We start from the raw sequence: 114623 nt of genomic DNA, 5'->3' as shown, positions 1-114623 counted from the left end.
AAGTGGCATCGGCAAGCGCGTTTCTTGCACCATCAACTCGGCCAAACGATCCGCAGCTGCGGTCGGGCCTATCCAGCGTCGCCCCGTGAGCGACAAATCAACGTTGAGAAAATTGTTCATGCGCGCACGTTAGCCAAAATCAAAAGGCCCCGCCATAGGGCAGGGCCTTCCGTTTCGCCGCACGAGGTGCTGCGAGCTTATTTGATCGGGTTGCGGTAGATCATCCGACGTACCGATCCCGTTTTCGAACGCATAAGGATCGTTTCGGTTTCGATATAGGTTGCGGTGCGCTTGACGCCCGAAACGATCGAGCCATCGGTTACGCCGGTCGCCGCGAAGATCACATCGCTGGTGACGAGATCGTCGCGCGCGTAGATCTTGTCGAGGTCGGTGATCCCGGCCTTTGCGGCGCGTCCACGTTCGTCATCGTTACGGAACAACAAACGGCCCCACATCTGGCCGCCCATGCATTTCAACGCGGATGCGGCGAGCACGCCCTCTGGCGCGCCGCCCGAACCCATATACATGTCGATTCCGGTAATGTCGGCCTCGGCGCAATGCATTACGCCTGCTACATCACCATCCGTGATCAAGCGGATCGATGCACCCGTTGCACGCACTTCCGCGATCAGATCCTCATGTCGTGGGCGTTCCAAAATACAAACGGTGATATCCGCAGGCTCCACACCGCCCGCCTTGGCCAATGCCTCGACACGTTCGGTCGGCGTCATATCCAAGGAAACGACATTCTCGGGATATCCCGGCCCGATCGCGAGCTTGTCCATGTAGACATCCGGCGCATGCAGCAACGTGCCGCGCGGCGCCATCGCGATGACGGTCAGGGCGTTGGGCATATCCTTGGCGGTCAAGGTTGTGCCTTCGAGCGGGTCAAGCGCGATATCGCAGGCGGGACCATCACCGGTGCCGACTTCTTCGCCGATATACAGCATCGGCGCTTCGTCGCGCTCGCCCTCGCCAATCACGACGACACCTTTGATATCGAGCATGTTGAGCTGATCGCGCATCGCGTTCACGGCGGCTTGATCCGCAGCCTTCTCGTCGCCGCGCCCGATCAGGCGCGCCGATGCGTGGGCGGCGGCTTCGGAAACACGGGCGAGGCCCAGCGAAAGCATGCGGTCGTTGAAATCAATCGGACGGGTCATATTCGATGGGATCCTTAGGCAAATAGGGGCAGCGGCCGCCATTTTCGGCGGGGCTGCAAGCATTTAGCCCGCATGGAGGGAGTGCCACAAGACTGCGAGCGCTAACAAGAATCTCTATCGGAGTGATGAATGCGGCAAGGAGATTTCAAGCCGGTCACGGCGCTGGTTTCCTGCTAGGGGGTCCATCTATCGCTCAGGTGCGGTCGCACGTCGGGGGCGCAGGCGCGGATCGGCGCACCTGCCCTCACCGTTTAAAGTTCTTCGATCCGGATTGCGACGGGATCGCCGTTGACAACCGCTGTCGCGGGCAACTTCTCGATCGCGAAATCAATCGCATCGCGCGTTGTCTTATGCGTGACAATCAAGACAGGCGCGGATGTGTCGTCATGGCCATACTGGCGCATCCGCGAAATCGAAATGCCCGCATCCCCCAAGACCGCGGTAATCTTCGCCAGCGCGCCTGGTTTGTCGAGCAGCTCAAGGCGCATGTAATAAGGAGCGGCCACCGTGACTTGGGCCGGTGTCGCATCTTTCAATGTCGCGGCAGGCTGACCAAAGGTTGTAAGGCGTGTTCCGCGCGCGATGTCGAGCACGTCGGACATCACTGCAGAGGCCGTTGGCCCTTCACCGGCGCCTGCCCCGCGCAAAACGATTTGCCCGACGCTATCGCCTTCCAAGACGACCATATTGGTGCCGCCTTGAAGCTGACCCAGCGGAGATCCGGCCGGAACGAGGCACGGCGTCATACGCTGTTCAAGCCCGCGACCGGTCATCTGCGCAACGCCCAAAAGTTTGATTTTATACCCCATATCACCAGCACGGCGAATGTCGTCGATGGAAATCCGGCCGATTCCTTCAAGCACCACATCGCTAAATGCCACTTTCGTGCCAAACGCGATGGAGGCCAACAGCGCCAGCTTATGGCCGGCATCGATGCCACCAACATCCAGGTTGGGATCAGCCTCAAGATAGCCGAGCTGCCGCGCTTCTTCGAAGACTTGATCGTAGGGAAGACCGGCGGATTCCATGCGCGTCAGGATGTAATTGCAGGTCCCGTTCATGACGCCCATGACGCGGCGCATGGCATTGCCAGCAAGGCCCTCAGTCAAGGTCTTAATCACCGGAATGCCGCCCGCGACCGCCGCTTCAAACCTGATCACGCGACCAGCGGCCTCGGCAGCGACCGCCAAAGCATGGCCGTGATGCGCCAGCAGCGCCTTGTTCGCGGTTACGACATCCTTGCCGGTTGCGAGAGCGGCCTCGATTGCGTCTTTTGCCGCGCCCTCATGCCCGCCCATCAATTCGACAAAAATGTCGATATCATCGCGTTTTGCGAGGGCAACTGCGTCGGTTTCCCAAGCGTAGCCTGACAGATCCGCATCGCGATTTTTCGTCTTGTCGCGCGCGCAGACGGCGGTGATCTCGACACCGCGGCCGGTGCGCGCAGCGATCAGATCGGCGTGGCGCTGGACGATCTTGACCGTGCCGATTCCGACGGTGCCAAGCCCAGCAATGCCAAGGCGCAGGGGCGGAAGGGCTTGGGGGCTGGACATGCGGAACTCCTGATTTGTTTGGCCACTCGATACCGATTTAGAACCGCGCTTGCAACGCGCGTTAGGTCGTCAATAGCCCGGAAGGCTGCCTTGGGTGATGACATTGCCGCGAAGCGCTGCGGCGCGGGCCTCTAGCGCTGCGGCGCGGCTCTCCAAAGCGGGCGACGGATCGGTCGTCGGGGCGGGCGCCTCGGCGAGTACGTCTTCAATGGGGAGCAGATTGGGCCAATCGGTTTCGTCCTGCGCGCAGGCGGCGAGGAATAGGGCGGTGAACAAGAGGGTAATGCGCATGAACGTGCCTTCGACTGACCGCGCGACAGTATGGCGCGGCCAGAGGAGAGGCAAGCAGCAACGGCCCGATGGCGGTGCGCTAATGTGCGGGCTTGATGAAGGTCCCGTTGCGCAATTCGGCAATCGCCGTGCGCAGCTCTGCTTGTGTGTTCATCACGATTGGCCCGTGCCATGCGACAGGTTCATCGATCGGCGCCCCCGAAATCAGCAAAAAGCGAACGCCGTTTTCCCCAGCTTGGACGACAACTTCGTCGCCCGTTCCAAAATGAATCAGCGTCCGGTTGCCCGACAAGTCACGAATATTGACCTCTCGGCCCATCACATCCTTTTCCAGCAATATCCCTTTGGGTGGCGCCGCATCCGCGAAGATCGCCTCGCCCTCATAAATATAGGCAAATGCACGACGGTAAGTGTCTATTTTAAAGCGTTTTTTGACGCCTGCAGGCACTGATACGTCAAGATACTGGGGATCGGCGGCGATGCCATCGACTGGCCCGCGTTTGCCCCAAAATTCACCTGTGATGACCTTCACGCGCGTTCCATCGTCGTCCGTGACCTCAGGGATATCTGCGCCCTGAACATCTTGGTAGCGCGGCGCAGTCATCTTCAGATCGGACGGCAGATTTGCCCAAAGCTGGAAGCCGTGCATTTGCCCAAGCGCATTTCCGTGCGGCATTTCTTGATGCAAGATCCCAGATCCGGCCGTCATCCATTGCACATCGCCCGCACCCAATGTGCCTGTATTGCCGAGGCTGTCACCGTGATCGACGGTCCCGGCCAAAACATAGGTGATCGTCTCGATGCCGCGATGGGGATGCCACGGGAACCCTGCCTCGAATTGATCGGGATGGTCGCCCCGAAAATCATCGAAGAGCAAAAATGGATCGGCTTCGGTCGGGTTATGAAATCCGAACGCGCGGTGCAGATGAACGCCGGCGCCTTCAATGACGGGCTGGGCGTTTCGTTCTTCGATGACGGGGCGCGGAGTGGAACCTGTGACAGACATCGCAAATCTCCTGTTATGAGCTTGCGATTAAACTGGGCATTGCAGGGGCGCTGGGCAATCCGCTGATAAAGCACAGCGCCTGTGCGCGATCACCTTTAGGCGTTGCGAGCTTAGTAGGAGTCGCTCCAGACAATTCGCGGCCCGCGGGGGCGTGTCACAACGAAGTTTGACATCCAGATGTTGGAGCCAAGACCGATTGTGGTAGTTTCCCCGCCCAACGTCAGGGCTTTATCCCCGAGCCCGAAGAGCGGATCGAAGTTCATCGATGTTTCGACGATAACGGCCATGTCTCCCTCAGGCATCGCAGGGATGCGTGTGGCTTCGGATTGAAGGGCGGCTGTGGTGTAGGCTTGCAATCCGCCCGTGGCGTAAGAAAATTGTACCTCGAACTGGTTTTGCGCGGCGACCCATTCGATTCCGGTCACGCGTATCCAGCTATCGCCACGCGCGTCAGTCACAAAGTCGAAGACCTTTTTCATCTCCTCGACATAGGTCGGCCCGATGGTCGATTTCTCGCGGGAGAGCAAATCGGAAATCGTGTAGGCGGCTTTGGTATTGAGCGTCTTGACGCGGTAGCCGTCGAAGAATTGCAATGCGGTGATCAACCACCCCATCATCAAGAGCACGGCCAGAACGCCCTCCACCGCCATAGAGCCCAACTCGTCGCGTTTAAAGCGAAGGGCGAAGGCAGGCTGTGGGATCCGAATGTTACACAGATATTTCATGCAAATCCCCATTATGAGCCAGTGTAGTAAGGTTCGCGGACCCAAGCAGAGGTTGAGACCAAGGCAACCATTCCCGCCTGATCTTTCACTAAAAGCGGCCCCAATGCGAAATCCGGCATTGTTGGGTTAACTTTCAGGCACGCGCGCACCAGCATAAGATCGTCGGGCGTGGCGCGGTCCAATGTTACGGTCGGCGGCGTCGAGATGTTTCGATCCGTGCAGGTTGCGGATGTGCCCGCTCCGCTGGAGACCCAACTGCGCGAGACACTGATATTGCTTCCGCTGCCCGTCACAGTCACCGAGCGAGTTACTTGGAAAATCTCGATGGTGAGGTCATCCATGCACGAATGGATGAATGCGATATTCGTGCAGACCGATTTCTTGATCGTTTCGATCGCTTCATCATTGTCTGTCGGCAATGTCGCAACACCGATCCGCAAAATTCGCACAGTTTGATCGAGGCCCCGGTCCAAAAGCACCTGACGCAGATTCAACAGGCCAAGTTCAACCGAGGCAAACATGATCATCAACAAAAATGGCAAGAAGATGATCGCCGGAATTGTCGATGCACCATCTTGCGCGGCGAGGAATTGCGCAAAACGGATACGAAGGGATTTCATCGACTTGATCATAGGAAGCTGTCTTTGCTGTTGCGCGTTCATGTATCGCGCGGTGAGGTCATCTCAGGGACCATGCCGCGCGAATACGGCCTTAGTTGGACAAACGTAGGGCGTTGATGTTCGAGACGATCGTCGAGAAGGCGGTCGTCATCTGGTCACTGTCGACACTAAACGCATAGGCGCTTGTCGTTGCGCATTCGGTCAGCACGCTTGAGTAGTCATACCCGTCTTCCAAGGGGTCGACGGCGATTGTGAACACGAAAATACCTTTCTCGCGCGCGAGGTCGCAAATCGCGTGAAGGTTGTCATCCTTTTGCGTTTCATTCGACTGGGCGTTGTTCTCGGAGCGCTCGGACATCAACTTGTATTGGGTTAGAATTGTGCGGTCGTAGGGAATGGCGAAGTAATAGGCCAAGCCAAAGAGGTTCAGGCCCTTCGTTTGATACAGGTGCTCGTAAGACACGTCGTAGAAGGTGGCTTGCTTATAGCTGGTGTAGGTGCAAGTCCGCAGCTTGCCCCTCGAGTTGTAGCAATACTCTGTCCAAGTATAGGCTTCCTGAAAATCCGACGCAGCAACCCATTTGCGGGTGCTGAAATTATAATATGGTTTCCCGCCGGTGACGTCTTTGCTCTCGTCATAATAGGCGTATGTGGACGTGTCGCTGAAGTCGAAATTGTCCGTCCCTTCGAGGGAGACAATAGGCGACTTGCCCGAGCGATATTCGGGTTTTGTAGAGTAAGCGTCGGTGTTCGCGCCGTCCGTCATGACCACAAGGACTTTCATCGCGTCGGCATCTTCGCCGTATTCCGTGGGTCGCCCTGCGAAAACGCTATCGACGTCATTGGATGAAATCATCCGTGTCATTGCCAACTGGTTCACCGGGTCCAACAAGGCGAGGCCCCATTTCACACCAAAGTCGATGGAGGTATTTCCGTCCGCGTCGAGGCCGGCGATTTTGGCGAGGAGCTTTGTCTCACTGTTGGAGTAAGGCATAACTTGGTTTGCGGTCACGCCGCTGCAATTCCCGAGGTAATGCTTGTAGTAGGAGCTGTAGTACTTCGACGAAACGTAGCGCGTGTAGTTCCAGCTATCGCCGTACATCGTGCGCTGAAGTTCGGTATCGGGGTTGATCGACAGTGATGAGAAGTCGTTATCGTCAAAGTCGACGCATTGCTCGTACCGGTATTTCGATGAGTTGATGATCGAATAATCATTCGACACGGTATAGGCATCCAGCATGTAATCGGGCAACGCGACTTGGGTCGAATAGGGCACGATTGACATCATCAACCGCCCTGGCTCCGCGCCTTCGGGTTGTACGACGTCAAACATTTGCGAAACGAAGCTTTGGGCGGCTGGAACGAGACGTTGCAGACGCGTGGTTGTTCCGGTGCTGGCGCTGGGAACGCGGTCCATGGAGCCGGAAATATCCAGAACGAGCGAAATCTCGACGCGGCCGATCGACTCCTCCGCTTGCGTGTTGATTTTGATTGGAAGATCACGAATGTCCGGCGCGACGAAATCTGCGAACGTCCGGTTGACCTTCGTATCAGCGGTGATCGTCACTGTGCGCGACGTCCCGTAGGTATTCTCGTTGACGACCAGATCGTAATCGATCCCTGAAAGACCTTCCTTCTCGAAATAATCCTTTACCACTTCCGCCGGCGAGAGAACCTGATTGAGGTCCGCCGCCGCAAGCGCGGCGCGGTCGGCCGTGTTCTGGATACGTTGGCGCACTTCCTCTTGTCGCATGAAGTCGAGGGTCAGCGCGGATGTGACAACCATCGTCAGGAAAATGAAGATGCTCAGGATCAGCAAGGAGCCTTCTTGATCGCGCCAAAACGATTTTAGCGAGATCGCTCTCGGGAGAGGCGATTTCGTCGGGCGGGCCATGATGCGGGCAAGGGCGTGAAGCCTGTCCATCTGCAATCCTTTCACTAAGCACTCAAATGCCGAAACCCGAGTGAGAGTTTCGCACCGCCCATGCGGCGACACGAAGCGCGACTCGGCCTTCGAGGCATGACTCTTTGAGGTGATATGTGCCTAACATCTAGGGCGGAAATGAGGCGACCTCGCGGCACAAAGCGGGGGATTGTCCTCTTTGGCGGCGCAATGCGCGTGCCTGCGGCGTGTTGTTTCGCAAACTGTATCGCTTGCACGCCGCGCTGGGCTTCTGGCGTTAACACTTAAGGCGGGGCGGGTCGGCGGGGCGCACCGCGTTGCTCAGCGGGTGCGATTGTCTCGGCGCTGATTCGGTGCCGTTGCGCGGTATTGCGTGACGCTGTGTCCGTACATCGGCGAACGCGGCATGGGGCCGTGGAAAACGAAATGAAACCCGCGCGCGGCATTCGCCGGCTCTCGACTCTCGCGCAGGCAGGCACAATATAGACGGTATGAGTTTACCACCCGGATTCATCGACGAGCTTCGAACCCGCATCTCGATCTCACAGGTCGTGGGGCGTAAAGTGCTATGGGATACGCGCAAGTCCAACCAAGCCAAGGGCGATATGTGGGCACCATGCCCGTTCCATCAGGAAAAATCGGCCTCTTTCCACGTCGATGATCGGAAGGGATTTTACTACTGCTTCGGGTGTCACGCCAAAGGCGATGCGCTGAAGTTTATTCAAGAAACCGAAAATGTTGGTTTCATGGAGGCGGTTGAGATCATGGCGCGCGAGGCAGGGATGCAAATGCCCGCCCGCGATCCCCGCGAGGCGCAGCGCGCCAGTCGCTCCAAGCAGCTTGCTGATGTGATGGAGGAGGCGGTGAAATTCTACCGCTTGCAACTCTCGACGCAGGGGGGCGCTGCGGCGCGTGACTATCTTAAAAAGCGACAGCTTTCCGCGGATGCCTTGGCGCGTTTCGAGATCGGGTTCGCGCCCGATTCCCGACAAGGCGTTCTGCGCGCGCTGACCGAGAAGGGGATCGACCGGCAACTGATCGTGGATGCTGGTCTCTGCGCGGTGCCGGAGGGCGGAGGCGACCCGTATGACCGTTTCCGCGGGCGGATTATCTACCCGATCCGCGACGGGCGGGGGCGTTGTGTTGGCTTGGGTGGCCGCGCGATGGATCCGAATGCGCGCGCGAAATATCTCAACTCGCCCGATACGGAGCTTTTCCACAAGGGGCTCAATCTCTACAACCATGCCCCAGCCCGCGAGGCCTGCGGGAAGGGCGCACAGCTGATCGTTTGCGAAGGGTATATGGATGCGATTGCGCTGGTTGAGGCGGGATTTGGCGGTGCCGTCGCGCCGCTGGGCACGGCCGTAACCGAGGATCAGTTGCGCCTGATGTGGCGGATTCACCCGGAGCCGGTGATCGCGCTGGATGGTGATGCTGCGGGAATTCGTGCCGCGCTGCGTGTTATTGATCTCGCTCTGCCGCTGTTGGAGGCAGGGAATGCGCTGCGATTTGCGGTGTTGCCCGAGGGCCAAGATCCGGACGATCTGATCAAGGCGCAGGGACGCGAGGCGATGGCCGAGCTCTTGGCTGGAGCGAAGCCGATGATCGACCTGATGTGGAGCCGTGCGATTGAGGGCCAGGTGTTTGACAGCCCAGAACGCCGCGCCCGCCTCGATAAAGAGCTGCACGCCCTGATCGGGAAACTCAAAGATCCTTCCATTCGCGTCCATTACGCCGAAATCATCAAGCAGCGCCGTGCCGAACTGTTTGGGACGCAGCGCTCTGCGGGGGATAGTTTCGATGCAGGGTTTGACTCGCCTCATGGCGGCGCGGCGGAAGGTGCTTACGGTGCTGCGCCCTACGACGATGGTTATGATCGCGGCTATGATGCCAATTACGCGGACCATGGCGCGCATTTTGATAACAGGTCATACGATCGTGGTGACTTAGGATGGGATGGCTATGATCAGGGCGGGTTTGCTCCTGAGGCGGCTTCCCCCTCTGGTCCACGGCAGGCATTCAACCCGGCAGGAGCGCCGATAGGCGACCCTTACGCCGAACCCTACCAAACGGTGGGGAAGGGGATGTTTCCCAAAAGTAGCTATCCTTCGGGCTCTGCCGCCAAGACTGGGTTTCCCAAAGGCGGCAAGCGCGACTTCGGCAAGGGTGGCTTCAACAAGGGTGGCTTCAACAAAGGAGGACGGTCGTGGTCAGCGCCGCTTCCGCCCTTGGATGCGACAAAAGCATCCGCCTTGGCGATGGCATCCAACCCTGACCTTGAGGAAGATCTGCGCGAGGCAATGATCCTTGCCATTTTGGTCGTTCACCCCACGCTGATCGCAAAGGTTGAAGGGCGTCTCGAGCGGCTCAAAATGCGCCACGTCGGCCACGCCCGAATCCGCCAGCAACTGTTGGGCCATCCCGACGAGACGTCGGAAATGATTCGCGATAGATTGGATCGCGAAGTCGGCTTTGATCTTGAAACATTGCTCAGCCGCCCCCACATCCGCTCTGCACCGCCCGTGCTTAAGGTGAATGATTCTGATATGGCTTACCGCGTTCTGGCGGAAGAGCTCGCGAAATTGGAGTCGCGTCGTGCCATGCGGGCGGAGGTTGCAGACGCGGCGAAAGACTTGGGCGGGCTTGCTGACGAGGGGGTGACGTGGCGTTTAACCCAAGCGGCGCAAGCAAGGCATCGCGCCGATCGCACCGATTTTGATGCCGATGGCGGGGGCGAAGACCAAGAAGCCCGCGACCGCGCGAAGCTTAAAGCGATGATAGAAGGTGAAATCTGGCGTAAAAGATAGGCGCCAGTGTGAAAATACAGCGTGGAGCCCTTGCGGCCCCGCCCGATTGCGAGAGACTTACCCGAACCGCAGAGGCTTTGATTCGGCCCCTGTGATTCGCTGTTATGATTCGATACAAACGGGGTGATTCGATTCTCCCCGCCCTATCGGGGCAATCATTTGCCCCGCACGGAAGCTCAAGGAGTGCCCATGGCCGCCAAAGACATCGACGATAGCAAGCCGGACGACCGCGACTCCGAGGAAACCTCCCTCGATATGAGCCAAGCCGCTGTCAAACGGATGATCGCGGAGGCCCGCGAGCGTGGCTATATCACATATGACCAGCTCAATAAGGTTCTGCCGCCAGAGCAGGTGTCCTCCGAGCAAATCGAAGATGTGATGTCGATGCTCTCCGAGATGGGCATCAACGTCATCGAGAATGACGAGGCCGATGAGGCTGAGTCCGGCGGCGCGTTGACGACAACGGATAATGGCCCACGTGACGTTGCTGTTTCGACGACGACAACCGAACAATTGGATCGCACGGACGATCCTGTCCGAATGTACTTGCGTGAGATGGGCTCGGTTGAGCTGCTGTCGCGCGAAGGCGAGATCGCGATTGCGAAACGGATCGAGGCGGGTCGCAACACGATGATCCTCGGGCTGTGCGAAAGCCCGCTCACATTCCAAGCTATCACGATCTGGCGCGACGAACTTCTCAACGAAGATATTTTGTTGCGTGATGTGATCGATCTGGAAACCACCTTCGGGCGGAGTCTCGAAGATGACGAGGACGAAACCGCAGAGCCGGTTGTCACCGACGGTGTGCAAACTGACACTGGCAGCAAGCGTTCTGATGAGCGCGAGTTGGATGCTGACGGCAATCCGATCATCTCGAATGATGATGACGATGATGAAGACGACGAGGGCGCAAATATGTCCCTCGCTGCGATGGAAGCCGCGCTGAAGCCGAAAGTGCTTGAGACGCTGGAAATCATTGCCGGCGACTATGCAAAACTTTCCGAGATGCAAGATCTACGCATGTCGGCGACGTTGAACGAAGATGATAGCTTCTCCCTCAACGAGGAAGCCGCATATCAAAAACTCCGCTCCGAGATTGTTGAGCTGGTGAATTCGCTTCACCTTCATAACAACCGGATTGAAGCGCTGATTGACCAGCTTTACGGGATCAACCGCAAGATCATGTCGATTGACTCCGGCATGGTGAAATTGGCGGATGCCGCCCGGATTAACCGCCGCGAATTCATCGACGAATACCGGGGCTGCGAGCTCGATCCGACTTGGACCGAGCGCATGGCTGCGAAAGCGGGCCGTGGCTGGCAGGCGCTGTTTGAGCGTTCGGCCGATAAGGTTGAAGAGCTGCGCGCCGAGATGGCGATTGTTGGCCAATATGTCGGCGTGGATATTCAAGAATATCGCCGCATAGTGAACCAAGTGCAGAAGGGCGAGAAAGAAGCCCGTCAGGCGAAAAAAGAGATGGTCGAGGCGAATTTGCGTCTCGTGATCTCGATTGCGAAGAAATACACCAACCGCGGTTTGCAGTTCCTCGATTTGATTCAGGAAGGCAATATCGGGTTGATGAAAGCGGTCGATAAGTTCGAATATCGCCGTGGCTATAAATTCTCGACCTATGCGACGTGGTGGATTCGTCAGGCGATCACGCGGTCGATTGCGGACCAAGCGCGGACGATCCGGATTCCGGTGCATATGATCGAGACGATCAACAAGCTCGTGCGGACCGGCCGTCAGATGCTTCACGAAATCGGCCGCGAGCCGACGCCGGAAGAACTTGCAGAAAAGCTGCAAATGCCGCTCGATAAGGTTCGCAAGGTGATGAAGATCGCCAAAGAACCAATCTCGTTGGAAACCCCGATTGGCGACGAAGAAGATAGCCAACTCGGTGATTTCATTGAAGATAAGAACGCGGTTCTGCCGCTGGATTCGGCGATTCAAGAGAACCTGAAGGAAACGACGACGCGCGTTCTGGCTTCGCTCACGCCGCGCGAAGAACGTGTCTTGCGGATGCGCTTCGGGATCGGGATGAACACCGATCACACGCTCGAAGAAGTCGGCCAGCAGTTCTCGGTAACGCGTGAGCGTATCCGTCAGATCGAAGCGAAGGCGCTTCGCAAGCTGAAACACCCGTCGCGCTCGCGCAAGCTGCGCAGCTTCCTTGATCAGTAAACGATCCAGGTTTAGAGATGAAAAGGCGCCCTTCGGGGCGCTTTTTTATTGGTGCGCGAATGCTTCCTGATTATCTCGCCTCGAATTTGCGCGCCGTGATTTGCGGCGTTGCGGCCTCTCGTAAATCGGGCGAACTTGGCCGTTATTACGCCGGACCGGGGAATAGGTTTTGGCCCGTTTTGTACGAGGCGGGTTTGGTGCGTGCGCCTTTGAGGGTGGGCGATGAGGCTGCTCTTCTTTCCCAAGGAATTGGGCTCACCGATATCGCAAAAGGTGTCTCGGGGATGGACCATGAGATCGCGAAGGCCGCCTTTACGCCCCATCGGGTGCACGCGCAGATGCGGGAGCTCGGGCCGCGCGCGATTGGGTTTAATAGCAAGCGCGCTGCGGCAGAATTTCTGGGCTGCCCGACACGGGCGCTGAACTACGGCTTGCATCCAGAACGCATTGCAGGCCTGCCGCCGCTGTGGGTTTTACCCTCGACCTCTGGCGCCGCGCGTGGTTCTTGGGATCCGAGCATTTGGCGGGATTTCGGGGCCTTTCTTGCGCTCATCTGACGAAAGGATCTGGTCCCGCGGCGCGATGCTTTTCCCGAACGTCAAGCAAACCGCTTTCCCCAACGTGCTTGGCCTGCTATCCCTCAAGGATTACTGCAATTTACGAGGCTATCCATGTTCCGTCATCTGCGCCCGCTGTCCTTCGTCTTATGCGTTCTCGCCATCGGGGCCTGTACGGTCGATGAGAACGGCAACATCGTGCCTTCCCCGTCAAGCAGCGCAGGCAGCACTGCTAAGCCGAAAATCTCGCAGGCGGGCACTTGCTTCATGTTCGTTACCGAAGAAACTGGCGGGACTTACAAGCTGACAACGGGCGTCGGTGACGGAACGAACGCGCCTTTGGGCGAGGAGAAAAAGGGTCTTACGGCTGAGAAGCTGGATGCGCTTTACGCTTCGGAGCTGGCAATCATGAATATCTCGCCCGAGTGCCTCGCGATCCTCGCGACAGATCGCACCGAGGCGCGGCCCGCGAAGCGCGCATCCTCTTAAAACAATTCGGCCCGCCCTTTGTGATGATCGCACCGGGCGTGGCACGATAAGGCGCGGCTGTTGTGCTTTGAGTCTTCAGCGCCACAGTCGTAGCATACCGCATGTGGTATGCTCACATTTTTGCTACCCAAAGAATGGGTGCTGGCCTATAGTCTTGTGGAAATAGGGGCGTAAGACCCCACACATGAGGCGGTATCAAACGAAAAGGGGAAGGCCATGCGCTGCCCATTCTGCGGGAATGTCGATACACAAGTTAAAGACAGCCGACCAGCTGAAGATCACGTAGCGATCCGGCGGCGTCGATTTTGTCCGGCCTGCGCAGGGCGTTTCACGACGTATGAACGCGTTCAGCTGCGCGACTTGGTTGTGGTGAAAACCTCTGGGAAGCGCGAAGATTTTGATCGTGACAAGCTTGAGCGCTCCATCCGGATTGCCATGCAGAAACGGCCTGTCGAACCTGAGCGTATTGATCAAATGATCTCCGGTATCGTGCGCCGCCTTGAATTGATGGGTGAGACAGATGTCCCCTCGAAATCAATCGGTGAGATCGTTATGGAGACGCTGGCGCGGATCGATACTGTCGGCTATGTGCGTTTTGCCAGCGTTTACAAGAACTTCCAAGCGGCGGACGATTTTGATAAATTCGTGTCCGAGCTTCGCCCGTTGGCCGTGGACCCAGAATAAATCATGGATGATGTTCGCTACATGCGGCTTGCGTTGTCCCTTGGGCGACGCGGCCTTGGCCAGACATGGCCGAACCCTGCCGTTGGATGCGTGATTGCGAAAGACGATATCATCGTTGGGCGCGGATGGACGCAGCTAGGCGGCCGCCCACATGCCGAGCGCGTTGCGTTAGAGCAGGCGGGAGACGCGGCGCGCGGCGCTACGGCCTATGTCACGCTCGAGCCTTGCGCTCATCACGGTCACACGAGCCCCTGCGCCGAGGCGCTTATCGACGCGGGCATCGCGCGGGTTGTGTGCGCGACGGGCGATCCGGATCCGCGTGTAGCTGGGCGCGGCTTTTCCCTGTTGCGTGCCGCGGGAATTGAGGTTGTCGAGGGGCTCTTGGGAGACGAGGCGCGCGCCGATCTGCGTGGTTTTCTGTCGCGGATCACTCAGGGTCGGCCTATGCTTACGCTCAAGCTCGCGACCTCACTGGACGGACGTATTGCGACGGCGTCTGGCGAGAGCCAATGGATCACCAATCCCGCTTCGCGGGCGCGGGTCCATGGTTTGCGCGCAAGTCATGATGCGGTCATCGTGGGGGGCGGTACTGCGCGCGCGGATGATCCTTTGTTGACCGTGCGCGGCATCAAAGTCGCGCGCCAGCCGGTGCGGATCGTCGCCGCAAGTACGCTCGATCTGCCGCGCGAGCGCTTGGCGGCGTCGCTTCACGAAGGTCCGGTCTGGCTGTTTCACACGTCTCAAGCGCCCTCTGAGGCGCGGGCGTTCTGGTCGGGCATCGGGGCCGAGTTAATTGAGATCGAGGGCCCATCCCCGATGAGCCCGACCGCAATTTTGCGCGCGCTGGGCGATCGCGGGTTGACGCGTGTGTTTTGTGAGGGTGGTGGCGAGTTTGCCGCGAGCCTGTTGCAAGCGGGGCTCGTCGACTGTCTCGTGTCCTTCACGGCGGGACTTGTGATCGGCGCTGACGGGCGGTCCGGCACGGGGGCGATGGGATTGACGCGCTTAAGTCTTGCGCCGCGTTTCCATCTGGCCGATGTCGAGGAGATCGACGGTGACATTATGCACACTTGGATTCGCACCTAAGAGCGTAATGCGCGACTATCGCCACAGATGCGCGTAATCGCTGAGCCATCCTTGCAGCTTCGCGGTTGCTCGGTTCCAAGGCCCCGATTTTGGGATCATGCCTGTCACCAAACGCTCAACCGCCGTTTCCGGCGGGCAGGGGCGCTGTGTTACCGGATCGATATAACGCGGATAGGCGATGAGAGTCGCATGGGCGAGCGCCAGAATATCGGGCCGCGCCGTCCGGCGCGCGCGGGCGGATGAAAACTCAGTTGTAAGATCGCGGGTCAGGCCCCATCCGGCATAAAACGGCAAGCCGGTACAGGTCACAGGCTTGCCGCGCAAAAGCGCCTCGAACCCCATCAGGGACGTCATGGTGAACACTTCGTCGCACGCGTTTAAAAGCGCGATCGGATGCGCCTCTTTCGCAATAATATCAGCATATTGCAGCGCGCCTGAGGCGGCGATGCCTCCGGTGCGTAAGCCGACCTCCACGTCGGGATGAGGCTTATAGACGATAAAACTGTCTGGGTAGGTGGCACGTGCCGCACGCAAGAGCTCAAGATTGGTCTTGATGGACCCCGCCGCCGTACGAATAGAGGCATCGTCCTCCACCTGTCCGGGGACCAACACGAGATGCTCTTGCGGAAGATCCGGGAGGGCGCCAGCCAGATTATATTTCGACACATTCGCAGCGCGAAGGCGCGCAACGAGACGTTCGGCGCGGCGCTTTGCATAGGGCGGGCAGGGCGCGCCGATGAGCGTTTCCAGATCAGAAGGGGAGGTGGGATCGTAGTAAATTCCCGTGTAATCCGTCACCAGTGATAGCGGCGCAATCAACTCCGCCCCGAGGCCTTTGGACCGGATGAAACCATCCTCAACACGGATCAGAATGCGCCCGTCTGCATCCGACTTTTGCAAGATGTCCGCTGTTACCTTGCTTGCCCACCACATCACGGGGGCGCAGGGGCCTGTGGGCTCGGGCAAATCATCGGTGAATTTCAAAGGCGCTTCTTGTCCGAACATCCGGCGCAGATGCGGCCGTTTCCAGCGCGACATGCCCCCCGCCAGATAGCCGTCGCGGTCCGCCCGAAAAGCCCGCGCCTCCGCCTCTAGCTGATCGAGTGTTTCCTCAAACGAGCATAGCCTGTCGCGGCATGGATCGTAATACGTCGGCGCGAGAATATGCGACACCGCGAAGATCTGCGCTCGGGTGAGCTTGCGCTCGCGGCGCATCGGGGCGTTCTCGTCTTGGGTCAGCCCCCAGCCGGCATAGAACGGCTGGCCAAAAATACGCGGCTTGTGACCCGCCAAAATCGCCTCATACCCCATCAGCGATGACACCGAATAGACTGCGACGGCCCCTTCCATCAGATCCCAAGGTGACGCTTGACCTGTGTAAAACTCGGCGCGTCCAGCGACCTCGGGGCCGTAATGCCCCTGCCTCAGTCCTAATGCGACGTCGGGATGTGTCTTGATCAGAATTTTCGCGCCGGGATTTTCGATCTCTGCCACGCCCAGCATCTCACGGAAGGTGCGCGCGGATGCGGCGCCGAAGCGGATCGATGCGTCGCCTTCGGTTTGATCGAGGACCAGCACATAGCCCGGCGCAGGCGGGGAGACCGCGGGATCATGCAGATTATATTTGGAGAGGTGCAGCGCGCGCAGTCTCGCGATGCCGTCTCGCGCGCGGGTCAAAAGATGCGCATCATCCAGCGGATGCTTCGCACAGAGGTATTCAAGCATCGAAGGGGACGCGCCGTCGAAATGTACACCGATCGGATCGATTAAATAGCCCTGCGCCAGATCACCTTGCCGCCATCTTGTCCGCAACCGACCGGGCTTGATCGAACGCAGAAAAGCATCTTCGATCCGGATCAAAGGCGCGCCATATTTCGCCGCTACGGCTTCGCCGCGCGCTGCGTATTTCGATCGTCCCCAGACTGCTACGCCATCGCCTTCGTCAGGCAGGCCAACCGCGAGCGGCGCGCCGCGTAACGCGAGGACACGTCGCAGATGGGGATCACGCAAGAAGCCGAGATTGTAATGGAACAGCCGCCGAGGAAGCACCTCGGCGGCTGTTCCAATTTGGTCTCGATCCATTAACCGCCCGCAGCCGAGTCGATCGAGCTGGCGGCGCTGGCCGAGCCATTGATCGCGGCGAGCGTTTTCTGCCATTGAACGTAAGGCGCTTCTGTCACGTAAACGGTATCGTTGTCGCGAATAGCAAAGTCGCGCGCCATGAACATCCCGTTCGGGCGGGTCAGATCCAGCACGTAAATCAGGCGCTGCTCCCCGATCAAATCGTCACGCGCCAAAACGATGCGCGCGATTTCTTCCGGCTCGTTGCGGAAGACGAAGACACCTTTGGGATCGGCGAGGTTTGTTGACAGGCCGCCGACGGTGGCGATTGCCTCAATCGCGGAAAGAGTCTTCGTCTCAAAGTTTACTTTCGCCTGCGCGCCGGTAGCACCCAATGTCACGAAGGACCGCGTGTCTTGTTCGACGAGGATCGTATCATTGGGGCGAAGCGCGATATCCATTTGCGGGTTCTCATAGAGATCCATCAGCCAAACGCGTTCCGACATGGAGCCGCGTTTCACGACGATCTGCGCGACTTCCGGTTCGATGGCGACGCCGCCCGCTTTGGCGATCATCGAGGACAAGGTGCGGGTCGGGCGCTCGATCGGGTAGACACCCTGGCCGTTAATCGCGCCCATCACGGACACCGTCGCGCCATCACCTGCGAGCCGCGTCACGGTGACTTGGGGGTCGGGTGTTTGGGCGTCGAGTTTCGAGGTGATGATCTTGCGCAGGCCGTCCGGGGAATTGCCCGCAGCTTTAATCTTGCCAGCGTAAGGCACGAAAATATTGCCCGCGCCATCGACTTGAACTTCGGTCAGCGCCGTAGTTTTCGCCCCGCGCGGCGCCAAGAGCCCGTCATCCACGTTCTCCCAGATCGTGAGGCCGAGAACATCGCCAGCGCGAATGTCGTCCGAACCGATCACGCCCGCATTGCGGAATGACGAGGAGAAGCCCAGCGAAGGCATCACCGCTGTCGCGCGGGTTACGTGATCGTTCACAGACACGACGAAGGCATCGCCGCCTTCCAGCACGGATCCTGCGAAAATTTCTTTTCTGTTAGGGCCAGAGCGTGGCAGGCCGCATGCCGCGACCGTGGCCACAAAGACCAGTAGGGTGAGCGCGCGCGCCCCCTTGAAACCTAATACTTGCACTGCTCGCGCTCCTCTTTCGGGATGCTGCTCTCGATTTTATCGAAAACTGTAGCGAAGCGATTTCAAAAAATCCAGCACTGTTCAGTGAACGACGCGCAACTGTTGCCGAGGGGCCGCTTTGCCTGCGGTTAGGGAATCGTAGGGATCTTCCGGTGAGAGCATCAGGTCGACGACTTGGCGTAGCAATTGGCGCCGCCCCAAGGCGGAGTAGAACCCCCCCGGAATTTGGCTCGTTTCGAGGAGGTAGTGGCGATAATCGCGGTAGGCGCGGCTATCGGGGCGCGTTGGGGCGGCAAAAAACTCGGGCAACGGCTGTGACGACACGAACTCGGGCTTATCAAACACGGCTGCGCCGAATGCCTTGAGCGGCAGACCACGCCAGAGAACCTGTTGCGCGGCCGTTGAGTTGACCGTCACGGCCGACCGGGCTTGCGCCAAAAGTGCGGCCAGCTTCCCGCCACGCACGAAATGGACGCGCTTTTCGACACCGTGGCGGCGCGCTGCTTGGGTAATCGCGCATGTAATCGGAGCGCGGCCATCTTCAAGCGGGTGCGCCTTGAACACCAAGTGATGATGCTGCGGGGCGCCGGAGGCGAAACCGTCCATAACCAGATCGATAAATTGCGTCATCGAGGTAAACGGCGAATGCATCCGGAAGCTCGCGTCATGCTCGAGCTGCATCAAAACGAGATGGAACGGAAACCCGCCGCGCCGGATGCGGCGCGTGGCGATCCGCCGCTCGGCCATGTGGAGGGGCAGGGCGACGAGGCGTTTGAGATGCAGCAGAAACTCGCGGAAGACCGAGACCCCGCGATGCGGCCGAAAGTTGCGATAAGGACCGTTTCGAACCATGACGAAAAAATGATAGAGCGCACCGTAGAAAATATGATGGCGCATATCCCCCCAATGAGACGGCGCTTCAGGGAATTCGATCTCGCTGTCGGCCAACGCGGCCCGCATGTCATGCACGCTCATGTCCATCAGGCGTGAATGCCCGTTCGAGCCGCCGCGCTCATACGTCACCCAATAGGGTCGCAGGTAGCCTTCTTCAAAGACATGAACCTCGATGCCCATTTCGCGTGCGGCTTCAATTGCTTGGGCGTGGATCGGGCGCGTATCCCCGTAAAGGACGAGATCGGTGATCTGCTTTTCAGCAAGGAGTTTCGCTATGCGATCGGGCCAGTTTTCCGGTGTGCCGGTGTAGCGAAGATAAGAGGCTGAGTGGAACCAGAAATTTTCGTCGCCTTTGTTAAAACCGACACGCCACACATCAGCCCCTGCGCGGCGCAACATGCGCCCGAGCTGGTAGAAAAACGGGCCATGCGGGCCTTGGAGCAACAAAAAACGGCGGTTCAATGGGGTCATCGATAACTTTCTTCGGGGTCACCCCCGTTTCACTGATACATTTGACGCCAAACTTACGAAGTGTCACGCAAAACACCCCTACGCGTTACGTGCCAAGATAAAGTAAATCTCCGGCATGTGTGAGGCCCAGATGTGTCAAAATCGTGTTTTGCCTGTTTGCTGAGCACCAATCGCGTGCGCGAATTCGGCATGATACTTGCTCATCTGCGACACAGGCGCTAGGCAAGAGAAAATGACCGGAGGGCCCAATGTTTACTGGTATCATCACAGATCAAGGCGAAATCCGCAGCCTTGTCCAATCGGGCGATTTGCGTGCGCGCATCGGATGCCATTATGCGATGGATACCGTCGACATCGGCGCGTCGATTGCATGCAATGGCTGCTGCTTGACGGTGATCGCCAAGGGCGCGGATTGGTTTGATGTGCAGATCTCGGCAGAATCGGTTTCCAAGACAAATATTGCTGATTGGTCGGAGGGCGCGATTTTGAACCTCGAACGCGCTCTCAAGCTAGGGGATGAGCTGGGCGGGCATATCGTGTCGGGTCATGTTGACGGGGTTGCCGAGATTATCGCGATCGTGGACGAGGGTGAGAGCACACGTTTCACCTTCCGTGCGCCCAAAACGCTGGCCAAATATATCGCGCAGAAAGGCTCTGTCGCGCTCGATGGCACGTCACTGACGGTGAATGAGGTCGATGGGTGTGATTTTGGCGTCAACATTATTCCGCATACGAAGACTGTGACGACTTGGGGTGCGGCAAAGGTCGGGCAGAAGATCAATTTGGAAATCGACACGCTGGCGCGCTATGTCGCCCGCCTCCAAGAGTTTGGCGAATGACGCAGAGCCAAGGTTATATTCTGCCGCCCCCCGACCTGCCGAGCGGACTGAAACTGCTTGCGGTCGTTGCGCCCTATCACAAGGCCATCACCGATCTGTTGCTGCAAGGCGCCCAGAGTGTCGCCGATCAGAGCGGCGCGCATCTGGAGAGGATCGAGGTTCCAAGCGCTCAAGACATTCCCGCGGCAATTCGGTTCGCGGCGCGGATGGCGGATTTTGACGGGTTCATCGCGCTGGGCTGTCTTGTGCGCGGCGATACGCTGTCTTTTGATCTCATCGCGCGTGAAAGTGCGTCAGCCCTCGCCATGATGGGGGTCGAAGGCCTTTGTATTGGCAATGGCATTCTCGCGCTTGAGGGCATCGCGCAAGCTGAGGCGCGTGCATGTCCGCCGCAAAATGATGGCGGCGATACGCTATCATTGACCATCGATTGCAATAAAGGCGCGGCAGCGGCCCACTCGGCCTTGCATTTGATCGCACTTTCCCGCAAATGGGCCCGCCAGACCAAAGGCATCGGATTCCGCCCCTCCGGCGAGAGTTTCCGTATTGCAGGCGAGCCCGAAGGTGAGAACCGCGCATGACTGACGAGATCCAAATCCCCGAGGCCCCAAAGCCCCGCAAGCTGACCCTTGAAGAAAAGCGTCAGATGAAATCGACGGCGCGGCTCTATGCGGTGCAGGCGCTGTTCCAGATGGAAGCGGCAGGCCAAGGCGTTGATCGGGTGCGGATGGAATTCCTCAATCACCGGTTTGGCGCTGTCTATGAGGGCGACGAGATGGCGGACGGGGATAGCAATCTTTTCCAACGCTTGCTTGATGATGCGGTGATGTGGCAAGGCAAGATCGACCAGGCCACCGATCGCGCATTGGTGGCTGCATGGCCGATCGACAGGATCGACCCTGTTTTGCGCGCATTGTTCCGCGCGGCCGGCGCAGAACTCTCGACGCCGGCGACTCCGCCCAAAGTTGTGATCAACGAATTCGTGGATGTCGCACGCGCGTTCTTCCCCGAAGGCAAAGAGGCGAAGTTCGTCAATGCCGTGTTGGATCACATGGCACGGGCCTTCCGGCCAGAGGCCTTCTGATCGTTCTTTGTGATGAGAATCACCTAAATCTTGTCAAAAGGCGCGAGCTTCCCGCCTTTTGACGCCCAGCCTATCCGGATGATCCGCAGATTTGCGCCCAATTTTCGCCGCAATTGCACAAAACCCCTTTGCTTCTGTCGCTCAAGCGTTACACTTCTCTTAACTTGGAGGAGTCGAAATGCCTAAACTTGTCAGCTTCTACATCCGCAACGTGTTGATCGGCTTTGCTGCTGCCGTCGTGTTTGTCGGTCTGTTGCTCGGGTTGAATATCGCGAACCTTCGCACGTTGATTTTGGGATCTGATATTGGCGTGCTGGCGGTTGTGATGCTGGTGGTGTTCAACACGATCGTGTTTGGGGCGGTTCAATTCGGCATCGCGATCATGGCGATGGCCGAGGATGACGACGAATCGAACTCCGGCGGTGGTTTTGGGGGAGGCGGTCGTCGCCCCGCGCCGCGCATGACGGGCGAGATGATTCCCGTGCGTGTCGCGCAAGAAAGCCGTAAAACGCGCCGCTAAGCCTCTCGTTTTAATAAAAAGCCCCTCCGGAACATGATGTTCGGAGGGGCTTTTTTTATGCCGGTGGCGAGAACCGCGGCAACCGTGAAGGCGTGAATTTCCCGAGAGCCTGAGTTGATCAGGTGGGCGCCAGATAACGAGACCAGGGCCTCGCCAGAGCCAGCACCCTCGGAAGTGCTTATCGGCCACTGGAAAAGGGCCTTTCACGAGAGGGGCAGAAACCCGCCTTCTCTCCAGATAAGGTGCGTATGGGCAATCGGCAAGAGCGGAGCTTGTAAATTACGCGCAGAACACGGAGACTCGATCAGATGCGGTCGTCGCGAAAGGCGTGACCAGACCGCGCTGCGGAGATCGAATGCGGATTTTACTCGTGGAAGATGACGCGGGCTTGGGCGACGCGGTGCGCGACCATATTGCCGCGTCGGGGTATCTTGCGGATTGGGCGCAACGTTTGGGCGAGGCTGTCGCGTTTTGTGAGGCGCAGCGATACGAATTGATCTTGCTCGACTTGATGTTGCCTGATGGTACGGGGCTTGAGTTCTTGCGACAACTTCGGGACGGCGCGCGCGGCGGCCGACCTCTTGCGCGCAACGCGGCCGCGCCGGTCATAATTCTAACCGCACGCGACCGGATCACTGACCGGATCGCGGGGCTTGATGCGGGTGCCGATGACTACCTCGTCAAGCCTTTCGATCTGGCCGAGCTTTCCGCGCGGATCAACGCGGTGGCGCGGCGCTACAGTGGCAACCCAAATCCGACTTTGCATGTGGCTGGTTTTGAAATTGATGTCAGCGGCCGCACAATCATCGGGCCGGAGGGGGCCATCTCCCTCAGCCAGCGCGAATGGGTTATCTTGGAGCGACTCCTGAGAAAGCCGAACCAAATCGTCACGAAGAGCCAGTTAGAAGATTTGCTCTATTCATTTGATGCGGAGGTCGAAAGCAACACGATTGAGGTGTATGTCTCGCGCCTGCGTAAAAAACTGGGCCGTGACATGATCGAGACGCACCGCGGCCTTGGCTATCGTCTGGTATCGTCGGTGCGGGGATGAAGCGGCGGCTTTCCCTCAGGTTACGGCTAGCGTTCGGCCTGACGGGCGCGATGGGCATCGTCTGGCTTTTAGCGATGCTGGCTTCAGGCTTTACGCTTCGCCATGAGGTGGATGAACTGTCCCAAAGCCTCCTAGCCCTCACGGCCGAGCGCCTCTTGCCGCTTGCGCTGGAAACGCTCTCGGTCATGCCACCGGTCAGGGATACTGCGCCTTATATCGTGAGCGACATTGTGCAGGGCGATGATTCCTTCATCTGGGTTCTGCGCAGCATCGGCGAGGGTATGATCGTTATGCAGATGCCGAGGATTGACTCCGACCTTCTCTCGGCGCCTCTGACCGAAGGGCATTCACGCACGGAAAATTTCGAGGTCTATACACGGATCTCTGATGACGGACGCTACGCATTGCAGGTCGGTGAAACCCGCGCCGGGCGGACGGAGGCTTTGCGGGAGACTGTCCAAGCCCTCGCCGCGCCGCTGATCCTGCTTTTGCTGCCGCTTAGCCTTTATTTTGTCATGTGGATTTCACGGCGCGCTTTGCGGCCTGTCGATGACCTCTCGAAAGAGGTTGCGGGGCGCGGCGCGCGTGATCTGTCGCCGCTTGGCGATGCGGATTTGCCTGTCGAATTGCGCCCGATCCATGATGCGGTTGATGCCTTGCTTGAGCGGCTGCGCCGCGCGCTCGACGCTGAGCGCAGCTTTGCCTCAAATGCGGCGCATGAAATGCGTACGCCGATTGCGGCCACCTTGGCCCAGACGCAGCGACTGATCGCAGAGGCACCGGAGGGCCCATTGCGTCGGCGTGCGCTCGGAATTGAACGTGAGCTCGCGCGGATCGCGCGTTTGTCGGAGAAACTGCTGGAGCTGGCACGCGCCGAAGGGGGCGGAGTTCTATCTCCTACGGCTCATGATCTAGTGCCGGTGATACGGTTGGTTCTTAGGGAAATGGGCGATCCTCCGACGGGTTGGGACATCACACTCCCTGAAACGCTCCCTAGCTATTTGGACCGCGATGCGTTCGGGGTGATGCTTCGCAATCTGACGGAAAACGCCGTCAAGCATGGCGATGCCGCGCAACCAATCCGTGTTGAGCTGACCGAGGGGGGTGAGCTGACGGTGTCCAATGGCGGGCGCGTGATTACGCCCCAAGCGCTGGGTTCTTTAACGACGCGGTTCGAACGGGCTGGCGCGAGCGCGCAAGGCGCGGGGCTGGGCCTCGCGATTGTCGCCACGGTCGCGCAAAACGCTGGTATCGCATTCAGTCTCGCTTCGCCCGCGCCCGGTCGTCCGGATGGGTTTTGTGCGCGAGTTGATCTGAGCCCGTTGCTTTAAGCGCGAGGCAATGGGCTAAAACGCAAAAAAGGTCGGCCGTTCAGGCTGGTGTCAGGTTCGCCCGTCACAGGGGGGCAAAACAACCTGAGGCCAATCTATGACTCACGCTCCCATCCCTCCCGTCCTGCCTTCATTTAAGGCGCGCCTCGCGCGGCCGACATTGCCCGCTTGGGCGATGAATGTTTCCGTGGCGCTTTACGTATTGGCGCTGTGCAATTCGACATTCTGGTCGCGGGCAGCCCCGGTCTTCGACGGACATGTCTTCAAGCTCCTCGCCTTCGGCGGCGCATTTGGTGCGTTGACCTTGATCGTCATATCGGTGCTCGGGTTTCGCTGGTTCCATAAACCGGTGCTGGTTTTCATTACGTTGCTGAGCTCGGTCACATCTTATTATCAAGATGAACTGGGCGCGACGATTGACCGCGATATGATCCAGAATGTGATGCAAACGACTTTCAATGAGGCGCATCATCTCGTGACAGCACAATTCGTTACGCATGTCGCGCTGTTTGGGGTTTTGCCTGCGGTGGCTATTTTGTGGGTTAAAGTCCGGCGGCGCGGAATATGGCGCGATACGGCCGCTTGGGCGGGCATGGCGACGCTCTCGGTCGCGCTCTTTCTTTCGCTATTGTACTCAGATTTCAAATCCTACTCGGCGGTGATCCGTGAGCGGAAGGATATTGTGGAGGCGAGCCAGCCATTCGCGCCGATTAAGGGCATGTTGCGCTACGCGAAACTACAGATGAAAAACGCAAATCTGGTTGTCGAGCCGCTGGGCGCTGATGCGGTGAAGGGCGAACGCCTTGCAGGCTTCGAAAAGCCGATGCTGACAGTGGTTTTCGCGGGTGAGACGGCGCGTGCGATGAACTTTGGGGTCAATGGCTACCCTCGAGATACGACGCCCGAGACGGCAGCGCCGGAGCGCGAAATCCTGAATTTCTCGCAAGTCGAGAGCTGCGGCACGGCGACCGCGGTATCCTTGCCCTGCATGTTTTCGAAGCTGACGCAGGCGGAGTATTCCGACACCAAAGCGAAAAGTCAGGAGAACCTGTTGGATGTTTTGGTGCACGCCGGTGTGAAGGTGGAATGGTATGACGCCAATACGGGCGACCAATCTATCGCAAAGCGGATTGGATGGTCGCCCATCACGGCTGACATGTATCCCGCGTCGTGTGAAGCGGGAGAATGCACTGATGGCGCGTTTCTGACCCTGCTGCAGAGCAAGATCGACACCATCACGGAAGATACGGTTTTGGTGTTTCACATGATTGGATCGCATGGCCCCGCGTATTTTATGCGCTATCCGGAAAGCTACCGAAAATTCACGCCCGATTGCCGGACGCCCGAATTCGCGAAATGTACGAACGAGGAAATCCGAAATGCCTATGACAACACGATCGCCTTCACCGATCATATCCTCGCCTCGAGCGTGGACATTCTGAGTGCGGCGCAAGACCGCGTGACGCCCGCGTTGTTTTACGTTTCGGACCACGGCGAAAGTCTTGGAGAGAATGGCCTCTACCTGCACGGAGCGCCGCGGTTCATGGCCCCTGAGCAGCAGTATAAGGTGCCAATGATGATGTGGTTTTCTAAAAGCTACCGCACGCAGATGGGGCTCGATCAGACCTGCGTTGCGCATAAGCACCAAGACGCATTGAGCCAAGACAATATGTTTTCGACACTCCTTGGGATCGTCGATATCAAATCCGATGTCTATGATAGAAGGCGGGATATTCTGGCCGGTTGTATCGGCCAGACGGTTGCGAAGGTGCAGCCGTGAAAGGGATTGCTGTGACGAAATCACGACCACATAAGTTGAACGAGATTGCCGCGCCCAAGGCCGACCGGAAGGGGGGGAGTGCCACGGGGGGCGGTGCAAAGCCCGTGCCTGTGACGGGTTGGCGCCATATATTCGCGGCTGCAAGTTATTCGTCGGGCGGGTTGCGGCGACTATGGGCCGAGACGGCGTTTCGGCATGAGGTATTGATTGGCGCGCTGATGATCCCAACCTATTTTGCGTTGGGCGCACAAGCGATTGAGTTTGTGATTTTCGCGGCGCTGTTTGCACTTCTCATCTCTGTTGAGGCGCTTAACACGGCGATTGAGGTCATCATCGACCGGATCTCGCCGGAATGGTCCGAAGCGGGGCGACAGGCGAAGGATCTAGGCTCACTCGCGGTTATGTGCGTGCTCATCGCGCATGGCGTTTTGCTGGCTTGGGTGGTGATCGGGTAAGGTGTGGCGGTCCGCAACGTCAACTGGACAGCGGCCCGCTTCCGCCCCATCTTAACCACATGCGACGCTCTGATCTTCAACCGGGACAAATTCTTGCGCGCGGCACGGCGCGTGCGTTGCAGGGGTTTGGCATGGTTCCCGTACTGGAAATGCCTCTGCGCCCGCGGCTTCGTGCTGACATCATGGCGCTGGGCCGCAAGGGAGAAATCTGGATTGTAGAGTGTAAATCCAGCCGCGCCGATTTTCGCTCGGATCAGAAATGGCAAGGATATGTTGATTGGTGCGACAGGTATTTCTGGGCGGTCGATACGGACTTCCCGCAAGAGCTTTTGCCGGAGGATACCGGTCTTTTCATCGCGGATGGGTTCGGCGCGGAGATGGCCCGCGAGGCGCCACTTGTCGCTTTGGCGCCTGCGCGTCGTAAAGTGCTGACGATCGAATTCGCGCGGGTCGCGGCAGGGCGGCTGCAAAACCTGATTGATCCCAAGCTATCCCCTTTGTGAGGCCGCGTGAGGGATTATTTGCGAGGCTTGCCGCCCGCCATGCTGCGCGCAGCTTCCGCCGCCGCCATCAGTTCTTCTGCGATCTCTTCCGCTTCCTCCGGCTCGAAATCCAGAGGCAATTCGATTCCGTCACCTTCCAGATAGATTCGCACCATGCCCAGAGAGGTCGGCCCAATTTGCAAATTGGCCGAGATTTCGCTTTCTTTGTCGATGCCCATAGGTGCCTCCTATTGATGTGCTGATGGCTGCTACCGCCAATGTCGCAGCGAGGCAACGGAAAATGCCACGAAAACGCCATTCCGCCCCTTGCATTCATCCGCAACCGAGTCTAAATCCCCACGCAGTGCCGCCTTAGCTCAGTTGGTTAGAGCGCCTGATTGTGGATCAGGAGGTCCCCCGTTCAAGCCGGGGAGGTGGTACCACTACTCCCAACATCTTTGTAAGCTCACGATTTGGCGACGGTCGTCCGGCGAAATGTCTTTTCAAGTCGCGGTTTGATGCGCATTGGCGGGACGCGCTGCATCCCGCCTTGTTTCCAAATTATCGTGGCAAAAGATGCGCCGCTTGCGGAACGGGATCTTCGAAGGTTTTAAGGGTATCTTTCATCGCTTCTTCGACCAGATGCGTCACCAGCTCAGGGAAGAGCGTTGGATTGTCACGCGAGGCTTCCCATAAGAAGAACCCGTAAGACCCCGGAATTGGATTGATCTCGTTGAACCAGATCTCGCGGGTCTGTGCGTTCATCATGAAATCCATCCGCGGCGCGCCGCGACCGCCAAGCCCGAGGAAGACGCTTTGCGCATAGCCTAGCAAAGTGGACTTCTCCGCCTCCGCCATGTCTGGGTTGATATCTCGCGTGAGTGAAAGCATCCCCTCCGATGGCAGGGACTGCCCCTTCACAGCGCCGTTGGATGGAAGATATTTCGTTTTGAAGTCGAGGAGGTCATCGGCGCCCTTCGGGCGTTCGATCGCGGAAAACTCGAGCTTACCGGCCACTTGCCGCACTGCGATGTTGTATTCCTGCAGGTTCTGTACCTGCGGCTCAATCAAAACATGCGTATCTTGCAGGGCGACTCCCGCCACCAGCTCACGCAATTCGTCGGCATTTTTCGCCAGCCCAACACCGATGGACGATCCCAAAGACGCGGGCTTCACGATCACCGGAAACCCGAAACCGGCCTCCACGGCGTTGACGAAGCTATCGCTATCGCCTGCGTCCTCACGGCGGACGACGACATGATCCAGAACGTTTACCCCCGCGAGTTTCGCGACCATCTTCGTCAGGTCCTTGCGCATCGCAAGGGCTGAGTTCAGCGCGTTGAACCCAGTCACGGGAATACCGAGCAATTCGAAATAGGCCTGAACGCGACCATCTTCGCCGTAGGTGCCGTGGAAGACAGGCAAGACGCAATCAATCGGGTAGGGGTCTTGTCCCTCCACCACCATTTGCGCGCCGCGATCACCCCATCCGAACTGCACCAACTTCAGACCAGCCGGAACGGGGCGGTAGCGCCGCACATCGCGTAAGGCGGGGCCGGTTCGAAAGAGGTTATCCCACCCCATATGCACGGCAATCACTTCGAAACGCCGCACATCCACCGCGTCCATCAACTGGCTCGCCGAAATAACGGAAACATCATGTTCGGGGGACGAGCCGCCAAACAGAACGACGATGCGCGCTTTGCGGGGGGTGTCTTTGGCGGAGTGAGGAGTCGTATTTTGCATCGGGACGTCTCGCATCTGTGGGTGGCCGCAGGGGATCGGGGCCAAATTCTGTCTTCGCATTTATCGCAATTGTAGAGCGTAAACCATACGTGTTATGGGCTTATACACTCAGAATGACCATAGAAGCGGGCGCGAGATGCATTTCACGACCATTGGCGATACCGGCGGCACTGCCGTGCTTTTCACCCATGGATGGGCGCGCGATCATCGCGATTTCATCCCCACGGCGGAGGCTTTGGCCCCAATCGCCCGCAGCTATCTGGTGGATTTGCCAGGGTTCGGGGAGACGCCGCGACCGGACGGTGTGTGGGATACGGGCGCTTATGCGGATCATGCGCTTGCGTTCATGCGCGATCAGGGCGTCTCGCGGTTTGTTTGGGTCGGGCATTCGTTTGGCGGCAGGATGGGCTTGCGCGCGGGCGTCCGCGCGCCGCAATCGCTCATCGGTATGGTGCTTGCGGCTTCTGCGGGCATCCCGCGCAATCGCAAACCGCAAGATGTCTGGCGCGGCAAGCTGCGCCAGAACATTTTCAAATTCAAGCGCGACATGGCCAAAACCCAAGCTGAGCGCGACGCGCTGGAACGCCAATACGGATCGGCTGATTATATTCATTCGGGCGAAATCAACATGCGCGACATCTTCCTCGAGACGATCCGCGAGGATCAAACGGCGGATTTGGGGCGGATCAATGTGCCAACCGAGATGATCTACGGTGCGCGCGATACCGATACGCCGCCTGAGGTGGGACAGCGCATCGCTGCGGCGATTTGCGCGGGCGGAGGGCAGGGTCGCTACGTCGAGTTACCCGAACTGGACCACCACACGGTTCTCTCGCGGGGCCATCATCAGATTGCCTTGGCGGTGAAGACCATGATCGAAAAGGAGGCCGCGCGATGATGACGGGCGAGTTGATCGGCACGATTTTGCTAATCGCGGCACTTGGATATTTTGGATGGGTGCGTTCCAAAACGCATTTGGCCTATTTCCAGCAAGAAGAATATGATGCGCCGCGGTATCTGCGCGCCCTTGTGGATGTGCGGCTCTACGATGTGCAGGCGAGTGTCGCACTTGCTGTGCTGTGGCTGTTGAAGGCGATCACGGGGCTTGCGTTGTTCTATCCCGTTCTTGCCGCCTTGGCATTGGTGGTCATTGCGTGGCGCGAGAGCCGCTATACCTTCAAAAAGCCGCTCGTCATGACCGAACGCGCCACGCGGATGTTGGGTCTTGCGCGGGCTGCGACGGCGGTGATCGTTGCGCTGTCGGGGTTCGGGGTCATCGTGGCATTGATTGCGATCCAGATTGTTCCTTTCGCGTTGATGGCTGCCAATGCCGTGTTGCAACCGATGCAACAGCGGATCAACGATGGCTTCGTGAGAGAAGCGACGGACAAGCTCGCCGAAATGCGCCCCGAGACGATCGGGATCACGGGATCGTTCGGCAAAACGACCGTGAAACATATGTTGGCCGAATTGCTCGGCGTGGCCGGCCCAGTGTTTTACTCGCGCGGATCAATCAATACCGTCCTAGGTCTCACGCGCCATATTCGTCAGCGCCTTCAGCCGTCACATAAGTATTTCATCGCGGAAATGGGTGCTTACGGGATCGGTTCCATTAAGCGCCTCTGCGACTTCGCGCAGCCGGACTACGGGATCATCACCGCAGTCGGTCACGCACATGCCGAACGGTTCGGTTCGCTGTCGAATACCGCGATCGCGAAATCGGAACTCGCGGCGCATGTCTGTGCGCATGGCAAGAAAGTTGTGGTGACGGACCGTGTCGCGGAACTCGCACCTTTCGCGGCCCTCCGGTCCAGCCATCCGGAGAAGTTCGTCGTCGTCGGTGAGGGGGAGGGCTGTGATGTCCGTATCCTTTCGCGGGTCTTGAAGGGCGCGGATTGGGTCATCGCGTTGCGGTTCCCGTCGGGGGCTGAGCATACGTTCATCTTGCCTCTCCTTGGGGAGCATAATGTGATGAATATGGCGCTTTGCGTGGCGTTGATCGACGCGATTGCGCCTGATGTCACTGCGCGGCTGCCTATGATTACGCCGACTGTGAGCCAAGTCCCGCACCGTTTGCAAAAGAAAGACGCGGGGAAGGGGCCCCTGATCCTTGATGATGCCTATAACTCGAATGAGGAGGGTTTCGTCAACGCGATGCGCGTGATGCGTGAGGTTGCGGATCAGAAAGGCGGGCGAGCAGTGCTTGTGACGCCAGGCGTCGCGGAACTGGGCAACGAGCACGATCGCGTCCACACAGCGCTTGGCGGACAGGCGGGGCAGCTGTGCGATGTGATCTATGCGGTCAATCCAAGCCGCATCCCGAGCTTCACGCTCGCGGCGCGAAATGCGCGTGCGGAGGTGATTGAAGTCGCGACGCTGAACGATGCTATGAAGGGCGTGACGGCGATGGGGCTGACCGCTGCCGATGTCGTTTTATACGAAAACGATCTACCGGACTTGCTGGAAGAAAAACGCCTGCTTTAAGGGGCGCTGGGCGAATGGCTCTGTTCAATGAATAGACAAAAAGGCCGCGCAAACAGCGCGGCCTTTTTTATTTCAGTCGTTACGCGCGCTTACTTCGGCAAAATCCGCACAGCGCCTTTCGCAGCCGAGGAAGCGAACATCGCGTAGGCTTTCAGCGCTGTTGAAACGGCCCGTGTGCGCGGTGCGGCGGGTTTCCACGGCAACGGACCTTTTGCTTCGCGGCGGGCGGCCAAAGTTGCCGCATCGACGGCGAGATTGATCGTGCGGTTCGGGATATCGATCTCGATTAGATCGCCCGTCTCGACCAGACCGATCATCCCGCCTTCTTCAGCCTCCGGCGAGACGTGACCGATGGACAGGCCCGAAGTGCCGCCCGAGAACCGGCCATCGGTGAGCAGGGCGCAAGATTTACCAAGGCCCTTCGACTTCAAATAGGAGGTCGGGTAGAGCATTTCTTGCATCCCCGGCCCGCCGCGCGGCCCTTCAAAGCGGATAACGACGACTTCGCCCTCAACGACTTTGCCAGTCAAGATTGCCGAGACGGCATCGTCTTGGCTCTCATAAACTTTGGCTTTGCCGGTGAATTTCCAGATCGACTCATCCACGCCCGCGGTTTTCACGATGCAGCCGTTTTCGGCGATATTCCCGAACAGAACCGCCAAGCCACCGTCTTTGGTGAATGCATGCTCAACCGAGCGAAGCACGCCATTTTCGCGGTCTTTATCCAGTTCTTTGTAGCGGTTTTGCGTCGAGAAGGCTTCCGTGGTGCGAACGCCGCCCGGTGCCGCGCGGTAGAACACCTCTACCGCCGGATCATTGGCGACCATGATGTCCCATTTCGCAATGGCTTCCGCCATCGTATCGGCATGAACGGTTTTTGCGTCGCCGTGCAGCAAGCCGCCGCGGTGCAATTCGCCCAAGATCGCCATGATCCCGCCGGCACGGTGCACGTCTTCCATGTGCACGTCAGACTTCGCCGGCGCGACCTTCGACAGGCAAGGCACTTTGCGCGAGAGGTGATCCATATCGTCCATCGTGAAGTTCACCTCACCTTCATGCGCAATCGCGAGAAGGTGCAAAACTGTGTTGGTCGATCCGCCCATCGCGATATCGAGCGACATCGCGTTCTCGAACGCGTCGAATGTCGCGATCTCGCGGGGCAGGAGGCCCTTCTCATTGCCCTCATAATGACGCTTCGTGATGTCAACGATACGACGGCCCGCCTCAAGGAACAGCTCCTTGCGGTCAGCATGGGTTGCAAGCATCGATCCGTTGCCCGGCAGCGCAAGGCCGAGCGCCTCCGCGAGGCAGTTCATCGAGTTCGCCGTGAACATTCCCGAGCACGATCCGCATGTCGGGCAGGCGGCTTTCTCGATCGCGTCGACTTCCTCATCGGTGTAGCTGTCATCCGCCGCCGCAACCATCGCATCGACCAGATCGAGCGAATGCTCCAGATCGTCGATGGTGACTTTGCCCGCTTCCATCGGGCCGCCGGAGACGAAAATGACGGGAATATTCAACCGCATCGCGGCCATCATCATGCCTGGCGTGATTTTGTCGCAATTCGAGATACACACCATCGCATCTGCGCAATGGCCATTCACCATATACTCAACCGAATCCGCGATGATTTCGCGCGATGGGAGGGAATAGAGCATCCCGTCATGGCCCATCGCAATCCCGTCGTCGATTGCGATCGTGTTGAATTCCTTGGCGACGCCACCCGCTTTCTCAATCTCGCGCGCGACCATCTGGCCCAGATCCTTGAGGTGGACGTGGCCGGGAACGAACTGGGTAAACGAGTTGACGACCGCAATGATCGGCTTGCCAAAATCGCCGTCCGTCATGCCGGTTGCGCGCCAAAGACCGCGCGCGCCTGCCATATTGCGGCCATGGGTGGATTTGCGAGAACGATAATGCGGCATGAGCGGGATCCAATCAGGTCTGGCGAGGCCGCAGCGTGAATGGGGCTGCGGTATGCGCTTCAAGGTGTGTTTCGGCCCGTTTTCTAACGCATCGTGATGCGATTGCCTAGACCGATCCGCTTTGCCAAGGTGTTCTCGTCTGTGCGGATGCGGCCAATGCCACGGGCTGGCGCAAGGGTCGACAGTCGAAAACTTTGCTTTAGGGTAGTGAAACCGTAACCAAGACCTGCGAGGGTGCGGCCAGCCCTGTTTGCCAGCGAAAAGAGATGTCTGAATGTTTACTGCTTATGCCCGCTATACACCGCTTGTCCTTTGCGGGGTGTTGAGCCTTTTTTGCTTGGCTGGGGTCGCGTCGTCCGGGTGGTTCGTTCTCGGGTTCTTCGCTTTTGCCTTCCTGACAGGTCTTGGGGTCTATGACCTTATTCAGAAAAGACATTCCGTGCTGCGCAATTATCCGGTCGTGGGCCACATGCGGTTTTTGTTCGAGGGAATTCGGCCCGAAATCCGGCAGTACCTTATTGAGAGCGATCAGGATGAAGAACCGTTCTCGCGCGATGAGCGCTCGATCGTGTACCAGCGTGCGAAGAACGTGGAAGATGCGCGGCCCTTCGGCACAAGGATGCGGGTCTACGACTTGGGCTACCAATGGTTAACCCATTCGATCCGGCCGCGGCACATTGCGGATACGAACTTCCGTTTGTTGATCGGGGGCCCCGATTGCACGAAGCCTTATTCCGCGTCCCTTTATAATATTTCCGCGATGAGTTTCGGATCGCTGTCGGCGAATGCGATCGAGGCACTTAATCGCGGTGCTGCAGCAGGGGGCTTTGCGCATGATACGGGCGAGGGCGGGATCTCGCGCTATCACCGTGTCGGCGGCGGCGATTTGATCTGGGAGTTGGGGTCCGGCTATTTCGGGTGTCGCACACCCGAAGGTGGCTTTGATCCCGATGCGTTCGCGAAGGTCTCTGCCGATCCTCAGGTGAAGATGATCGAGATCAAGCTTAGCCAGGGCGCCAAGCCTGGGCACGGGGGGATGTTGCCCGCGTCGAAAATCTCGCCGGAGATTGCAGAGGCGCGCGGGGTCCCGATGGGCGTCGATTGCATCTCACCGGCTTCCCATTCCGCGTTCTCAACGCCGTTGGAAATGATGGAATTTATTCGCGAGCTGCGTCAGTTGAGCGATGGTAAACCTATCGGGTTCAAGCTGTGTATCGGCCACCGCCGCGAATTTATGTGTATTGTCAAAGCGATGCTGAAAACTGGGGTCACGCCTGATTTCATCGTCGTGGACGGTAAAGAAGGTGGGACGGGTGCTGCTCCGTTGGAATTTGCAAACCATATGGGGATGCCGCTCGTGGAGGGGCTGACCTTTGTGCATAACACCCTGCGCGGTGCTGGGCTGCGCGACAGGATTAAGATCGGCGCGTCTGGAAAGCTGGTCACGGCATTCGATATCGCGAAGGCTCTTGCGCTTGGTGCAGACTGGGCGAATTCTGCGCGCGGATTTATGTTCTCGATCGGCTGTATTCAGGCGCAAGCCTGTCACACGAATTGTTGCCCCGTAGGCGTGGCAACGCAAGATCCGATTCGACAGCGGGCGCTGGTTGTGCCCGATAAGGCGACGCGGGTCGCGAACTTCCACCGCAACACGCTCAAGGCTCTGGGCGAGATGACGGGTGCGGCGGGGCTGGATTCCCCTTGGGGATTCTTGCCGCATCACCTGATGGTGCGAGAGTTCTGATCGCAATATGGTGACGGGCCAACAGGTCTCCCCCTATATGCCGGAAGGATTTTTGCTGCGCGAGGATGACGAACGCTTCGGCTATCTCGAGCGTTGGCTGCGCGCGCGGCCCGATGCCTTCGAGCCGATCGACGAGGGCGTCTGACACGCTTGCGAATGTTAAAAAGGGGGCCGCTGGCCCCCTTTCGTTTCATGAGTGGCGGTCTTTCGTTAGGTCTCTTTAGCCGAGCAGCGCGTCGATGCCGGCTTGTGCGACTTCTTGATCTTGCAAGGGCGTGCCCGAAGACACGCCGATGCCACCCACGCATGCGCCGTCGACCATCACAGGCAAGCCGCCGCCAACCACCATCAGACGCCCGCCAATTGCTGACGCGATGCCGTAAGCAGGCGCGCCCGGCTGGCTCGCTGCGCCGTATTCATGCGTTGCTTTCTTGGCTCCCGCCGCGGTGAAGGCTTTGTCGATGGCGATGGTGCTGGATGTCACCTTGCCGCCCTCCATTCTCTCAAATGCGATCAGCTGGCCGCTCTCATCGGTAATCGCGATGCACATCGGCACACCGATTTCACGTGCTTTTGCTTGCCCGCCCGCGATCATCTTGCGCGCGTCATCGAGATCGAGTCGTTGTATCGTGATCATTATATTATCCTTTGAGAGCTTTCGCCTTGCGCCGCCAAGCGTGCAAGAGTGGTTCAGTATATCCCGACGGCTGCGCCGCGCCTTGCACGATCAGATCGCGCGCGGCGAGGAAGGCGGGGCCGTCGTAGGCTGGGGCCATTGGTGTGTAGGCAGGGTCGGTCGCGTTTTGGCGATCTACGGCCAGCGCCATACGGCGCAGCGACTCGTCGATTTGCGCCTCGCTGATCAACCCGTGGCATAGCCAGTTTGCCAGCGCCTGCGATGAGATCCGCAGCGTTGCACGGTCTTCCATCAAGCCAACATCGTCAATATCTGGCACTTTCGAACACCCGATACCCTGATCAACCCAGCGCACCACATAGCCCAAAATGGACTGGCAGTTCATATCCAATTCGCGCGCAACAGAGTCTGCCGACAGGTTGCGCCCATTCAGGAGTGGTGGTGTCAGCAACGCTTCTTGGGACGCATAGTCGCGCGATTTCAAAGTCTCTTGCACGGCCGCCACATTGACTGCGTGATAATGTGTTGCATGCAGGGTTGCGGCGGTGGGAGAGGGCACCCATGCCGTGTTCGCGCCGGATTTCGGATGCCCGATTTTCACCTCTAGCATCTCGGCCATCGCGTCGGGCTTGGCCCACATGCCTTTGCCAATTTGGGCACGCCCTGCCATACCCGAGGCAAGCCCCGCGTCGACGTTGCCGTCCTCATAGGCGGTCAGCCAAGCAGAGGTGCGCATTTCGGCCTTGGGCACGACAGCGCCTGCGGCCATGCAGGTGTGAATTTCGTCGCCAGTGCGATCAAGGAAGCCCGTGTTGATGAACACGATGCGATCTTTCACGGCACGAATGCACTCGCGCAAATTGACCGATGTCCGGCGTTCCTCATCCATCACGCCAAGCTTCACCGTTCCGCAGGCAAGCCCCAACAGGTCCTCGACACGGGCATAAAGCGTGTCTGCGAAAGCAACCTCCTCAGGGCCGTGCATCTTGGGTTTCACGACGTAAACGGACCCTGCGCGCGAATTTCGTGGCCCATCGGTTTTTGCCAAATCATGCAGCGCGCCAGCGACAGTCATGACCGCATCCATAATGCCCTCGGGCGTCTCGGCGCCTGCCATCATCACCGCGTCCGTTGTCATCAGATGCCCGACATTGCGCACCAAGAGAACCGCCCGCCCGGGCAGGGTGAGGGTGCTACCGTCCGGCGCGGTGAAGCTGCGATCAGGGTTGAGCGCGCGGGTCATCACCTTGCCGCCCTTTTCGAAGCTCTCCGCCAGATCCCCCTTCATCAGGCCCAGCCAATTGCGGTAGACAGCGACTTTGTCTTCGGCATCAACGGCTGCGATCAAGTCCTCGCAATCCTGAATCGCCGTCAGCGCGCTTTCCAACACGACATCCCGCAGCCCCGAAGCGGACGCTGCGCCGACCGGATGAGCGGGGTCGAACATCAGCTCAATGTGCAAGCCGTTATGCGCCAACAGGTAGGAGCGCTTATCGCCCGCACCCGATTGCCCCACATAGGCAGCCGGATCTTTGAGCGTGGTCTCGCCGTCAGCGAAGGCCACGATCAATGCGCCGTCTTCCACGCGGTAGGATTGGGCATCTTTGTGCGATCCGCTTACCAGCGGCACAGCGCCGTCGAGGAACTCTGCGGCCCATGCCACGGCCGCCGCGCCGCGGGCGGTATCGTAAGCCTTGCCTTTTGGGGCGCCCGGAAGCGCATCCGTGCCGTAAAGTGCATCATAAAGCGAGCCCCACCGCGCATTCGCCGCATTGAGTGCGAAACGGGCGTTCATCACCGGCACGACCAATTGCGGGCCTGCGAGGCTCGACATTTCGGGATCAACCGGACCTGTGCCGATCTCGAATGGTGCGCCTTGGGCGGCGAGGTAGCCAATCTGCGTGAGGAACGCGCGCGTCGCTTGCGCGTCATATGGCTGGCCCGCGCGATCCGCATGCCAAGCGTCGATCTGTGATTGCAAGTCCTCGCGTTTCGCCAAAAGGCGCGCATTTTCGGGGGCAAGGTCTTGGAGCAGAGCGGAATACCCAGCCCAGAAGTCTTGCGCTTGCACGGATGTGCCTGCCAAGAGCTCGGTTTCAACAAATTTGGCCAACTGTTCGTCTACGCTCAGCTCGGCGCGGTTCACATAGGTCATTCGAGCATCCCTCCAAAGTCGTTCCGATTTGGGACTACACTACCCGAGCCGCGCCAAACCGCGAGGGGGTGCTGCATGGTTTTCCGCATCGTGGAAATTAGTCTTCCAATATCGCGGCGCGCCCCCCGAGAATCTCGGTGAGGGCCTCGGCCGAGCGGCGAACAATCGCGCCGATTTCCGCGACGCGATCAGGTGTGACGCGCGCGGCGAGGCCCGAGATTGAAATTGCGCAGACAGGTTCGTACTCGGGCGACCAGACAACGGCGGCAACGCATCGCATCCCCATAACAAACTCCTCGTCATCCACCGCATAGCCGCGCGTTCGGATGACAGCCATTTGCGCCATCACTGCCTCGATTGAGCCTAGCGCGTTGCGTGTCATTGGCCGCAGCCCGTATCGTGCGACATGTGCTGCGATGGCTGCATCGGGCCATGTCGCGGCAATGGCCTTGCCGATTCCCGAATTCATCACGGGCGTGTGGCCGCCGGGCGCCGCGATCGCGCGCATGATCTCGCGACTTTCGGATTGCGCCAGCGTAACCACCTCGCCTTCCTCAATCCGTCCGAGATTTGCGGTTTCGCGCGTTTCGTCGCGCAGGCGGCGTAAGACAGGCTGCGCGGGGGCAAGAAATGAGAGGCGACGTGTATAGGCCCCGCCCACAGCAAAAGCGCGCCGCCCCACATGCCAAAGCCCGTCCGCCGTCGTCTGGGCAAACCCGCGATCTTCCAGCGTTGTGAGCATCCGGTGCGTGGTCGAGATCGCCAGACCCTCTGCCTTTGCGAGATCGGACAATCGCATCCCGTTTTCGGTCAGGGCCAAGCGCTCCAACAGCGCGAGCGCGCGCGTCACGGATTGGATTGTCGTGTTTTCGGAGGGGGGAGGCATGCGCGGACATCGTTGTTGGAGAGCGGAGCCGATAATCTGCGGTTTTAGCACTCAAATGAAAAGCCCAAAGCGTCACGCCGGCTCGGGCTGTTTGGTGGACTTGTCGCGCCGGCGGCCCTAAGATCGTTCCTATCTCGTTAAGAAGGTTGTGCTATGCTTTGGGCTATTCAAGACCTCATGAAGCCCGCGTTGTCGGTGATTGATCTCATACCCGATGTGCATCGTACGCCGGCATTGGCGGCGTTGCGAAAAGCATTGCAAGATGGCCGTTTTGGCGCCGTGCGACTATCGCGAGACGAGCAGGACCTCGCGTTTTATGACGGGCGGGTGGCGCTGGTGTCTCCGATCGGCGCGCGGGTGCTTAAGGCGCTGTATGATGCTGGGCGGATCAAGCTAAAAAAGCCCCCGCAGCGCAGCTTGCCGAAGCTAGAGGCCTATATCGCGACCGAAGCCGCCTTCCTGCAAGCCGCACAGCAAATCATTGCACAGGATGAGGCAAAGCGAGACCGGATCTCGATGATCGTGAAAGATCCCGCCAGCGCGACGCCTGATGAAATCAGCCCGCTTTTGATCGAGAAGGTGATTGCGGCGCAACTGGGTTACGGGGCTTTGGGGCGCGTCGAGATTGCGGGGATCACCTGTCATCGCGAACTGGTCGAAGGGGGCGCAGTTCAAGGCGAGGGCAACTCCGTCGATGTCGCGCAGCCGTCAGGCGGGGGCCGCGTGCTGTGTTGGTGGATCGATCCCGCAGGTCAACGCCAAGGTGATCCCGAGTGACGCTAGTCTAGGGTGGCGATTGTCCGAGCGGGCAGGGGACCGCCCGGACACTCGTTGGTTACAAAAGCGGCGTAATGATCCGCACCGCGACGCGTCGGTTACGTTCCTCATTCTCTTGCGTATCGATCAGCAATTCCGTCTCGCCGTAGCCTTGCACCACCATATTTTCCGGCGGCACATCGAAATACTGGGTCAGAGCGAGGGCCACGGTTTCCGCGCGGCGATCCGAGAGCGCGAGGTTCATCGCGGCATTTCCTGTCGCATCCGTGTGACCTTCAATCAGGAACACTTCGCTCGGGTTCGCGGCGAGCATTTTTTGCATCACCTCGCCCAGATCGGCCAGCGCATCCACTTGGGCCGTCGACAAGGCCGAAGAGCCTGACGTGAAGGTGACGTTATCAACACCGATCATCGCGGCGAGCTGACGCAAGGGGGCGATATCGCGCACCTGACGTAAGCTGAAACTCCGCCCGAGCTTTTCAATCTCACGCTGGGCAAGGGCGGCTTTCAGGGCCGCGTCATCATTGCGCGCGTCGATCACCAAGGGGCGTGCGCGGGGTTGTGGCAAAGACGTCGTGACGACTTCGGTTTCCGGTGCGAGATCATCGAAGAACACCGTTTCACGCCCGCGCGGATCAATCCGTGTCCGCTGCAACACGCGGCCCGTCGCATCGCGTAGGGTTGTGATTTGAGATCCGTCCTCACGGTCCACCACTGTGCGCGTCGATCCATCGCGGTAGGTTTCGGTATTGAGCGTGCTCCCGGGGCGGCGCAGGAGCGCATCATCGTCCTTGAACACTTGATAGGTGCCGTCGGGATGGCGCACAACGACGCGGTCACCGGTATTCGAGACCACCTGTTGGCTATTTTCGTCTGCAGCCGCCGCCTCAGAATTGTTCTTCAGGATAGATCCGACGACCAGTGCCCCCAGCCCCAAGAGCCCTGCCTTCTCCAAATTTGAGAGGCGGTTCTTCTGGCCGGGCGCGACAGTCTGCGGTGCGGCCTCGTATTCTTCGGTTGCGCTCCGGATATCGTCCGCGGTTACGGTTTGTGTGGTTGCGGTGACGGCCTGCGGTGCGTCGGAGGCATCCCGGGCGGCATCGCCCGCCGCGACGGGTTGAGCGCCCGCAGTCGCGCCTCGATCAGGAGACGCCCCAAGCGTCAGCAGGTTCGATAGAGCGTCCTTTTCAGCTTCGGAGACGATCGGCGCGTCAACTGGCGCGGCATCGGGATCGAGGCGCTCATCGGCGGTTTTTAAACCGGCGTTAGGATCGATAAACGGTTCCTGCGGTGCGGCTTTGGCGTCGGCTTGTGCTTCTCCCTCCGCGTCTTTCGCTGCCTGCGCATCGGCCTGCGCTTTCGCCTCGGCTTCCGCGTCTTTCGCTGCCTGCGCATCGGCCTGCGCTTTCGCCTCGGCGTTCGCGTCTTTCGCGGCCTGCGCATCGGCTTGCGCTTTTGCTTCGGCTTCTGCGTCTTTCGCGGCCTGCGCGTCGGCTTGTGCTTTTGCCTCGGCGTTCGCGTCTTTCGCTGCCTGCGCATCGGCTTGCGCTTTTGCCTCGGCTTCCGCGTCTTTCGCTGCCTGCGCGTTGGCTTGTGCTTTTGCCTCGGCCTCTGCGTCTTTCGCTGCTTGCGCGTCGGCTTGTGCTTTTGCTTCGGCCTCCGCGTCTTTCGCGGCCTGCGCGTCGGCTCGCGCTTTTGCCTCGGCCTCCGCCTCTTTCGCGGCCTGCGCGCCTAGAGTCGGGTCCGCCGTCAGCGCATCGTTTTCAGGCGGGCAGGGCGCGGGATCACAGGTGGGGGCGGCGCTTTCAACTTGTGCGGTGCCTGCCTCGGGTAGGGTTTGCGCGGTCAGCGCCCACGGGGACGCGTGCATGAATGCGACGGAAAGAACCGCTGTAGACTGAATAAACCGTTTCATAGATCGTCCTTTCGAGTTCGGATCGCCGCCCGCATATCGCTACGCAGGGGGAGGAGAGGTTCAGCGACGAGAGTGCGGCAGGTGGTCGAGATAAGCGATATTGCGGACCTGCTATCTGATATCATGCCGGTCTAACGGCCTGAGTTTTGACCGGCGGGCCTGATGTGCTCACGGGTAATGGTTTGCACTGATGTTTTTCTCGCCGGTCAAGGTGTTGTTGAGGAATTAGCGCGTTACGGCGACATGGCGATTGAATCGGCGGGAATCCGCGTGACGCCATGGAAGCGAGACATTCTCGCGCTAGCTTAATCTCAGGGCGTCGGTTGTGGCGCGATATGCTTTTTGCCGAGGAGGTGATGATGGCACCCGCAGATCTCAAGCCGCTTACATTGGGCAGTATCGCTGTTGTGGCGGCGTTGCTGGCTTCCCCGATCTCTGCGCAAAGCGTCAATGCCGGGGATCGCGCGGCCAACCCGCGCCAGCCCTTCGACAGCGTTGCCGTCACGACATTCGCGTCGCCTTGGGCGATCGCGTTTTTGCCCGACGGACGTATGTTGGTAACCGAAAAAGCGGGAGCGGTGCATCTTGTTGGGCAAGATGGTGAGAAGATTTCTGTAGGAGGTATCCCGAAAGTTGCGGCATCTGGCCAGAACGGCCTGCTTGATATCGCCGTCGCGCCGGATTTTGATCAAAGCGGCCTCGTATATCTCAGCCTTGTCGCCCCCGACGCCGGTGGCGGAACGCTCCAGTTGGTGCGCGCGAAGCTTAAAGATCAAGACGGCGTGGCCCGTCTCGCTGATGTCACCGCGATTTGGTCGCAAACGCCTGCGGGCGGACGCGGCCAGCCCGGAGGCATCATCGCTTTTGACCCGCAAGGCGAGCATCTGTTTTTAACTGTCGGGGATCGGATGGAGCCCGCAACCGCGCAGGATCCCGATATGGCGCGCGGCAAAGTGATGCGGATGAGGTTGGACGGGTCTGTGCCCTCGGACAATCCGGTATCGGGCGGCAATGAGGTTCGTTCTCTTACGTGGACGACGGGACACCGTAACCCCTATGGGCTCGCGTTCAACGCGGAGGGTGATCTGTGGCTCCACGAGATGGGCCCGCGCGGCGGGGATGAGTTCAACCGGATCGTGGAAGGGCAGAACTACGGCTGGCCACTCGTCTCAAACGGCGAGAATTACAACGGGACGCCCATACCAAACCATGACACAAGGCCGGAGTTCGCCGCGCCTGCGGTCTATTGGACGCCGGTGATCGCGCCTGCGGGGCTGACGTTCTACGGGGGGCAGATGTTCGCCGACTGGCAGGGCTCCGCATTGATTGGTGCTTTGGCAGGGCAGGCGCTGGTCCGTGTCGAGGCGCGCGGAGAGGGGCGGTTTGACGAGGCGGAGCGCTGGGATATGGGCGCGCGGATTAGAGATGTCGCGGTGGCGCCCGATGGCGCGGTTTGGGTGATCGAAGACGCGCGCAATGGGGCGCTTCGACGTCTCACACCCGCGCCGTGAGGCGGGCGTGAGACCAGTGTTTGCTCCCTCGCGAGCGAGGCGCCGCAGCGAGATGGCCTAGTTATAGGCCCCCGCCGAGTAGGTCAGCTCGTAGCTATGCGAGTAAATTTCGAAGACGATGCCAAACGGATCTTCGACATAGACCATCCGGTAGGGCTTTTCTTTCGGGAAATACGCGCGCACGGGCATGCGCTGTTTGCCGCCTGCCGCAACAATCCGTGCTAGCAATCCTTCGAGATCTGGATCTTGGATCGCAAAGTGGAACAGGCCAGTTTGACGATGGGGCAGATTATCGTCGGGGCTGTAATTCTCGGGGAACTCGAACAGCTCGAACCCGATACGGTCGGCGGTGGAAAGATGTGCGATCCGGAACTTGGTCCAACCGGGACCGAACACATCATTACACATCACACCGATGTCGCTATCGTCTTCGGTGATTTCGGTCGCATCCATAATGACGTAAAAGCCCATCACGTCGCGGTAGAATTCGACGGCCTTGTCGAGATCGGGAACCGAAAGACCGATGTGCGAGAAGGTTCTCGGAGTTGTCTGTGTCATGCGTAGCCTCATTTCAGGGTGTTTGCGTGAAATTACCGTGACAGGCTGCGCATGGGAAATTATGATAAATTCTGATTTTGATAATAAATTGGAATGATTTGTGATTAACGGCCTATGGTTGGAGACCTATCTGACGCTCTGCGAGATCGGGCATTTCACCCGTGCGGCAGCCGCGATGAATATGACGCAGCCCGGAGTGAGCCAGCATATCCAGAAATTGGAGCTGCAGCTTGGCACGCCACTCCTGACGCGCGATGGCAAAAGCTTCACTCCGACGCCCGCAGGGGAGGCCCTGCTCGTGATCGCGCGACGGCGCAGAGATGAGGAGCGCGACCTCAAGAGCGTTTTGCAAAATGACGATCCTGATAGGGGCGATGTGACGCTCGCTTGCTCGGGTTCGCTTGCGCTCATGCTGTATCCGAGTTTGCTCGATATGATGGCGCGAGCGCCTGCGCTCTCCATCCGGTTAGAGGCCATGCCGCAAACGCGCATCCTTGAGGGCGTCGCGACCGGAGCGATTGATCTCGGTATCGTAGATCATACGCCCGTCCATCCGCGATTGATCGGAGCGCGGGCCGGATCGGAAGATCTCTGCCTCATCACACCGGCTACAGCGCCGTCTGTCACGTGTTTCGCGGATCTCGAGGCGATAGGCTTCATTGGCCATCCGGATGGCTTCGCGCACGCGGATGAGTTGCTCTCTCTCAATTTCCCGAGGGACTACCCCGGGGCGGATCGCCTGAGGCAGCGTAGCTTCATCAATCAGATCGGCCAGATACCGGAGCCGGTGGCGCGTGGGCTGGGATATACGATTCTACCGCGAAGCGGGATCGACACGTTCTCAGGGCGGCACATGCTCAAGGTGGAAGATTTGAAGGTCGCCGTGCGGCACGATCTTTGGATCGTCCAACGCAAAGGGCGCATCTTACCCAAGCGAGCGGAAAGGACTCGAGAAACCGTCAGCGCGATCTTGAAAAAGCTATGATGACCGGCGCGAGCAGCGGCAGCTAAATCACATAAATCTGGGGATATCTGGAGGCGGGTACCGGAATCGAACCGGTCTTCACGGATTTGCAATCCGGTGCATAGCCTGCCTGCCCACCCGCCTCACAGTGGGGCTCGTTTAGCCCAACTCTTTTTTGGGTGCAAGGGGGGGGTTAAAGTTTGGCGCAGGGATTTTGCTAATTTCATGGGTGCCCACCGGGTGCCCACCGGTTGCCGCCGTGCGCTGCAGGCCGTGTGGTCGCGTTTCGCGTGGTTTCGGTCTGGCGGCTGTGCGCGTACGGCACAAATGGGGCTGTCCGAGCGCACTCTGTGCAAAATGGCCCAGCTGCTTGTGCGGTCTGAGGGGGCATTTGCCGCACCGCTGCGATGCGGCAAAGGTTGCCGAGCAATGTTTTGTATGGCAGAACCAAAGTCATAATTTCGAAGTTCCAGCCCTCCAGCCGATGAGTTGACAGATGCAAGATTTCGCTGCGCGCCGCACGATGATGGTGGATACGCAAGTCCGTCCGAATGATGTGACAAAATTCCCGATCATTGACGCAATGCTTGGCGTCCCGCGTGAGGCTTTCGTGCCAGCGGGCAAGATCGAAGCGGCCTATGTTGGCGAGAACCTTGATCTTGGCGCTGGGCGCGTGCTTTTGGAGCCGCGCACCTTCGCGAAAATGCTTGATGCGCTAAATGTACAGCCGGGCGATCTAGTGCTCGATATCGCGGGCGGTTTGGGGTATTCCTCGGCGGTGATCGCACGGATGGCGGAAGCCGTCGTCCTGTTGGAGACCGATGATTTCTCGACGCAAGCCGAAGCAATTTTGAGCGCGCAAGGCGTTGACAATGCGGCCGTGATCTCCACCGAGGACTTGTCCGCAGGCGCATCAAAACATGGCCCCTATGATGCGATCATCGTGCAGGGGGGGGTTGAAAGCTTCCCCTCCGCGTTGCTTGATCAACTGAAAGAGGGAGGGCGCGTTGTCGCCCTGTTCCAAGTGGGTGCGCTCGGCACGGTTCGCATGGGGCGGAAACTGGATGGTCACGTCGCTTGGCGCGATCTGTTCAACGCAGCGGCGCCGACGGTTGTCGGATTTGCTGCGGAGCGCGCCTTCGCGTTGTGATAGATGGGAAGGCTTGCCTTCTCGGTGGTAAGGGGCGCGCAAGGGCCCCAGTGGCATGATTGCCCGTGTCTCGGGCCACAAAATTGCATGACGATATGTAATTATGACGACGCAAGGATTGGCGCATGATAAGCAAGTTTTCCCGTAATGCCCTGTTTTCCGGGGTCGCTGCTTTGGGGCTTTTGGTCTCTCCAACCGTTGCAATGGCGGAGACTCTGGCTGATGCGATGATCGCGGCATATCGCAATTCGAACCTGCTTGATCAAAATCGGGCGACCCTTCGCGCCGCGGATGAGGAGGTCGCAACGGCGGTTTCGTCCTTGCGTCCCGTTTTGCAATGGGCGGCGGATTTCGATTATGCGATGAGCCAACCCTCCATGCCTGCCGATCGCACGACTGCCTCGCTTGAATTGACAGCAAGCATGACGCTCTATGATTTCGGGCGAAACAAATACACCATCGACATGAAGAAAGAGAGCGTGTTGGCCACGCGTGCGGCGCTTTTGTCGATTGAGCAAGAGGTGCTGATCGCGACGGTGTCGGCCTACACCTCTGTGAAAAGCAAGGCCGAGCAAGTCAGCATCAACCAGAACTCGGTGCGGGTGATCGGTGAGGAACTCAAAGCCGCGCAAGATCGATTCGAGGTTGGTGAAGTGACGCGCACAGATGTCGCGCTCGCGGAGGCATCTCTTGCGGCGGCGCGGGCCTCTTTGTCCTTCGCACAAGGCGAACTGACCAGCGCGCGCGAAGATTACAAGGCAATCACGGGAAAATACCCCACCAGCCTCGCGGCGATGCCGGCTGCCCCGCAAGCGCCTAAAACGCTTGATGAGGCGATCAAGGTCGCCCAGCGGAACCATCCTTCCATCGCACAGTTGCAACACAATGTGACCGCGGCGGATCTGGGCGTGGCGCTTGCTGCGGCAAACCGTCGCCCGACTTTGACGGGCGCTTTGGGCGTCGAGCATGGCGAAGAGGGTGTCGATAGCTCGTATGCGGGGCTCTCGTTGAGCCAAACAATTTACTCGGGCGGCGCGTTATCTTCGGCACACCGGACCGCCGTGGCTGGTCGCGATCAGGCGCGGTCGGCGTTGTTGCAGGGCGGAATTGACGTGAGCAAGGCCGTTGCCTACGCGTGGTCAGGTATCGAGGTCGCGCGCGCACAGATCCGTGCCTTTGACGAGCAGATTCGTGCGGCACGCGTTGCATATAATGGCGTCCGCGAGGAGGCGACCTTGGGCGCGCGCACGACATTGGAGGTTCTGGACGCGGAGCAGGATCTGTTGGATGCGCAGGCGTCACGTATCGATGCCGATGCCACGTTGCAGGTAGCATATTATACACTTTTGCAGGCTATGGGTTTGTTAACGGTAGAAAACCTGAAGCTTGGAATCCCCACATATGATCCTGCTGCCTATTACAACGCCGTCAAAGACGCGCCGTATACCTCTTCGCAGGGCAAGAGCCTTGATCGGGTTCTGCGCGCCATCGGCCAAGACTAAACCCTCTCGCGCTTTTCGCGGATATGTTGCGCAGCGCCGTGACAGGCCCAGCCCCTTCCGGGCTGGGTTTTCTTTGGTGCATTGCGCCGATTGTCAGCCCGCCCTTGGAAGGCTAAGCTGTCGGCACCAAATTCGAAATTGCCTCGTGTCAAAGACGCTGGGCACCGCCCGTCAACGTGCGGAAATGCAGCCCGAGGTGGGGAAACGCGATGTCTGAGCAGCATACCAATGTAGAGATTGAAGATGTTTTGACATCGATCCGTCGATTGGTGTCGCAAGATCTGCGTCGCCCCCAGCCACCGCGGCAGGAGGCCTCGCCGTCCCCTTCCGCGCCGCAAGCGGATCGTGCGGTGAGCTCGGAGCCGGAGCAGGAAACGCTGGTCCTCGGCCCGGCGCTGCGCGTGGCGCCACCTGCGGCGCCTTCGAGTGCGCTGCCGATCGAACCCGAGCATGATGAGGCGGAAGAGTTGGGCCAGCCTCAGACCGCGATGGTGGAGGAGGATGATTCCGAGGGCCCGCTGCCCGAGGGAGAAGGGGAAGACCCCTCGGTGAGCGCTGAGCAGGGTACTACACATGCCAGCGCCGACGGCGCGCACGGGGCAGTGACAAGCGACCAACCCTTCGCAGAATCCGAGATCACGGCGCAGGAGGTTCAGTGGGATCAACCCGTCGGTGATATTCTTGGGCGCGCGGTGCACGCGGGCGCTGACGAGTTTGATACGTTCGAGATCGAGGACGGGCTGCCTGCGCCTCGCAAGGATGCAGCCGCGGCGCCTATGGCGCCTGCGCGCGCCGCGGAGCCTCTCGCCGCGCCTCTTGAGCAGTTCGAGCCGGAGTTGGGCGATCCTTTCGGCGGCGCCCCATCGGCCGCGCAGTTCGAGGCGGATGCGTGGGTGGATGCAGAGCAAACGGAGTATGCCGCTCCCGAAGATATGGCACATGATGCCTCCGAAGTTCCCGAGGCGGATCTTGCCTTTGGCGGCGGGGCGGATAGCGTGGAAGATCAGGAGGCAAAGCCCTCCGAGGCATCTCCGCAGGAGGGCGACTTCGGTGATGCCGCTGATTTTGATCTGGTGCCCGACGATATCTGGGCGGCTGAGGCCGATGTGATGGGCTTTACCGAGCAAGATGAGGTCGAACATGCGAGGGAGGTCGCGCGCGTGAGCGAGGGCCTTCAACGGTTGCATTTGAAGGATTTGGCCGCTCCAGCCGCTGCGGCGCCGCCGCGCCGACCGACGGCCTATGAGGATATTCGTGAGGAGGTCAGGAAGCAGGTGCGCGGCGCGGTCAACGAGGGGGGTATGTCAGACGCCCACGATCCGCTCGGCGTCGAAGGATTGGATGTGGAGGGCTTGCGCGAACTCGTGCGGGATATGATCCGCCAAGAACTTCAGGGCGTCTTAGGGGAGCGTATCACGCGCAACGTGCGAAAGCTTGTGCGTCGTGAAATCCAGCGAGCGCTTGATACCGAGCAATTCTAACCGCTGTTGCCGTGGCCTAAGGATGGTCCGCGGGCAGTGGGGTGATCGTCCTAACTGTATTGCATTTTAAACGAGAAAGGCGCGCCATAAGGCGCGCCTTTCTCAATAGCCCCCAGATGACTATTTTAAGCAGCTTCTGCTTCTTCGGCCGCCATCCGGCGTTCGCTTTCTTCGCGCGAAAGGGCAACGGAAGTCCGCACGCCTTTCGATACAAACGCCATCAGACCTTTGACGACGCGTTCATTGGGGTCGATCCCCGCGCAGGACAGGACTTCACGCCCGTCGCGCGAGCGTGCCCAGCGAGCGATCTGCTCTGGGCCATTCCCGTATTTGCGGTCATCGGCAATCGCATCATCCAACGCAGCAAGAACCACAGCCGCAAAAAGCTTGCGTGCACGTTGTCCTTGTTCGTAGTTGAAAGCGGAGCCGTCCACGAAATCGCGCATTGATCCGTCCTTTTTATTGCTCTTGCGTTTCTTGGCGTCGGGCCAATTAGGGGTAAGTGCCCCTGATTCGATATGGGCTGCGTAACATGCCTGCCATGCGTATAGCGCATAACTGCTTAAACGCACCTACATAATCTAGTCTGCTTGCCTTGTGCCGATCGCACATATATAGGTCTGCAAACTTCCCGATCAACCCGTCTGCACAGGTAATTCCCATGCCCAAGATCAACGGCAATGAAATCCGTCCCGGTAATACGCTCGAGCATGATGGTGGCCTGTGGGTCGCTGTGAAGGTCGGCCACGTGAAGCCCGGCAAGGGCGGTGCCTTCGCTCAGGTCGAGATGAAGAACCTGCGCGACGGTCGTAAACTCAACGAACGTTTCCGGTCGGAAGATAAGGTCGAGCGCGTGCGTTTGGATCAAAAAGACCAGCAATTCCTCTATGAAACCGATGGCAAGCTCGTGTTCATGGACAATGAAACATATGAACAAACCGAGCTCGACGCCGATCTGTTGGGCGATCGCCGCCCGTTCTTGCAAGACGGCATGATCGCAACGATCGAGTATTTCGGTGAAGAAGCGTTGACGGTTTCTTTGCCGCAGAAAGTGACTTGCAAGGTTGTTGAGACGGAGCCTGTCGTCAAAGGTCAGACGGCGGCGAACTCGTTCAAACCGGCAATTCTGGATAACGGCGTGCGCGTCATGATCCCGCCTTTCGTTGGCACCGACGAGTCAATCATCGTGAATACCGAATTGTTTGAGTATGTTGAGCGCGCCTAAACTCGCGCAACTGTGATGTGTGAAGGGCGGCCAAGTGGCCGCCCTTTGTCATTTTGAGGCGCGCAGAAGCCTTCTTTAGGGTTGATCGATCAACGCGACACCCGCCGCGCCCGCCGTCATGTCATCGCCAGCACGATCGAGCCGCAGATATGCGATGGCTTCGTTTCCAGATCGGGTCAGCAAAGTTCCGATGTCGCGCCCGTCGCGGCTGATGGGGGTGCCGGTTGCGACCGATGCGGATAGGGAGACCCGAGCAAGGCCTTTGCGCAATTCGGTTTTATGCTTCATCCGCGCGGTGACTTCCTGCCCGACATAGCAGCCTTTGCGGAAATCAACGCCGTGCAGGCGCTCAAACCCTGCTTCGAGGATGTAGGTGTCGGGTGTCAACTCAATACCGGTTGCGGGGATGCAATGCGCCACACGGATTGCGTCGAAATCGGTGCCATCCGTCCCGTCCGTCTCACCGTAGAGCCGCCACCCCATCGCCGGATGGCGCGGATCGACAACAGCCCCCGACGGCACCTCTCCCGTGCCCACAGAGACCTGCAGGAGCGAGGGCGCGATTTTGACGTCTGCCCGCAAGCGATACATCGTGAGGCGCTGCGCGAGGCTCGGCGCGAGGCTCGCGTCCACGTCGACCAAAATCGTCTCGCCTGCGCGGATCAAAAAGAAATCTGCGAGATACTTGCCTTGCGCCGTCAGAAGTGCGGCGTAGATTGGCCCTTGCGCAAGCTTGCGGATGTCGTTGGTGACGAGCCCCTGAAGGAACTCTTCACGGTCATTGCCTGAAATCTCTAGGATTGTTCGCATCGTTTTACTCCGAAAATTGCATCCGGCTGAGGGCGGCATAGGTGCCCCCGCGTGCCATCAGCTCGTCATGCGTTCCCTCTTCCACCACCGCGCCGGCGACAATGACGATGATCTTGTCGGCGCGCCGGACAGTGGAGAGGCGATGGGCGATGACCAGCGTCGTGCGCCCCTCGGAAAGCTCCTCCAGAGCCTGCGCAACAAGTGCCTCCGAGGCGGTGTCCAAGGCGGAGGTGGCTTCGTCGAGCAACAAGACAGGCGCATCGCGCAGCACCGCGCGGGCAATTGCAACGCGCTGACGTTGACCGCCCGACAGGCCAGAGCCACGCGGACCGGCGGGCTGATCGAGACCAAGCGGGAGTTTGTCGACAAATTCAGAGACATGCGCGGCTTTTACGGCTCGCTCCATATCTGCGGCGGGAACGGAGCGCCCAAGCGCAATATTCTCGCGGATTGTTTCGTCAAAAAGCGCGGCATCTTGCGCAACGGTCGAGAATTGCGCCCGCAGCGCCTCCAACGAGAGGGTCGAGATATCGACGCCTCCCAACCGCACGACGCCCTGATCCGGATCAACGAGCCGCGTCAGAAGGTTAAAGACAGTTGATTTCCCCGCGCCGGAAGGGCCCACTAGCGCGGTGGTTTTTCCAGCCTCTGCGCGCAGGCTAAGCCCGCGTAGAACCTCGGTTTCGCCGTAGGTGAGGCGGACGTTTTCTAGTTCAACCGCGGTCGATCCGGCGCTTGTTTGCGCCCCGCCCGTGATCCGCGTGCGCGTGTCGAGCAATTCGTAGAGCCGTTCCAGCGACGCTGCCGCTGTCTGCCATGTGCCCGCCAGCGCGCCAAGGCGCCGCAGGGGTTGGAACGCGAGCGACATTGCGGTGAAGAACGACATGAATTCGCCCACCGTGCGCTCTCCGTCAATGATTTCGCGCCCGCCGAGCACCAAAACCGCCATGAACCCGAAGCCTGTGACGATATCAATCAGCGCTGGGATCATCGCGTTGGAGGCTGCCATCTTGATCTGACCGCCTTTGATCCGCCCCACGATCGTCTCGAACCGCCCCATCTGGTAGCGTTCCATCTGGTTGAGCTTGACGGCGGAAACGCCGTGGAAAATCTCGTCTAGGCGGGTGGCACGCTGGCTGGCTTGGTCGCGGTTCTGGCGCGTCTTCTTGCGGATATAGCGCTGCGCCATCGCGGTTGGCAAAATCAAAAGCGGTGCACCGATGAGCGCGGCGAGGGTCCAGACGGGATCGATCGAGATCGCCACAGCTGCGAGGCCCGCGAGTGCCACCGCATCGCGCCCCGCTCCCGTGATAATCGTGGACCAAACGCCTTGAACGGCGAGCGTATCGCCTTGCACGCGCTCGATCAGCGCGCCGGGAGGGTTTCGCTGAAAGAAGCTCATGTCCAGTGTGAGCAGGTGGCGTAAAATATCCACCTGCATCGCTGTCGATGACTCCAGCGAGATTTTCGTCAACAGCGTCTTAGACCCGACAGAGGTTATCGCGCGCAGGGCAAATAGGCCAAAAATCGCGGCGCCGACCCACCAGATCGCGCCCGCATCGCGCGACACAAACACCCGATCAAACAGGGGTTCGAGCACCCATGACAACGCCCCCAAAGTCGCGCCGTCGATCGTCATCAAAACCAACGCGGCAGACATGACCGGCCAGTGCCCGTGCAGATAGTCGCGCCAGAGCCGCAAAAACAGGCTGGGCTGTTTGGAGTGTTTGGTCACGGTCGGCCTCATCGCGCTGGTGCAAGATTGATCGATAGCCCAAGGGGGCGGGGGCGACAAGCGCAGGCCTTGGCCAAGCATTGTGCGGACACGCGCAACCCGCCGATACCTCGCCCCATACCCGTTGACCTTATACGGTTGTGTGGCTACCGATTGGTTTGCTGGCGCGCCGCTATTTTCCGCCGCGCTTTGGCGCTTTTGCCATTTTGAGAGGTCCCCTTATGTCGCTTGCCAATGGTCGTCCCTATCTCGCGATTCCGGGCCCATCCACGATGCCGGACCGGGTGTTGGGTGCGATGCATCGCGGCGCCCCCAATATCTATGAAGGGAAATTGATCGAGGAGACGGCGCAGATCGTGGCCGATCTCAAGAGGGTTGCGCTGTGTTCTTCGAACGTTGCGATTTACATCGGCAATGGTCACGCCGCGTGGGAAGCTGTGAACACCAATCTGTTTTCTCGCGGTGATAAGGTTTTGGTCCTCGCCACGGGGCGTTTCGGGATGAATTGGGCGCGGGGGTTGAGCGAACTGGGAGTGGATGTCGAGATCCTCGATTTCGGTCTGCAATCGCCTGCTGATCCCGACCGCGTGAGCGAACGTTTGCGGGCAGATCGTGGTCATACGATCAAGGCGGTGCTGATCTGTCAGACGGATACCGCAAGTTCGATCCGCTCGGATGTGGCGGCCTTGCGCGGCGCGATCGACGCTGCGGCGCATCCTGCCTTGTTCGGCGTAGACTGTATTGCATCGTTGGGCTGTGACATGTTCCGGTTCGACGATTGGGGTGTCGATGTTATGGTGTCGGGGTCGCAAAAAGGCTTGATGACACCGCCGGGGCTTGGCTTCGTTTGGTTTAATGACAAGGCCCTTGCCGCGTCAAAGACGGCGGATTTGCGGACGCCGTATTGGAATTGGGAGCCGCGTGCGACCCCCGAACAATATTGGCAGCATTTCAACGGGACAGCCCCAACGCATCACCTCTTTGGTCTGGGGGAAGCTTTGCGGATGATTTTGGATGAAGAAGGGCTGGAGGCTGTTTGGGCGCGTCATACCGCTTTGGCTGGCGCAACTCATGCCGCCTTCGCTCATTGGGGGCAGGGCCACGACATTGCGCTGAACGTTGCCGACCCTAGGGCGCGCTCGCACAGCGTCACGGCCGCACGTATCGGCAATGGCGGCGCGGGGCGTTTGCGCAAATGGTGCGAGGATCAGGCGGGCGTCACCTTGGGAATCGGACTGGGCATGGCCGAGCCGGATGCGCCAAACTACGGTGATTTCTTGCGCGTAGCGCATATGGGTCACGTCAACGCCCATATGACATTGGGGGTTTTGGCGGTCATGGAGGCGGGAATGATCGCTCTCGACATACCCCATACCGCGGGCGGCGCGACGGCCGCCGCACGGGTGGTTGCGGCGGCTACGCGAAACCACGGCCTCTAACGCGCGGCGCAGGATCTGCGGCGGCTTTGGCTCAGTACGGCGCGCTTATGGCGCGCCGTGTTTTTCCAACCATCTTTCCATCCAAGTGATTTCGGCCTCTTGGGCCTTGATCACCTCTGTCGCAAGCGCACGAATTTCGGGATCATCGCCTTGCGCCAATACCTTTTGGGCCATCTCCACGGCCCCCTCGTGATGCGGGATCATCCCGCGCACGAAGGCCTCGTCTGGGTCCATGCCCTCAAGCAGCGCGGGGTCCGGCATACCCATGTCTGAATGTGGATCGGCGTGATGCATTTCGCTATCAACGCCGCGGTTTTTCGTCTCATCCGCGTAGGCCCCGAAGGCGATGGCGAATACGATCGGGCTTAGAAAGGCAAATTTACGGCTGCGAGTCATCTCGGCTCTCCTGATGTTGCTCGCAAATTGCCCCAAGGTTTTGATCCGCACAAATCACTGCCGCGCGAGTTAAGTGAAATATTCGGGGCCTTGAGCAGAGACCTGCCTATCCGCGTGCGACGCGCAGTGCCTCGGGGAGAGCTTGTGCGAAGGCTTTGATCTCGGCGTCGGGTCCGCAAGACACGCGGATGCAGCGGTCTTGGGGCGCAACGAACGGCATCCGAACGAAAATGCCACGCGCGCTCAGCTCTGTCAGGACGCGTTTTGCGAAGGCACCGTCCGCCCCGCAATCAAGCGCCACAAAATTTGTAGCTGATGGCAGTGGCATCAATCCATGCATCCTCGCGATGCGGCTGATTTCCTCGCGCGCGCGCGCAACTTGCGCGATTCCGCGCGCCAGCCAAGCGTGATCGGCTTGCGCCGCAAGGGCGCCTGCTTGGGCGATCCGGTTGATCCCGAAATGATTGCGGATCTTATCAAAGCTGCCGATGAGGTCGGCATGCCCGAGCGCGTAACCGATCCGCGCCCCCGCCAGCGCGTAGGCTTTCGAGAAGGTCCGCATCCGGATCACGCGGGGATCGTTTGGATCAATCGCGGGCGAGGTGCCCTCGGGCGCAAATTCGACATAGGCCTCATCGAGGATCAGAAGGCTGCCCGAAGGTACAGCTTCGATCATGCGTTGCAGCTTTTGCGCGCCGTGATGCGTTCCCATCGGGTTGTCGGGGTTCGCGATATAAATCAGCTTGGCACCTGTCTCCACCGCCTTTGCGATAAGCGCGGTCGGGTCTTCGTGATCGTTTGCGTAGGGCACGGTATGGATCACGCCGCCAAAGCCTTTGACGTGGTAATTGAAAGTTGGATACGCGCCCGCCGAGGTCACGACCGCGTCGCCTTGCGCGATGAACAGGCGAACCAGATAGCCCAAGAGCCCGTCAATCCCTTCACCGATCAAGATATTTTCGGCCCCGACCTCATGCTGCGCGGCAAGTGCCGCCCGCAGATGATAGCTCTCTGAATCGCCATATTTCCAGATGTCAGTCGCCGCCTCGGACATGGCCGAAATTGCACGGGGGGAGGGGCCAAATCCGTTCTCGTTCGCGCCCAGTCGCGCAGCGAAAGGCGCCCCCGCCGCCCGTTCTTGCGTCTCGGGGCCGATGAAGGGAACCGCCGCAGGAAGCGCATCGATGATCGGGGCATAGCGGGGGGTGGCATGGCGCAGTGTCATCGCGAAACCTTTTGGCTGTGCCGCGCATTTGCGGCGCGGGGGCGTGAACCCGCCGCCAAAAGCACGTCCGCATACGGCGGCTTCTGGCGGCGGGGTGTCGGCGCGGTTTACAGATCCGCGAGGCGTTTGACGGCGGCGGCCAGTTGGGCGACCTCCTCTTGCCGCGCGTTCAGGTTGCTGCGGGTTTCCTCGATAACCTCATCGGTCGCATTGGCGACAAATTTCGGGTTGTCGAGGCGGTTCTTAAGGCCCGCCGCTTCTTTTTCGATTTTCGCGAGGGCTTTTTCCAGTCGGGCTTTCTCCGCCTTAACGTCAATCACGCCTTCCAGAGGCAAGCCGAACACCGCACCCGGAGCCGCGATCGAGATCGAGCCTTTCGGGATGCCGCCCTGCGTGATGCTATCGACGCGCGCGAGGCGGAAGACGAGGGCCTCGTTGCGGGCAAGCGCTGCGGTCGCGGCGTCATCCGCCTCGGCCAGAACCAGCGGCAATTTCAGGCCAACCGGCACGCCCATCTGGGTGCGCGAGGAGCGGATTTCCTCAATGAGCCCGATCACCCAATTCATCTCGCGGTCAGCTTCCGCATCGACCAGATCGGCGGCGGCGTAGGTCGGCCAATCGCCATGGACCAGCATTTTAGAGCGCTCACCGGTCAGCGACCACAGTTCCTCGGTGATAAACGGCATGATCGGATGCGAGAGGATGAAGCATTGATCGAGCACCCAGCGCATCGTGGCGCGGGTTTCTTCCGCGTGATCGCCATCAAACAGCGGCTTTGCGAATTCGACATACCAATCGCAGACCTTGCCCCAAACGAAGGCGTAGAGCGATTGCGCCGCGTCGTTGAAGCGGTAATTGGCGAGCGCATCGTCAATCGCCTCGCGCACTTTCGCGGTCTCGCCGATGATCCAGCGGTTCACGGTATGCGTCGGCGTCGGGATGCCCTGCGCCGCCGCCCCTTCAAACACGCCGTTCATTTCGGCAAAGCGGGTGGCGTTCCAGATTTTCGTGCCGAAGTTGCGGTAGCCCGCGATCCGCTGCATATCAAGCTTCAGCACGCCGCCCAGCGACGCCATCGCCGCATTGGTGAACCGCAACGCATCGGCGCCGTATTCGTCAATGATCTCAAGCGGATCGACGACATTTCCCAGCGATTTGGACATCTTCTTGCCCTTCGCATCGCGCACCAGCCCGTGCAGATACACCGTGTTGAACGGCACCTGATCGACCACGGCCAGCTGCATCATCATCATCCGTGCGACCCAGAAGAACAGGATGTCTTGGCCGGTGACGAGCACATTGGTCGGGAAATATTTCGCCAGTTCCGGCGTTTTCTCGGGCCAGCCGAGCGTGCCGATGGGCCAGAGACCCGACGAGAACCAGGTGTCGAGCACGTCGGGATCGCGGGTGAGGGATTTGCCGCCCGCAAGCGCCACGGCTTCTTCTTCCGAGGGCGCGCAGTAGTGGTTGCCGTCAGCGTCATACCAAACCGGAACCTGATGGCCCCACCAAAGTTGACGCGAGATGCACCACGGCTCGATGTTTTCCAGCCAGTGGTAATACACCTTCTCGCCGCTCTCGGGCATGATTTTGACCTCGCCGGAGCGCACGGCCTCCAACGCGGGCCCAACGATTTTCGAGGTTTCCACGAACCATTGATCGGTGAGCATCGGCTCGATGATGACTTTCGAGCGATCCCCGAACGGCTGCATAATCGGCTTGTTCTCGACGAAGGGCACCATGCGGGTGGCGTCCTCGCCGTCCTCATCCTGATAGGTTTCCGCCACCATCACGGCGAGGCCGAGCGCATTGATATCCTCAATCACGGCCTTGCGGGCGGTGTCGCGGTCCATCCCGCGGTATTTTTCGGGCACGAGGTTGAGCGTGTCGATCTCCGCCTCGGACGCCTCGGCCCCCGCCGCGATTTCGCGGGCGCGGTGGACGGCGTCTTCATAGCTCATGCCGTCCGCGCGCATATTGGCGCGGGTGTCCATCAGACGATACATCGGCAGGCCGCAGCGTTTCGCCACTTGGTAATCGTTGAAATCATGCGCGCCGGTGATTTTGACCGCACCCGAGCCGAAGGTCGGATCGGGGTATTCATCTGCCACAATCGGGATCAAGCGATCGCAAAGCGGCAAATGTACCATCTTGCCCACGATCGGTGCGTAGCGCTCATCCGACGGGTTCACCGCAACCGCGCCATCGCCCAGCATCGTCTCGGGGCGGGTGGTCGCGATGGAAATATAGTCGCGGGTCTCGCGCAGAGTGACGTTGCCGTCCTCGTCTTTTTCCACGTAATCATAGGTCTCGCCGCCCGCCAGCGTGTATTTGAAATGCCACATATGGCCGGGGCGTTCCTCATTCTCGACCTCAAGATCGGAGATCGCGGTCTCGAAATGCGGATCCCAATTCACGAGGCGCTTGCCGCGGTAAATCAGACCCTTGTTATACATTTCAACGAAGACCTTGATCACGGCCTTCTGGAACGTCTCATCCATCGTGAAGGCGTTGCGCGACCAATCGCAGGACGCGCCGAGGCGCTTCAACTGGTTGATGATCGTGTCGCCCGATTGCTCTTTCCACTCCCAGACCTTTTCGAGGAACGCCTCGCGGCCCATCTCGCGGCGGGACGGCGCGCCAGCTTTCGCCAGCTCGCGTTCCACCACCATTTGCGTCGCGATGCCCGCGTGATCCTGCCCCGGCTGCCAGAGCGTGTCAAAGCCGCGCATCCGGTGCCAGCGGACCAAAATATCTTGCAACGTGTTGTTGAATGCGTGCCCCATGTGGAGCGAACCCGTGACGTTTGGCGGCGGGATCATGATGCAGAAGGTTTCCTCGCGCGAGGCGTTCGCCCCTGCTGCGAAGCAGTTGCGCGCTTCCCATTCCTGCACGATCCGGGCTTCGGCCTGTGCCGCGTCAAAGTTCTTTTCCATCGTCATCTTATCGGTCCTCTCGGGGCGGCGCTTATGGCTGGGGCGGCCAGCCTATCTGGTGTGATGCTTTATATTGCTAGGGGGCGAAGGAAAAGCCTTCTCCGTGGCGGAAGGCGGCGAGGTCACACGGCGCGGTCAAGCTTGGTCGTCAAATGGATCAGACTTTCCGAATTCAGCACGCCCGGGATCGCGCCGATGACATCAAGTGCATGATCAAGTTGCTGCGTCGAATTGGCCGCGATTTGCAACAAAAGGTCGATCCGTCCGGAGGTGGTCGAGATACGCTCAACCTCCGGAATCGTTTTGAGCCGCCCCAGAACGGCGGGCTGAACGCGCAGATCAATCTCGACAAGAACAGTCGCGCGCAATCGTCCGGCGCGCGCAGCTTCGCCCAATTTCACCGTGTAGCCCGCGATCACGCCGTTGGTTTCCAAGCGCTCCAGCCGCGCCTGCACGGTCGAGCGCGCGACTTTGAGTTTGCGCGCCATTGTCGCGAGAGAGATCCGCGCATCCCCCGACAAAAGCCCGACAATCGCTCTATCCAGTTCATCCATTCAGCACCTATACATTTGACCGGCAATTTCGTCATTATAACGATGTTTACTGACATTTCTGCTCTTTTGTTCGGTGCATTTGTGCCGCATACGGCGCATTATGGAAAGACAGGAAAAGGGCGGCTCATACGCACCTGGCCTGGTTGGTTGAAACGCGTAAGCGTCTCCCGACCCGTAAAGCCGGGGCAAGAGGTGGCTGCATCTATTGGTGAGGATTAAACCGATGGGACTGTCGAAAACGATCTGGGCGAACCCGTCCGAAATCATCCGTACGCAAGAGCCGGATCACCCTGTCATGGTGGTGTCCCCGTCGATTTTGCAGTCGACCGCGCGTCGCTTCATGAAGGGCTTTCCGGGGCTCGTCACTTATGCCGTCAAATCGAACCCTGACGAGATGGTCATCCAAAACCTCGTTGCTGCGGGCGTAAGCGGGTTTGATGTGGCCTCGCCGTTCGAAATTGACTTGATCCGTCGCCTCGCACCGACGGCCGCTTTGCATTACCACAACCCCGTTCGGGGCCGCGACGAGATCGCACATGCGGTCGAGGCGGGTGTTAAGACGTGGTCCGTAGATTCGGTTTCCGAGCTCGAAAAGCTGATCGAAATGGTGCCGACGGCTGATTGCGAAATCTCGGTGCGCTTCAAGCTTCCGGTGAACGGCGCGGCCTATAATTTCGGCGCGAAGTTCGGCGCAACTGCGGAGCTTGCGGCGCAACTGTTGAAACGCGCGGATGAGGCCGGTTTCATTCCATCCCTGACCTTCCACCCCGGGACGCAATGCACCGATCCGATGGCGTGGGACGCGTATATCCGCACCGCGCGCGAAATCTGCGATGCGGCCGGGGTGATGGCGCGCCGTCTCAATGTCGGTGGCGGTTTCCCGTCGCACCGCAATGAAGGGCCTGCGCCGGAACTCGAGGCGATCTTTGCGCTGATCGACCGTGTGGCGATGGAGAGCTTCGGCGACACTCGTCCGGCGCTTGTTTGCGAACCGGGCCGTGGCCTGATTGCGGATGCGTTCGCGCATATCACGCGCGTCAAATCCTTGCGCGATGGCGAGCATGTCTTCTTGAACGATGGCGTCTATGGTGGCCTTGCGGAGTTTCCGCTGGTGTCCAGCATCGACCGGATTGAAGTTTTCTCACCCGAAGGCCAACGCCGCATCGGGTCGCCGACGCCCCGGATTGTCTTCGGGCCGACCTGTGACTCCGTTGACCGCCTGCCGGGGGATCTGATGCTTCCAGCTGATATGGAGGAGGGCGATTACGTCTTGTTCCAAGGGATGGGCGCCTACTCGATGGCCACCAATACCCGTTTTAACGGCTTTGGTGCGATGGAAGTGGTCACCGCGATGTCGCTTATCAGCTAAGGACCGGTGTTGTTTTAGGAAAAGCCCCGCAGTGATGCGGGGTTTTTTTATGGGTGTTTCCTATCGGGCAGGCGTGAGTGCCTTGAGCGCCTGTCGGTAACATCATCGTAAACCGCATGGACTAACCTGCCAGAACGCTTACAGTTTGCAGGAGGGCGTTAAGGTGCGCGGGCGGAGGACTTTGCGATGGCATGGCGGATCATGCGGGGGCTGATCAAAAGCTTTGCCGATCTGATCGGCACGTCTGCACGGATCAAATCCTCACGCGTTTCGCCTGACGCGGTTGCGCCGAGGGGCATGGCCCGCGAGAGCGTGGATCATGTCATCTTGCTCGATGGCACGATGGGAAGTTTGCATCCCGCGCGCATCACGTCGATCGGGTTGATCCACCATCTTCTGCGCGGTGGCGAGGCGCGCGCCTCGGTCTATTACGGCAAAGGGGTGGAGTGGCGTGAATGGGCAGAAGTGTCCGAAGTCATTCTCGGTTGGGGTGTCGAGCGCCAGATCCGTCGCGCATATGGATGGCTTGCCTCGCATTATCGCGAAGGCGACAGGATTTTCATTCTCGGGTATTCGCGCGGCGCATTTGCGGCGCGGTCGCTCGCGGGGATCATCGATCGTGTCGGCCTTGTGCGGCACGAGCATGCGGTGGAGCGTAATATCCGTCTCGCATGGCGCTATTATGAGCGACGTGATACGCCCTCCGAGTTGTTCCACAAGAAATTCTGCCATCCGCAGGCGCCGATCGAAATGGTTGGGGTGTTCGATACAGTGCGTGGCTTGGGGCTGAAATTGCCAATTTTCTGGATGTTCCATGACGAGGCGCGGGTGTTGTTCCACGATCATCACCTCGGCCCGTCGGTTCGGCATGGTTTCCATGCGCTGGCGTTGGACGAGACAAGGTCTGTGTTCGAGCCCCTCTTGTGGGATAGCGCGCATACTGAAGCGGGCCGGATCGAACAGGTTTGGTTCCGTGGGTCGCACGGCGATATTGGCGGGCAGCTTGGTGACAATGATGCCGCGCGACCTTTGGCGAATATTCCTCTGGTATGGATGCTGGAGCGTATGTCGCGGCGCGGTTTTGCCTTGCCGGCTGGATGGCGCGCCCTGTTCCCGACGGATCGCGATGCCCCCTCATTAGGGACGTGGCGGGCGTGGGGCAAAATGTTTTGGCTTCGGGCGCCGCGGATGGTTGGCAACGATCCCACCGAAAAGCTGCATGAGACGGCGCTGGGTGGGCGGCGTTGGCAGGCGATCATCAGCCCAAAATTCGCCCGCGCCTTAGAAACGCTTCCGCAAACACCACCGCGCATCGGGCCGCGGCTGCCGCGCGCTGACGGGGCGGCTGAGGAAGGTGACAATGATGTGGCCCTCTTTGAGGACGGGGCCTTTGACGAGGTCTCATCCGCGAAACGAGGCGATCAAGAGGTGCCGCCTGTCAACGGGGATGCCCTGGCTGAGGGGAAGGCGGGCGATATGAAAAGCGCGCCCGAGAAGATCTCGCGCGCGCACTCCATTCTTCAATCTCTGCGTCGCAGTGCCTCGTAAGATTTTATAATCAGGCTACTTTTTCGAGGCGCGCTTGCGGCGTGATTCCCAAAGCATGACATACATCCCGCGTGAGGGTCGGACGGTTGAGCGTGTAGAATTGCAGATCTTCTACGCCGCCACGGATCAACTCGTCGCACAGCTCAGTGCACATGGACAGCGCCAGAAGCTCTTCACGGCCATCGCGTTGCGCGGCCTCAAACGCTTCGATGACCCAAGTCGGGACGCTTGTGCCGCAACGCTCCGCAAACCGGCGCGCGCCCGCCCAAGACTGGATCGGCAAAATGCCCGGAATGATTTTCGCGGTCACGCCTTCTTTGTCGCAGGCATCACGGAAGCGGAAGAAAGTATCGGCTTCAAAGAAGAACTGGGTGATCGCGGATGTCGCGCCCGCGTCTTGCTTGCGCTTGAGGAAGCGCACATCGGCAAGTGCGTCCGTCGCCTCGGGATGCGGCTCGGGATAGGCCCCGCAGCGGATGTTAAAGCGGCCGTCCTCGGCAAGAAATTCGATCAGGTCGACCGATGAGGCGAACCCCTCCGGATGCGGTGTGAACTTCGTGGCCCCTTTGGGCGCATCGCCGCGCAGCGCCACGATATCGGTAACGCCTGCCTCGGCATAGGCATCGATGATATCTTTTGTTTCTGCACGTGTTGCGTCAACGCATGTCAAATGCGCGGCGACGTTCAGGCCGTAATTCTTGCCGATGGTCGTTACCGCCTCATGGGTGAGCTTGCGCGTGGTGCCGCCCGCGCCATAGGTGACGGACACGAAATTCGGCTGGAGGGGAGCCAGCACTTGTGCGGTTTCCCACAGCCGGAACGACGCATCAAGCGTTTGCGGCGGGAAGAATTCGAACGAGATATTGGGCGTAGCCATAGCGAAAATCCTTTTGTTATGCCCCTTGTGCCAGAAAATCACTTGTGAGACAAATTCATAATCTTCATCACGATTATGAGTCCAGCAACAAGATGCACCTCGAATTCCGTCACCTTCGCACGATTAAGGCCATTCATGACGCGGGCGGATTGGCGCGCGCGGCTGATATCTTGCACATCACGCAATCAGCTTTATCGCACCAAATCAAAGGCTTGGAAGAACAGGCGGGCATTGAGCTTTTTGTGCGTCGCGCCAAGCCTCTCAAGCTGTCTTCTGCGGGGCATAAGCTTTTACGTCTCGCGGAGCGCATCTTGCCAGAGATCGAGGCGACGGAGGCCGAATTTGACGCGCTGCGTCAGGGGCGGGCAGGGCGCTTGCATATCGCGATTGAATGTCATGCCTGTTTTGAGTGGTTGTTCCCCGTGTTGGAGCAATTCCGTAGGGCTTGGCCCGATATCGATATCGATATTCGTCCCGGACTTGCGTTCTCTGCCTTGGCGGCTTTGGGCCGCGAGGAGGTGGATCTTGTGATTTCCTCGGATCCAGAGAAACTCGAGCATATTACGTTCAATCCGCTGTTTGATTACTCCCCCACCTTCATTGCCGCCTCAAACTCCCCGCTTGCGGAAAAGCCGTTTGTGACGGCGCAGGATTTCGCGGATCAGACGTTGATCACCTATCCTGTGGATCGGGCGCGCTCGGATGTATTCACGCAACTGCTCACACCTGCGCGCGTCGAGCCTAAAGCGCATCGGCAGGTGGAGTTGACAACGGTTATTCTCATGCTGGTCGCCTCGGGGCGCGGAGTTGCCGTATTGCCTGATTGGGTTCTGCGTGAGGTAAAGTATCGCCCTGATTATATCACGCGACCGGTGACGGAGCAGGGCATCACCAAACGGCTCTATGCGGCGACGCGCAGCGATGACGCGACCGAGCCTTATATGGCGCATTTCTTGCGGCTGGCCCGCACCGAGCCCGTGAAACTCCAGCGAGCCTGACAATAGGTCATAATTGCAGGGCGAAAGGCGCAGCAAAGCTCTTGGAATTCTTTGCGCGCCCGCGTATAGCACGCCCTTGATGTGAAGGAGCCCCATCCGATGCAAGGCAGCGCCAATCTAAACCTGATGATCAAGGCCGCCCGCAAGGCAGGCCGCAGCCTCGTGAAAGACTTCCGCGAAGTTGAGCAACTGCAAGTGTCCTCAAAGGGGCCGGGCGATTTCGTCTCGCGCGCCGATAAAGAGGCCGAGCGGATCATCAAAGAAGAACTGCGCTCCGCGCGTCCCAGCTATGGCTGGCTCGGTGAGGAAACCGGGGAAGAAGCCGGTGAAGATCCGACGCGCCGTTGGATCGTTGATCCGCTTGATGGCACAACCAACTACCTTCACGGTTTGCCGCATTGGGCTGTGTCTATCGCGCTCGAGCACAAAGGCGAGATTGTCGCGGGCGTTGTTTTCGATGCCGCGAAGGACGAGCTGTATTGGGCGGAAAAAGGCGGCGGTGCCTATTGCAACGAGACCCGCTTGCGTGTGTCTGGCCGTCGCGTGATGCTTGAATCGATTTTCGCGACGGGTGTTCCCTTCGCAGGTCAGTCGACCTTGCCAGCAACCTTGCAAGATTTCGCGCGCCTGATGCCTGTTTGCGCGGGCGTCCGTCGCTTTGGCGCGGCGTCGCTGGATTTGGCATATGTCGCTTCGGGCCGGTATGAAGGCTATTGGGAGCGCGGCGTGAAGGCATGGGACATCGCGGCCGGTTTGATCCTCGTTAAAGAAGCGGGTGGTTTCATTGGACCTGTTCGCGAAGGGCGCGATATTTTCGAGAGCGGTTCCGTAATCGCGACCAACGGCGAGATGTTCGACCCTTTGTGCAAAATTCTGCGCCAACCGGCGTAAGTTACGCGCAACAAACGAAATTTACGGGGCGCTGGGCGATTGTCCGGCGCCTTTTCCATTTGCAGCGATGGCGAGGGCATCCCGTGCCAAGGATGCAACATCGCGGCTGAGTTGCAGCTCTGTCTCCATCGTGGCAATCGGTATCCACCGTGCATCCAGCGCGTCATCCGCGGCCTTCGGCGTGCCTGAGATCCATTCGCATAGCACAGCAATCAGCAGATAATGAAATGCGATTGTACCATCAGGATCATAGCTGATCGCATCCAGAGTGCTGATCACATGTTGCGCCGTCGCGTGTACGTGCGTCTCCTCAAAGAGTTCGCGCTGCGCCGCGTCAAAAATTGTCTCGCCCCGGTCGATCTTGCCGCCCGCAAATCCCCAAAGCCCCTGATCAGGTGGGTTAGCGCGCTGTACCAAAAGCGCTTGACCGTCGCGGATCACCACGGCGAGCACTGCGGGGATCGGATGCTTCCCCGCGCCGGTCATCGGCGCGGTTGTCTGCGCACGATTGGCACGTGCGATTTGGAGTATTCGGCTTCTGGATGCGGCGGATGACCGTGGTTCTGCGCCCAGAACCGGACGCCACCCAGTCGAAGCCATGTCGGGACCGCCAAAGCAAACCCCGCCAAAAACCCGCCCGCATGGGCCCAATACGCCACACCGCCGTCATCGCCTACGGTGCTGGCGCCGTTGAACACCTGCAACGCGAACCAAACCCCGAGGACAATCCATGCGCGGATAGGGAAGATTTTGAAAAATATCAGGAAAAAGAACAGCACATCGACCCGTGCTTTGGGGTAGAGCAAGAGATAGCCGCCCATAACCCCTGCGATGGCTCCTGATGCGCCGACCATGGGAACGCCGCTCGACGGATCCGCGAGTATTTGCGCGAAAGCCGCCGCCAAGCCCCCCAAAAGGTAGAAGCCAAGAAAGCGGCCGCGGCCCATCTGATCTTCTAGGTTATCTCCGAAGACCCACAAAAACAGCATGTTACCACCAAGGTGCATTAGCCCTGCGTGCAAAAACATATGCGTCAAAAGTCCGTGGAGATAGGCGCCGTGCGTCACGGCATCGGGGTAAAGCGCCAATGACGCCCAAAGCAGGCCGTAGCTGTCGCCGACCGGCAATGTCAGGAGATACATTCCGACGTTAACGAGGATAAGCGCCCATGTGACATAGGGCGTTTGCAAAGACGGGTTGTGATCGCGAATGGGAAACATGGCGCGAAGGTCCTTTATCCGCTGCGGCGCGTCAATCGACAATACTGTGCAGAGGACTGAGATTGAGCGTTTAGCGGTTAGAAGCTCGGCGGGGTATTTACCCAGATCAGGGTGCAAATATCGTCGGCGGCATTCGCCCAAGCGTGCGGGCGACGGCTCTCGAAATAGATCGAATCACCGGCGGCCAACTCATGTGTCTCGTCAGTATCAAGGGTGATCCTAAATCGCCCGTTGATCACGGTGATAAATTCCTCGCCCTCGTGATCGTAAGCGCCGGAGGATGCAGCGCCAGGGGAGAGGATGAAGCGGTGGCAATCCATTTGCCGTAACCCCTCCGCGAGAACCTCAACGCGTACGCCCTGCACCGGCATCGGCCAAAGGCGCTCGCGTCCTGCGCGCACCACGGCTTGATTACGGCTTTCCTGACCGGTCAGCTTCGACACTGTTGTGCCGTAATATTTCGTCAAATCGGCCAGCATCTTGAACGACACGCCAGCGCCCGTGCGCTCCAATGTGGAGAGGGCAGAGGCCGACATGCCTGCCTGATGGGCGACAAGTTCCAACGTTTCGCCGCGGGTAAGCCGCAGTTGGCGCAGCGCCGCGCCCAAGGGTTCGTTCAAAATATGCGGGATAGGTTGAGGGGTGTTCTCGGCCAGCAATTGCGCGCGGATCGCGGCGGGGTTCAGTCCGGTGCTTTTGCGCAAAAAGGCGATCCGTTGAAGCTGTGCGACGTCGCTTTCGGAATATATCCGCTGCCCCGATGGCCGGCGTTCGGGCTTGATCAGCCCCTGCATCTCCCACAGGCGCAGGGTAGATGGCGCGACGCCCGCCGCTTTCGCCGCCTCCGTCACACGAAAATGCACAGTCTCGTCGAGGGTGTCCATAATGACGTATCCGTTCGATCATTTGTCGGAAGCGGTGGCGGTGTTTTGAAAAATACCACTATCCAGATTTCATAAAATCTTGCAGAAAAAATGCAAGATGCCGAATCGGAGATTTGCATGACCCACTCGCCCACGACCCCGCTGACCGACCGTAAGAACGCCTCCATCGCCAAGGGCGTGGGCATGACAACGCAGATCTATGCCGAACGCGCCGAGAACGCCGAAATTTGGGATAAAGACGGCAATCGCTATATCGATTTCGCCGCCGGTATCGCCGTGGTAAATACAGGCCATCGCCATCCGAAGGTGATTGAGGCCGTCAAAAAGCAGCTCGATTGTTTCACGCATACCTGCCATCAGGTCGTGCCTTACGAGAATTACGTTCATCTCGCGGAGCGCCTCAATTCGGCGCTGCCGGGCGATTTCGAAAAAAAGACTATTTTTGCCACGACTGGCGCAGAAGCAGTTGAAAACGCGGTAAAAATTGCCCGTCACTATACCAACCGCGCGGCCGTTATCGCCTTTGCGGGGGGCTTCCATGGCCGCACATTCATGGGGATGGCGCTGACTGGGAAGGTGCAGCCCTACAAAGCCGGGTTCGGGCCGATGATGAACGATATCTGGCATCTGCCGTTCCCGAATCCATTGCACGGTGTGAGCGCCGAGGATGCGATGGCGGCATTGGATCGTCTGTTCAAAGCAGATCTGGAGCCAAGCCGCGTTGCGGCCATTATCATCGAGCCCGTGCAGGGCGAGGGCGGATTTTATGAGGTTCCTCAGGGGTTCTTCACGCAGCTTCGTAGCCTGTGTGACACGCATGGAATCGTGCTGATTGCGGATGAGGTGCAAACCGGTTTCGCGCGCACGGGGAAGCTTTTCGCGATGGAACACCACGGCGTTGCGGCCGATATCGTGACGATGGCCAAGGGCCTTGGCGGCGGGCTGCCGATCTCTGCGGTAACGGGCCGCGCCGATATTATGGATAGCCCCAATCCAGGGGGGCTCGGCGGGACTTACGCGGGCAATCCTTTGGGCGTCGCCGCCGCGCATGCCGTGCTTGATGTGATTGAGGAAGAACAGCTTTGCGACCGTGCGAACCGGATGGGTGCGCGTCTTAAGCAACGCCTCGCCGCGATTGCCGACGTGACGCCTGAGATCGTGGATATTCGTGGCCCCGGCTTTATGAACGCCGTCGAATTCAACGTTGCGGGCACGCAGACGCCGGATGCGGCGTTTACCGGACGGGTGCGTGAAGAAGCTCTCAAGCGCGGGCTGATCCTGTTGACCTGCGGTGTCTATGGCAACGTTATCCGGTTCCTTGCGCCGCTCACGATTCCTGACGCGGTGTTCGACGAGGCGCTCGATATTATCGAAGCCTCGATCAAGGCCGCGAGAGGGTAATCGCCCGCGACCACTCATTGAGGGTAAGTTACAAAAAAGCCCCCGCTCAGGATATGAGCGGGGGCTTTTTTGATAACGGAATTTGGCTAATCAGTCGCGTGTTCCTGCGAAGCGGCCCTGCCATTCTTCTCGCTCTTCGTCAGAGATCTTGCGGAACAAAACCTCCGGCACAGTGAACGCATGGCCAACCGGCAGGACATTCAGCGCGGCTTCGATATCGTCAGGCCAGCTCGTATCCTCCGTCTGCATCCCCGCCAGCATCGAGGCACTCGCGTCCGGGATGAACGGGGCAGAGAGCACGGCATAGAGGCGCACGAGGTTGAGCGCGAGACGCGCCTGTGCCGCCGCCTGTGCTGGGTCTGTTTTGAAGACCGTCCAAGGCGCGGAAGATTGCAAATACTCGTTGCCCGCGACCCAAATCGCGCGCAATTCCGCGGCGGCCTTGCGAACCTCTTTCGCCTCCATGAAGGCCTCGTAGTCGCGAACGCGAGTCGTCAGTTCTGCAATCAACGCGGCTTCCTTTTCGCCCCAGTTTCCGCCCTCGGGCAAGGCCTCGCCGAATTTGGACCGAGTGAATTTCGTGATTCGGCTCACGAAATTGCCAAGCACATCCGCGAGATCCTTGTTCGCGGAGGCTTGGAAGTTATCCCATGTAAACTCGCTATCCGCAGATTCCGGCGCATGGCTTAGAAGCCACCAACGCCAATAATCCGCCGGCAGCAGCGAGAGCGCCTGATCCATAAACACGCCGCGCCCGCGCGACGTCGAGAACTGGCCCCCATCATAATTCAGGTAGTTGAATGACTTGATGTAATCGACCAATTTCCACGGCTCGTTCGAGCCAAGGATCGTGGCGGGGAAGGAGAGGGTGTGGAATGGCACGTTATCCTTACCCATGAATTGGGTGTAGGTCACGTCTTGTGCACCGCGATCGGTGCGCCACCAACGGGCCCAATCTCCGCCCGTTTTATCGGCCCATTCCTCAGTTGCGGCGATATATTCAATCGGCGCGTCGAACCAGACGTAGAAGACTTTCCCGTCCATTCCTGTCCATGGCGCGCCCTCGAATTGCGCCGGGACACCCCAGCTCAGATCTCGGGTGATGCCACGGTCTTGTAGGCCATCGCCATCGTTAAGCCATTTCTTCGCGATCGACGTCGTCAAAATCGGCCAATCGGTCTTGCTGTCGATCCAAGCCTGAAGCTTGTCGCGCATCGCGGACTGGCGCAAGAACAGATGCTTCGTGTCTCGGAGCTCCAGATCGGTCGAGCCGGAAATCGTCGAGCGCGGGTTGATCAGATCGACGGGATCGAGTTGCTTGGTGCAGTTGTCGCACTGGTCGCCTCGCGCGGAGTCAAACCCGCAGTTCGGGCAGGTCCCCTCGATATACCGGTCCGGCAGGAAACGGCCATCGAAGTTCGAGTACATCTGCTGTTCTGTCACTTCGCGAATCAAGCCTTCCTCGGCCAGACGCTTGGCAAAGGCCTGCGTCAGAACCCTGTTTTGAGGCGAGCTGGAACGGCCAAAGTGATCGAACGAGAGGCGAAAGCCTTCGGCAATTTCGGCCTGAACAGCATGCATTTGCGCGCAATAGTCATCGACAGGCTGGCCGGCTTTTGCCGCGGCGAGTTCGGCAGGCGTCCCATGCTCGTCGGTGGCGCAGATGAACATGACCTCATTGCCGCGCGCGCGCTGGAACCTCGCGAAAAGATCGGCCGGAAGCTGCGAGCCGACAAGGTTGCCCAGGTGCTTGATGCCGTTGATATAGGGGATAGCCGAGGTGATGAGATGGCGCGCCATGCGTGAGATGCCCTTTCGTCCGCTTTGGGGCGGGTTTACTTGGGAATCATCCGCCATGCCAGAGGGTTTGCCGTTACGCAGGGGACTTGCCCATTTGTGCGTCATCCGCTAGCCAGTGCCAGAGGGGCGCGCGTGCCCCCACGCGGGCGTGGCGAAATGGTAGACGCATGGGACTTAAACTCCCTCGGGCGATAAGCCCATGCCGGTTCGAGTCCGGCCGCCCGCACCAAACTTTTCCGCCTCGATCCGCCAAAACGCCTGTTGCGTGCAGATATGTCACACGCGTTCAGGGCGGGCAGGGGTTGCCCAGCTTGGCGCATCTGCCTACACCACTTGGCAAAAGCGCGAGAGGGATCAAATGGCACGCAACCCGTCAACGGCAACCGAAGATCGCCCGACTACGAAACGGATCGGCGCGCTGTCGGGCCTGATGCCATTTGTGAAACCTTACAAAATACTGGCTTTGATGGCGCTTGGGGCGCTGGTCTTGACCGCCTCGATTTCCTTGATCTTGCCGTTGGCCGTGCGCCGCGTGGTGGATGGCTTCCAGGAGGGCGCCGAACTTCTCGATCAGTATTTCGCGGCAGCATTAATGATCGCCACGCTTCTCGCGTTGGGCACGGGGCTGCGTTACTACCTCGTCACGCGGTTGGGTGAGCGCGTTGTCGCGGATATCCGCAAGGCGGTATTTGACCGCGTGACATCCATGTCGCCTGTTTTCTTTGAGCGCATCCTGACGGGTGAGATTATCTCGCGCATTACGACGGATACGACGCTGATTCTCTCGGTAATCGGATCGTCTGTATCGGTTGCGCTGCGCAATGTGCTGATCTTGATCGGCGGGCTGGTGATGCTCATGCTGACCTCGGCAAAATTGACGGGGCTGGTTCTATTGATCGTGCCTGCGGTCGTTGTTCCGATCATTGTGCTGGGCCGTCGGCTGCGCACATTGTCGCGTGAAAATCAGGATTGGATCGCGAAATCCTCTGGATCTGCCTCCGAGGCTTTATCGTCCGTGCAAACCGTTCAGGCTTTCACGCATGAAGCACAAACGCGCGCCGCTTTCTCTGACGTGACAGAGCGCGCCTACCGGTCCGCGCAGACACGGATCGGGACGCGGGCCGTCATGACGATGATCGTGATTTTCTTGGTGTTCGCGGGGGTCGTTGGCGTGTTGTGGATTGGCGCGCGGGATGTGCGTCAGGGGGTTATGACGGTCGGAGAGCTAGTTCAGTTTGTGATTTACGCGGTGATGGTTGCGGGGGGCGTCGGGGCGCTTTCCGAAATTTGGGGCGAAATACAGCGCGCAGCGGGCGCTACGGAGCGGCTGGCCGAATTGTTGACCGCGACCGATACAGTTGTTGATCCCGAACACGCGGTGCCTTTGCCGATGCCCGCAAGTGGGGCGATCCGATTTGAGAAGGTGACCTTCCATTACCCGTCGCGTCCTGAAACCTCTGCCCTCAAGCAAATCAATCTTGATATTCGGGCGGGCGAGACGGTCGCGCTGGTCGGGCCGTCTGGTGCGGGCAAGACAACCGTTATTCAACTCATCCAGCGGTTTTATGATCCCGATCTTGGGTCCGTTTCGATCGATGGCTATGATCTCAAAACGCTTGCTCGGCACGACTTCCGGCAATCGATCGCGCTTGTTCCTCAAGATCCGGTGATTTTTGCTGCGTCGGCGCGCGAGAATATCCGGTTTGGCCGTCCCAGCGCGACTGACGCCGAGGTGGACGCGGCGGCGGAGGCGGCCCACGCGCTCGATTTCTTGCAAGCTTTGCCTGAGGGGCTTGAAACTTACGTCGGCGAGCGGGGCGTGATGCTCTCTGGCGGGCAAAAGCAACGTATTGCAATTGCGCGGGCGATTTTGCGCGATGCGCCGATTTTATTACTGGATGAGGCGACTTCGGCCTTGGATGCGCAATCCGAGCGCGCGGTGCAATCCGCCGTCGACCGCCTGTCCCGCGATCGCACGACGTTGATCGTCGCGCATCGCTTGGCGACAGTCAAAAAGGCCGACCGGATCGTCGTCTTTGACGGCGGCGAGATTGTTGCCCAAGGCACCCATGACGAGTTGGTCGCGCAGGGCGGTCTTTACGCGCAATTGGCCAAATTGCAGTTCACCGAGGGCGGTGATCACGCCGCGTAAGCGGCGCAGTCACTGCGCGATGCTGCGCTCGCCATGTGGCGGAATTCCGCCACATGAGCGGGAGCTTAGCGGTTGCAACCTGATGATTAGGCTCCATACTGCCGCTCATTCACCCACGGGGCGACACGCTGCCCCCGCATGAGGAGTATGTTATGGGTCTGTTCAATTTTGTTAAAAATGCTGGTAAATCGTTGTTCGGTGGCAAAGCCGAGGCTGCGGAGCCAACGGCAGAAGCGCTGCAATCCGAACTCAAGGATCTTGGCCTTGATGCGACCGGCGTCGATTTGAAGGTCGAAGGCGGTAAGGTCGTCGTCGGCGGCAAGGCTGTTGACGCAGAAACCAAAGAGAAAATCATTCTCGCGGTTGGCAATGTCGAAGGCGTTGGCGAAGTGGAAACCACGGACGATGCGGACACGGCTGAAGCTGTTTTCCACACCGTTGAGAAGGGCGACACCTTGTCTGCCATTGCTAAAAAGACGCTTGGCGATGCGAATGCCTACCCCAAAATTTTCGAGGCGAACAAGCCGATGTTGACCCACCCCGATAAGATTTATCCGGGCCAGGTTTTGCGGATTCCGGGCGGCAAAGCCTGATCTGCAAACTGCGCGGAACAGTGTTGCCCGCGGAGCATTTCTGAAGGCGCCCTCGTCGGGGCGCCTTTTCCTTAGCGCTTTACGAGACCCTCCCTATGCTTTTGCGCAATTGACCCTGCGTCCCGAGAAGTTATGACGTGGCGTATTCAATCCGTGCAAGCCCTTGCCGGACCGAACATTACTAGCGCATGCTAGGGTTAGGCCGGATGAGGAGATGCGGTCTGAGGGAGGAATTCACATGCCGAGATTTGTCAATATTGACGATCGGAACGCGGTTGAGGCGGAAATGCCTTGGCAGGACGTCGATCGGGCCGTGACGATTTATGATTTCGTTGCACGCGCGGCGGCCCGTCATGGCGCGCGACCAGCGATCTCGTTCCAGATCACGGCGGGGATGAAAGACCCTGCAAAGACCCTGAGCTGGGACGGGTTGAAAAGACGCGTCACGCAGGCCGCGAATATGTTTCGTGCTTTGGGTATCGGGCCGAAAGATACGGTCGCTTATGTGTTGCCCAATAGCCTTGAGACGGCGGTGACGCTTCTCGGCGGGGCGACGGCGGGGATCGTAAACCCTGTTAACCCCTTGCTCGAACCCGAGCAAATCGCCGCGATCTTGCGGGAGACAGGCGCCAAAGTCGTGGTTACGCTGAAAGCCTTTCCGAAGGCGGATATCGCGCAGCGCACCGCAGCGGCCGTCGCGATGGCGCCGAACGTCCAGCATGTGGTTGAAGTTGACCTCAACACCTATCTGACGCCTCCAAAGTCCTGGATCGTGCCCCTTATCCGGCCGAAAAATCCTGTGACGCATAAAGCGCAAGTGCATGATTTCGCGGCGCTGTGTAACGCGCAGGCCTCCGATGCGCTGTCGTTCCCTGACGTGCAGGAAGACCGCGTTTGCGCCTATTTCCACACCGGCGGGACAACGGGCATGCCCAAGGTCGCCCAGCATAAATATTCCGGCATGGTGTATAACGGTTGGCTCGGCGCAAAGCTTCTGTTTGCGCAGGAAGATGTGCTGATATGTCCTTTGCCGCTGTTCCACGTTTTTGCGGCCTATCCGGTTTTGATGTCATGCATCGCATCCGGCGCTCACATGGTCATGCCGACCCCTGCTGGCTATCGCGGGGAGGGCGTATTTGATAACTTCTGGAAGCTCATCGAACGCTGGAACGTCACATTCCTGATCGCCGTGCCAACCGCGATTTCGGCATTGATGCAGCGCCCTGTGGATGCGGATGTCTCGTCGCTGCGCACGGTTATGTCCGGTTCCGCGCCCCTGCCGATGGAGCTCTACAATCGCTTCAAGGCGGCGACAGGTGTTGAGATCGCGGAGGGCTACGGCCTTACGGAGGCGACTTGCCTTGTGTCATGCAACCCGGTGGACGGTCAGAAGAAGGTTGGTTCGGTCGGGCTCCCGTTGCCGCATTGCCATGTGCGTATCTTGCGTAAAACACCCGAAGGTTTCACCGAATGCGCCGTCGATGAGGTCGGTGAAATTTGTGTCGCCAATCCCGGCGTGTTTGAAGGGTCGACCTATACCGAGGCGGACAAAAATCACGACCTCTTTGCAGAGGATCGTTTCTTGCGCACGGGGGACTTGGGGCGCCTTGATCCTGATGGCTATCTCTGGATTACGGGTCGCGCCAAAGACCTGATCATTCGCGGTGGGCATAATATTGATCCCGCGGAAATCGAGGAAGCGTTGGCCGGACACCCCGCCGTGGCCTTTGCGGGTGCGATTGGCCAACCTGACAGTTTTGCAGGGGAGCTACCGTGCGCCTATGTTGAACTTGTCGCCGGCGCAGAGGTGACGGTCGAGGAGTTGATGAGCTATGCTCGCGAGCACATTCATGAGCGCGCGGCGTTGCCTAAATATATCGAGGTGATGGACGAGCTTCCTAAAACCGCAGTGGGTAAGATCTTCAAACCCGAGCTTCGTAAAATGGCGATCCGCCGGGTGTTCTCCGATATGTTCGCCAAAAACGGATTTGACGCGCAATGCGTTGAGATCATTGAATGCAAACGCCGCGGCCTTGTTGCGCGAATATCGGCGGGGCCAGATCTGGACCGTGAAGCCCTGCGGATACGGATGGGCGAGTTTACAACCAAGTGGGAATGGGTGGATCAGCCGGAAAGCTGATCGTTGGGGCGCGCCTCGCAGGGGCGTTGCCCCTTCGCCGTTCCCTCGAATTTTTTGGCAGTTGAAACATGAAGCGCGGCGGATGACTTCGCCGCGCTTCATGTTATGAGGTAATCGCCACGGGCTGATGCGGCGCGGGCTTGATGTCGACTGGGGTTAAAATGGCTGTTTTAGATGATCTTCTTGCGCGCTCAGGTGGCGTTTGCGAATTTTGCGGGTCTGATGAGGGGTTGGAGCTCTCTGATGTGGGCGGCACGGAGGAGGCGATCCTCATCTGCGCAACGTGCCGGACTGCCGAGGCAGGCGATCCGCATTGGCGGTGCTTGGAAGGCGCGGTATGGTCAGGGGTTGAGGCAGTTCAAATCGCCGTTTGGCGCAAGCTCGGTGGGCTTGATGCGGCTTGGGCAGTCGAGGCGCGTGAGGGCATGATGCTCGAGCCGGAGGTCCTTGCGCGCGCCCAAGCTGGGCTCCCCGTTGAGGGTGTCATTCACCGAGATTCAAACGGCACTGTTCTCGCCGCCGGTGACACGGTGACACTGATTAAGGACCTGCCTGTGAAAGGGGCCGGGTTCACGGCCAAACGCGGCACGGCGGTGCGCGGCATTTCTCTCGTTGCCGAAAACGCGGGGCATATCGAGGGCCGCGTTGAAGGGCAGCGCATCGTTATCTTGACGGAATTCGTGAAGAAGCGGTGAGATCACACGACATGCGCGGGCCTGACTCCAGACCCGCGTATGCCAAATTTGATGTTTTAAAAGACGTCGAACAGATAAAGTAAGATGATGATCGGGAGAGGAATTCCGATGAGCCAGCCGATGATGCCTTTCATTGTGATCTCCTAAATCCGCAAAGGGTTTTTGCATTGGGCGAGACGCCATGCCGCGCCGCATGTCACGAGATCAACGCGCAACGGCGACCTAAGTTCCCTCCGCTCCGACGACGCTTCCATCGGCTCTCGTTCCTTGTCATTCTGCGCCAAACGGAGTGCCCCCATGAAATCCTTTCCATTCGCTTTGCTCCTGCTGTTTTCGGCCATCCTTGCGATCCTCGGCCTGAATTGGTGGTATGCCGAGCTACAGCCCGAGCGCGGGACCTTTGGCGATATGTTCGGCGCGGCAAACGCGTTGTTCTCCGGTCTCGCCTTTGCGGGGGTTGCCTACGCGATCTTGCTGCAACGTGCCGAGGTGGCAATTTCGCGCGAGGAATTGGAACGTTCGCGTGCGATCCAGATGGAACAAGAGCGCCTGACGCAGATCCAGCAAGACGGATTGAACCGGCAGATGTTCGAGAACACGTTTTTCAAATTGCTCGATCTCTTTGTGCATCTGGTTGAGGATCTGGATATCCGCACGCAGGAAGGGCGAGTGATCAAGGGCGCGGATGTGTTCGAGGAGATTATGAGGGAGCTCACCGCACGGCTTGAGGATGAAGACGGAGCCGAGCCGATGGCGCTCTATGCGGAAATTGCGGCGCGATATAAGCCCGACTTGGGGCATTATTTCCGGACTTTGGTGAATATGCTGCGGTTTGTGGACAGTGCCGCAATTGCACAAAGCGCGGATGTGCGCCTTTACACCAACCTGATCCGTGCGCAAATCACCGACCCCGAGGCGACAATGCTCGTGCTGCACGGCCTAAATGAGCGCGGCGCGAGCCTGAAGCCGCTGCTGGAGGATTACGCCCTCCTCAAAAACGCTGATTTAGACGGCGCGCTGGAGGGGTTGAAGGGAATGTACCGCGAAGGGGCGTTTGATCAGGCGTGAGGGGCGCTGCCCCTCTTGGCCTGCGGCCAATTCACCCCGGGATATTTGCGAAAGGTTGAAGCTAGGAGGCGGAGATTTTCGCATCCTGCCATGCGGCGTATGTCGTTGTCTGGCCCTCGACTAGCCAGTCGGTGCGGCCATTTCGGCTGGTTCCGAAAAGGAACACTGCGGCGGCGCTTGGGCTTGAGAAGCTGATATCTTGCAACAGGCGGAAGGTTGAGGCGTCAATCTTCACGGCGCGTTCGCTCTCCAAGGCCTGATCGCGGAGTAATTTGAGTTTGTCGTTGAAGGAGGGTGCGGTGTTGAGGCTGCCTGTCGATCCAGCCAGCACAACGAATTCGCCGTCGATCTCAACCGCGTGGGCGTTGATCCCTTTCGTGTGATGTCTCACTATGAAAGTGACTTGGGCTTGTTCTGGGGCTGTCGGGGCAGAATGGGATACTTGCGGTTTGCGTAAAAATTCCACGCCGATGACGGGGAGGATGAGTTGCAATTCCTCCAAAAAACTTTCCATGTCGGAGATGTCGGCTTCCGGCAGGCGGTCAAAACTTGGCTCGGTCTTGTTGCGAAGGTCGCATTTGCGTGCGTCTTTGAGGAGCGAAATCAGTCGCCCTTCGAGGTATTTCACATGCGCCTTTGTGAGGTTCATGTCTTTGCTGGTGACGGCGACGAAGCGATCCCAGTAGTCTTTGTCTTCGGAGATAGCGTGCGATCGCAGGCGGGCAGAGATATCATCGCCTTCGCCAATATAAACGGCGGGGAGATCCCCGCCGGATGAGTCGCCATACAGGATATAGACCCCGGTGCGTTTGAGTTCGTCGCGTTTTAGGGCGGCGTCAAGGCGCGTGCGGGGCGCGGCGAGGGTGTGGCCGGTCCAGTTCACAATTTCTGCCGTGAGGATGCCCGTTGCGGAACCCTCGGCCAGATAGAGACGAACAGACCGACCTTTACCCAAGACTATTCCCCTTAGTTCAGCGCGTGAACTTCTTATGCTTCACACGTTTCGGCTGGGCGGCGTCGATGCCCAGACGGCGGATTTTGTCGGCCTCGTATTCCTCGAAGTTGCCTTCAAAGAATTCGACATGCGCCTCGCCTTCAAACGCCAGAATATGGGTACACAACCGGTCAAGGAAGAAGCGATCGTGCGAGATGATGACGGCGCAGCCGGCAAAATCTTCAATCGCCGCTTCCAGCGCTTGCAGGGTTTCCACGTCCAGATCGTTGGTAGGTTCATCGAGCAGCAAGACGTTGCCGCCGGATTTCAGCAGCTTCGCCATGTGAACACGGTTGCGCTCCCCGCCCGACAGCAGGCCAACCTTCTTCTGCTGATCCGCGCCTTTGAAGTTGAACGCGCCGCAATAGGCGCGCGAATTCACTTGCGCATCGCCCAGCTCGATCATCTCTGCGCCGCCCGAAATCTCTTCCCAGACGTTTGCATCCGGCGCCAAAGCGTCGCGCGACTGATCCACAAACGCGAGTTTCACCGTGTCACCGAGCGTGACCGAACCTTCGTCCGGCGTCTCATCCCCGACGATCATCCGGAACAAAGTTGATTTCCCTGCGCCGTTGGGGCCGATGATGCCCATGATCGCACCCGGCGGGATCGAGAACGACAGGTTCTCGATCAGCAGCTTGTCGCCCATCGCTTTCTTGAGGTTCTCGACCTCGATCACCTTGCCACCCAGACGCGGGCCGTTCGGAATGATGATCTGCGCTTTGCCGACGCGCTCTTTAACGCCCTCGTCAGCCAGCTTCTCATAGGCAGAGATACGCGCCTTGGATTTCGCCTGACGGGCTTTCGCACCGGCGCGGATCCACTCGAGTTCCTTCTCAAGCACTTTCTGCTTGGATTTGTCTTCGCGGGCTTCCTGCTCCATGCGCTTGGCTTTTTGTTCAAGCCACGAGGAGTAGTTGCCTTCATAGGGGATGCCGCGGCCGCGTTCCAATTCCAAGATCCACGAGGTGATCTCGTCGAGGAAGTAACGGTCGTGCGTGACGCAAAGGATGGTGCCTTTGTAGTCAATCAAGTGCTGCTGCAACCATGCGATCGTCTCGGCGTCCAAGTGGTTGGTCGGTTCGTCGAGGAGCAGCATGTCGGGGGCTTCGAGCAAAAGCTTGCAAAGCGCGACGCGGCGGCGTTCACCGCCCGACAGGTTCGCGACATTCGCATCATCAGGCGGGCAGCGCAGGGCCTCCAGCGCGATATCCACTTGGCTGTCGATGTCCCAAAGGTTCTCGGCGTCGATCTCGTCTTGCAACTGCGCCATCTCGTCGGCTGTCTCATCCGAGTAGTTCATCGCGAGTTCGTTGTAGCGCTCGAGCTTTGCGGTTTTGGCCGCTACACCTTCCATGACGTTCTCACGCACGGTTTTGGTGTCGTCGAGATGCGGTTCTTGCGCGAGGTAGCCGACTTTCGCGCCTTTCGCGGCCCAAGCTTCGCCTTGGAAGTCCTTATCCATGCCGGCCATGATCTTCAGCAGGGTCGATTTACCCGCGCCGTTGACGCCGACGACACCGATCTTAACGCCGGGGAGGAAGTTGAGCTTAATGTTCTCGAAACATTTCTTGCCACCGGGATAGGTCTTCGAGACACCATCCATGTGGTAGACATACTGATAGGACGCCATGGGGATACCTCATGCAGGAAAGGGAATGTTGGCGTCTATGTAGGGGAAATGACGTTGAGAGGGAAGGGGGAAGGCGTCGCCTGTGCGGGTGACGGCGGGTGCCGCGGGTTCTTCGCTGGGGCACGCGTTTGGGGGTTCCGTCGAGGCATTGGTATAGGGCGCTGATCGAGGATTGACGCGCATCAATATCTGCGCGAGCGTCATAGAGCGCCCAAGCGGGCATTTCTGTGCTCCGCGCGCAGGGGAAGATCGCGTCTCGAGATCGCGATACGTGTCCTTGGAGAGAATCAAGTTCGGTTTCGCCGTCTGAAGTGAGTCGGTTTCTTCCCCGGTTGGTCCGAGAGACCCGCGAAAAAATCCCCAGATGACGCGATTTTCCGGCCCCATGAACAAGGCCCATTAGACATATACGTAGCGAGTTACACGTTCCGTTACACTGCTCACGCGAACGTCATAATCCGTTCACAAACATCTGAATGCCTAAAATTAGTTCAACGGGATTTACGCCTGTTTTGACCGAATATCAGATTTCGCCGTATTCATATAAGTGCCTGACAATAAACAATTATTGCACCTATGCGGGGTGAATTTTTGTTTTTCAACCCCGCACCAGCGCACAATGAGGGGGCCATTTATGAGGCTAGCCTCTCGCATCGCACAGGCCTAAATCCTCCTCATCACCAAGCGACACCGGCAAACGCCACGGCTTGGGACCATATAAACCTTAGGAGACTACCAATGCGTACCACTTTGACCCTCGCTGCTATCCTTCTCGCTGGCGCTGCAAATGCTGCTTCCGTAAATGCTGGCCAAGCACAGCTCGCAGCACAGCTCGGCGTTAGCCCAACCGAATACACCTTGTCGGAACTCACCAAGCTGAAAACCGACCGTGAAGAAGACGGCTACGCCCTCAACCGCAATGCTCCTGGCCTCGTAGATACCTCGGTTTCGGGCGGCTACAACGCTGGTAAAGAGCAGCTTGCAGCACAGCTTGGCGTGAATTCGGCTGACTACACTTTGGCTCAGCTCACCCAGATCAAATCTGAGCGTCAAGAAGATGGCTTCGGTCTCATCGACCAGAACTACAAAGCCGATTTCGGTTCGTCGGACACCGGTTCGAACAACGCAGGTAAAGCACAGCTTGCAGCACAGCTTCGCGTGAACCCGAACGACTACACCTTGACCGAACTGACCGCGATCGCAGCAGATCGTCGCGGCTCGGACAGCTAATCTAATCGCTTAGCGATACGTCTTTACGACCTCCCTGAGACTGAGGCGGCCCGGCAACGGGTCGCCTCTTTTTTGCGTATCAAGAGGGGCGCATCGCGTGACAGTGGATTCATCGCCGCAGTACGCCAAATAAAAAAGGCGGCCCCGAGGGACCGCCTTCTGTTCAACCTGAAGCGGAAAGCACTATGGCCTCCCCAACGGTCAGAACAAACCTTACGCTTCGCTTATGCGAGTGCGAGGTTCGTTGCCGACTCGCGGCCGTCACGGCCTGCTTCGAGATCGTAAGTCACGGCTTGGCCGTCGTTGAGCTGGCGGATGCCTGCGCGCTCAACAGCCGAGATGTGAACGAAGATGTCTTTGCCGCCGGTTTCCGGTGCAATGAAGCCGAAACCTTTGGTGGTGTTGAACCATTTCACGGTGCCCTTAGCCATCGTGTAGTCTCCTTTTAATATGCTGCCTGCACTATTGCAGCAGCCCGGCTCAGTCACGTCGAAATCGAAAACTGAAGCCAAGAGGAGACAGATCGTCGAAATGTAGCGGTTAGCTCGCTCTATATGGCGCAAATCGACTCTGAAATCAAGCCCCTGTCGGGGGGACGTAGACGGGATTTCTTTGGAGCGCCATGCAAACGGGGTGGTAGAATGACGCAGGCTTTCCTTGTTGGCGGTGCTGCGGTAGATCTCGAGCGCCCAACGGGAGCCGCCAGCAATGATTGTTTCGCTCAGAACACTTTACCACGCCAATACTGCGCGAGCGCATCGGTTCCGTTATGCGCTGCTCGCGTTTGATCTCGTGACGATCGCGTTTGTGATCGTCACGTCGTTTTTGGAGCGCAGCGCCCTGATTGAGGGGCTTGACGCGGTTATCGGCGTGGTGATTGTCGCGGATTTTGCCGCGCGCTTCGCCATTTCGTCGCATAAGGTCCGGTTCTGGACGCGGCCTGCAACGATTGCGGATCTTGTCGCGATGGTCTCGTTCCTCGCGCCGATTACGGGGGAGGGATTGGGCTTCCTTCGGGTTTTGCGAACGCTGCGGCTTCTACATACTTATCAACTCATGTCGCGGATGCGGAAAGACTTCCCGTTCTTCCGCAAGCATGAGGAGGTGATGATCGCCGGCATCAATTTGATCGTATTCCTGTTCGTGATGACCGGACTTATCTACGCGACCCAATATCGCACGAACCCCGATATCGGCAATTATGCGGACGCGCTTTATTTCACTGTGACGACCCTTACCACCACAGGTTTTGGTGACATTACGTTGCAAGGCACATGGGGGCGGATGTTGTCTGTGGCGATTATGATCTTTGGCGTGACGCTTTTTTTGCGCCTCGCGCAGGTGATGTTCAGGCCGATCAAAATCCGCGAAGAATGCGAGACCTGTGGATTGGTGCTGCATGATGCCGATGCGGTGCATTGCAAGCATTGTGGGGCGCCAATCCATATCGACACCGAGGGCTTGATCTGATCGCGTTGATCGTCGCGCCGTTAACAGGGCGCCGCGAAAACCTGGACATACCAAGGCCCTGCCGTGCCTTGCTTGGGGATCACCGCAACGCCTAAAGCACGCGCTTTCTTGTGCAAGATATTCGCGCGGTGACCCTTACTGTTCATCAGATCTTGCATCGCGCGCCCTGTGTCGGGCCAGCCGTAGGAGATATTCTCGGCTGACAGGCAAGCGCGGTAGCCTGTCTTTTTGACGCGGGCACCGGCGCTGGATCCATCCGCACCGGTATGTGAGAAATAGCCGCGACGTGCCATATCACAGCCATGCGCTTGCGCAGCGGCGGTGAGTTTGCTGTCAGTTTGCAGCGGGCGCAGACCTTGCGCGGCGCGCTGCTGGTTGACCTCTTGCGCCATCGCTGCGGCCATCTGCGTCGAGAGGTCACAGCTCGCCGATTGCGCCGCGCCAGCCACGAAAATAGCGATAAACGCCGCGCAAGTGAGTTTCAACATGACACGCCTTTCAGTGTTGGTGCCTCAGTCTAAGGGCGAAAGGTAAACAAACCAAGTGGTGTGCTCGCTGCGCAGGGGATTAAGCGATAATCCGCCCCCAAAGATCGTATTCGGACGCTTCTTCCACTTCGACTGTAACCATATCGCCGGGGCGCAGATCCTCGAAATCCTCGTCGATGAACAGATTGCCATCGATCTCCGGCGCATCGGCCTTGGTGCGGCAGGTCGCGCCTTGCTCGTCGACCTCATCCACGATCACTTGTTGGATCGTGCCGACCTTCGCCGCCAGCTTCAATTCGGAAATCGCTTGGGCTTTCTCCATGAAGCGGTCCCAGCGGTCCTGCTTGACCTCCTCGGGGACGTGATCAGGCAAGCTGTTCGATCGCGCGCCGTCCACATTCTCATATTTAAAGCAACCGACGCGGTCGAGTTGGGCCTCATCAAGCCAATCCAGAAGCGTCTGGAACTCCGCCTCGGTCTCGCCCGGGTAGCCGACAATAAACGTCGAACGCAGGACGATATCCGGACAATCCGCACGCCACGCGGCAATTTCGTCCAACGTCTTTGCCGCAGCTGCGGGCCGTGCCATGCGCTTGAGCACATCGGGATGGGCGTGTTGGAACGGAATATCGAGATAGGGAAGGATCAAGCCCTCCGCCATCAATGGCACCAGATCGCGCACATGCGGATAGGGGTATACATAATGCAGGCGGACCCAAAGATCCTCGGCCAAGAGGCCCAGTTCCTTAGCCAAATCGGTAATATGTGCGCGGACCTCACGGCCATGCCAAGGGCTTGTGTCGTGCTTGCGATCAACCCCGTAGGCGGAGGTGTCTTGTGAAATCACGAGCAATTCGCGCACACCCGCATCCACCAGCTTTTCCGCTTCGCGCAGCACAGCATGCACCGGCCTGCTGGCGAGCTTCCCGCGCATGTCGGGAATAATGCAGAATTTACATTTGTGGTTGCAGCCTTCCGAAATCTTCAGATAGCTGTAATGCCGCGGCGTCAAGCTCACGCCCGTCGCCGGAAGAAGATCGATATACGGGTTGGGTGAGGGCGGAACGGCGCCGTGCACCGCATCCAGAACCTGCTCGTATTGCTGCGGGCCAGTCACGGCGAGAACTTTCGGATGCACGCCGGTGATGTATTCGGGCTCTGCGCCCAAACAACCGGTGACGATCACCTTGCCATTTTCCGCCAGCGCCTCCCCGATGGCCTCAAGGCTTTCCGCCTTCGCGGAGTCGAGGAACCCGCACGTATTGACGATGACCGCATCCGCGCCCTGATACTCGGGTGAAATTGCGTAGCCCTCGGCGCGCAGCCGCGTCAAAATCCGCTCGGAATCCACGAGCGCCTTCGGGCACCCCAAGGACACCATCCCGATGGTCGGCTGACCCGGGCGTGCGACTTCATCAAATCGCGCTTTTGGCGCGAGATCGGGGCGGAGGGAGGGAGGATTCTGGCTCATCCCCCGCCTATACACGCGCAAGGCCCGCGCGGGAAGATGTCAGATGCGGCAGTTTGCCAAGGGGCGGAGCCTGTTTCGCCGCCAGCGCTTTCGCCGTTGCATACCGAGAACGCGCTCACGGTCGCCGCGCTGGCGGGCACGAAAAAAGGCGCGAGAGCTTCTCGCGCCTTTCGGAAATGACTTTGAGGCTTAACCTAAGCCATTATCGTTTGCGGTCACGCCGCGCGGACATCGGCTGGAACGCCACCCCAACATGCGCGTCGCAATAGGGTTTCCCCTGTTGCGCGGGCAGGCCGCAGAACCAGAACTGTTCCGTCGCGGGGTCACCGATGGGCCATTTGCAGGTCCGTTCCGTGAGATCCATCAACGAGATCTTGCGGGCCTTCTTCTCAACTTCGCGCACCGAGGCCAAAGCCTCAGGGCTGATTTCATTCGCGGAAGGCTGCGGCGGCAAAGGCTGCCCCGCAGGAATGATCGCCCTGCGGTTTGATGCGGGGGGCGTTGCTGATTCTGTGCGAGGCTCCGGCGCGACGGGTTTCGGGGCCGCTGGTTTTGGCTCTGCGCGCGGGGTGGCCGCCGCAGGCGCCGCGGCGGCGGCGGGCGCGGGCGCTTTCACCTCTGGCTTGGCCTCAGCCTTGACCGGCTTGGGCTCCGGCGCAGCTGTAGGTTCGGCTGCGCCCCCGGCGCGGTTTGACAGGCCCAAGCGATGGACCTTCCCGATCACGGCATTGCGCGTTACCCCACCAAGCTCCTTGGCGATCTGGCTGGCGGATTGCCCCTCAGACCACATTTTTTTCAAGGTCTCGACGCGTTCATCGGTCCACGACATCGGCTTCCCTTCCTCGACGCGCTCGGCGCCGGACAAAATTCGCTTCCCCCTATTCTATTCGGGGGACGCGATGAGATACAAGCGGCCCTGAGCGAAATCAAGGGCAGACGCCCGCAGGAGCCCAAGATGTCACAGATTGAGACGCGTAATCTCCCGAAAACTCCCACAAGCGCGCGCGTTGAACCGCACGAACCGTCGATCGGCACCCTCCGCGGGCTGGGGGAGCGCCGCTTCGGGCGTGTGAATTGGCTCGGGATGCGAACTTTGGCACGCCGCGAAACAATGCGATTTATCTCCGTTTGGCAGCAAACGCTCCTTGCGCCGTTGATTACTGCGGGCTTGTTTCTCACGGTGTTTGCACTGGCCTTCGGGCGGGATCGCGCGCCGGTGATGGGCGTTCCCTATCTCGCCTTCCTCGCGCCGGGCATATTGATGATGACGGTGATCCAGAATGCCTTCGCCAATACGTCTTCCTCCATTATTATTGCGAAAGTTCAGGGAAATATTGTCGATACGCTGATGCCACCGCTCTCGCCGTTCGAGACATTGGCTGGCTATCTGGCGGGCGCCTCCGCGCGGGCGCTGGCCGTGGCTGTCGTCATCGCGGCGGGGATCGGGCTTGCGATCGGTCATTGGCCCGCGCATCCGGTTTTGCTGATGATCTACGTGTTTATGGGGGCGCTGCTTTTGGGGGGGCTTGGGATCGCCGCCGCGATTTATGCCAATAAATTTGATCAAATGGCCGCGATAACCAATTTCATCGTCACGCCACTCTCGTTTTTGTCGGGCACATTCTATTCGACGGATGTTCTACCGCCCCTGTTCCAGACGCTTACGCATTGGAACCCGGTTTTCTATCTCATTGATGGCGCCCGATTCGGGATGATCGGGGCGTCGGATGCGCCGATCGGGCAAGGGCTCATGGTGATCGCGGCGTTCACGCTCATTGTGCTGGGATTGTGCTGGAACTGGCTGCGCACGGGGTACCGGATGAAGCCTTGACGGGCGGGGGCTGCGAAGCCCCGCTCGCGAGGTCGATGTTTCGCGCGAGTTTTCCTTTGACAGAGGGCGGCGGCGGGCCTTAAGTCTGCGGGATGATCACTCAGGCCACCCAGTCCCGACGTACCCGACGCCAGCGCACACGCGCCTGACGCATGATCTGCCGTGGCCTTGCGCCACAAATTTCCACAAAACACCGAAATTCGGGCCAAAGGCCCAGCCAATCGTTGACAGCGCCCCGTGCCCTGTTGCACCCATTGGCCTCTCAATTTTATGGAGCACACCATGATTGCCCCCGTCTTGCCGACCTATAATCGCGCCCCGCTTTCGTTTGTGAAAGGCGAGGGGAGCTGGCTTACGGCATCGGACGGGAGCCGATATCTCGATCTTGGGGCGGGTATTGCGGTGAATGCTCTGGGTCATGCAAACCCTGTTTTGACCGCTGCCTTGACAGAGCAAGCAAACAAGCTGTGGCATGTTTCCAACCTTTACCAGATCCCCGAACAAGAGCGGCTTGCGTCCATGCTTGTCGCGCAGACTTTTGCGGATACGGTTTTCTTCACAAACTCGGGAACCGAAACCGCTGAGCTTGCCGTGAAAATGGCGCGGAAATTCTGGTACGATAAAGGCCACCCAGAGCGCGTGGAGTTCATCACTTTCGAGGGCGCTTTCCACGGCCGGTCGACCGCCGCGATTGCGGCTGCCGGCTCCGAGAAAATGGTCAAGGGGTTTGGCCCCTTGATGCCTGGGTTCAAACAGGTGAAGTGGGGCGATCATGACGCGCTTCGGGCGGCGGTGTCTGAAAAGACCGCTGCGATCTGGATTGAACCTATTCAGGGTGAGGGCGGTATTCGCGTTGTTCCCGATCAGTGCCTGAAGGGCCTTCGCGAGCTGTGCGATGAGACGGGACCCTTGCTCATCTTTGATGAAGTCCAGTGCGGCGTGGCCCGGACGGGGCGTTTGTTCGCGCATGAATGGGCGGGGGTCACCCCCGATATCATGATGGTCGCAAAAGGCATCGGCGGCGGCTTCCCGCTGGGCGCCGTGCTTGCGACCGAGGATGCGGCCTCTGGTATGGTGGCTGGCACCCATGGTTCGACGTATGGTGGCAACCCGCTTGGCTGCGCTGTTGGGGCAAAGGTGATGGAGATCGTGAGTGCGCCGCAGTTCCTTGACGAGGTTTTACGCAAAGCTGCCTTGCTGCGGCAAAAGCTGGAAGGCTTGATTGCGGCGCATCCCGATGTGTTTGAGGCCGTGCGCGGGCAGGGGCTGATGCTGGGCATCAAATGCAAAGCCGACGTCGCCGCCGTGGTGAAGGCCGCCTATGCGCAAAACCTGCTCACGGTGCCTGCTGCGGATAATACGCTGCGCCTGCTGCCCGCGTTGAATATTCCCGATGAAGATCTCACCGAGGCCGTCAATCGTCTCGACAAGGCCGCCGCGAACGTAAGCGTGTGACCCCTTTGCAATACGGTATTAAGGCGTAGAAATCGCCGCGTGCCGATCTGACTTGAAAGCCAATACGATGAACCATTTCCTCGATATTCATACAACAGCGCCCGATGACCTTCGCGCCATGCTCGATATGGCGCGCCAGATGAAGGACGCGCGCAACGGTTTGCCGAAGGGGACTTTGGATGCCGATCAGCCGCTGAAAGGCCAGATGGTTGCCTTGATTTTCGAGAAGCCTTCGACGCGTACGCGCGTTTCGTTTGACGTAGGTGTAAGGCAACTTGGGGGCCAGACGATGGTGCTCTCGGGGTCGGATATGCAATTGGGTCACGGTGAGACCATTGCCGACACGGCCCGCGTTTTGTCGCGTTACGTGGATTTGATCATGATCCGGACATTCGAGGAGGAAACCCTCTTGGAGATGGCGGAATATGCAAGCGTTCCGGTCATCAACGGTCTTACCAACCGCACCCACCCGTGTCAGATCATGGCCGATATTATGACCTACGAGGAGCATCGCGGCCCGATTAAAGGCAAGAAAGTCGTGTGGTCCGGCGATGGCAACAACGTGTGCGCCTCTTTCTTGCACGCGGCGGGGCAGCTTGGGTTCGATGTAACCTTTACAGGCCCGAAACAACTCGACCCCGAGGCAGAGTGGATCGAGCTTGCGCGGTCGAAGGGCTCTAACATTGAGATTGAGCGTGATCCGGTGAAAGCTGTTCAGGGGGCGGATCTCATCGTGACCGATACTTGGGTGTCGATGCATGATCCTGAGAGCGCGAAGGAGCGCCGACATAACCAACTGCGCGGCTATCAGGTCAATGAGGCTTTGATGGCGCAGGCCAAACCCGATGCGCTGTTCATGCACTGTCTACCTGCCCACCGGAACGACGAGGCGACCAGCGCGGTGATGGACGGGCCGCATTCTGTGATTTTCGACGAGGCTGAAAATCGCCTTCACGCACAGAAGGCTGTTATGCGGTGGTGCTTGGGCAAGTAACGCTGCCTGATCACCTAACGCGTGGATTGCGACGTTATGAGGGGGCCCTGCCCCCTCTTTTTCTGCGAGAAATTCACCCCCGGGATATTTTTCGCAACCGGAAGCGAGAGCTTTGAAAAAGTTTGCGAAAGGGCGACTGGCTCGGGCCGCAGAGGGGCGGGTAAGTCAGTCGCCCTACACAGATGCGGCTTGGCGCCTCTGCGCGGGTTCGCGTCTTCCGTTTGCACGGCCATCGGCGTCCCCGCCTGTTCCGCGTAATCAGTTTGGGTGATTCTGGTTAATAAATACTTACTGTTTCCGGATGCTCTAAATATCCTGGGGTGAATTGGCGGAGCCAAGAGGGGTGAAACCCCTTCTGGTCTAACTCCCGCGGGGCTTTGCCCGTAATGTGGGGTCTGCATCGCGGGGGTTTTCGGGCCATGGATGGCGCGGATACCTGCCACGCATCTCCTTGCGGACCTCTGCGTAGCTGGCGTCCCAAAAACCGGGAAGATCCATCGTGACTTGCACGGGCTTGCCCCCCGGGGAAAGCAATGTCAGGCGCAGCGGATGGCGTTTAGGTCCAACGGTAGGGTGTTCTGTGACGCCGTACATCTCGGGTAAGCGCGCCTCAATTGCGGGCGCCTCGCCGCTATAATCGATGGGCAGGCGGCGCCCCGCAGGTGAGGTGAAATGTGAGGGCGTGAGCCTGTCGAGCTCTTGCATCTGGTCCCAAGTGAGTTGCGCTCGCAGTGCTTCTGTGAGGTCTAAGGCGCGCAAATCGGCCTCTGTTCGCTTTCCCCCCAACCAAGGGAGAAGCGCTTCGCCCGCCAGAAGAGCCCCATCTGAGAGATCGGGCATGTCCATTCCGTCGTTGCGCAAAATGTCGACGCGGGCGCGAAAGCGTTCTGCGCTCGGTGACAAAGGCAGGCCAATGAGCCGTAAACCGTCGAGGGCGCCGCGAGCGATACTTTCTCGTGGTGCGTCTTGCCAGATGCGATCATCGAGCACCAACGCGCCCAGCATTTCACGTTTACGGGCGATGACGCGGCCTTCGCGCTTCGACCATTCGCACATATCGTGCCACGCAATTTGTGGCCCAAACAGGCGGCGGACTTCGGCGTCGGCAATCGAGATCCCCTGCCTTACACGCGCCTCGCGGGTGTCACCGTCAAGGTCGGTTGCGACGATCAGGCGCGACGAGCCGAGCGGATCACCGTCTCTCAACACGGCCCCCTTGCCCCCTGACAGCACGTATCGCGGCGCATCGCCCTTGCGGCGCAGGCCGATACGATCGGGATACGTCAGTGCTGCAAGCTCGGCGGGGGAATAGCGATCGCCTTCGTTTGCCAGTTTTCGGACGGTTTGCTGCAAGCGCCGCGCCTCCTCGCGCACGCGCTCTACCGTGCCGCGATGCGCTGGCCAAGGGTGGCGGTTCTCATACTCGCGTGGCGTATCAACCGCGGCCAATCGCAGCGTGAGATCGGCCGGGGCGCCGCTGAGCGGATCGCGGTCTGCAAGCAGAGCCGCCAGCCGCGCCGCTTGAGCACCGCTTTGTGTCCCCGCCAGCATCATCATATGTGCCAAGCGAGGATGCAGAGGCAGTCGGGCGATGGCGCGCCCGTGGGCGGTGATCTGCCCTGATTTCAGAGCTCCCAGATTGTTCAGCAATGCGCGCGCTTCTGCCATAGCGGGGGCAGGGGGGGGCGTCAGGAAGGCGAGGTCGCCTTCAGCGGCCCCCCATTGCGCAAGTTCAAGCGCAAGACCTGACAGATCCGCGATTGCGATCTCGGGCGGTGCGAAAGCAGGCATCCCCCCTTCCTCGCCCTTTGACCACATGCGGTAGCAAACGCCCTCTGCCACACGGCCCGCGCGTCCGCGCCGCTGCTCTGCTTCTGCTTTCGAGACGCGCTCTGTTACGAGCCGTGCCATGCCGGAGGCCGGATCGAACCGCGCCCGCCGCGCCTTGCCAGCGTCGATCACAATACGCACATCTTCGATTGTCAGGGAGGTCTCCGCGATTGCTGTCGCCAGCACGATTTTGCGACCGGTCTGACAAGGGGCAATCGCGGCGCGCTGGGCGGCGAAATCCATCGCGCCGAAAAGAGGCCTGATCGCGCAGTCGTTGGGGACACGCCCTTTCAGCGCGGCCTCCACCCGCCGGATTTCACCCTCCCCGGGCAGAAATACCAAGGCCGAGCCAGCCTCCGTGCGCAAAGCTTCCTCGATCACCGAGACCACCGCCGCCTCGATCCTGATTTTAGGGTCGAGCGGCCGTGGCAGCCACCGCGTCTCGACGTCGAACGCGCGGCCTTGCGATGTGACGATCGGTGCGTTGAGGAGCGCCGCGACGGGTCCCGCGTCCAAAGTGGCAGACATCACGACGACGGCCAGATCCTCGCGAAGGGCTTGCCGGGCCTCCCAGACCAGCGCGAGGCCCAGATCGGCGTTCAGCGATCGCTCGTGAAATTCATCGAAGATCACGCAACCTATCCCCGTGAGTTCGGGATCGGATTGCATCATCCGCGTCAAGATACCCTCGGTCACGACCTCAATCCGCGTCTGGGAGGAGACTTTCGCCTCACCCCGAATGCGGTAGCCAACGGTCGCGCCAACCTGTTCGCCCAAGGTCTGTGCCATCCGGTCCGCGGCTGTGCGGGCCGCGAGGCGCCTCGGTTCCAGCATGACGATTTTGCCCGCGATCTGATCGAGCAGGGCAAGCGGCACGCGTGTGGTTTTTCCCGCGCCTGGAGGGGCCATCAAGACAACACAGCCCGCCTCAGCGAGGCGGGCCTTGAACGCGGGAATAATATCGTCGATCGGAAGGCGCATGGCCTCTTATCGCCGTTTCAGCGCGCCTTTGCCATAGACCGTATCAAGAGAAATTTCCTCAACCCGCATCATCCCGTTCGCGGCTTTTTTATAGCTGAGTGCAAATGGAAAGCTGGTTTTCTCGGCCATATCATTCGCAGAAAACCCTGCAACGCGGCGGTATTCACCGTTGCAGGTCACAGTATCGCCGGCGGCTGTCGGGTTGGTTAGGGTAACGCGCGCGGCCCGCTTACCGTCGAAGGTATTGAAGGCAGTCTTGCACGCGGCCTCGGCGGGCACGTCGCGCAACACCGCATAAAGCGCGGTCAGCGGATCATAAGTGCCGCCTTGCGACGACAGTTTTATCTTGCCGTCGGCCTCCTTGGGTGGATCAAAAGTCAGACCCTGCGGAACCCCGCCACGATAGCCCATCGTCACCTCGGATTGACGTTTCGGCGTATCTGCTTTTTCCCAATATACCGCCGGCACAAACTTGCCATTGCGATACGTGCCATTCGAGCGCGCGTCATACCGGATTTTGCGTAGGGCGCCGACGATGCCCGCGCTTTGGAAAACTCCTTCCGCTTGGTATTTGCCGCCGGTGATGGACCCGTTCACCGTCAAAGTTCCCGCCGAAATTCCGCGTAACGAGAGGCCGAAGGTTGCTCTGTCGGTTTGGTCGGCTAGCGCTGGTGCGCTCGCAACCGCAAGGCCCAACCCGAGCGTCAGCCCTGCTGCAAATATCCGCATGTTCGCCTCCGTTTGTCTGCCCGCGACCGGATCGCGGGCCTGTCAGGGCTAGACATACACCGTCCCGAACGGGCAAGTAACCCGTGGGACTGTCACAAACTCTGACGGTTTTGTCATATTCTGCTGCGAGAGGTCCGATGCCTGAGAACCCCCGCCCCCCGAATTCCCCGACCGACGCCGGAGCTTCGCCGTCGGATAACCGTTTTGCGATTGGGGGTGATGACGGGCTTGATCCGACTCTTCTCGAGATGGCGGACGGTGTGCTGCGAAGGGATCGTCGCGCGTTGGCCCGTGCAATCACTTTGGTCGAGAGCCGGCGCGCCGATCACCGCGCGCAAGCGCTAGACCTGATCGCCTATCTCAAGCCTCGCACGCAACGTCCTGCCCTGCGGATCGGGCTTTCGGGCACGCCAGGTGTTGGCAAGTCGACCCTGATCGAGAGCTTCGGCTTGATGCTGACAGGGCAGGGCCTGCGCGTTGCTGTGCTGGCCGTTGATCCGTCCTCTGCGCGCACGGGAGGGTCGATCCTCGGCGATAAGACGCGGATGGAACATCTATCGCGTGATCCTTTGGCGTTCATCCGCCCGTCCCCTTCGCAGACGCATCTGGGCGGGGTTGCGCGGCGCACGCGCGAGGCGGTGGCTTTGGTCGAGGCGGCGGGCTTTGATGTTGTTTTGATCGAGACCGTCGGGGTTGGTCAGTCAGAGACATTGGTGGCTGAGATGACGGACCTGTTCGTTTTGCTCCTCGCTCCGGCAGGCGGGGATGAGTTGCAAGGCGTGAAGCGCGGCATCATGGAAATGGCCGATATGATCCTCGTGAATAAAGCGGATGGCGATCTGAAATCCGCAGCGCTGCGCACGGTCGCGGATTATGCAGGGGCGCTGCATTTGTTGCGCAAGCGGCCGCAAGACCCTGCGGGCTTCCCGAAGGCGATGCCAGTTTCTGCGATGGACCGGGTCGGCTTAGCGGAAGCTTGGTCCGATATGTCGGATCTGGCGCAATGGCGGCGCGCGCATGGGCATTTCGCGCAAAACCGGGCCGCGCAAGACCGTCACTGGTTTGAAGCGGAGGTGCGCGAAGGCGTTCTCGCGCGGCTCACGCAAGACCCCGAGATTCGCGCCCAGATGGAGAAATTGGGTCAATCCGTCGCCGCAGGGGAACGCGCCCCGAGCGCCGCGGCAGCAACGCTGCTCGATTTGATCCGCCGGACCTGAGCGCGCGGCCGAGGCGAATCGTGGCCACCCTGCGCCGGCGATCCTTCGCTGCGCAGTCGTAATTGCAGGGTCGAACGACGGTGCCGCACGTATCGGTCAGGTAATTTGACGACGCTTTCGGCGGCAGATAGGGTGAAGGCGGGCCGCTGTCATTTTTCTTTGGCAATCTCGCGCTACTTTTCCCAATGAATCGCTTGACTGCATGGCCCATTCACCGTATCTCGCCCAGACAGAATTCGGGGTGCCGCCTTTTTTGGCGCCTGAGATGCAATGGATGTCGGGCGCGTTCGCCCGAGTAAACGAAGGAATTAGCCATGTCGCGCGTTTGCGAACTTACCGGCAAGGGCCCGATGACGGGCAATAACGTGAGCCACGCGAACAACAAGTCGCGTCGCCGCTTCCTGCCAAACCTGAACGATGTCACCTTGATGTCGGAAGCTCTGGGCCAGTCGTTCAAGCTCCGGATCTCGGCAGCTGGTCTGCGTTCGGTCGATCACCGTGGTGGTCTCGACGCTTACCTCGCAAAAGCAAAAGACACCGAGCTGTCGACTGCTGCGTTGAAAATCAAAAAAGCGATCGCAAAAGCTCAAGAAGCCGCTGCATAATCGCAAGTTTTCCCGAGCCTTCGGCAGTGGAAACAAAAGTTTAACCCCGCTCTTTATTGAGTGGGGTTTTTTCTTTTGTAAGTTTGTTTGCCTAGCGGCGATTGTGTCGCGGAAGAGGCTCTTTCTAATCCATGCGGGGCCTTGTAACCTACGCGGATGAAGCTTCCGATACGCCTCCGTCTTGCCGATCTCACTGCGATTTTCCTCGCGGTTTGCCTAGCGATGACCAGTCTCACAATGGCTGTCGCGCGTGGTCAGGCGCGCGTGGCGGGTGAGGTGGTTGTTTGCACAGGTTACGGCGTGACCACGTTGCAGGTCGATGCAAATGGCCGTCCGACCGGCGCCGCGCATCTTTGCCCCGACATGGTTTTGGGGATGATGGCTGCCTTGGACAGTTGGCCACCCGCCCTGATCCGCCCCGAATCGATTGGATCTGTCGCTTTCTTCGCGCAGCCTTCCTATATCGTGTCGCGGGATGGGCCTATGATGCGTGCCCGAAGCCCGCCTGTTTGGATTTGAGTGCCGATCAAACCCAAACAAAGGATTAAGAATATGTTCGTAAAAACACTTGTCGCCTCGGTTGCGATTCTTGCCGCTATGCCCGCTTTCGCCGAAATTACTGTCTCGCACGCTTATGCGCGGGCCTCGACGCCAATGGCAAAATCGGGCGCAGCGTTTATGGAAATCTCCAACAACGGCGAAGCGGATCGCTTGATTGCTGCAAAGTCGAGCGCGGCCGAGCGGGTGGAACTGCACACCCATATCGCGGATGCGAACGGCGTGATGAAAATGACGCATGTCGAAGAGGGCTTCCCTATTCCGGCAGGCGAGACGCATCTTCTTGCACGCGGTGGTGACCACGTGATGTTCATGGGGCTGACCGAACCTTTTGAGCAAGACAAGATCGTCACCGTCACCCTAACCTTCGAGAAGGCGGGCGATGTCGAGGTGGAGATTCCGGTGGATCTAAAGCGTGACGCGGCTGCGGCGCCCTCCGGTATGGATCACTCGGGTCACGACATGCCTGAGGGCGAGATGGAAGGTCACGACCAGAGCGCCCACGAGCATTGAGCGCCTCCAAACCTTGAGGGCCCCCGCGCCTTGAGGCCCGCTGTGCCCTGAAGGCTTGTGAGTTGAATATTGCGCCGCGCCCTCTGTTGTCATAGGGCGCGGCGCTTTGCTGTCAGGCGAGTAAATCTTCGACCCATTGGGGCACGAGCACAGTTGCAGGGCCTTGGCGGCTGTTCTCGAAGACGCCCGATGAGGGTTCGAGATTGAGTTCCAATGTCTCTGCGCCCGCGCGGGTGGCAAATTCGACAAAGCCAGCCGCAGGATAGACATTCCCGCTTGTCCCGATGGATACGAACAAATCAGCGGTCGAGAGCGCATCGGAAATTTCTTCCATCTGATAGGGCATTTCACCAAACCAGACGATATCGGGCCGCGTCGTTGGCGCGCCGCACCCCGGGCAGCAATCCCCAACGACCATTTCCATTGGCGCATCAAATTGCACGTTGCATTCGTAGCACCGCGCCATCGCGAGCGAGCCATGCATATGAATCACGCCCTCAAACCCGGCGCGCTCGTGCAGGTCATCGACGTTTTGCGTGATCAAGATAACCTCGTGCCCGCCGTCCTCTGCCAATCGGGCCAATGCGTAATGCGCGGCATTCGGTTGCGCCTCCGCGGCGGCAATTCGGCGCGCATTGTAAAAGCGGGTGACGGTCCGAGGGCTACGCTCAAAGGCTTCGGGGGTGGCCACATCTTCGACGCGATGCCCTTCCCAAAGCCCGTCTTCGGCGCGGAATGTCTGCAATCCGCTTTCGGCAGAAATCCCTGCGCCTGTCAAAATTACGATCTTCATTCTCGGCCCGCCTTTTTATAAACTGTGCGTATGACACGTATTCTCATGCTTTGCCTTGGCAATATTTGCCGTTCACCTGCCGCAGAGGCCGTGACGCGGCGGCTTGCAGCGATGCGCGGAGTGGATGTGACCCTTGATAGCGCAGGCACGGCGAATTGGCACGAGGGGGAGGCGCCCTATCGTGCGATGCAGCGGGCGGCGTTGGCACGGGGGTACGATCTATCATCCCTACGCGCGCGACAGATCACCGCCGCCGACTTCAATCGATTCGATTTGATTCTCGCGATGGATCAAGAAAATCTCGCAAACGCACGCTCGCTGCGTCCCAACCGAGCGCGGGCAGGCATCCGTTTGTTTCTCGACGATCATTGCGCGCGAGGCGGGGCAGGCCCTTATGAGGTGCCCGATCCCTATTATACGCGCGATTTCGATGGGTGCCTGACACTTGTCGAGCAAGGAGCGGAGGCGCTCCTTGCTGCGATTGGCCGGACGACCCGATAATTCGCAGCGCTTGGTTTATTGCGTGCAAAGCGCGCCGGCACGCTCGCCAAACGCTTTATAGCGCAGCCAGAAAGCCTCGTCGGACCGGTTGCTCGACTGACGGATTTCTTGTGCTTGGTGCGGGTCTTTAAAGAATTTCGCCGCGCGGCGTTGATCAGAGCGCGACAGGCTCTGGTCTGCGACTTGTTGGATACAGGTGCACAGCGAATTGCTCGCGCTGCGGCGGTCAGCCTTTAGGCATGCCTTGCTGATTGCCCCTGCGAATGCCGCGTTAGACGCCACCATCATGCCGCAAACCAATGCGGCGATCACTGTCGATTTCTTCATCTCGTGCCTCATGATTGTGGGTCTACTAAGTTTTGTGTGACCCTTTTTTATTCTCTCAACCCTATCGAATCCTAGCGTAGAATTCAACGAAATAAGGCCTTCGGCCAAAACCTGCCGACCGAGAAGAAGGTGACACGAAGCAATAAGGATGCGTTTTCTATTGAGCTACCCCCTAAAATTAGGACACTGACGTAAGCTGCGATTTGTTGTCTGTTGATCTTCAACACGAAGGAGATCGACGATGTCGAAACGGAAGCAACATCATCCAGAATTCAAAGCCAAGGTAGCGTTGGAAGCGCTGAAGGGCGAAGAGACGGTCAGCGAGCTGGCCAGTCGGTTCGGCGTGCATCCCACGATGATCCATCAATGGAAACGTGCTCTGCTTGAAGGTGCGTCTAGCGTATTTGAGCGTGGCGGCCGGAAGGCACCGGAAGTCGATGAAGAGCAGGTCAAAGACCTGCACGCCAAGATTGGGGAGTTGGCCGTCGCCAACGATTTTTTGGCAAGAAAGCTCAAACCCTGGACCGACAAATGAGGTGCAAGATGGTTGAGCCCAATCTGCCTGGGCTGTCTGTTGGGAAGCAATGCGCGTTGCTGTCGATCTCTCGATCCTCGTTCTATTATGAGCCGAAAGGCGAAAGTGAAATGAACCTCGACCTGATGCGGCTGATTGATAAGCAGTTCCTGGAAACCCCGTTTTACGGCGTGCGCCAGATGACTTGGCACCTGCGAAATGAGGATCACGTCGTAAACGAGAAACGGATCAGACGCATTATGCGGCTGATGGGCCTCATGCCCATCTATCAGAAGCCGAACACCAGCAAGGCGGCAAAGGGGCACAAGATTTATCCTTACCTGCTGCGTGGGTTGCGGGTAAATCGGCCCAACCAAGTCTGGTGCGCCGACATTACCTATCTGCCAATGCGGCGCGGATTCTTGTATCTTGTGGCAATCATGGACTGGCACACACGCAAGGTGCTGGCTTGGCGCATCTCAAACACGCTGGAGGCAGAGTTTTGCGTCGATGCGTTGAACGAAGCGATCCACAAGTTCGGCCCGCCTGAGATTATGAATACCGACCAAGGCTCACAGTTCACATCGTTTGCATGGACAGACCGACTGAGCCGCTCAAATGTCCGCATTTCAATGGATGGCAAGGGCCGCTTCCTTGACAACATCTTCGTCGAACGACTGTGGCGGTCCCTGAAGTATGAATGCGTCTACCCGCATGCTTGGGAAACCGGATCGGAGGCGAAAGCAGGCATCAGAAAATGGATCGAGTTCTACAATCACAAGCGACCGCATTCCTCGCTTGGCGGCAGGCCACCTGCCGTGGTCTATTGGCAGAGAATTAAAACAACCAACCCCGATCAGCAGGTGCAAAGAGTAGCTTAATTTACGCCAGATCCTGTCCAACAAATGGGGAGTAGCTCACTATTCGATGCGCTCGGCCGGATACCCTGCCGCTTTCAATGCGGCCAGCACGGTCGCTTCCGGCAGGCCGGAGACCTCAACTTCGCGCTCCTCCAGATCAACATGAGCCCGTGCGCCGACCTCCTCGATCGCCGCCTCTACAGCTTTTTTGCAATGCCCGCAGGTCATATTTGGCACAGATAGGATCATGGTTCTCTCCAAAATCAGATGGTCCAGATGTGGCGGTGCGCGGGGGGAAGGTCAATCGGCAATGCGTCGAGGATGACCATGCGATCAAACGACTGGCCGCCTGAGACGGGGTTCGCGCAGGGCGCGCAGCACATGGCGCGCAGTAGGCGCCCGTCTACGATTCGCACGCCCAATTTATCCGCATGGCTCCCTAAACCGCGCCGTGCAGCCTTCGCCCCACGTTCACGGCCACGCACAAAGTCATTGGACGCATCAAACCCTCTTCCCGACCCCTATTTTCCACGCTATACGCGCCCCATGACCCAGCTCGATCTCATCCGCAATTTCTCCATCGTGGCGCATATTGACCACGGTAAATCCACCCTCGCTGACCGGCTCATTCAATTGACCGGCACCGTAGCCGAACGCGATATGAAATCGCAGATGCTCGACAGCATGGATATCGAGCGTGAGCGAGGGATCACGATCAAAGCCAACACCGTACGGATCGAATATCCGGCAAAAGATGGCAAAACCTATATTCTCAACCTGATCGACACGCCCGGTCACGTCGATTTCGCCTATGAGGTCTCCCGCTCGATGCGCGCGGTTGAGGGTTCTTTGTTGGTGGTTGATGCGTCGCAAGGCGTTGAGGCACAGACCTTGGCGAATGTGTATCAAGCGATCGATGCTGGCCATGAGATCGTGCCGGTCTTGAACAAGGTCGATCTTCCCGCCGCCGATGTTGACGCCGTGCGCGCGAATATTGAGGATGTCATCGGGATTGACGCGTCCGACGCGATTCCGATCTCGGCGAAGTCCGGCTTTGGGATTCCGGATGTTCTGGAAGCTATCGTGACGCGTTTGCCCGCGCCGACGGGGGATCGGGATGCGCCGCTCAAGGCGATGCTGGTCGATTCGTGGTATGACAGCTATCTGGGCGTTGTGGTCATGATCCGCGTCATGGAAGGCGTCGTCAAAAAGGGTGACAAGATCAAGATGATGCAAACCGGTGCTCTCTACGGCATCGACAAGCTCTCTGTCTTGAAGCCGCGCATGGTCGATATCGCTGAATTGGGGCCGGGTGAGATCGGGGTGTTTACCGCGTCGATCAAACAGGTGCGCGACACGCGCGTGGGCGATACGATTACGCATGAGCGCAAAGGCTGCGACAAGGCGCTCGCAGGGTTTAAGCCGGCGCAACCGGTTGTTTTCTGCGGATTGTTCCCCGTCGACGCGAATGATTTCGAACCGCTTCGTGATGCTATTGAAAAGCTCGCGCTGAATGATGCATCGTTCAGCTACGAGATGGAAACATCCGCCGCACTTGGCTTCGGGTTCCGGTGCGGTTTCCTTGGCCTGCTACATCTTGAGGTTATTCGCGATCGGCTTGAGCGTGAATACGATCTTGACCTGATCACCACAGCGCCATCGGTTGTGTTCAAGCTGCATATGAAAGACGGCGAGGTTCGCGATCTGCATAACCCTGCCGATATGCCGGATCTGACGCTCGTTGATCACATTAAAGAGCCGCGCATCAAAGCGACGATCATGGTGCCCGACGAGTATCTCGGTGATGTTTTGAAGCTTTGCCAAGATCGCCGCGGCATCCAGCTTGATCTGACCTATGCCGGTGCACGTGCGATGGTAGTCTATGACTTGCCGTTGGCGGAGGTCGTATTCGATTTCTATGATCGTTTGAAATCAGTGACAAAGGGCTATGCGTCCTTCGATTACCAGATCTCGGAGTATCGCGAGGATCATCTGGTGAAGATGTCGATTCTGGTGAATGACGAGCCGGTTGACGCCCTGTCTATCATGGTGCACCGCGACCGCGCCGAGACACGCGGACGCGCGATGGTAGAGAAACTCAAAGAGCTGATCCCGCGCCATATGTTTAAAATTCCTATTCAGGCCGCGATTGGCGCGCGCGTGATTGCCCGTGAAACGCTCTCTGCGATGCGCAAGGACGTGACTGCGAAATGCTACGGCGGCGATGCGACGCGGAAGAAGAAACTTCTGGAAAAACAGAAGGCTGGTAAGAAAAAGATGCGCCAGTTCGGGAAAGTTGAAATTCCTCAAACTGCCTTCATCTCGGCGCTTAAAATGGATAGCTAAAGCCTTCCCCCGTCAGAAATGGCGGGGGTTTGTTTTTGAGGCTTGGCGGCCCTTAAGACTCGCTTAACCATTCGTGCCGCATACTGGGCGGCATGAAACATATCATCCCATTCCTCCTGTTTTTAGCGGCTTGCACGGCCACACCCGCGCCCCAATTTTTCGGGGCTGAGCGGCATGACATCACGGTTGAAGGCGTCCGTTTTGTTGTGTTCGTCAAGGAGGATGCAGCAGAGGTCGTCCGGATGGGATATCTCGCGCGTCGGGATCGAGGCCATGCCATCACATTAATGCCGCAAGCGGCGGAACGCGCATCGGGATGCCAAGTGCGCGGAGCGCTGACGGGCGTTGGAAAATCGCCCTCGCTCCCCGGCGACTCTGGCGAGGCGCGCTTCAAATTGAAATGCCCGCCATGATTTGGATCGTGCAGATCAAAGCGCTAACCTGAATGCTGTGCATGTTTGCGGTGCTGCCTTCGCCCATTCTGCCCCATCATTGGCGGCGACCTAATCACCGCGGGGCAGGGGCTCGACTTTGACAACTATTTGGCCTGCCGTCTTAGAGGCTTTTCGCACATCGGTGCGGCGTGCGTCGGTCATCTCACGCGAGTTCTCAAGATAGCGGACGTGCTCTCAAAACGGGCATTCCACTCGAGCATTACGGATTGGTTACTTGGATCTTATCAGATGTCCTGCGGGGTCTTGGATGCGTAACGAGTGCCGCCACCCCGCGATGTCGGGGTGGCATTTTCCGATCACCTACTTCAGGCAAGAAACGTCTCAACCGCGGCCTCAACTTCGCGCGGCTTTTCCGCGTGTAACCAATGCCCAGCCCCTTCGATCTCTTGGAGGATCGCATGCGGGAACATGGTGTGGATGACGGGATGTGCGTCGGATTTCACATAGGCCGAGTTGCCGCCGTACAAGAATAGGGTAGGGCCATCATAGCGGCCGTTGGTTAGACTTTCCGGCCAGCCGACGACTGAGTCCATTGCTGCATCGAGAGCGTCGAGATTCAGTTTCCACCTGACAGGCCCTTCGCGCAACTCGAGAGATTGCAGCAAAAACGCACGAGTGCCGGGATCGCGTACGCGTTCGGAGAAACGCCGATCGGCCTCGGTGCGCGATGTCAGATCCTCGATTTTCAAGTCTTGCATCGCATTGATCAGCCCGTCGTGGGTATGGGTATAGGCGACAGGGGCAATATCCGCGACAATCAGCCGTCGCACCAGCTCGGGCCGCGTCAAGGCGAGAACCATCGCAGCTTTCCCCCCCATCGAGTGCCCCATGACATCCATCTGGCTTTGGGCGTTCCCCTCGGCCTCAACCACGTCCGCCAAATCCTGCGCCATTGCTGCGTAGCTATGATCGTCGTCCCAAAAGCTGTCGCCGTGGTTGCGCATATCCACGGCGACGACGCGGCGTGTTTTTGCCATATGTTTCGCAATCACTCCCCAGTTGCGCGCCGATCCGAAGAGACCGGGGACGATCAGCAAGGGCGGAAGATCGGTGTCATGGCCGTGGGTTACAGTGTTCAGCATTGGTCTCACTTCCGGTCAGAGCAGAAAAAAGGGCCGCGCCTTGCGACATTTGCGGGCACCCTAACGCATGTGTGCACGACTGCCAATTTTCATAGCACCATTCGGGAGCCGAGAAATGCGAAACGCGGCCGCATGGCTTTCGCCAAGGGCCGCGTTTCTGGTCTGGTGCACGGCGGCGAAGGAGCGCCGCGAGCCGATACCCTTAGAGGTTCGGATAGAGCGGGAACTGAGCGCAAAGCGCGGAAACTTCGGCGCGGACTTCAGCTTCGACCGCGTCGTTGTTGTCTTCCCCGTTCGCGGCGATCCCGTCGATGACCTTAACGATCATCCGCGCAATCATGCGGAACTCTTCTTCTTTAAAGCCGCGCGTCGTGCCCGCGGGTGTGCCAAGGCGGATGCCAGAGGTCACTGTCGGCTTTTCCGGATCGAAGGGGATGCCGTTCTTGTTGCAGGTGATATGCGCGCGGCCCAAGGCTTTGTCGGTCACATTGCCTTTCACGCCTTTGGGGCGCAGATCGACGAGCATAACATGCGTATCCGTGCCGCCGGTGACGATATCGAGGCCACCCTTCATGAGCTCGTCGGCCAGTGCTTGCGCGTTGGCGATGACTTGCTTGGCATAAACCTTGAATTCCGGACGTAGCGCTTCGCCAAATGCCACCGCTTTGGCGGCGATGACATGCATCAACGGCCCGCCTTGGATACCGGGGAAGATCGCGGAGTTCACTTTTTTCGCGATGGTCTCGTCATTCGTCAGGATCATGCCGCCGCGCGGACCGCGCAGGGTTTTGTGCGTCGTTGTCGTGGCAACATCTGCGTATGGGAACGGCGAGGGATGCGCGCCGCCTGCAACGAGACCAGCGAAATGCGCCATATCGACCATCAGGTAGGCGCCAACCTTATCAGCAATCGCGCGGAATTTGGCGAAATCGATCTGCCGCGGAATCGCTGAGCCGCCAGCGATGATCATTTTCGGCTGATGTTCGATTGCCAAGGCTTCGACCTGATCGTAGTCGATCAGGTTATCCTGCTGGCGCACGCCGTATTGCACAGCGTTGAACCATTTGCCCGACTGGTTGGGCGCGGCGCCATGGGTCAAGTGACCACCCGATGCCAGATCCATCCCGAGGATGGTATCGCCCGGCTTGATGAGCGCTTGGAACACGCCTTGGTTGGCTTGCGATCCGGAGTTAGGTTGAACGTTGGCGAACTCACAGCCAAAAAGCTGTTTCGCGCGGTCGATTGCCAACTGTTCGGCAACGTCAACATATTGGCAGCCGCCGTAGTAACGTTTTCCCGGATAGCCTTCCGCATATTTGTTGGTCATCACGGAGCCTTGGGCTTCCATGACAGCCGCGGAAACAATGTTTTCCGACGCGATCAGCTCGATTTCGTCGCGCTGACGGCCAAGCTCATTGGTGATCGAGCCGAATAGTTCTGGGTCACGGGTGGAAAGTGCTTCGGTGAAAAAGCCTTCGTCGCGTTGGGCGGTCATGGGCATCTCCTATGGACGTTCGCGGGTTCAATATCGCAGAATTTCGAAGGCTAAAAGCGCGCAATGCGACAATGTCACGATTTGCCGCGGCAAATCATAGGCAGCTTGCACGCCGATGTAGCCGATCTTGGCCTTGTGTTTCCGATCGGCGCTTGTCACTCCTTGGGGGTTAATTCGCAGGAGAATGCCTTGGGCCACGAACCCCATATCCATTTCGCCGCCTCGAATGCCGATGTCGCACAGGCGGCCTTGGCCTCTTTGACGCGTCGCTACGGGCAGGTTGCGCATTCCGCCGCCGATATGATCGTCGCGTTGGGCGGCGATGGATTTATGCTGCAGACGCTTCATTCAGGGGCGGGGCTTCCGGTCTACGGGATGAATTGCGGCACCGTCGGTTTTTTGATGAATGATTACAGTGATGTCGATCTTGTCGAGCGCCTCCATGCCGCAGAGGAGGCCGTGATCAACCCGCTTTCTATGCGCGCGGAGACGATCGACGGAAAGATTCACGAGGCGCTTGCCATTAACGAGGTGTCGTTGCTGCGGGCGGGTCCGCAAGCGGCGAAGCTGAAGATCTCGGTGAATGGGAAGGTCCGGATGGAGGAGTTGATCTGTGATGGTGCGATCGTTGCGACGCCGGCCGGATCGACGGCTTACAACTATTCGGCACACGGCCCGATTCTGCCGATTGGATCGGATGTGTTGGCGTTGACCGGCATCGCGTCCTTCCGTCCACGGCGGTGGCAGGGCGCTATTCTACCGCGTTCGGCGGTTGTGCGGTTCGATGTCTTGGAAGCCGTGAAGCGCCCCGTCATGGCAGACGCCGATTCGCGCTCTGTCAAGCCCGTCGCGTGGGTGGAGATCCAGTCAGAGCCCACGGTAGAACATCGGATTCTCTTTGATCCCGGCCATGGTCTGGAAGAACGTCTGATGCGGGAGCAGTTCGCGTGAGGACGACGTCTTTTAGGACGCCGGATCTTCGCTAACATCCCAACTCGCAATTTTACGGTAGAGCGTTGAGGGCGCGACATCGAGTTCCCGCGCGGTTTTCGGGACGGAATCGCTATTGCGTTGCAGGGCGGCCTCAATCACGGCGCGCTCGATTTGCGCGAGGGTTTGGCCAATCAGGCCGCTGGGCGGGATGGAGGTATCTCCGAGCGTGTTGTCGACCCTTCGATTTGGTGTGGCCCCCGCATAATCATCCGAGAGCGACGGCAAAAGCATGTGGGCCTCAAGGACGGGCCCGTCATACATCACCACCGCAAGCCGCAGAGCATTGATCAACTGTCGGATGTTTCCAGGCCATGGATGGGCCTGCAATATTTCGGCGGCGTCAGGGGAGATCCGGTCGAAATGCCGTTCTTCCTCCTGTGAGATCCGCGTCAGGGAATGTTGTGCAAGGGCCATAATATCCGCCCCGCGCGCGCGCAAAGGCGGAACCGAGATCGGGACAACATGCAAGCGATAGAACAAATCTTCACGCAGCCGTCCCATACGCAACTCCTCCGCGGGGTCGCGGCTTGTGGCGCAGATGATGCGCGTATCAACGCGGTAGGTGTTTTCGTCCCCCAGAGGATAAATCGTCGAGCCTTCAAGAAAGCCGAGGAGCTTTGCCTGCTGATCAAGATTTAGATCGCACAGATCGTCAATGTAGAGCGTGCCACCATCGGCCAACATCGCCGCGCCGGTTTTACCCGTTCGCGCTTCGGGGAAGGCGCCGCGGGTATAGCCGCAAAACTCGCGGCTGAGTTGCTCAGGCGCCATGCCGGCGCAATGGACCGGAACGAAGTTGCGGCGGGATCGCGCGGACAATCCGTGGATCGTTCGCGCGCAGAGCGCCTTGCCCGAGCCGCTTTCACCTGTGATGAACACCGGTGCATTGGAGCGGGCGGCGGCGCGGAGCTGTGCGTAAGTTTTTCCCATCAAATCGGAGGTGCCGATGAAGGAGTTGAGCGGGTCCGCGCGTTCGAAGCATTGCAAGCGGGCAGCGCTGACCGCCGAGATGAGTTGTGCTTCATCGAACGGTTTGACGAGGAAGTTTTGGGCACCTGCCTGCATTGCTTCCACGGCATGCGGGATAGAGCGGTCCTCGGCCGTCACAATGACCGGAAGATTCGGACGCACTGATTGCATCTCGCGCATCAGGCTGAGGCCGTCCCGGTCCGGCAGCGTCAGATCGAGCAAAACGATGTCGAGCATCGTGCTATAAAACGCCTCCAGACCTTCTTGTGCGGTCGCGGCCTCAATGACGTCGTATCCGGCTCCGCTGAGCGCCCCTTCATAGATCATCCGGAGGGTGGGCGTATCCTCAACGAGAAGGACGCGAGTTGCGCGATCTTGCATCATAGCGTCAAACCATCCGTTTACGTTGTGGGGCGTCTCGGCCGACGACATTCACGTGTCGCCAAACGTTTTGAAGGAAGTGGCATCCACGATTCTGCGAAGGTCGAAGTGGCTGTGGCAGTGTCATGGAAACGCTTTTCACGATTTTAAGACGTATCATATCTTCGTGCTGCAACTCCTGCGATGCAAGCTTTGGTTGCAGACAAGCGTAGAGCAAGCGTGTTTTGCCGGACAGGGGCAATAAACGGCAAAATCCTGCGCGAAAGGAGTGATTTTCCGCGCAGAATTGCGTTTTTTAGGCTTAATTCATCCGTCCGGCGCGCTTTCTATCCTTGCGGATAACCCAGTTTTTGGAGCGCGACGGTGATTTCGTCTAAAATAGTAGGGTCATCGATGGTTGCTGGCATTTTAAAGGGCTTTCCGTCCGCGATGGCGACCATCGTCCCGCGGAGCATTTTGCCCGAGCGGGTCTTCGGCAGGCGGTTTACCACGCAGGCCAGCTTGAAGGCCGCAACGGGGCCGATTTGGTCCCGAACACGTTTGATGCATTCGGCGACGATATCTGCCTCATCCCGTGTGCAACCCGCGTTCAGGCACAAAAATCCCATCGGCATCTGGCCCTTGAGCGCATCCGCAACGCCGATCACGGCGCATTCCGCGACATCGGGATGATCGGCAAGCACTTCCTCCATCGCGCCCGTCGAAAGGCGATGGCCGGCAACGTTAATCACGTCATCGGTGCGTGCCATGATGTAGAGATACCCGTCCCCGTCGACATATCCCGCATCGCCTGTCTCGTAAAATCCCGGATACCGCTCCAGATAACTTTTGCGGAACCGCGCCTCCGCATTCCAAAGATTCGGCAATGTGCCCGGCGGTAAGGGGAGTTTGATTGCGATCGCGCCCAGCTCGCCCGCCGCGACAGGTTGGCCGCCTTCGTCCAGCACTTGCACGTCGTAGCCCGGCATCGCTACGCTCGGACTTCCGACTTTGGTTGGCAGCTCCTCAATCCCGAGCGGGTTAGCCGCGACCGGCCAGCCTGTTTCGGTTTGCCACCAGTGATCGACGACTGGCACGTTCAGATGGCGCTGCGCCCATTGCACCGTATCCGGATCGGCGCGCTCGCCTGCCAGATAGATGGCGCGAAGGCCTGCGATGTTATACTCCTTGATCAGCTTGCCTTCAGGGTCTTCTCGTTTGATCGCCCGCAACGCGGTCGGGGCTGTGAAGAAGCTTTTGACCTTATGGTTCTGGATCACACGCCAGAAAGTGCCCGCATCCGGCGTTCCGACGGGCTTGCCCTCAAAGACGATTGTGGTCGCCCCCGCGATCAATGGTGCGTAGCAAATGTAGCTATGGCCAACGACCCAGCCAACATCTGATGCCGCCCAGAACACGTCTCCGGCGGCGATATCGTAGATATTCTTCATGGACCAGTTGAGCGCGACAAGATGCCCCGCAGTGTCGCGGATCACGCCCTTGGGCTGGCCCGTCGTGCCCGATGTATACAAAATATAAGCGGGATGATCCCCCGAAACCGGCACGCAGTCAGCAGGCTCGACGCCGTATTGGAACCCGTGCCAGTTAACATCGCGCCCCTCGATCAACTGTGCGACTTCTTGTTCACGCTGCAAAATGACGCAGAAGTCAGGTTTATGTGCCGCCGCCTCGATCGCCGCGTCCAGTAGGGGTTTGTAATGGACAACGCGGTTTGGCTCCAACCCGCAGGAGGCCGCGATAATGGCCTTGGGCGTTGCATCATCAATTCGCACGGCCAATTCATGCGCTGCGAACCCGCCAAAGACCACCGAATGCACGGCCCCAAGCCGCGCACAAGCCAGCATCGCCTCCAGCGCCTCTGCCACCATCGGCATGTAGATGATGACACGATCGCCCGACTCGATGCCCTTCGCACGCAAGGCTCCCGCTAGGGATGCGACGCGGCTTTGCAGTTCGGCATAGGTAATGCCTTTTGTCGAATGGGTGATGGGGCTGTCGTGCAAGATTGCGATCTGGTTGCCGCGGCCAGCTGCAACATGGCGATCAACCGCGTTCCAGCAGGCATTCACCCGCGCATCTTTAAACCAACGGTAGATGGGCGCGTCTTCATCGAAAAGCGCTTTGGAGGGTTTGACCTCCCAATCGATCGCCTCTGCTTGTTCCATCCAGAATGCTTCGGGATTGGCCTTCCAGCCCGCATAGATACTCGCATAACTCATGTAACATCCTCCTCCTCCAACCTTGTTAGGAAGCGAAAAAGAGTCGCGCAATAATCTTGAGGGTTGTGGTGGGGGGCTGCGCGAAAAATTTGCATAATTACGCCTATGGGCGCTGCAAATATTTGCAAACCCCCGACGACTATTCAACGTTTGCGCAAAAACGTCCGGAGTTTGCAAACTTGGCGGCGTCGAGACAGGGAGGGACGCCTGCGCCCCTCCCCAAGGTCATCTGACCTTATCCGTAGTGGTGCACCGGTGTGCCCGCGATGGCGGACATATTGAGCAAGCCACGCGCAGTGATCGACGGGGTCACGATATTCGCCTTATTGCCCATCCCCATCAGGATCGGCCCGACCTCCAAGCCGCCCGCTTTCATCTTCAAGATGTTGCGTACGCCGGATGCCGCATCCGTATTGGCAAAGACGAGCACATTCGCCGCCCCATCATACCGCGAACCGGGCAGGATCCTGTCCCGCAGACCCTGATCCAGCGCCGCATCCAGATGCATTTCGCCATCATAGCAAAAATCGACGTTCTTCGCATCCAGAAGTGCCATTGCTTCGCGCATGCGGCGACCTGAATCGGTATCTTGATTTCCGAACTGGCTATGCGAGCACAAGGCGACCTTGGGTTGCAGGCCAAAGCGCCGGACGTGGCGCGCGGCCCCGATTACGGTCGCGGTGATCTCCGAAGGGGTCGGCTCGTGGTGGATGTGCGTATCTGCAATGAACAGGGGGCCATCTTCCAAAATCATCAAGGACAAGGCGCCTGTCGGATCAAGGCCGTCGCGTGCGAGGATCTCTCTCACGTATTTCAGGTGCCAATGATATTGGCCAAACGTGCCGCAAACCATGCTATCGGCCTCGTTGCGATGCACCATCACCGCCGCGATCGCCGTCGTGTTGGTTCGCATGACGGCACGCGCCAGATCGGGGGATACGCCGCGCCGCGCCATAAGCTGGTGATACGTTTCCCAGTAATCGCGGTAGCGGGGGTCGTCCTGCGGGTTGACGATTTCAAGATCGGCAAGCTTTAGCGGCAAGCCTGCGCGCTGACACCGCAGCTCGATGACCTCAGGGCGACCGATCAAAATCGGACGGTCCGTCGTCTCCTCCATCATCGCATTGGCGGCGCGCAAAACGCGTTCATCCTCGCCCTCGGCAAAGACGATCCGCCGTGTGGCGGTCGCGGCGGCATCGAACACCGGGCGCATCAGCATCGCCGATTTGAAGACCGATCCGTCGAGCTGCTGTTTATAGGCGGCGACATCGGCCAGCGGCCGCGTTGCGACGCCGCTTTCCATTGCAGCCTTTGCAACAGCGGTGGCCACCACGCCGATCAGACGCGGATCGAAGGGTTTGGGGATCAGGTAATCCGTGCCGAAGGTCAGAGTCTCGCCATGATAAGCCGCCGCAGCTTCGGCGGAGGTCGTCGCGCGCGCGAGTGCCGCGATCCCCTCGATACAGGCGATTTGCATCTCGTCATTGATTTGGGTTGCGCCCACGTCGAGCGCCCCGCGGAAGATGAACGGGAAGCACAACACGTTGTTCACCTGGTTCGGAAAATCCGAGCGTCCCGTCGCGATGATCGCATCGGGCGCAACCGCGCGGACCATGTCGGGCAGGATTTCCGGCGTCGGGTTCGCCAGCGCGAAAACGATTGGCGCAGGGGCCATTTTCGCGACCATATCCTGCGTTAAAACGCCGGGGCCGGAGAGGCCGAGGAACATATCAGCGCCGTCAATCACCTCATCAAGCGTCCGCTTGTCCGACGCTTGCGCATAGGCGGCTTTTTGCGGGTTCATGTCTTGCTCGCGGCCCTCATAAACGAGGCCGTGGATATCGCAGAGCCAGACATTCTCGCGCTTCACCCCGAGTTTGAGCAGCATGTTGAGGCAGGCAATCCCCGCCGCGCCGCCCCCCGTCGAGACGATCTTGATGTCCTCGAATTTCTTTCCCTTGAGACGCAGCGCATTGGTTGCGGCCGCGCCAACAACAATCGCGGTGCCGTGTTGGTCATCGTGGAAGACCGGAATATTCATCCGCTCGCGGCAGATTTTTTCGACGATAAAGCAGTCGGGTGCTTTGATATCTTCCAAGTTGATCGCACCAAAGGAAGGCTCCATCGCGCAGACGATTTCGGCAAGCTTTTCAGGATCGGCTTGATCGAGTTCGATGTCGAAGCAATCGATATTGGCGAATTTCTTGAACAAAACCGCCTTGCCCTCCATCACGGGCTTAGAGGCGAGCGCGCCGATGTTGCCAAGGCCCAAGACGGCCGTGCCGTTGGTCACAACCGCCACCAGATTGCCGCGCGATGTGTACCGCGCCGCCGTTGAGGGATCGGCCTTGATTTCGAGGCAAGCCTCCGCGACGCCGGGAGAATAGGCGCGCGCAAGGTCGCGGCCATTCGCCAGCGGCTTTGTCGCGCGGATCTCCAGCTTACCGGGTTTTGGGAATTCGTGATAATCGAGCGCTTCTTGGCGTGCGCTATCAATACGGGTGTCGTCCATGCTCTCCTCCGATGGGCCGTTCGGAAACTAATTCAGCCCTAAACTATGGGCTGACTAAAGGGAATGCCTTCCTTTTGGGCGGGATTTGCCCGAAGGGTCAAAAAACCGATGAACTGGCTTGCCGAGCGCGGCGCGCGCGCGCACACTTGTGGCATAAATCGATGACAAATCATCCCGGAGCCTCACATGTCCAATCACGCCCCATCCGATACTTTGGCTGAGCCTGCCGTATTCGACAGCCTGATCTCAGCGGCGCGCACGGTGCGTGAAAACGCCTATGCGCCCTATTCTAATTTTAAGGTCGGGGCTGCGCTGCGCGGAAAATCGGGGGCGGTTTACTTGGGGGTGAACGTGGAAAACGTCGCCTATCCAGAAGGCACCTGCGCGGAAGCGGGGGCGCTTGCGGCGATGGTTGCGGCGGGCGAGACCGAATTTGTGGCGGCGGTCGTTATTGCGGATTGCCCGACGCCCGTGACGCCTTGCGGCGGATGCCGTCAGAAGTTGGTTGAATTTGGCAAGCCCGATGCGCAGGTGCTCATGACCACGCTCGAGGGGCAGCAGATGCAGATGACGGTCGGGGATCTATTGCCAGGAAAGTTTGAGAAATCACACATGGACCGCTCGAAATGAGCAGCGCCGCCTATGACGCGCGCAACATCCTTGGCGCATTGCGCGATGGCAAAGGCCTGCCGCAAGGCGCCAGCGCGTGGTTTGCGCGCGGATTGGCGGACGGATCCGTGTCTGATGCGCAGGCCGGAGCTTTCGCGATGGCGATCTGCATCAAGGGGCTCGGGATGGATGAGCGCATCGACTTGACGCGCGCGATGCGCGACAGCGGGCAGGTTCTGCGCTGGGATCTGGATGCGCCGGTCATTGACAAACATTCGACGGGCGGCATCGGGGATTCCGTGTCGCTGTTGCTAGCGCCGGCTTTGGCCGCATGCGGTGTCTATGTTCCGATGATTTCAGGGCGCGGTCTTGGTCACACGGGCGGCACACTCGATAAGATGGAAGCGATCCCGGGCTATGTCGCGATGCCTGACACAGATGTTTTGCGCCGTGTTGTGGGCGAGGTCGGCTGCGCCATTGTCGGCGCAACTCAGGAGATTGCTCCGGCTGACAAGCGGCTCTACGGGGTTCGGGATGTCTCGGGGACGGTTGAGAGCATCGATCTGATCACCGCCTCGATTTTGTCGAAGAAATTGGCGGCGGGCCTGGAGGGGCTGGTTCTGGATGTGAAAGTCGGGTCCGGCGCATTTATGGTTGATCTGGAGGATGCGCGGGCGTTAGCGCGGTCTTTGGTTGCGGTCGCTAACGGTGCGGGTTGCAAGACGTCCGCATTGATTACGGATATGAATCAATCCCTTGGGCAATCCGCAGGGAATGCGCTTGAGGTGATCGAGGTGCTGGAAACCCTGACGGGATCGGCGGTCAATGAGGCGCTTTGGGATGTCACCGCGGCGCTGGGCGGCGAGGCTTTGGTTTTGGCCGGATTGGCGTCTGATATGGATGCCGGGGTCGAGCAGATTGATGATGCGCTCCATTCAGGCCGCGCGGCGGAGCATTTTGGCCGTATGGTGGCGGCGCTGGGCGGGCCGCGTGACTTTGTCGAGCACTTCCCCGACAGGCTCCCTGCGGCCCCTGTGATGCGCACCGTTGCCGCGCCGCGCAGCGGGACAGTCTCGCGCATTGATGCGCGGGCGATTGGGATGGCGGTCGTCGATCTGGGCGGAGGGCGGCGTGTTGGCACGGACCGCATCAACCCTTCGGTCGGGTTCTCGGGGCTGGCCAGCTTGGGCGAGGAAGTGGAGACGGGCGAGCCGATGGTGCTGATCCACGCGGCGAATGATGCCGATGCGGATCGGGCGACGGCGGCGTTCCTTGCGGCCTACGAAATTAGCGATGAGGGCGGCGAGGAACCTCCTTTGATCGTGGAGCGCATCGGTTGGGATGATATCGAGCGGGGAGATCACACGTGACGCGCGCATTCTTGGTTGTAATGGATAGCGCGGGAATTGGCGGCGCCTTGGATGCGGCATCGTTTTTTAATGACGGTCTGCCGGATACGGGCGCCAACACCATTGGCCATATAGCGCAGGCTTGTGCTGCGGGTCAGGCGGAGACAGGCCGCTCCGGCGCGCTTCATGTCCCCCATCTGGCGCGTTTGGGCCTCGGTTCCGCGATTTCGCTTGCGTCCGGCCTAATCGCCCCCGGTCTGTCTGCCGTGCCCGAAGGGCGCTTTGGCGCCGCGAATGAAGTGTCGAACGGCAAGGATACGCCCTCAGGTCATTGGGAAATGGCGGGGGTTCCCGTGCCGTGGGATTGGCATGTGTTCCCCAACGAGACGCCATGTTTCCCGCCAGACATCACGAATCTCGTCGCCAAGCTCGCAGGGTGTGAGGGGGTGTTGGGCAACCGCTACGCTTCGGGGACGGCAATCATCGACGCGCTTGGCGCGGAGCACCTGCGCACGGGATGGCCCATTTGCTACACATCGGTTGATAGCGTGTTCCAGATCGCCGCGCATGAGGAGACGTTCGGGCTGGATCGTCTGATCCGGCTGTGTGAAGACCTCGCACCATATCTGCATGCGATGCGCGTAGGGCGGGTGATCGCGCGACCCTTTGTCGGGCAACCGGGCGATTTTCAACGGACGCCCAACCGCCGTGATTTCGCGATTGATCCCCCCGCGGACACGCTTCTCGATTGGGCGCATGCGGCGGGTCGCATGACGCATGCGATTGGCAAGATCGGAGATATTTTCTCGCATCGCGGCGTCGGCAAGCTTTGGAAGGGCAAGTCGGATGCTGATTTGGCCGAACATCTTGTGCGGCTGATGGATGACGCCGAAGAGGGCAGCCTGACCTTCGCGAACTTTGTCGAATTCGATAGCCTTTATGGGCACCGCCGTGATGTCGCGGGCTATGCGCGCGCGTTGGAGTGGTTCGATGTGCAAGTCGGGCGCGTTCTGGCGAAGATGCGCGCGGGGGATCTGGTGATCTTCACCGCCGATCACGGGAATGATCCCACATGGCACGGCACAGACCACACGCGCGAGCGCGTGCCAGTGCTCTGCGCTGGTATCGGCACAGGCAGTTTGGGGCAGGTGGCCTTTGCGGATATCGGGGCATCGGTATCCGCCCATCTTGGGCTCGTCGCGCGTGGGGCAGGGCAAAGTTTCCTGCCATAAAGCGTCGAGATCAAAACAGCTAAAGATATGACTTGAAAGGACTAAAATGACCGAGCACCTCACCGTAGTTGACCACCCGTTGGTGCAGCACAAGCTCTCTTTGATGCGCGATAAAGGCACCTCTACGGCGAGCTTCCGTGCGCTTTTGCGCGAGATCAGCCTTCTGCTGGCCTATGAGGTGACGCGCGGTTTGCCCGTTGAAATGCGCCAGATCGAGACGCCGGTTTGCTCCATGGATGCGCCGTTCCTTGAGGGGAAGAAGCTCGCGCTCGTGTCGATCTTGCGCGCAGGAAACGGCCTTTTGGATGGCATATTGGAATTGATCCCTGCCGCGCGGGTCGGCTTTGTGGGCCTCTACCGTGATCCGCAGACGCTTGAGCCTGTTCAATATTATTCGAAGCTTCCCGCAGAACTGGAAGATCGCATGACGATCGTCGTGGACCCGATGCTTGCCACCGGAAATTCATCGGCGGCGGCGATTGATCTGATCAAGGCGTCGGGCGCAAAAAATATCCGGTTCTTGTGCTTGTTGGCCTCGCCCGAAGGCATCGCGAAGATGAAGGCAGCGCATCCAGATGTGCCGATTGTCACAGCATCTGTAGACGAACGCCTCGACGACCATGGATATATTGTTCCAGGGCTAGGGGATGCGGGCGATCGGATGTTCGGCACAAAATAAGCCGTTTGTGCTTTACTTAGAATCGATCTTCCTGCATTTTTCCTTAAAAATAAGCGGGGGCAGTGATGCGGTTTGGTCAATTTGTGACGGTTTCGATGATGGCGGCGGTTTTCGGGACGGGTGCAAGTTTCGCACGCGGCATGGAAATTGACGGCCCAGCGGAGGTGCCGCCTGCATCTTATACGGGGCGTCAATACGTTGACAGCCGAGGGTGTGTTTTCATCCGCGCAGGCTTCAGCAATTCGGTGAGCTGGGTCGCGCGGGTGACGCGCACCCGTGAGCATCTGTGCGGCTACAAGCCAACGCTTGCGGCCGACGCGCCGCGTCTGGATATTGCCAATTCCGCGCCCGCGGAGGCGCCCACAACCCTAGCCGTGCCCGCCGTTCAAGCGCCGCTGACGACAAGTGCGGCGGCGAAAGCAATGACCAAGCCCGCGCCCGCCGCGCGGGTGGTGGCGCCTGCGCCGAAAATCGTGACGCCCGCGCGCAATGCCGCACAGGCCACGCAGACGCAGGCCGTTGCAACGACGGCTCCGCAGATGCCGAAGGCCGTTATGCCTGCGGCCCCTCAATCTGTTGCCTCCCAGCCTGTTGCGTCAAATGCGCCGATGGTCGGCGGCTCGGGCTACAGCTCGCCCTATGCCGTTAATGGCGTGGGGCTCGCCCAATCGCCCGGCTACATGGCTGCGCAAGCGTCCGCGCCGATGATTGGCGGGGCAGGGTATGC

General features: G+C 59.2%; 101 protein-coding genes, 3 tRNA genes and 1 pseudogene (2 of these 105 running past the window's edge). 57 read left to right on the top strand and 48 right to left on the bottom strand.

Going from position 1 to position 114623, the window contains the following annotated elements; all coding sequences use genetic code 11:
• The 8 genes from recJ to SJY32_RS11250 all read right to left on the bottom strand — a co-directional run.
• Window positions 1-120, bottom strand: the start of a protein-coding gene (gene recJ / locus SJY32_RS11285) for a single-stranded-DNA-specific exonuclease RecJ (protein ID WP_376875089.1). The gene continues 1623 nt to the left of window position 1, outside the view; the window shows 120 of its 1743 coding nt (coding positions 1-120); the start codon lies at window positions 118-120; its stop codon lies off the left edge, out of view.
• 77 nt (window positions 121-197) lie between these two features.
• Window positions 198-1163 carry a class II fructose-bisphosphatase gene (gene glpX / locus SJY32_RS11280; protein ID WP_376875086.1) on the bottom strand — a complete coding sequence of 322 codons (966 nt, stop codon included), beginning with the start codon at window positions 1161-1163 and terminating at the stop codon, window positions 198-200.
• A gap of 251 nt (window positions 1164-1414) precedes the next feature.
• Window positions 1415-2716: a homoserine dehydrogenase gene (locus SJY32_RS11275; protein ID WP_376875083.1), complete on the bottom strand. Its 1302-nt coding sequence runs from the start codon at window positions 2714-2716 to the stop codon at window positions 1415-1417.
• 69 nt (window positions 2717-2785) lie between these two features.
• Window positions 2786-3007: a hypothetical protein gene (locus tag SJY32_RS11270; RefSeq protein ID WP_376875080.1), complete on the bottom strand. Its 222-nt coding sequence runs from the start codon at window positions 3005-3007 to the stop codon at window positions 2786-2788.
• Between the two features lie 79 nt (window positions 3008-3086).
• On the bottom strand, window positions 3087-4013 hold the full coding sequence (locus tag SJY32_RS11265; protein ID WP_376875077.1) for a pirin family protein: 927 nt from the start codon (window positions 4011-4013) through the stop codon (window positions 3087-3089).
• 110 nt (window positions 4014-4123) lie between these two features.
• Window positions 4124-4738 carry a TadE/TadG family type IV pilus assembly protein gene (locus SJY32_RS11260; protein ID WP_376875074.1) on the bottom strand — a complete coding sequence of 205 codons (615 nt, stop codon included), beginning with the start codon at window positions 4736-4738 and terminating at the stop codon, window positions 4124-4126.
• An 11-nt stretch (window positions 4739-4749) separates the two neighbouring features.
• Window positions 4750-5358 (bottom strand): TadE/TadG family type IV pilus assembly protein, encoded by a 609-nt coding sequence (locus SJY32_RS11255; RefSeq protein WP_376875071.1) that lies wholly within the window; start codon window positions 5356-5358, stop codon window positions 4750-4752.
• A gap of 91 nt (window positions 5359-5449) precedes the next feature.
• A complete protein-coding gene (locus tag SJY32_RS11250; RefSeq protein WP_376875068.1) occupies window positions 5450-7282 on the bottom strand; it encodes a pilus assembly protein TadG-related protein in 1833 nt (610 codons plus the stop codon).
• 470 nt (window positions 7283-7752) lie between these two features.
• On the opposite strand from SJY32_RS11250, the gene dnaG reads away from it, so the two are divergent.
• The 6 genes from dnaG to ribD all read left to right on the top strand — a co-directional run bounded on the left by dnaG (window position 7753) and on the right by ribD (window position 15068).
• Window positions 7753-10068, top strand: coding sequence for a DNA primase (dnaG, locus tag SJY32_RS11245; RefSeq protein WP_376875065.1), 2316 nt, complete (start codon window positions 7753-7755; stop codon window positions 10066-10068).
• Window positions 10069-10257: 189 nt separating this feature from the next.
• On the top strand, window positions 10258-12252 hold the full coding sequence (rpoD, locus tag SJY32_RS11240) for an RNA polymerase sigma factor RpoD (RefSeq protein WP_376875062.1): 1995 nt from the start codon (window positions 10258-10260) through the stop codon (window positions 12250-12252).
• 59 nt (window positions 12253-12311) lie between these two features.
• Window positions 12312-12809, top strand: coding sequence for a mismatch-specific DNA-glycosylase (locus SJY32_RS11235; RefSeq protein WP_376875059.1), 498 nt, complete (start codon window positions 12312-12314; stop codon window positions 12807-12809).
• 114 nt (window positions 12810-12923) lie between these two features.
• Window positions 12924-13298 carry a hypothetical protein gene (locus tag SJY32_RS11230; protein WP_376875056.1) on the top strand — a complete coding sequence of 125 codons (375 nt, stop codon included), beginning with the start codon at window positions 12924-12926 and terminating at the stop codon, window positions 13296-13298.
• A 216-nt stretch (window positions 13299-13514) separates the two neighbouring features.
• Complete coding sequence (nrdR, locus tag SJY32_RS11225) at window positions 13515-13982, top strand: transcriptional regulator NrdR (protein WP_376875053.1); 468 nt, start codon at window positions 13515-13517, stop codon at window positions 13980-13982.
• 3 nt (window positions 13983-13985) lie between these two features.
• Window positions 13986-15068: a bifunctional diaminohydroxyphosphoribosylaminopyrimidine deaminase/5-amino-6-(5-phosphoribosylamino)uracil reductase RibD gene (gene ribD / locus SJY32_RS11220; protein ID WP_376875050.1), complete on the top strand. Its 1083-nt coding sequence runs from the start codon at window positions 13986-13988 to the stop codon at window positions 15066-15068.
• A gap of 15 nt (window positions 15069-15083) precedes the next feature.
• Here the strand turns inward: ribD and SJY32_RS11215 are convergent, their stop codons facing one another.
• The 3 genes from SJY32_RS11215 to SJY32_RS11205 form a co-directional block, all read right to left on the bottom strand.
• On the bottom strand, window positions 15084-17150 hold the full coding sequence (locus tag SJY32_RS11215) for a capsular polysaccharide biosynthesis protein (protein WP_376875047.1): 2067 nt from the start codon (window positions 17148-17150) through the stop codon (window positions 15084-15086).
• Window positions 17150-18283, bottom strand: coding sequence for a polysaccharide biosynthesis/export family protein (locus tag SJY32_RS11210; protein WP_376875044.1), 1134 nt, complete (start codon window positions 18281-18283; stop codon window positions 17150-17152). Before SJY32_RS11210 ends, SJY32_RS11215 begins: the two co-directional genes overlap by 1 nt.
• A gap of 81 nt (window positions 18284-18364) precedes the next feature.
• Entirely contained in the window at window positions 18365-19648 is a 1284-nt protein-coding gene (locus tag SJY32_RS11205; RefSeq protein WP_376875041.1) for a capsule biosynthesis protein, read from the bottom strand.
• 248 nt (window positions 19649-19896) lie between these two features.
• On the opposite strand from SJY32_RS11205, the gene SJY32_RS11200 reads away from it, so the two are divergent.
• The 9 genes from SJY32_RS11200 (at window position 19897) to SJY32_RS11160 (ending at window position 27211) form a co-directional block, all read left to right on the top strand.
• Window positions 19897-20487 carry a riboflavin synthase gene (locus SJY32_RS11200; RefSeq protein ID WP_376875038.1) on the top strand — a complete coding sequence of 197 codons (591 nt, stop codon included), beginning with the start codon at window positions 19897-19899 and terminating at the stop codon, window positions 20485-20487.
• Entirely contained in the window at window positions 20484-21068 is a 585-nt protein-coding gene (locus SJY32_RS11195; protein WP_376875035.1) for a 6,7-dimethyl-8-ribityllumazine synthase, read from the top strand. Before SJY32_RS11200 ends, SJY32_RS11195 begins: the two co-directional genes overlap by 4 nt.
• Entirely contained in the window at window positions 21065-21571 is a 507-nt protein-coding gene (gene nusB, locus SJY32_RS11190; RefSeq protein WP_376875032.1) for a transcription antitermination factor NusB, read from the top strand. Before SJY32_RS11195 ends, nusB begins: the two co-directional genes overlap by 4 nt.
• A 178-nt stretch (window positions 21572-21749) precedes the next feature.
• Complete coding sequence (locus tag SJY32_RS11185; protein ID WP_376875029.1) at window positions 21750-22091, top strand: hypothetical protein; 342 nt, start codon at window positions 21750-21752, stop codon at window positions 22089-22091.
• Window positions 22092-22446: 355 nt separating this feature from the next.
• On the top strand, window positions 22447-23142 hold the full coding sequence (locus SJY32_RS11180) for a response regulator transcription factor (protein WP_376875026.1): 696 nt from the start codon (window positions 22447-22449) through the stop codon (window positions 23140-23142).
• Window positions 23139-24473: a sensor histidine kinase gene (locus SJY32_RS11175; RefSeq protein ID WP_376875023.1), complete on the top strand. Its 1335-nt coding sequence runs from the start codon at window positions 23139-23141 to the stop codon at window positions 24471-24473. The genes SJY32_RS11180 and SJY32_RS11175 overlap by 4 nt, the downstream gene beginning before the upstream one ends.
• 97 nt (window positions 24474-24570) lie before the next feature.
• On the top strand, window positions 24571-26253 hold the full coding sequence (locus tag SJY32_RS11170) for a phosphoethanolamine transferase (RefSeq protein ID WP_376875020.1): 1683 nt from the start codon (window positions 24571-24573) through the stop codon (window positions 26251-26253).
• 11 nt (window positions 26254-26264) lie between these two features.
• On the top strand, window positions 26265-26708 hold the full coding sequence (locus tag SJY32_RS11165) for a diacylglycerol kinase (RefSeq protein WP_376875017.1): 444 nt from the start codon (window positions 26265-26267) through the stop codon (window positions 26706-26708).
• A gap of 59 nt (window positions 26709-26767) precedes the next feature.
• Window positions 26768-27211: an MmcB family DNA repair protein gene (locus tag SJY32_RS11160; protein ID WP_376875014.1), complete on the top strand. Its 444-nt coding sequence runs from the start codon at window positions 26768-26770 to the stop codon at window positions 27209-27211.
• Between the two features lie 14 nt (window positions 27212-27225).
• Here the strand turns inward: SJY32_RS11160 and SJY32_RS11155 are convergent, their stop codons facing one another.
• A complete protein-coding gene (locus SJY32_RS11155; protein ID WP_376875011.1) occupies window positions 27226-27429 on the bottom strand; it encodes a DUF6324 family protein in 204 nt (67 codons plus the stop codon).
• A gap of 127 nt (window positions 27430-27556) precedes the next feature.
• On the opposite strand from SJY32_RS11155, the gene SJY32_RS11150 reads away from it, so the two are divergent.
• Window positions 27557-27633, top strand: a tRNA-His gene (locus SJY32_RS11150).
• A 118-nt stretch (window positions 27634-27751) separates the two neighbouring features.
• On the opposite strand, the gene SJY32_RS11145 is transcribed toward SJY32_RS11150, so the two are convergent.
• Window positions 27752-28936, bottom strand: coding sequence for a hypothetical protein (locus SJY32_RS11145; RefSeq protein WP_376875008.1), 1185 nt, complete (start codon window positions 28934-28936; stop codon window positions 27752-27754).
• Window positions 28937-29072: 136 nt separating this feature from the next.
• Between SJY32_RS11145 and SJY32_RS11140 the strand changes: the two genes are divergently transcribed.
• Together SJY32_RS11140 and SJY32_RS11135 are read left to right on the top strand one after the other, a co-directional pair.
• Entirely contained in the window at window positions 29073-29834 is a 762-nt protein-coding gene (locus tag SJY32_RS11140; protein ID WP_376875005.1) for an alpha/beta fold hydrolase, read from the top strand.
• Window positions 29831-31420 (top strand): Mur ligase family protein, encoded by a 1590-nt coding sequence (locus SJY32_RS11135; RefSeq protein WP_376875002.1) that lies wholly within the window; start codon window positions 29831-29833, stop codon window positions 31418-31420. The genes SJY32_RS11140 and SJY32_RS11135 overlap by 4 nt, the downstream gene beginning before the upstream one ends.
• Before the next feature lie 89 nt (window positions 31421-31509).
• Here the strand turns inward: SJY32_RS11135 and ilvD are convergent, their stop codons facing one another.
• Complete coding sequence (gene ilvD, locus SJY32_RS11130) at window positions 31510-33345, bottom strand: dihydroxy-acid dehydratase (RefSeq protein ID WP_376874999.1); 1836 nt, start codon at window positions 33343-33345, stop codon at window positions 31510-31512.
• Window positions 33346-33619: 274 nt separating this feature from the next.
• Here ilvD and SJY32_RS11125 point away from each other — a divergent pair.
• Window positions 33620-35234: pseudogene (locus SJY32_RS11125) on the top strand (FMN-binding glutamate synthase family protein).
• Window positions 35235-35309: 75 nt separating this feature from the next.
• Here the strand turns inward: SJY32_RS11125 and SJY32_RS11120 are convergent.
• The 3 genes from SJY32_RS11120 to SJY32_RS11110 all read right to left on the bottom strand — a co-directional run bounded on the left by SJY32_RS11120 (window position 35310) and on the right by SJY32_RS11110 (window position 38767).
• Window positions 35310-35726 (bottom strand): heme-binding protein, encoded by a 417-nt coding sequence (locus SJY32_RS11120; protein WP_376874996.1) that lies wholly within the window; start codon window positions 35724-35726, stop codon window positions 35310-35312.
• 4 nt (window positions 35727-35730) lie between these two features.
• A complete protein-coding gene (locus tag SJY32_RS11115) occupies window positions 35731-37881 on the bottom strand; it encodes a malate synthase G (protein ID WP_376874993.1) in 2151 nt (716 codons plus the stop codon).
• 97 nt (window positions 37882-37978) lie between these two features.
• Window positions 37979-38767 (bottom strand): IclR family transcriptional regulator, encoded by a 789-nt coding sequence (locus SJY32_RS11110; protein WP_376874990.1) that lies wholly within the window; start codon window positions 38765-38767, stop codon window positions 37979-37981.
• A 153-nt stretch (window positions 38768-38920) separates the two neighbouring features.
• Here SJY32_RS11110 and SJY32_RS11105 point away from each other — a divergent pair, with 153 nt between their 5' ends.
• Entirely contained in the window at window positions 38921-39544 is a 624-nt protein-coding gene (locus SJY32_RS11105) for a hypothetical protein (protein ID WP_376874987.1), read from the top strand.
• Window positions 39545-39602: 58 nt separating this feature from the next.
• On the opposite strand, the gene SJY32_RS11100 is transcribed toward SJY32_RS11105, so the two are convergent.
• Window positions 39603-41459 carry an OmpA family protein gene (locus SJY32_RS11100; RefSeq protein WP_376874984.1) on the bottom strand — a complete coding sequence of 619 codons (1857 nt, stop codon included), beginning with the start codon at window positions 41457-41459 and terminating at the stop codon, window positions 39603-39605.
• Between the two features lie 359 nt (window positions 41460-41818).
• Here SJY32_RS11100 and SJY32_RS11095 point away from each other — a divergent pair, with 359 nt between their 5' ends.
• Window positions 41819-42970: a PQQ-dependent sugar dehydrogenase gene (locus SJY32_RS11095; protein ID WP_376874981.1), complete on the top strand. Its 1152-nt coding sequence runs from the start codon at window positions 41819-41821 to the stop codon at window positions 42968-42970.
• A 57-nt stretch (window positions 42971-43027) separates the two neighbouring features.
• Here the strand turns inward: SJY32_RS11095 and SJY32_RS11090 are convergent, their stop codons facing one another.
• Entirely contained in the window at window positions 43028-43528 is a 501-nt protein-coding gene (locus SJY32_RS11090; protein ID WP_376874978.1) for a lactoylglutathione lyase family protein, read from the bottom strand.
• 100 nt (window positions 43529-43628) lie between these two features.
• On the opposite strand from SJY32_RS11090, the gene SJY32_RS11085 reads away from it, so the two are divergent.
• A complete protein-coding gene (locus tag SJY32_RS11085; protein ID WP_376874975.1) occupies window positions 43629-44513 on the top strand; it encodes a LysR family transcriptional regulator in 885 nt (294 codons plus the stop codon).
• Window positions 44514-44561: 48 nt separating this feature from the next.
• Here the strand turns inward: SJY32_RS11085 and SJY32_RS11080 are convergent.
• Window positions 44562-44635, bottom strand: a tRNA-Cys gene (locus SJY32_RS11080).
• A 353-nt stretch (window positions 44636-44988) separates the two neighbouring features.
• Here SJY32_RS11080 and SJY32_RS11075 point away from each other — a divergent pair.
• The 3 genes from SJY32_RS11075 to SJY32_RS11065 all read left to right on the top strand — a co-directional run bounded on the left by SJY32_RS11075 (window position 44989) and on the right by SJY32_RS11065 (window position 48625).
• Window positions 44989-45642 carry a protein-L-isoaspartate O-methyltransferase gene (locus tag SJY32_RS11075; RefSeq protein ID WP_376874972.1) on the top strand — a complete coding sequence of 218 codons (654 nt, stop codon included), beginning with the start codon at window positions 44989-44991 and terminating at the stop codon, window positions 45640-45642.
• 125 nt (window positions 45643-45767) lie between these two features.
• Complete coding sequence (locus SJY32_RS11070; RefSeq protein ID WP_376874969.1) at window positions 45768-47144, top strand: TolC family outer membrane protein; 1377 nt, start codon at window positions 45768-45770, stop codon at window positions 47142-47144.
• 209 nt (window positions 47145-47353) lie between these two features.
• Window positions 47354-48625 carry a hypothetical protein gene (locus tag SJY32_RS11065; protein WP_376874966.1) on the top strand — a complete coding sequence of 424 codons (1272 nt, stop codon included), beginning with the start codon at window positions 47354-47356 and terminating at the stop codon, window positions 48623-48625.
• 125 nt (window positions 48626-48750) lie between these two features.
• On the opposite strand, the gene SJY32_RS11060 is transcribed toward SJY32_RS11065, so the two are convergent.
• Complete coding sequence (locus SJY32_RS11060) at window positions 48751-49071, bottom strand: DUF6280 family protein (protein ID WP_376874963.1); 321 nt, start codon at window positions 49069-49071, stop codon at window positions 48751-48753.
• 215 nt (window positions 49072-49286) lie between these two features.
• Here SJY32_RS11060 and efp point away from each other — a divergent pair, with 215 nt between their 5' ends.
• Entirely contained in the window at window positions 49287-49850 is a 564-nt protein-coding gene (efp, locus tag SJY32_RS11055) for an elongation factor P (RefSeq protein WP_376874960.1), read from the top strand.
• A 75-nt stretch (window positions 49851-49925) separates the two neighbouring features.
• On the opposite strand, the gene SJY32_RS11050 is transcribed toward efp, so the two are convergent.
• A complete protein-coding gene (locus SJY32_RS11050) occupies window positions 49926-50660 on the bottom strand; it encodes a YgfZ/GcvT domain-containing protein (RefSeq protein ID WP_376874957.1) in 735 nt (244 codons plus the stop codon).
• A 4-nt stretch (window positions 50661-50664) separates the two neighbouring features.
• On the bottom strand, window positions 50665-52407 hold the full coding sequence (locus SJY32_RS11045) for an ABC transporter ATP-binding protein (RefSeq protein ID WP_376877699.1): 1743 nt from the start codon (window positions 52405-52407) through the stop codon (window positions 50665-50667).
• Window positions 52408-52616: 209 nt separating this feature from the next.
• Between SJY32_RS11045 and SJY32_RS11040 the strand changes: the two genes are divergently transcribed.
• The gene (locus SJY32_RS11040) at window positions 52617-53834 is read left to right on the top strand and encodes a pyridoxal-phosphate-dependent aminotransferase family protein (RefSeq protein ID WP_376874954.1); all 1218 of its coding nucleotides are present in this window, start codon (window positions 52617-52619) and stop codon (window positions 53832-53834) included.
• A 45-nt stretch (window positions 53835-53879) separates the two neighbouring features.
• On the opposite strand, the gene SJY32_RS11035 is transcribed toward SJY32_RS11040, so the two are convergent.
• From SJY32_RS11035 to SJY32_RS11020, 4 genes are all read right to left on the bottom strand, one after another.
• Complete coding sequence (locus tag SJY32_RS11035; protein WP_376874951.1) at window positions 53880-54230, bottom strand: DUF305 domain-containing protein; 351 nt, start codon at window positions 54228-54230, stop codon at window positions 53880-53882.
• A 106-nt stretch (window positions 54231-54336) separates the two neighbouring features.
• Window positions 54337-55455, bottom strand: a complete 1119-nt coding sequence (locus SJY32_RS11030) for a pyridoxal phosphate-dependent aminotransferase (protein ID WP_376874948.1) — start codon at window positions 55453-55455, stop codon at window positions 54337-54339.
• Between the two features lie 107 nt (window positions 55456-55562).
• Window positions 55563-58397 carry a valine--tRNA ligase gene (locus SJY32_RS11025; RefSeq protein WP_376874945.1) on the bottom strand — a complete coding sequence of 945 codons (2835 nt, stop codon included), beginning with the start codon at window positions 58395-58397 and terminating at the stop codon, window positions 55563-55565.
• 116 nt (window positions 58398-58513) lie between these two features.
• Window positions 58514-58945: an Lrp/AsnC family transcriptional regulator gene (locus tag SJY32_RS11020; protein ID WP_376874942.1), complete on the bottom strand. Its 432-nt coding sequence runs from the start codon at window positions 58943-58945 to the stop codon at window positions 58514-58516.
• A gap of 223 nt (window positions 58946-59168) precedes the next feature.
• Here SJY32_RS11020 and SJY32_RS11015 point away from each other — a divergent pair, with 223 nt between their 5' ends.
• Both SJY32_RS11015 and SJY32_RS11010 read left to right on the top strand, forming a co-directional pair.
• Window positions 59169-60314, top strand: a complete 1146-nt coding sequence (locus tag SJY32_RS11015) for a type III PLP-dependent enzyme (protein WP_376874939.1) — start codon at window positions 59169-59171, stop codon at window positions 60312-60314.
• Window positions 60315-60500: 186 nt separating this feature from the next.
• Window positions 60501-61862 (top strand): DUF2235 domain-containing protein, encoded by a 1362-nt coding sequence (locus SJY32_RS11010; RefSeq protein ID WP_376874936.1) that lies wholly within the window; start codon window positions 60501-60503, stop codon window positions 61860-61862.
• 10 nt (window positions 61863-61872) lie between these two features.
• On the opposite strand, the gene metF is transcribed toward SJY32_RS11010, so the two are convergent.
• A complete protein-coding gene (gene metF, locus SJY32_RS11005; protein ID WP_376874933.1) occupies window positions 61873-62739 on the bottom strand; it encodes a methylenetetrahydrofolate reductase [NAD(P)H] in 867 nt (288 codons plus the stop codon).
• 92 nt (window positions 62740-62831) lie between these two features.
• Between metF and SJY32_RS11000 the strand changes: the two genes are divergently transcribed.
• Both SJY32_RS11000 and SJY32_RS10995 read left to right on the top strand, forming a co-directional pair.
• Window positions 62832-63737 carry a LysR substrate-binding domain-containing protein gene (locus SJY32_RS11000; protein WP_376877696.1) on the top strand — a complete coding sequence of 302 codons (906 nt, stop codon included), beginning with the start codon at window positions 62832-62834 and terminating at the stop codon, window positions 63735-63737.
• Between the two features lie 99 nt (window positions 63738-63836).
• Window positions 63837-64628: an inositol monophosphatase family protein gene (locus tag SJY32_RS10995; protein WP_376874930.1), complete on the top strand. Its 792-nt coding sequence runs from the start codon at window positions 63837-63839 to the stop codon at window positions 64626-64628.
• Window positions 64629-64649: 21 nt separating this feature from the next.
• Here the strand turns inward: SJY32_RS10995 and SJY32_RS10990 are convergent, their stop codons facing one another.
• The 3 genes from SJY32_RS10990 to SJY32_RS10980 form a co-directional block, all read right to left on the bottom strand.
• Window positions 64650-65114 (bottom strand): NUDIX hydrolase, encoded by a 465-nt coding sequence (locus SJY32_RS10990; protein ID WP_376874927.1) that lies wholly within the window; start codon window positions 65112-65114, stop codon window positions 64650-64652.
• Window positions 65111-65848 carry a rhomboid family intramembrane serine protease gene (locus SJY32_RS10985; protein WP_376874924.1) on the bottom strand — a complete coding sequence of 246 codons (738 nt, stop codon included), beginning with the start codon at window positions 65846-65848 and terminating at the stop codon, window positions 65111-65113. The genes SJY32_RS10990 and SJY32_RS10985 overlap by 4 nt, the downstream gene beginning before the upstream one ends.
• Window positions 65849-65925: 77 nt before the next feature.
• Entirely contained in the window at window positions 65926-66732 is an 807-nt protein-coding gene (locus SJY32_RS10980; RefSeq protein WP_376874921.1) for a MerR family transcriptional regulator, read from the bottom strand.
• 117 nt (window positions 66733-66849) lie between these two features.
• Between SJY32_RS10980 and SJY32_RS10975 the strand changes: the two genes are divergently transcribed.
• Window positions 66850-68133, top strand: a complete 1284-nt coding sequence (locus tag SJY32_RS10975) for a 4-aminobutyrate--2-oxoglutarate transaminase (RefSeq protein WP_376874918.1) — start codon at window positions 66850-66852, stop codon at window positions 68131-68133.
• Between the two features lie 90 nt (window positions 68134-68223).
• Here SJY32_RS10975 and metG read toward each other — a convergent pair whose 3' ends face one another.
• Window positions 68224-69933 (bottom strand): methionine--tRNA ligase, encoded by a 1710-nt coding sequence (gene metG / locus SJY32_RS10970; protein WP_376874915.1) that lies wholly within the window; start codon window positions 69931-69933, stop codon window positions 68224-68226.
• Between the two features lie 142 nt (window positions 69934-70075).
• Between metG and SJY32_RS10965 the strand changes: the two genes are divergently transcribed.
• The 6 genes from SJY32_RS10965 (at window position 70076) to SJY32_RS10940 (ending at window position 76581) form a co-directional block, all read left to right on the top strand.
• Window positions 70076-70162: transfer RNA gene (locus SJY32_RS10965), tRNA-Leu, on the top strand.
• Between the two features lie 129 nt (window positions 70163-70291).
• A complete protein-coding gene (locus SJY32_RS10960; RefSeq protein WP_376874912.1) occupies window positions 70292-72085 on the top strand; it encodes an ABC transporter transmembrane domain-containing protein in 1794 nt (597 codons plus the stop codon).
• A gap of 152 nt (window positions 72086-72237) precedes the next feature.
• Window positions 72238-72678, top strand: a complete 441-nt coding sequence (gene lysM, locus SJY32_RS10955) for a peptidoglycan-binding protein LysM (RefSeq protein WP_376874910.1) — start codon at window positions 72238-72240, stop codon at window positions 72676-72678.
• Window positions 72679-72916: 238 nt separating this feature from the next.
• The gene (locus tag SJY32_RS10950; RefSeq protein WP_376874907.1) at window positions 72917-74818 is read left to right on the top strand and encodes an acyl-CoA synthetase; all 1902 of its coding nucleotides are present in this window, start codon (window positions 72917-72919) and stop codon (window positions 74816-74818) included.
• A 161-nt stretch (window positions 74819-74979) separates the two neighbouring features.
• Window positions 74980-75513, top strand: a complete 534-nt coding sequence (locus tag SJY32_RS10945) for a PhnA domain-containing protein (RefSeq protein WP_376874904.1) — start codon at window positions 74980-74982, stop codon at window positions 75511-75513.
• Window positions 75514-75810: 297 nt separating this feature from the next.
• Window positions 75811-76581, top strand: a complete 771-nt coding sequence (locus tag SJY32_RS10940; protein ID WP_376874901.1) for a putative phage abortive infection protein — start codon at window positions 75811-75813, stop codon at window positions 76579-76581.
• Window positions 76582-76642: 61 nt separating this feature from the next.
• Here the strand turns inward: SJY32_RS10940 and SJY32_RS10935 are convergent, their stop codons facing one another.
• Window positions 76643-77536, bottom strand: coding sequence for a GIY-YIG nuclease family protein (locus SJY32_RS10935; protein WP_376874898.1), 894 nt, complete (start codon window positions 77534-77536; stop codon window positions 76643-76645).
• A 16-nt stretch (window positions 77537-77552) separates the two neighbouring features.
• Window positions 77553-79208: an energy-dependent translational throttle protein EttA gene (gene ettA / locus SJY32_RS10930; protein WP_376874895.1), complete on the bottom strand. Its 1656-nt coding sequence runs from the start codon at window positions 79206-79208 to the stop codon at window positions 77553-77555.
• 738 nt (window positions 79209-79946) lie between these two features.
• Here ettA and SJY32_RS10925 point away from each other — a divergent pair.
• Window positions 79947-80438: a hypothetical protein gene (locus SJY32_RS10925; RefSeq protein WP_376874892.1), complete on the top strand. Its 492-nt coding sequence runs from the start codon at window positions 79947-79949 to the stop codon at window positions 80436-80438.
• Window positions 80439-80662: 224 nt separating this feature from the next.
• On the opposite strand, the gene SJY32_RS10920 is transcribed toward SJY32_RS10925, so the two are convergent.
• On the bottom strand, window positions 80663-80869 hold the full coding sequence (locus tag SJY32_RS10920) for a cold-shock protein (protein WP_376874890.1): 207 nt from the start codon (window positions 80867-80869) through the stop codon (window positions 80663-80665).
• Between the two features lie 277 nt (window positions 80870-81146).
• Between SJY32_RS10920 and SJY32_RS10915 the strand changes: the two genes are divergently transcribed.
• A complete protein-coding gene (locus SJY32_RS10915; RefSeq protein ID WP_376874887.1) occupies window positions 81147-81908 on the top strand; it encodes an ion channel in 762 nt (253 codons plus the stop codon).
• 20 nt (window positions 81909-81928) lie between these two features.
• Here SJY32_RS10915 and SJY32_RS10910 read toward each other — a convergent pair whose 3' ends face one another.
• The 3 genes from SJY32_RS10910 to SJY32_RS10900 all read right to left on the bottom strand — a co-directional run bounded on the left by SJY32_RS10910 (window position 81929) and on the right by SJY32_RS10900 (window position 84696).
• Window positions 81929-82396 carry a CAP domain-containing protein gene (locus SJY32_RS10910; RefSeq protein WP_376874884.1) on the bottom strand — a complete coding sequence of 156 codons (468 nt, stop codon included), beginning with the start codon at window positions 82394-82396 and terminating at the stop codon, window positions 81929-81931.
• Window positions 82397-82475: 79 nt separating this feature from the next.
• Window positions 82476-83867 carry a 30S ribosomal protein S12 methylthiotransferase RimO gene (gene rimO / locus SJY32_RS10905; RefSeq protein WP_376874881.1) on the bottom strand — a complete coding sequence of 464 codons (1392 nt, stop codon included), beginning with the start codon at window positions 83865-83867 and terminating at the stop codon, window positions 82476-82478.
• 202 nt (window positions 83868-84069) lie between these two features.
• Complete coding sequence (locus SJY32_RS10900; RefSeq protein WP_376874878.1) at window positions 84070-84696, bottom strand: GcrA family cell cycle regulator; 627 nt, start codon at window positions 84694-84696, stop codon at window positions 84070-84072.
• A gap of 255 nt (window positions 84697-84951) precedes the next feature.
• Between SJY32_RS10900 and SJY32_RS10895 the strand changes: the two genes are divergently transcribed.
• From SJY32_RS10895 to argF, 3 genes are all read left to right on the top strand, one after another.
• Entirely contained in the window at window positions 84952-85698 is a 747-nt protein-coding gene (locus SJY32_RS10895) for an ABC transporter permease (RefSeq protein WP_376877693.1), read from the top strand.
• A 282-nt stretch (window positions 85699-85980) separates the two neighbouring features.
• On the top strand, window positions 85981-87153 hold the full coding sequence (locus SJY32_RS10890; protein WP_376874876.1) for an aspartate aminotransferase family protein: 1173 nt from the start codon (window positions 85981-85983) through the stop codon (window positions 87151-87153).
• Between the two features lie 67 nt (window positions 87154-87220).
• Window positions 87221-88147 (top strand): ornithine carbamoyltransferase, encoded by a 927-nt coding sequence (argF, locus tag SJY32_RS10885; RefSeq protein ID WP_376874872.1) that lies wholly within the window; start codon window positions 87221-87223, stop codon window positions 88145-88147.
• A gap of 360 nt (window positions 88148-88507) precedes the next feature.
• Here argF and hrpB read toward each other — a convergent pair whose 3' ends face one another.
• Window positions 88508-90958: an ATP-dependent helicase HrpB gene (hrpB, locus tag SJY32_RS10880; protein WP_376874869.1), complete on the bottom strand. Its 2451-nt coding sequence runs from the start codon at window positions 90956-90958 to the stop codon at window positions 88508-88510.
• A 6-nt stretch (window positions 90959-90964) separates the two neighbouring features.
• On the bottom strand, window positions 90965-91687 hold the full coding sequence (locus SJY32_RS10875) for a DUF3108 domain-containing protein (RefSeq protein WP_376874866.1): 723 nt from the start codon (window positions 91685-91687) through the stop codon (window positions 90965-90967).
• A 248-nt stretch (window positions 91688-91935) separates the two neighbouring features.
• On the opposite strand from SJY32_RS10875, the gene meaB reads away from it, so the two are divergent.
• The 4 genes from meaB to SJY32_RS10855 all read left to right on the top strand — a co-directional run bounded on the left by meaB (window position 91936) and on the right by SJY32_RS10855 (window position 94580).
• On the top strand, window positions 91936-92904 hold the full coding sequence (meaB, locus tag SJY32_RS10870; protein ID WP_376877690.1) for a methylmalonyl Co-A mutase-associated GTPase MeaB: 969 nt from the start codon (window positions 91936-91938) through the stop codon (window positions 92902-92904).
• A gap of 314 nt (window positions 92905-93218) precedes the next feature.
• Window positions 93219-93509: a 50S ribosomal protein L28 gene (gene rpmB, locus SJY32_RS10865; protein ID WP_376874863.1), complete on the top strand. Its 291-nt coding sequence runs from the start codon at window positions 93219-93221 to the stop codon at window positions 93507-93509.
• Between the two features lie 222 nt (window positions 93510-93731).
• On the top strand, window positions 93732-94028 hold the full coding sequence (locus tag SJY32_RS10860; protein WP_376874861.1) for a hypothetical protein: 297 nt from the start codon (window positions 93732-93734) through the stop codon (window positions 94026-94028).
• 33 nt (window positions 94029-94061) lie between these two features.
• Window positions 94062-94580, top strand: coding sequence for a copper chaperone PCu(A)C (locus SJY32_RS10855; RefSeq protein WP_376874858.1), 519 nt, complete (start codon window positions 94062-94064; stop codon window positions 94578-94580).
• Window positions 94581-94692: 112 nt separating this feature from the next.
• On the opposite strand, the gene SJY32_RS10850 is transcribed toward SJY32_RS10855, so the two are convergent.
• Window positions 94693-95373, bottom strand: a complete 681-nt coding sequence (locus SJY32_RS10850; RefSeq protein WP_376874855.1) for an NAD-dependent deacylase — start codon at window positions 95371-95373, stop codon at window positions 94693-94695.
• 30 nt (window positions 95374-95403) lie between these two features.
• Between SJY32_RS10850 and SJY32_RS10845 the strand changes: the two genes are divergently transcribed.
• Entirely contained in the window at window positions 95404-95874 is a 471-nt protein-coding gene (locus SJY32_RS10845) for a low molecular weight protein-tyrosine-phosphatase (protein WP_376874852.1), read from the top strand.
• Window positions 95875-95889: 15 nt separating this feature from the next.
• Here SJY32_RS10845 and SJY32_RS10840 read toward each other — a convergent pair whose 3' ends face one another.
• Window positions 95890-96201, bottom strand: coding sequence for a hypothetical protein (locus tag SJY32_RS10840; protein ID WP_376874849.1), 312 nt, complete (start codon window positions 96199-96201; stop codon window positions 95890-95892).
• A 241-nt stretch (window positions 96202-96442) separates the two neighbouring features.
• Here SJY32_RS10840 and SJY32_RS10835 point away from each other — a divergent pair.
• Window positions 96443-97596, top strand: a protein-coding gene (locus tag SJY32_RS10835; RefSeq protein WP_376874846.1) for an IS3 family transposase whose coding sequence is annotated in 2 segments (ribosomal slippage) — window positions 96443-96710 and window positions 96710-97596 — 1155 coding nt in all. Because the reading frame shifts where the segments join, the coding sequence is not laid out codon by codon here.
• Between the two features lie 39 nt (window positions 97597-97635).
• Here the strand turns inward: SJY32_RS10835 and SJY32_RS10830 are convergent.
• Window positions 97636-97824 (bottom strand): heavy-metal-associated domain-containing protein, encoded by a 189-nt coding sequence (locus SJY32_RS10830; protein ID WP_376874843.1) that lies wholly within the window; start codon window positions 97822-97824, stop codon window positions 97636-97638.
• A 297-nt stretch (window positions 97825-98121) separates the two neighbouring features.
• Between SJY32_RS10830 and lepA the strand changes: the two genes are divergently transcribed.
• A complete protein-coding gene (gene lepA / locus SJY32_RS10825; protein WP_376874840.1) occupies window positions 98122-99921 on the top strand; it encodes a translation elongation factor 4 in 1800 nt (599 codons plus the stop codon).
• Window positions 99922-100013: 92 nt separating this feature from the next.
• The gene (locus SJY32_RS10820) at window positions 100014-100334 is read left to right on the top strand and encodes a hypothetical protein (protein ID WP_376874837.1); all 321 of its coding nucleotides are present in this window, start codon (window positions 100014-100016) and stop codon (window positions 100332-100334) included.
• Window positions 100335-100681: 347 nt separating this feature from the next.
• Here the strand turns inward: SJY32_RS10820 and SJY32_RS10815 are convergent, their stop codons facing one another.
• Both SJY32_RS10815 and glyA read right to left on the bottom strand, forming a co-directional pair.
• Complete coding sequence (locus SJY32_RS10815; RefSeq protein WP_376874834.1) at window positions 100682-101458, bottom strand: alpha/beta fold hydrolase; 777 nt, start codon at window positions 101456-101458, stop codon at window positions 100682-100684.
• Window positions 101459-101660: 202 nt separating this feature from the next.
• Window positions 101661-102953: a serine hydroxymethyltransferase gene (gene glyA, locus SJY32_RS10810; protein ID WP_376874831.1), complete on the bottom strand. Its 1293-nt coding sequence runs from the start codon at window positions 102951-102953 to the stop codon at window positions 101661-101663.
• A 189-nt stretch (window positions 102954-103142) separates the two neighbouring features.
• On the opposite strand from glyA, the gene SJY32_RS10805 reads away from it, so the two are divergent.
• Entirely contained in the window at window positions 103143-103904 is a 762-nt protein-coding gene (locus SJY32_RS10805) for an NAD kinase (protein ID WP_376874828.1), read from the top strand.
• A 12-nt stretch (window positions 103905-103916) separates the two neighbouring features.
• Here the strand turns inward: SJY32_RS10805 and SJY32_RS10800 are convergent, their stop codons facing one another.
• The 3 genes from SJY32_RS10800 to SJY32_RS10790 form a co-directional block, all read right to left on the bottom strand.
• The gene (locus SJY32_RS10800) at window positions 103917-105347 is read right to left on the bottom strand and encodes a sigma-54-dependent transcriptional regulator (RefSeq protein ID WP_376874825.1); all 1431 of its coding nucleotides are present in this window, start codon (window positions 105345-105347) and stop codon (window positions 103917-103919) included.
• A gap of 275 nt (window positions 105348-105622) precedes the next feature.
• Window positions 105623-107515, bottom strand: coding sequence for a propionyl-CoA synthetase (locus tag SJY32_RS10795; RefSeq protein WP_376874822.1), 1893 nt, complete (start codon window positions 107513-107515; stop codon window positions 105623-105625).
• Window positions 107516-107750: 235 nt separating this feature from the next.
• Window positions 107751-110027 carry an NADP-dependent malic enzyme gene (locus SJY32_RS10790; RefSeq protein ID WP_376874819.1) on the bottom strand — a complete coding sequence of 759 codons (2277 nt, stop codon included), beginning with the start codon at window positions 110025-110027 and terminating at the stop codon, window positions 107751-107753.
• A gap of 186 nt (window positions 110028-110213) precedes the next feature.
• Between SJY32_RS10790 and cdd the strand changes: the two genes are divergently transcribed.
• From cdd to SJY32_RS10765, 5 genes are all read left to right on the top strand, one after another.
• Window positions 110214-110657 carry a cytidine deaminase gene (cdd, locus tag SJY32_RS10785; protein ID WP_376874816.1) on the top strand — a complete coding sequence of 148 codons (444 nt, stop codon included), beginning with the start codon at window positions 110214-110216 and terminating at the stop codon, window positions 110655-110657.
• Entirely contained in the window at window positions 110654-112006 is a 1353-nt protein-coding gene (locus SJY32_RS10780) for a thymidine phosphorylase (RefSeq protein WP_376874813.1), read from the top strand. Before cdd ends, SJY32_RS10780 begins: the two co-directional genes overlap by 4 nt.
• Window positions 112003-113217, top strand: a complete 1215-nt coding sequence (locus SJY32_RS10775) for a phosphopentomutase (protein ID WP_376874810.1) — start codon at window positions 112003-112005, stop codon at window positions 113215-113217. The genes SJY32_RS10780 and SJY32_RS10775 overlap by 4 nt, the downstream gene beginning before the upstream one ends.
• Window positions 113218-113263: 46 nt before the next feature.
• Window positions 113264-113896, top strand: coding sequence for a uracil phosphoribosyltransferase (gene upp / locus SJY32_RS10770; RefSeq protein WP_376874807.1), 633 nt, complete (start codon window positions 113264-113266; stop codon window positions 113894-113896).
• Between the two features lie 65 nt (window positions 113897-113961).
• Window positions 113962-114623, top strand: partial view of a hypothetical protein gene (locus tag SJY32_RS10765; protein WP_376874805.1) — the 5' portion only. It continues 742 nt past the right edge of the window; only the first 662 of its 1404 coding nucleotides appear in the window; the start codon lies at window positions 113962-113964; the stop codon falls past the right edge of the window.

Origin of the sequence: Albirhodobacter sp. R86504 (assembly GCF_042466415.1) — a bacterium.
In the GTDB taxonomy this organism is placed as follows: domain Bacteria; phylum Pseudomonadota; class Alphaproteobacteria; order Rhodobacterales; family Rhodobacteraceae; genus Albirhodobacter.
The sequence above is the reverse complement of the archived record's forward strand: the minus strand, read 5'-3'. Positions and strand labels throughout refer to the sequence as shown.

What these genes read in the sequence shown, in the direction of transcription:
- SJY32_RS10820 (WP_376874837.1), top strand. Translation starts at nt 100,014, where the DNA reads ATGAAACATATCATCCCATTCCTCCTGTTTTTAGCGGCTTGCACGGCC.
- nrdR (WP_376875053.1), top strand. Translation starts at nt 13,515, where the DNA reads ATGCGCTGCCCATTCTGCGGGAATGTCGATACACAAGTTAAAGACAGC.
- SJY32_RS11205 (WP_376875041.1), bottom strand. Translation starts at nt 19,648, where the DNA reads ATGACCCCATTGAACCGCCGTTTTTTGTTGCTCCAAGGCCCGCATGGC.
- SJY32_RS10985 (WP_376874924.1), bottom strand. Translation starts at nt 65,848, where the DNA reads ATGTTTCCCATTCGCGATCACAACCCGTCTTTGCAAACGCCCTATGTC.
- SJY32_RS11270 (WP_376875080.1), bottom strand. Translation starts at nt 3,007, where the DNA reads ATGCGCATTACCCTCTTGTTCACCGCCCTATTCCTCGCCGCCTGCGCG.
- SJY32_RS11115 (WP_376874993.1), bottom strand. Translation starts at nt 37,881, where the DNA reads ATGACCTATGTGAACCGCGCCGAGCTGAGCGTAGACGAACAGTTGGCC.
- cdd (WP_376874816.1), top strand. Translation starts at nt 110,214, where the DNA reads ATGTCCAATCACGCCCCATCCGATACTTTGGCTGAGCCTGCCGTATTC.
- SJY32_RS11155 (WP_376875011.1), bottom strand. Translation starts at nt 27,429, where the DNA reads ATGGGCATCGACAAAGAAAGCGAAATCTCGGCCAATTTGCAAATTGGG.
- SJY32_RS10910 (WP_376874884.1), bottom strand. Translation starts at nt 82,396, where the DNA reads ATGTTGAAACTCACTTGCGCGGCGTTTATCGCTATTTTCGTGGCTGGC.
- rpoD (WP_376875062.1), top strand. Translation starts at nt 10,258, where the DNA reads ATGGCCGCCAAAGACATCGACGATAGCAAGCCGGACGACCGCGACTCC.
- SJY32_RS11070 (WP_376874969.1), top strand. Translation starts at nt 45,768, where the DNA reads ATGATAAGCAAGTTTTCCCGTAATGCCCTGTTTTCCGGGGTCGCTGCT.
- SJY32_RS10845 (WP_376874852.1), top strand. Translation starts at nt 95,404, where the DNA reads ATGACACGTATTCTCATGCTTTGCCTTGGCAATATTTGCCGTTCACCT.
- SJY32_RS11250 (WP_376875068.1), bottom strand. Translation starts at nt 7,282, where the DNA reads ATGGACAGGCTTCACGCCCTTGCCCGCATCATGGCCCGCCCGACGAAA.
- lepA (WP_376874840.1), top strand. Translation starts at nt 98,122, where the DNA reads ATGACCCAGCTCGATCTCATCCGCAATTTCTCCATCGTGGCGCATATT.
- SJY32_RS10875 (WP_376874866.1), bottom strand. Translation starts at nt 91,687, where the DNA reads ATGCGGATATTTGCAGCAGGGCTGACGCTCGGGTTGGGCCTTGCGGTT.
- SJY32_RS10850 (WP_376874855.1), bottom strand. Translation starts at nt 95,373, where the DNA reads ATGAAGATCGTAATTTTGACAGGCGCAGGGATTTCTGCCGAAAGCGGA.
- SJY32_RS11235 (WP_376875059.1), top strand. Translation starts at nt 12,312, where the DNA reads ATGCTTCCTGATTATCTCGCCTCGAATTTGCGCGCCGTGATTTGCGGC.
- ettA (WP_376874895.1), bottom strand. Translation starts at nt 79,208, where the DNA reads ATGGCGTCCTATCAGTATGTCTACCACATGGATGGTGTCTCGAAGACC.
- SJY32_RS10780 (WP_376874813.1), top strand. Translation starts at nt 110,654, where the DNA reads ATGAGCAGCGCCGCCTATGACGCGCGCAACATCCTTGGCGCATTGCGC.
- SJY32_RS10980 (WP_376874921.1), bottom strand. Translation starts at nt 66,732, where the DNA reads ATGGACACCCTCGACGAGACTGTGCATTTTCGTGTGACGGAGGCGGCG.
- SJY32_RS10990 (WP_376874927.1), bottom strand. Translation starts at nt 65,114, where the DNA reads ATGACCGGCGCGGGGAAGCATCCGATCCCCGCAGTGCTCGCCGTGGTG.
- meaB (WP_376877690.1), top strand. Translation starts at nt 91,936, where the DNA reads ATGGCGGACGGTGTGCTGCGAAGGGATCGTCGCGCGTTGGCCCGTGCA.
- rimO (WP_376874881.1), bottom strand. Translation starts at nt 83,867, where the DNA reads ATGAGCCAGAATCCTCCCTCCCTCCGCCCCGATCTCGCGCCAAAAGCG.
- SJY32_RS10950 (WP_376874907.1), top strand. Translation starts at nt 72,917, where the DNA reads ATGCCGAGATTTGTCAATATTGACGATCGGAACGCGGTTGAGGCGGAA.
- SJY32_RS10915 (WP_376874887.1), top strand. Translation starts at nt 81,147, where the DNA reads ATGATTGTTTCGCTCAGAACACTTTACCACGCCAATACTGCGCGAGCG.
- SJY32_RS11160 (WP_376875014.1), top strand. Translation starts at nt 26,768, where the DNA reads ATGCGACGCTCTGATCTTCAACCGGGACAAATTCTTGCGCGCGGCACG.
- SJY32_RS11025 (WP_376874945.1), bottom strand. Translation starts at nt 58,397, where the DNA reads ATGACGATGGAAAAGAACTTTGACGCGGCACAGGCCGAAGCCCGGATC.
- SJY32_RS10800 (WP_376874825.1), bottom strand. Translation starts at nt 105,347, where the DNA reads ATGTCGTCGGCCGAGACGCCCCACAACGTAAACGGATGGTTTGACGCT.
- SJY32_RS11120 (WP_376874996.1), bottom strand. Translation starts at nt 35,726, where the DNA reads ATGATCACGATACAACGACTCGATCTCGATGACGCGCGCAAGATGATC.
- SJY32_RS11095 (WP_376874981.1), top strand. Translation starts at nt 41,819, where the DNA reads ATGGCACCCGCAGATCTCAAGCCGCTTACATTGGGCAGTATCGCTGTT.
- ilvD (WP_376874999.1), bottom strand. Translation starts at nt 33,345, where the DNA reads ATGCCGCATTATCGTTCTCGCAAATCCACCCATGGCCGCAATATGGCA.
- SJY32_RS10890 (WP_376874876.1), top strand. Translation starts at nt 85,981, where the DNA reads ATGATTGCCCCCGTCTTGCCGACCTATAATCGCGCCCCGCTTTCGTTT.
- rpmB (WP_376874863.1), top strand. Translation starts at nt 93,219, where the DNA reads ATGTCGCGCGTTTGCGAACTTACCGGCAAGGGCCCGATGACGGGCAAT.
- SJY32_RS11050 (WP_376874957.1), bottom strand. Translation starts at nt 50,660, where the DNA reads ATGCGAACAATCCTAGAGATTTCAGGCAATGACCGTGAAGAGTTCCTT.
- SJY32_RS10795 (WP_376874822.1), bottom strand. Translation starts at nt 107,515, where the DNA reads ATGAGTTATGCGAGTATCTATGCGGGCTGGAAGGCCAATCCCGAAGCA.
- nusB (WP_376875032.1), top strand. Translation starts at nt 21,065, where the DNA reads ATGACTGACGAGATCCAAATCCCCGAGGCCCCAAAGCCCCGCAAGCTG.
- SJY32_RS11200 (WP_376875038.1), top strand. Translation starts at nt 19,897, where the DNA reads ATGTTTACTGGTATCATCACAGATCAAGGCGAAATCCGCAGCCTTGTC.
- glpX (WP_376875086.1), bottom strand. Translation starts at nt 1,163, where the DNA reads ATGACCCGTCCGATTGATTTCAACGACCGCATGCTTTCGCTGGGCCTC.
- metF (WP_376874933.1), bottom strand. Translation starts at nt 62,739, where the DNA reads ATGGCTACGCCCAATATCTCGTTCGAATTCTTCCCGCCGCAAACGCTT.
- SJY32_RS10920 (WP_376874890.1), bottom strand. Translation starts at nt 80,869, where the DNA reads ATGGCTAAGGGCACCGTGAAATGGTTCAACACCACCAAAGGTTTCGGC.
- SJY32_RS11195 (WP_376875035.1), top strand. Translation starts at nt 20,484, where the DNA reads ATGACGCAGAGCCAAGGTTATATTCTGCCGCCCCCCGACCTGCCGAGC.
- argF (WP_376874872.1), top strand. Translation starts at nt 87,221, where the DNA reads ATGAACCATTTCCTCGATATTCATACAACAGCGCCCGATGACCTTCGC.
- SJY32_RS11100 (WP_376874984.1), bottom strand. Translation starts at nt 41,459, where the DNA reads ATGAAACGGTTTATTCAGTCTACAGCGGTTCTTTCCGTCGCATTCATG.
- SJY32_RS10895 (WP_376877693.1), top strand. Translation starts at nt 84,952, where the DNA reads ATGCGAACTTTGGCACGCCGCGAAACAATGCGATTTATCTCCGTTTGG.
- SJY32_RS11215 (WP_376875047.1), bottom strand. Translation starts at nt 17,150, where the DNA reads ATGGATCGAGACCAAATTGGAACAGCCGCCGAGGTGCTTCCTCGGCGG.
- SJY32_RS11185 (WP_376875029.1), top strand. Translation starts at nt 21,750, where the DNA reads ATGCCTAAACTTGTCAGCTTCTACATCCGCAACGTGTTGATCGGCTTT.
- SJY32_RS11275 (WP_376875083.1), bottom strand. Translation starts at nt 2,716, where the DNA reads ATGTCCAGCCCCCAAGCCCTTCCGCCCCTGCGCCTTGGCATTGCTGGG.
- SJY32_RS11255 (WP_376875071.1), bottom strand. Translation starts at nt 5,358, where the DNA reads ATGAAATCCCTTCGTATCCGTTTTGCGCAATTCCTCGCCGCGCAAGAT.
- SJY32_RS10940 (WP_376874901.1), top strand. Translation starts at nt 75,811, where the DNA reads ATGAAATCCTTTCCATTCGCTTTGCTCCTGCTGTTTTCGGCCATCCTT.
- dnaG (WP_376875065.1), top strand. Translation starts at nt 7,753, where the DNA reads ATGAGTTTACCACCCGGATTCATCGACGAGCTTCGAACCCGCATCTCG.
- SJY32_RS11035 (WP_376874951.1), bottom strand. Translation starts at nt 54,230, where the DNA reads ATGACTCGCAGCCGTAAATTTGCCTTTCTAAGCCCGATCGTATTCGCC.
- SJY32_RS11265 (WP_376875077.1), bottom strand. Translation starts at nt 4,013, where the DNA reads ATGTCTGTCACAGGTTCCACTCCGCGCCCCGTCATCGAAGAACGAAAC.
- SJY32_RS11030 (WP_376874948.1), bottom strand. Translation starts at nt 55,455, where the DNA reads ATGACACTGCGCCATGCCACCCCCCGCTATGCCCCGATCATCGATGCG.
- SJY32_RS10960 (WP_376874912.1), top strand. Translation starts at nt 70,292, where the DNA reads ATGGCACGCAACCCGTCAACGGCAACCGAAGATCGCCCGACTACGAAA.
- glyA (WP_376874831.1), bottom strand. Translation starts at nt 102,953, where the DNA reads ATGACCGCCCAACGCGACGAAGGCTTTTTCACCGAAGCACTTTCCACC.
- SJY32_RS10830 (WP_376874843.1), bottom strand. Translation starts at nt 97,824, where the DNA reads ATGATCCTATCTGTGCCAAATATGACCTGCGGGCATTGCAAAAAAGCT.
- SJY32_RS11230 (WP_376875056.1), top strand. Translation starts at nt 12,924, where the DNA reads ATGTTCCGTCATCTGCGCCCGCTGTCCTTCGTCTTATGCGTTCTCGCC.
- SJY32_RS11110 (WP_376874990.1), bottom strand. Translation starts at nt 38,767, where the DNA reads ATGCCTCCCCCCTCCGAAAACACGACAATCCAATCCGTGACGCGCGCG.
- ribD (WP_376875050.1), top strand. Translation starts at nt 13,986, where the DNA reads ATGGATGATGTTCGCTACATGCGGCTTGCGTTGTCCCTTGGGCGACGC.
- SJY32_RS11015 (WP_376874939.1), top strand. Translation starts at nt 59,169, where the DNA reads ATGGGACTGTCGAAAACGATCTGGGCGAACCCGTCCGAAATCATCCGT.
- efp (WP_376874960.1), top strand. Translation starts at nt 49,287, where the DNA reads ATGCCCAAGATCAACGGCAATGAAATCCGTCCCGGTAATACGCTCGAG.
- SJY32_RS10975 (WP_376874918.1), top strand. Translation starts at nt 66,850, where the DNA reads ATGACCCACTCGCCCACGACCCCGCTGACCGACCGTAAGAACGCCTCC.
- SJY32_RS11065 (WP_376874966.1), top strand. Translation starts at nt 47,354, where the DNA reads ATGTCTGAGCAGCATACCAATGTAGAGATTGAAGATGTTTTGACATCG.
- SJY32_RS11090 (WP_376874978.1), bottom strand. Translation starts at nt 43,528, where the DNA reads ATGACACAGACAACTCCGAGAACCTTCTCGCACATCGGTCTTTCGGTT.
- SJY32_RS10995 (WP_376874930.1), top strand. Translation starts at nt 63,837, where the DNA reads ATGCAAGGCAGCGCCAATCTAAACCTGATGATCAAGGCCGCCCGCAAG.
- SJY32_RS11000 (WP_376877696.1), top strand. Translation starts at nt 62,832, where the DNA reads ATGCACCTCGAATTCCGTCACCTTCGCACGATTAAGGCCATTCATGAC.
- lysM (WP_376874910.1), top strand. Translation starts at nt 72,238, where the DNA reads ATGGGTCTGTTCAATTTTGTTAAAAATGCTGGTAAATCGTTGTTCGGT.
- SJY32_RS10945 (WP_376874904.1), top strand. Translation starts at nt 74,980, where the DNA reads ATGGCTGTTTTAGATGATCTTCTTGCGCGCTCAGGTGGCGTTTGCGAA.
- SJY32_RS11145 (WP_376875008.1), bottom strand. Translation starts at nt 28,936, where the DNA reads ATGCAAAATACGACTCCTCACTCCGCCAAAGACACCCCCCGCAAAGCG.
- SJY32_RS11105 (WP_376874987.1), top strand. Translation starts at nt 38,921, where the DNA reads ATGCTTTGGGCTATTCAAGACCTCATGAAGCCCGCGTTGTCGGTGATT.
- SJY32_RS11135 (WP_376875002.1), top strand. Translation starts at nt 29,831, where the DNA reads ATGATGACGGGCGAGTTGATCGGCACGATTTTGCTAATCGCGGCACTT.
- SJY32_RS11020 (WP_376874942.1), bottom strand. Translation starts at nt 58,945, where the DNA reads ATGGATGAACTGGATAGAGCGATTGTCGGGCTTTTGTCGGGGGATGCG.
- SJY32_RS11140 (WP_376875005.1), top strand. Translation starts at nt 29,073, where the DNA reads ATGCATTTCACGACCATTGGCGATACCGGCGGCACTGCCGTGCTTTTC.
- SJY32_RS11180 (WP_376875026.1), top strand. Translation starts at nt 22,447, where the DNA reads ATGCGGATTTTACTCGTGGAAGATGACGCGGGCTTGGGCGACGCGGTG.
- SJY32_RS11060 (WP_376874963.1), bottom strand. Translation starts at nt 49,071, where the DNA reads ATGCGCGATTTCGTGGACGGCTCCGCTTTCAACTACGAACAAGGACAA.
- SJY32_RS11075 (WP_376874972.1), top strand. Translation starts at nt 44,989, where the DNA reads ATGCAAGATTTCGCTGCGCGCCGCACGATGATGGTGGATACGCAAGTC.
- SJY32_RS10815 (WP_376874834.1), bottom strand. Translation starts at nt 101,458, where the DNA reads ATGCTGAACACTGTAACCCACGGCCATGACACCGATCTTCCGCCCTTG.
- SJY32_RS11260 (WP_376875074.1), bottom strand. Translation starts at nt 4,738, where the DNA reads ATGAAATATCTGTGTAACATTCGGATCCCACAGCCTGCCTTCGCCCTT.
- SJY32_RS11045 (WP_376877699.1), bottom strand. Translation starts at nt 52,407, where the DNA reads ATGAGGCCGACCGTGACCAAACACTCCAAACAGCCCAGCCTGTTTTTG.
- SJY32_RS10855 (WP_376874858.1), top strand. Translation starts at nt 94,062, where the DNA reads ATGTTCGTAAAAACACTTGTCGCCTCGGTTGCGATTCTTGCCGCTATG.
- SJY32_RS10790 (WP_376874819.1), bottom strand. Translation starts at nt 110,027, where the DNA reads ATGGACGACACCCGTATTGATAGCGCACGCCAAGAAGCGCTCGATTAT.
- SJY32_RS10900 (WP_376874878.1), bottom strand. Translation starts at nt 84,696, where the DNA reads ATGTCGTGGACCGATGAACGCGTCGAGACCTTGAAAAAAATGTGGTCT.
- SJY32_RS11010 (WP_376874936.1), top strand. Translation starts at nt 60,501, where the DNA reads ATGGCATGGCGGATCATGCGGGGGCTGATCAAAAGCTTTGCCGATCTG.
- metG (WP_376874915.1), bottom strand. Translation starts at nt 69,933, where the DNA reads ATGGCGCGCCATCTCATCACCTCGGCTATCCCCTATATCAACGGCATC.
- SJY32_RS11175 (WP_376875023.1), top strand. Translation starts at nt 23,139, where the DNA reads ATGAAGCGGCGGCTTTCCCTCAGGTTACGGCTAGCGTTCGGCCTGACG.
- hrpB (WP_376874869.1), bottom strand. Translation starts at nt 90,958, where the DNA reads ATGCGCCTTCCGATCGACGATATTATTCCCGCGTTCAAGGCCCGCCTC.
- SJY32_RS11040 (WP_376874954.1), top strand. Translation starts at nt 52,617, where the DNA reads ATGTCGCTTGCCAATGGTCGTCCCTATCTCGCGATTCCGGGCCCATCC.
- SJY32_RS10840 (WP_376874849.1), bottom strand. Translation starts at nt 96,201, where the DNA reads ATGAAGAAATCGACAGTGATCGCCGCATTGGTTTGCGGCATGATGGTG.
- upp (WP_376874807.1), top strand. Translation starts at nt 113,264, where the DNA reads ATGACCGAGCACCTCACCGTAGTTGACCACCCGTTGGTGCAGCACAAG.
- SJY32_RS10925 (WP_376874892.1), top strand. Translation starts at nt 79,947, where the DNA reads ATGCGTACCACTTTGACCCTCGCTGCTATCCTTCTCGCTGGCGCTGCA.
- SJY32_RS11170 (WP_376875020.1), top strand. Translation starts at nt 24,571, where the DNA reads ATGACTCACGCTCCCATCCCTCCCGTCCTGCCTTCATTTAAGGCGCGC.
- SJY32_RS10860 (WP_376874861.1), top strand. Translation starts at nt 93,732, where the DNA reads ATGACCAGTCTCACAATGGCTGTCGCGCGTGGTCAGGCGCGCGTGGCG.